The 115,343-nt window shown below is 63.3% G+C and carries 99 protein-coding genes and 4 pseudogenes (1 of these 103 running past the window's edge); 64 read left to right on the top strand and 39 right to left on the bottom strand.

Features of this window, described 5'->3' with window-relative positions; genetic code table 11:
* Together NKH70_RS22575 and NKH70_RS22570 are read left to right on the top strand one after the other, a co-directional pair.
* On the top strand, window positions 1-504 hold the end of the coding sequence (locus NKH70_RS22575) for an aconitase X (protein ID WP_352912659.1). It extends 747 nt beyond the left edge of the window; only the last 504 of its 1,251 coding nucleotides appear in the window; the start codon falls outside the window, past its left edge; the stop codon is at window positions 502-504.
* A complete protein-coding gene (locus NKH70_RS22570; protein ID WP_352717027.1) occupies window positions 501-923 on the top strand; it encodes an aconitase X swivel domain-containing protein in 423 nt (140 codons plus the stop codon). Before NKH70_RS22575 ends, NKH70_RS22570 begins: the two co-directional genes overlap by 4 nt.
* Here the strand turns inward: NKH70_RS22570 and NKH70_RS22565 are convergent.
* The gene (locus NKH70_RS22565; RefSeq protein ID WP_352717026.1) at window positions 920-1,216 is read right to left on the bottom strand and encodes an SIP domain-containing protein; all 297 of its coding nucleotides are present in this window, start codon (window positions 1,214-1,216) and stop codon (window positions 920-922) included. The genes NKH70_RS22570 and NKH70_RS22565 overlap by 4 nt on opposite strands.
* A gap of 224 nt (window positions 1,217-1,440) precedes the next feature.
* Here NKH70_RS22565 and NKH70_RS22560 point away from each other — a divergent pair, with 224 nt between their 5' ends.
* From NKH70_RS22560 to NKH70_RS22535, 6 genes are read left to right on the top strand one after another with little or no spacing between them, the layout of a single operon-like run.
* Window positions 1,441-2,028 carry a thioredoxin family protein gene (locus NKH70_RS22560; RefSeq protein ID WP_352912660.1) on the top strand — a complete coding sequence of 196 codons (588 nt, stop codon included), beginning with the start codon at window positions 1,441-1,443 and terminating at the stop codon, window positions 2,026-2,028.
* A gap of 38 nt (window positions 2,029-2,066) precedes the next feature.
* Window positions 2,067-3,701, top strand: coding sequence for an FAD-binding protein (locus NKH70_RS22555; RefSeq protein WP_352912661.1), 1,635 nt, complete (start codon window positions 2,067-2,069; stop codon window positions 3,699-3,701).
* Window positions 3,698-4,021: a 4Fe-4S dicluster domain-containing protein gene (locus tag NKH70_RS22550; protein ID WP_352912662.1), complete on the top strand. Its 324-nt coding sequence runs from the start codon at window positions 3,698-3,700 to the stop codon at window positions 4,019-4,021. The genes NKH70_RS22555 and NKH70_RS22550 overlap by 4 nt, the downstream gene beginning before the upstream one ends.
* Window positions 4,022-4,038: 17 nt before the next feature.
* A complete protein-coding gene (locus NKH70_RS22545; RefSeq protein WP_352912663.1) occupies window positions 4,039-4,875 on the top strand; it encodes an ABC transporter ATP-binding protein in 837 nt (278 codons plus the stop codon).
* Window positions 4,876-4,888: 13 nt separating this feature from the next.
* Complete coding sequence (locus NKH70_RS22540; RefSeq protein ID WP_353026016.1) at window positions 4,889-5,797, top strand: ABC transporter permease; 909 nt, start codon at window positions 4,889-4,891, stop codon at window positions 5,795-5,797.
* A 37-nt stretch (window positions 5,798-5,834) separates the two neighbouring features.
* Entirely contained in the window at window positions 5,835-6,854 is a 1,020-nt protein-coding gene (locus tag NKH70_RS22535; RefSeq protein WP_352912665.1) for an aliphatic sulfonate ABC transporter substrate-binding protein, read from the top strand.
* Window positions 6,855-6,919: 65 nt separating this feature from the next.
* Here NKH70_RS22535 and NKH70_RS22530 read toward each other — a convergent pair whose 3' ends face one another.
* A complete protein-coding gene (locus NKH70_RS22530) occupies window positions 6,920-7,951 on the bottom strand; it encodes a LacI family DNA-binding transcriptional regulator (protein WP_352912666.1) in 1,032 nt (343 codons plus the stop codon).
* Between the two features lie 373 nt (window positions 7,952-8,324).
* Here NKH70_RS22530 and NKH70_RS22525 point away from each other — a divergent pair, with 373 nt between their 5' ends.
* The 21 genes from NKH70_RS22525 (at window position 8,325) to NKH70_RS22425 (ending at window position 31,996) form a co-directional block, all read left to right on the top strand.
* Window positions 8,325-9,938: an extracellular solute-binding protein gene (locus NKH70_RS22525; RefSeq protein ID WP_352978859.1), complete on the top strand. Its 1,614-nt coding sequence runs from the start codon at window positions 8,325-8,327 to the stop codon at window positions 9,936-9,938.
* A 79-nt stretch (window positions 9,939-10,017) separates the two neighbouring features.
* On the top strand, window positions 10,018-10,878 hold the full coding sequence (locus tag NKH70_RS22520; protein ID WP_292661980.1) for a carbohydrate ABC transporter permease: 861 nt from the start codon (window positions 10,018-10,020) through the stop codon (window positions 10,876-10,878).
* A complete protein-coding gene (locus tag NKH70_RS22515; protein ID WP_352717013.1) occupies window positions 10,875-11,834 on the top strand; it encodes a carbohydrate ABC transporter permease in 960 nt (319 codons plus the stop codon). The genes NKH70_RS22520 and NKH70_RS22515 overlap by 4 nt, the downstream gene beginning before the upstream one ends.
* A complete protein-coding gene (locus NKH70_RS22510) occupies window positions 11,831-12,922 on the top strand; it encodes an ABC transporter ATP-binding protein (protein WP_352717012.1) in 1,092 nt (363 codons plus the stop codon). Before NKH70_RS22515 ends, NKH70_RS22510 begins: the two co-directional genes overlap by 4 nt.
* A 1-nt stretch (window position 12,923) precedes the next feature.
* Window positions 12,924-13,985 carry an ABC transporter ATP-binding protein gene (locus NKH70_RS22505; RefSeq protein ID WP_352717011.1) on the top strand — a complete coding sequence of 354 codons (1,062 nt, stop codon included), beginning with the start codon at window positions 12,924-12,926 and terminating at the stop codon, window positions 13,983-13,985.
* A 35-nt stretch (window positions 13,986-14,020) separates the two neighbouring features.
* On the top strand, window positions 14,021-15,109 hold the full coding sequence (locus NKH70_RS22500; RefSeq protein WP_352912667.1) for a Gfo/Idh/MocA family protein: 1,089 nt from the start codon (window positions 14,021-14,023) through the stop codon (window positions 15,107-15,109).
* Between the two features lie 26 nt (window positions 15,110-15,135).
* A complete protein-coding gene (locus tag NKH70_RS22495; protein WP_352717008.1) occupies window positions 15,136-16,050 on the top strand; it encodes a sugar phosphate isomerase/epimerase family protein in 915 nt (304 codons plus the stop codon).
* A gap of 37 nt (window positions 16,051-16,087) precedes the next feature.
* Window positions 16,088-17,029 carry a sugar ABC transporter substrate-binding protein gene (locus tag NKH70_RS22490; protein WP_352717007.1) on the top strand — a complete coding sequence of 314 codons (942 nt, stop codon included), beginning with the start codon at window positions 16,088-16,090 and terminating at the stop codon, window positions 17,027-17,029.
* Between the two features lie 85 nt (window positions 17,030-17,114).
* On the top strand, window positions 17,115-18,095 hold the full coding sequence (locus tag NKH70_RS22485; protein ID WP_352978855.1) for an ABC transporter permease: 981 nt from the start codon (window positions 17,115-17,117) through the stop codon (window positions 18,093-18,095).
* Window positions 18,092-18,874, top strand: coding sequence for an ATP-binding cassette domain-containing protein (locus NKH70_RS22480; protein WP_254820537.1), 783 nt, complete (start codon window positions 18,092-18,094; stop codon window positions 18,872-18,874). The genes NKH70_RS22485 and NKH70_RS22480 overlap by 4 nt, the downstream gene beginning before the upstream one ends.
* 34 nt (window positions 18,875-18,908) lie before the next feature.
* Window positions 18,909-20,090: an aldose 1-epimerase family protein gene (locus tag NKH70_RS22475; protein WP_352912669.1), complete on the top strand. Its 1,182-nt coding sequence runs from the start codon at window positions 18,909-18,911 to the stop codon at window positions 20,088-20,090.
* 91 nt (window positions 20,091-20,181) lie between these two features.
* Window positions 20,182-21,270 (top strand): fatty acid desaturase family protein, encoded by a 1,089-nt coding sequence (locus NKH70_RS22470; RefSeq protein ID WP_352912670.1) that lies wholly within the window; start codon window positions 20,182-20,184, stop codon window positions 21,268-21,270.
* A gap of 29 nt (window positions 21,271-21,299) precedes the next feature.
* Window positions 21,300-21,614 (top strand): MocE family 2Fe-2S type ferredoxin, encoded by a 315-nt coding sequence (locus NKH70_RS22465; RefSeq protein ID WP_352912671.1) that lies wholly within the window; start codon window positions 21,300-21,302, stop codon window positions 21,612-21,614.
* Between the two features lie 37 nt (window positions 21,615-21,651).
* On the top strand, window positions 21,652-22,452 hold the full coding sequence (locus NKH70_RS22460; protein WP_352912672.1) for a 3-methyl-2-oxobutanoate hydroxymethyltransferase: 801 nt from the start codon (window positions 21,652-21,654) through the stop codon (window positions 22,450-22,452).
* A 225-nt stretch (window positions 22,453-22,677) separates the two neighbouring features.
* The gene (locus NKH70_RS22455) at window positions 22,678-24,120 is read left to right on the top strand and encodes a DHA2 family efflux MFS transporter permease subunit (RefSeq protein WP_352912673.1); all 1,443 of its coding nucleotides are present in this window, start codon (window positions 22,678-22,680) and stop codon (window positions 24,118-24,120) included.
* 280 nt (window positions 24,121-24,400) lie between these two features.
* Window positions 24,401-25,387 carry an ABC transporter permease gene (locus tag NKH70_RS22450; RefSeq protein ID WP_352716998.1) on the top strand — a complete coding sequence of 329 codons (987 nt, stop codon included), beginning with the start codon at window positions 24,401-24,403 and terminating at the stop codon, window positions 25,385-25,387.
* A 59-nt stretch (window positions 25,388-25,446) separates the two neighbouring features.
* Window positions 25,447-26,472, top strand: a complete 1,026-nt coding sequence (locus NKH70_RS22445) for a sugar ABC transporter substrate-binding protein (protein ID WP_023721271.1) — start codon at window positions 25,447-25,449, stop codon at window positions 26,470-26,472.
* An 83-nt stretch (window positions 26,473-26,555) separates the two neighbouring features.
* Entirely contained in the window at window positions 26,556-28,679 is a 2,124-nt protein-coding gene (locus tag NKH70_RS22440) for an ABC transporter permease (RefSeq protein WP_352912674.1), read from the top strand.
* On the top strand, window positions 28,676-29,734 hold the full coding sequence (locus NKH70_RS22435; RefSeq protein ID WP_352912675.1) for an SMP-30/gluconolactonase/LRE family protein: 1,059 nt from the start codon (window positions 28,676-28,678) through the stop codon (window positions 29,732-29,734). Before NKH70_RS22440 ends, NKH70_RS22435 begins: the two co-directional genes overlap by 4 nt.
* Window positions 29,734-31,230, top strand: a complete 1,497-nt coding sequence (locus NKH70_RS22430) for a sugar ABC transporter ATP-binding protein (protein ID WP_352978853.1) — start codon at window positions 29,734-29,736, stop codon at window positions 31,228-31,230. Before NKH70_RS22435 ends, NKH70_RS22430 begins: the two co-directional genes overlap by 1 nt.
* A gap of 358 nt (window positions 31,231-31,588) precedes the next feature.
* Window positions 31,589-31,996 carry a carboxymuconolactone decarboxylase family protein gene (locus tag NKH70_RS22425; RefSeq protein WP_352465276.1) on the top strand — a complete coding sequence of 136 codons (408 nt, stop codon included), beginning with the start codon at window positions 31,589-31,591 and terminating at the stop codon, window positions 31,994-31,996.
* Window positions 31,997-32,040: 44 nt separating this feature from the next.
* On the opposite strand, the gene NKH70_RS22420 is transcribed toward NKH70_RS22425, so the two are convergent.
* From NKH70_RS22420 to NKH70_RS22370, 11 genes are all read right to left on the bottom strand, one after another.
* A complete protein-coding gene (locus NKH70_RS22420) occupies window positions 32,041-32,928 on the bottom strand; it encodes an amidohydrolase family protein (protein WP_352912677.1) in 888 nt (295 codons plus the stop codon).
* Window positions 32,928-34,046 (bottom strand): vWA domain-containing protein, encoded by a 1,119-nt coding sequence (locus tag NKH70_RS22415; RefSeq protein ID WP_352978849.1) that lies wholly within the window; start codon window positions 34,044-34,046, stop codon window positions 32,928-32,930. The genes NKH70_RS22420 and NKH70_RS22415 overlap by 1 nt, the downstream gene beginning before the upstream one ends.
* Before the next feature lie 146 nt (window positions 34,047-34,192).
* Window positions 34,193-35,074, bottom strand: coding sequence for an AAA family ATPase (locus NKH70_RS22410; protein WP_352912679.1), 882 nt, complete (start codon window positions 35,072-35,074; stop codon window positions 34,193-34,195).
* A gap of 9 nt (window positions 35,075-35,083) precedes the next feature.
* Window positions 35,084-36,088: a xanthine dehydrogenase family protein molybdopterin-binding subunit gene (locus NKH70_RS22405; RefSeq protein WP_352912680.1), complete on the bottom strand. Its 1,005-nt coding sequence runs from the start codon at window positions 36,086-36,088 to the stop codon at window positions 35,084-35,086.
* Between the two features lies 1 nt (window position 36,089).
* On the bottom strand, window positions 36,090-37,457 hold the full coding sequence (locus tag NKH70_RS22400) for a xanthine dehydrogenase family protein molybdopterin-binding subunit (protein ID WP_352716985.1): 1,368 nt from the start codon (window positions 37,455-37,457) through the stop codon (window positions 36,090-36,092).
* Window positions 37,458-37,471: 14 nt separating this feature from the next.
* Window positions 37,472-37,954, bottom strand: coding sequence for a (2Fe-2S)-binding protein (locus NKH70_RS22395; protein ID WP_352716983.1), 483 nt, complete (start codon window positions 37,952-37,954; stop codon window positions 37,472-37,474).
* A gap of 49 nt (window positions 37,955-38,003) precedes the next feature.
* Window positions 38,004-38,798, bottom strand: coding sequence for an FAD binding domain-containing protein (locus NKH70_RS22390; RefSeq protein ID WP_352912681.1), 795 nt, complete (start codon window positions 38,796-38,798; stop codon window positions 38,004-38,006).
* A 21-nt stretch (window positions 38,799-38,819) separates the two neighbouring features.
* Window positions 38,820-39,272, bottom strand: a complete 453-nt coding sequence (locus NKH70_RS22385) for an SRPBCC family protein (RefSeq protein ID WP_352912682.1) — start codon at window positions 39,270-39,272, stop codon at window positions 38,820-38,822.
* A gap of 107 nt (window positions 39,273-39,379) precedes the next feature.
* Window positions 39,380-40,207: a helix-turn-helix domain-containing protein gene (locus tag NKH70_RS22380; RefSeq protein WP_352912683.1), complete on the bottom strand. Its 828-nt coding sequence runs from the start codon at window positions 40,205-40,207 to the stop codon at window positions 39,380-39,382.
* A gap of 276 nt (window positions 40,208-40,483) precedes the next feature.
* Entirely contained in the window at window positions 40,484-41,482 is a 999-nt protein-coding gene (locus tag NKH70_RS22375; RefSeq protein ID WP_352912684.1) for an ABC transporter permease, read from the bottom strand.
* Between the two features lie 34 nt (window positions 41,483-41,516).
* Window positions 41,517-42,257 carry an ATP-binding cassette domain-containing protein gene (locus NKH70_RS22370; RefSeq protein WP_023675804.1) on the bottom strand — a complete coding sequence of 247 codons (741 nt, stop codon included), beginning with the start codon at window positions 42,255-42,257 and terminating at the stop codon, window positions 41,517-41,519.
* A gap of 428 nt (window positions 42,258-42,685) precedes the next feature.
* Between NKH70_RS22370 and NKH70_RS22365 the strand changes: the two genes are divergently transcribed.
* The gene (locus NKH70_RS22365) at window positions 42,686-43,675 is read left to right on the top strand and encodes a sugar-binding protein (protein ID WP_352912685.1); all 990 of its coding nucleotides are present in this window, start codon (window positions 42,686-42,688) and stop codon (window positions 43,673-43,675) included.
* 146 nt (window positions 43,676-43,821) lie between these two features.
* The gene (locus tag NKH70_RS22360) at window positions 43,822-44,601 is read left to right on the top strand and encodes a FadR/GntR family transcriptional regulator (protein WP_352564321.1); all 780 of its coding nucleotides are present in this window, start codon (window positions 43,822-43,824) and stop codon (window positions 44,599-44,601) included.
* Between the two features lie 868 nt (window positions 44,602-45,469).
* Here the strand turns inward: NKH70_RS22360 and NKH70_RS22355 are convergent.
* Window positions 45,470-46,408, bottom strand: coding sequence for an NAD(P)-dependent oxidoreductase (locus NKH70_RS22355; RefSeq protein ID WP_352912686.1), 939 nt, complete (start codon window positions 46,406-46,408; stop codon window positions 45,470-45,472).
* Between the two features lie 146 nt (window positions 46,409-46,554).
* Here NKH70_RS22355 and NKH70_RS22350 point away from each other — a divergent pair, with 146 nt between their 5' ends.
* Entirely contained in the window at window positions 46,555-47,451 is an 897-nt protein-coding gene (locus NKH70_RS22350; protein WP_353026010.1) for an NAD-dependent epimerase/dehydratase family protein, read from the top strand.
* Window positions 47,452-47,551: 100 nt separating this feature from the next.
* Here the strand turns inward: NKH70_RS22350 and NKH70_RS22345 are convergent, their stop codons facing one another.
* Window positions 47,552-47,956: a VOC family protein gene (locus NKH70_RS22345; RefSeq protein WP_292658994.1), complete on the bottom strand. Its 405-nt coding sequence runs from the start codon at window positions 47,954-47,956 to the stop codon at window positions 47,552-47,554.
* A gap of 108 nt (window positions 47,957-48,064) precedes the next feature.
* Here NKH70_RS22345 and NKH70_RS22340 point away from each other — a divergent pair, with 108 nt between their 5' ends.
* Window positions 48,065-48,547 (top strand): MarR family winged helix-turn-helix transcriptional regulator, encoded by a 483-nt coding sequence (locus NKH70_RS22340; protein ID WP_352912688.1) that lies wholly within the window; start codon window positions 48,065-48,067, stop codon window positions 48,545-48,547.
* A 492-nt stretch (window positions 48,548-49,039) separates the two neighbouring features.
* Window positions 49,040-49,168 (top strand): annotated as a pseudogene (locus NKH70_RS22335) (IS5/IS1182 family transposase); the annotation flags it as partial.
* 50 nt (window positions 49,169-49,218) lie between these two features.
* On the opposite strand, the gene NKH70_RS22330 reads toward NKH70_RS22335, so the two are convergent.
* Window positions 49,219-49,707: a nucleoside deaminase gene (locus NKH70_RS22330; protein ID WP_352912689.1), complete on the bottom strand. Its 489-nt coding sequence runs from the start codon at window positions 49,705-49,707 to the stop codon at window positions 49,219-49,221.
* A gap of 148 nt (window positions 49,708-49,855) precedes the next feature.
* Here NKH70_RS22330 and NKH70_RS22325 point away from each other — a divergent pair, with 148 nt between their 5' ends.
* The 3 genes and pseudogenes from NKH70_RS22325 to NKH70_RS22315 all read left to right on the top strand — a co-directional run bounded on the left by NKH70_RS22325 (window position 49,856) and on the right by NKH70_RS22315 (window position 50,906).
* Window positions 49,856-50,248 carry a hypothetical protein gene (locus NKH70_RS22325; RefSeq protein ID WP_352912690.1) on the top strand — a complete coding sequence of 131 codons (393 nt, stop codon included), beginning with the start codon at window positions 49,856-49,858 and terminating at the stop codon, window positions 50,246-50,248.
* A 170-nt stretch (window positions 50,249-50,418) separates the two neighbouring features.
* Window positions 50,419-50,613 (top strand): annotated as a pseudogene (locus NKH70_RS22320) (IS1 family transposase); the annotation flags it as partial.
* Window positions 50,610-50,906: a hypothetical protein gene (locus NKH70_RS22315; RefSeq protein WP_352912692.1), complete on the top strand. Its 297-nt coding sequence runs from the start codon at window positions 50,610-50,612 to the stop codon at window positions 50,904-50,906. The pseudogene NKH70_RS22320 and the gene NKH70_RS22315, both read left to right, overlap by 4 nt.
* Before the next feature lie 17 nt (window positions 50,907-50,923).
* On the opposite strand, the gene NKH70_RS22310 is transcribed toward NKH70_RS22315, so the two are convergent.
* The gene (locus tag NKH70_RS22310) at window positions 50,924-51,781 is read right to left on the bottom strand and encodes an EamA family transporter (RefSeq protein ID WP_352978845.1); all 858 of its coding nucleotides are present in this window, start codon (window positions 51,779-51,781) and stop codon (window positions 50,924-50,926) included.
* A complete protein-coding gene (locus NKH70_RS22305; protein ID WP_353026007.1) occupies window positions 51,778-52,392 on the bottom strand; it encodes a nitroreductase family protein in 615 nt (204 codons plus the stop codon). Before NKH70_RS22305 ends, NKH70_RS22310 begins: the two co-directional genes overlap by 4 nt.
* Before the next feature lie 110 nt (window positions 52,393-52,502).
* On the opposite strand from NKH70_RS22305, the gene NKH70_RS22300 reads away from it, so the two are divergent.
* Window positions 52,503-53,504 carry a LysR family transcriptional regulator gene (locus tag NKH70_RS22300; protein ID WP_352978841.1) on the top strand — a complete coding sequence of 334 codons (1,002 nt, stop codon included), beginning with the start codon at window positions 52,503-52,505 and terminating at the stop codon, window positions 53,502-53,504.
* A 30-nt stretch (window positions 53,505-53,534) separates the two neighbouring features.
* Window positions 53,535-54,308 (top strand): FadR/GntR family transcriptional regulator, encoded by a 774-nt coding sequence (locus NKH70_RS22295; RefSeq protein ID WP_352912696.1) that lies wholly within the window; start codon window positions 53,535-53,537, stop codon window positions 54,306-54,308.
* A 21-nt stretch (window positions 54,309-54,329) separates the two neighbouring features.
* On the opposite strand, the gene NKH70_RS22290 is transcribed toward NKH70_RS22295, so the two are convergent.
* The 5 genes from NKH70_RS22290 to NKH70_RS22270 all read right to left on the bottom strand — a co-directional run bounded on the left by NKH70_RS22290 (window position 54,330) and on the right by NKH70_RS22270 (window position 59,549).
* Window positions 54,330-55,436, bottom strand: a complete 1,107-nt coding sequence (locus tag NKH70_RS22290; RefSeq protein WP_352912697.1) for a Gfo/Idh/MocA family protein — start codon at window positions 55,434-55,436, stop codon at window positions 54,330-54,332.
* A gap of 32 nt (window positions 55,437-55,468) precedes the next feature.
* Window positions 55,469-56,281 (bottom strand): ATP-binding cassette domain-containing protein, encoded by an 813-nt coding sequence (locus NKH70_RS22285; RefSeq protein ID WP_352978839.1) that lies wholly within the window; start codon window positions 56,279-56,281, stop codon window positions 55,469-55,471.
* Window positions 56,278-57,393, bottom strand: a complete 1,116-nt coding sequence (locus tag NKH70_RS22280; RefSeq protein ID WP_352978865.1) for an ABC transporter permease — start codon at window positions 57,391-57,393, stop codon at window positions 56,278-56,280. Before NKH70_RS22280 ends, NKH70_RS22285 begins: the two co-directional genes overlap by 4 nt.
* Before the next feature lie 145 nt (window positions 57,394-57,538).
* On the bottom strand, window positions 57,539-58,507 hold the full coding sequence (locus NKH70_RS22275) for a rhizopine catabolism ABC transporter substrate-binding protein (RefSeq protein WP_023675817.1): 969 nt from the start codon (window positions 58,505-58,507) through the stop codon (window positions 57,539-57,541).
* Window positions 58,508-58,574: 67 nt separating this feature from the next.
* Window positions 58,575-59,549, bottom strand: a complete 975-nt coding sequence (locus NKH70_RS22270) for a polysaccharide deacetylase family protein (RefSeq protein WP_352978837.1) — start codon at window positions 59,547-59,549, stop codon at window positions 58,575-58,577.
* Between the two features lie 363 nt (window positions 59,550-59,912).
* On the opposite strand from NKH70_RS22270, the gene NKH70_RS22265 reads away from it, so the two are divergent.
* Entirely contained in the window at window positions 59,913-61,157 is a 1,245-nt protein-coding gene (locus NKH70_RS22265; RefSeq protein WP_352912699.1) for a DegT/DnrJ/EryC1/StrS family aminotransferase, read from the top strand.
* Between the two features lie 169 nt (window positions 61,158-61,326).
* Window positions 61,327-61,770, top strand: a complete 444-nt coding sequence (locus NKH70_RS22260; protein WP_352912700.1) for an SRPBCC family protein — start codon at window positions 61,327-61,329, stop codon at window positions 61,768-61,770.
* Between the two features lie 167 nt (window positions 61,771-61,937).
* On the opposite strand, the gene mocR is transcribed toward NKH70_RS22260, so the two are convergent.
* From mocR to NKH70_RS22240, 4 genes are all read right to left on the bottom strand, one after another.
* Entirely contained in the window at window positions 61,938-63,404 is a 1,467-nt protein-coding gene (gene mocR / locus NKH70_RS22255) for a rhizopine catabolism transcriptional regulator MocR (protein ID WP_352978835.1), read from the bottom strand.
* A gap of 4 nt (window positions 63,405-63,408) precedes the next feature.
* Entirely contained in the window at window positions 63,409-63,615 is a 207-nt protein-coding gene (locus tag NKH70_RS22250) for a LacI family DNA-binding transcriptional regulator (RefSeq protein WP_352912702.1), read from the bottom strand.
* 200 nt (window positions 63,616-63,815) lie between these two features.
* On the bottom strand, window positions 63,816-64,727 hold the full coding sequence (gene iolE, locus NKH70_RS22245; protein WP_352912703.1) for a myo-inosose-2 dehydratase: 912 nt from the start codon (window positions 64,725-64,727) through the stop codon (window positions 63,816-63,818).
* Window positions 64,728-64,846: 119 nt separating this feature from the next.
* The gene (locus NKH70_RS22240; protein ID WP_023721237.1) at window positions 64,847-65,134 is read right to left on the bottom strand and encodes a DUF3175 domain-containing protein; all 288 of its coding nucleotides are present in this window, start codon (window positions 65,132-65,134) and stop codon (window positions 64,847-64,849) included.
* Between the two features lie 175 nt (window positions 65,135-65,309).
* Here NKH70_RS22240 and NKH70_RS22235 point away from each other — a divergent pair, with 175 nt between their 5' ends.
* The 7 genes from NKH70_RS22235 to NKH70_RS22205 all read left to right on the top strand — a co-directional run bounded on the left by NKH70_RS22235 (window position 65,310) and on the right by NKH70_RS22205 (window position 73,299).
* A complete protein-coding gene (locus NKH70_RS22235; RefSeq protein ID WP_352912704.1) occupies window positions 65,310-66,542 on the top strand; it encodes an MFS transporter in 1,233 nt (410 codons plus the stop codon).
* A 174-nt stretch (window positions 66,543-66,716) separates the two neighbouring features.
* On the top strand, window positions 66,717-67,745 hold the full coding sequence (gene gntR / locus NKH70_RS22230; RefSeq protein WP_352716938.1) for an HTH-type transcriptional regulator GntR: 1,029 nt from the start codon (window positions 66,717-66,719) through the stop codon (window positions 67,743-67,745).
* Between the two features lie 296 nt (window positions 67,746-68,041).
* On the top strand, window positions 68,042-69,166 hold the full coding sequence (locus NKH70_RS22225; RefSeq protein ID WP_352978833.1) for a sugar ABC transporter substrate-binding protein: 1,125 nt from the start codon (window positions 68,042-68,044) through the stop codon (window positions 69,164-69,166).
* Window positions 69,167-69,246: 80 nt separating this feature from the next.
* On the top strand, window positions 69,247-70,788 hold the full coding sequence (locus tag NKH70_RS22220) for a sugar ABC transporter ATP-binding protein (RefSeq protein ID WP_352564357.1): 1,542 nt from the start codon (window positions 69,247-69,249) through the stop codon (window positions 70,786-70,788).
* Complete coding sequence (locus tag NKH70_RS22215; RefSeq protein ID WP_352978830.1) at window positions 70,785-71,765, top strand: ABC transporter permease; 981 nt, start codon at window positions 70,785-70,787, stop codon at window positions 71,763-71,765. The genes NKH70_RS22220 and NKH70_RS22215 overlap by 4 nt, the downstream gene beginning before the upstream one ends.
* The gene (locus tag NKH70_RS22210; protein ID WP_352516747.1) at window positions 71,762-72,748 is read left to right on the top strand and encodes an ABC transporter permease; all 987 of its coding nucleotides are present in this window, start codon (window positions 71,762-71,764) and stop codon (window positions 72,746-72,748) included. The genes NKH70_RS22215 and NKH70_RS22210 overlap by 4 nt, the downstream gene beginning before the upstream one ends.
* A 5-nt stretch (window positions 72,749-72,753) precedes the next feature.
* Complete coding sequence (locus tag NKH70_RS22205; protein ID WP_353026004.1) at window positions 72,754-73,299, top strand: gluconokinase; 546 nt, start codon at window positions 72,754-72,756, stop codon at window positions 73,297-73,299.
* Here NKH70_RS22205 and NKH70_RS22200 read toward each other — a convergent pair.
* Together NKH70_RS22200 and NKH70_RS22195 are read right to left on the bottom strand one after the other, a co-directional pair.
* On the bottom strand, window positions 73,296-73,745 hold the full coding sequence (locus NKH70_RS22200; RefSeq protein ID WP_006202816.1) for an RrF2 family transcriptional regulator: 450 nt from the start codon (window positions 73,743-73,745) through the stop codon (window positions 73,296-73,298). The two genes, NKH70_RS22205 and NKH70_RS22200, sit on opposite strands and share 4 nt — an antisense overlap.
* A 250-nt stretch (window positions 73,746-73,995) precedes the next feature.
* Window positions 73,996-74,982, bottom strand: a complete 987-nt coding sequence (locus tag NKH70_RS22195) for a sulfate ABC transporter substrate-binding protein (RefSeq protein ID WP_352912708.1) — start codon at window positions 74,980-74,982, stop codon at window positions 73,996-73,998.
* 271 nt (window positions 74,983-75,253) lie between these two features.
* Here NKH70_RS22195 and NKH70_RS22190 point away from each other — a divergent pair, with 271 nt between their 5' ends.
* Both NKH70_RS22190 and NKH70_RS22185 read left to right on the top strand, forming a co-directional pair.
* Window positions 75,254-75,535, top strand: a complete 282-nt coding sequence (locus NKH70_RS22190) for a type II toxin-antitoxin system TacA family antitoxin (RefSeq protein WP_352465242.1) — start codon at window positions 75,254-75,256, stop codon at window positions 75,533-75,535.
* Window positions 75,535-76,011 (top strand): GNAT family N-acetyltransferase, encoded by a 477-nt coding sequence (locus tag NKH70_RS22185; protein WP_352978826.1) that lies wholly within the window; start codon window positions 75,535-75,537, stop codon window positions 76,009-76,011. The genes NKH70_RS22190 and NKH70_RS22185 overlap by 1 nt, the downstream gene beginning before the upstream one ends.
* Window positions 76,012-76,070: 59 nt before the next feature.
* Here the strand turns inward: NKH70_RS22185 and NKH70_RS22180 are convergent, their stop codons facing one another.
* From NKH70_RS22180 to NKH70_RS22150, 7 genes are all read right to left on the bottom strand, one after another.
* The gene (locus NKH70_RS22180; RefSeq protein ID WP_352716926.1) at window positions 76,071-77,111 is read right to left on the bottom strand and encodes a sulfate/molybdate ABC transporter ATP-binding protein; all 1,041 of its coding nucleotides are present in this window, start codon (window positions 77,109-77,111) and stop codon (window positions 76,071-76,073) included.
* A gap of 73 nt (window positions 77,112-77,184) precedes the next feature.
* Window positions 77,185-78,069 (bottom strand): sulfate ABC transporter permease subunit CysW, encoded by an 885-nt coding sequence (gene cysW, locus NKH70_RS22175; RefSeq protein ID WP_352716924.1) that lies wholly within the window; start codon window positions 78,067-78,069, stop codon window positions 77,185-77,187.
* Entirely contained in the window at window positions 78,062-78,913 is an 852-nt protein-coding gene (gene cysT / locus NKH70_RS22170; protein ID WP_352665961.1) for a sulfate ABC transporter permease subunit CysT, read from the bottom strand. Before cysT ends, cysW begins: the two co-directional genes overlap by 8 nt.
* Window positions 78,914-78,931: 18 nt before the next feature.
* Window positions 78,932-79,960, bottom strand: coding sequence for a sulfate ABC transporter substrate-binding protein (locus NKH70_RS22165; protein WP_352978824.1), 1,029 nt, complete (start codon window positions 79,958-79,960; stop codon window positions 78,932-78,934).
* 219 nt (window positions 79,961-80,179) lie between these two features.
* Entirely contained in the window at window positions 80,180-80,911 is a 732-nt protein-coding gene (locus NKH70_RS22160) for a M15 family metallopeptidase (RefSeq protein WP_352912712.1), read from the bottom strand.
* A 9-nt stretch (window positions 80,912-80,920) separates the two neighbouring features.
* Window positions 80,921-83,011: a penicillin-binding protein 1C gene (gene pbpC, locus NKH70_RS22155; protein ID WP_353026001.1), complete on the bottom strand. Its 2,091-nt coding sequence runs from the start codon at window positions 83,009-83,011 to the stop codon at window positions 80,921-80,923.
* A 178-nt stretch (window positions 83,012-83,189) separates the two neighbouring features.
* The gene (locus tag NKH70_RS22150) at window positions 83,190-88,670 is read right to left on the bottom strand and encodes an alpha-2-macroglobulin family protein (RefSeq protein WP_353026000.1); all 5,481 of its coding nucleotides are present in this window, start codon (window positions 88,668-88,670) and stop codon (window positions 83,190-83,192) included.
* Between the two features lie 273 nt (window positions 88,671-88,943).
* Here NKH70_RS22150 and NKH70_RS22145 point away from each other — a divergent pair, with 273 nt between their 5' ends.
* The 6 genes from NKH70_RS22145 to NKH70_RS22120 all read left to right on the top strand — a co-directional run bounded on the left by NKH70_RS22145 (window position 88,944) and on the right by NKH70_RS22120 (window position 103,746).
* Complete coding sequence (locus NKH70_RS22145) at window positions 88,944-90,869, top strand: autotransporter assembly complex protein TamA (protein ID WP_352978818.1); 1,926 nt, start codon at window positions 88,944-88,946, stop codon at window positions 90,867-90,869.
* Window positions 90,869-96,919 carry a translocation/assembly module TamB domain-containing protein gene (locus NKH70_RS22140; RefSeq protein WP_352978816.1) on the top strand — a complete coding sequence of 2,017 codons (6,051 nt, stop codon included), beginning with the start codon at window positions 90,869-90,871 and terminating at the stop codon, window positions 96,917-96,919. The genes NKH70_RS22145 and NKH70_RS22140 overlap by 1 nt, the downstream gene beginning before the upstream one ends.
* A 261-nt stretch (window positions 96,920-97,180) precedes the next feature.
* Entirely contained in the window at window positions 97,181-98,833 is a 1,653-nt protein-coding gene (locus NKH70_RS22135; RefSeq protein ID WP_352716912.1) for an ABC transporter substrate-binding protein, read from the top strand.
* A 221-nt stretch (window positions 98,834-99,054) separates the two neighbouring features.
* Window positions 99,055-100,089 (top strand): ABC transporter permease, encoded by a 1,035-nt coding sequence (locus NKH70_RS22130; protein WP_292663614.1) that lies wholly within the window; start codon window positions 99,055-99,057, stop codon window positions 100,087-100,089.
* Window positions 100,090-100,100: 11 nt separating this feature from the next.
* Window positions 100,101-101,258: an ABC transporter permease gene (locus tag NKH70_RS22125; RefSeq protein ID WP_292663612.1), complete on the top strand. Its 1,158-nt coding sequence runs from the start codon at window positions 100,101-100,103 to the stop codon at window positions 101,256-101,258.
* Window positions 101,259-101,322: 64 nt separating this feature from the next.
* Window positions 101,323-103,746 carry a dipeptide ABC transporter ATP-binding protein gene (locus tag NKH70_RS22120; protein ID WP_352716910.1) on the top strand — a complete coding sequence of 808 codons (2,424 nt, stop codon included), beginning with the start codon at window positions 101,323-101,325 and terminating at the stop codon, window positions 103,744-103,746.
* Window positions 103,747-103,760: 14 nt separating this feature from the next.
* Here NKH70_RS22120 and NKH70_RS22115 read toward each other — a convergent pair whose 3' ends face one another.
* Entirely contained in the window at window positions 103,761-104,351 is a 591-nt protein-coding gene (locus NKH70_RS22115; protein WP_352912717.1) for a transglycosylase SLT domain-containing protein, read from the bottom strand.
* A gap of 218 nt (window positions 104,352-104,569) precedes the next feature.
* Here NKH70_RS22115 and NKH70_RS22110 point away from each other — a divergent pair, with 218 nt between their 5' ends.
* Together NKH70_RS22110 and NKH70_RS22105 are read left to right on the top strand one after the other, a co-directional pair.
* On the top strand, window positions 104,570-106,108 hold the full coding sequence (locus NKH70_RS22110) for a trimethylamine methyltransferase family protein (protein WP_352912718.1): 1,539 nt from the start codon (window positions 104,570-104,572) through the stop codon (window positions 106,106-106,108).
* Between the two features lie 83 nt (window positions 106,109-106,191).
* A complete protein-coding gene (locus NKH70_RS22105; protein WP_352912719.1) occupies window positions 106,192-108,633 on the top strand; it encodes a GcvT family protein in 2,442 nt (813 codons plus the stop codon).
* A gap of 15 nt (window positions 108,634-108,648) precedes the next feature.
* Here the strand turns inward: NKH70_RS22105 and NKH70_RS22100 are convergent.
* Window positions 108,649-109,025, bottom strand: a pseudogene (locus NKH70_RS22100) (DoxX family protein).
* Window positions 109,026-109,205: 180 nt separating this feature from the next.
* Here NKH70_RS22100 and NKH70_RS22095 point away from each other — a divergent pair.
* Complete coding sequence (locus NKH70_RS22095; protein WP_352491127.1) at window positions 109,206-109,712, top strand: hypothetical protein; 507 nt, start codon at window positions 109,206-109,208, stop codon at window positions 109,710-109,712.
* A 118-nt stretch (window positions 109,713-109,830) separates the two neighbouring features.
* Here NKH70_RS22095 and NKH70_RS22090 read toward each other — a convergent pair whose 3' ends face one another.
* Window positions 109,831-110,607 carry a VOC family protein gene (locus NKH70_RS22090; protein WP_353025996.1) on the bottom strand — a complete coding sequence of 259 codons (777 nt, stop codon included), beginning with the start codon at window positions 110,605-110,607 and terminating at the stop codon, window positions 109,831-109,833.
* 173 nt (window positions 110,608-110,780) lie between these two features.
* Between NKH70_RS22090 and NKH70_RS22085 the strand changes: the two are divergent.
* From NKH70_RS22085 to NKH70_RS22065, 5 genes and pseudogenes are all read left to right on the top strand, one after another.
* Window positions 110,781-111,282 (top strand): annotated as a pseudogene (locus NKH70_RS22085) (gamma-glutamylcyclotransferase); the annotation flags it as partial.
* Between the two features lie 153 nt (window positions 111,283-111,435).
* Entirely contained in the window at window positions 111,436-112,800 is a 1,365-nt protein-coding gene (locus tag NKH70_RS22080; RefSeq protein ID WP_352716900.1) for an NAD(P)-dependent oxidoreductase, read from the top strand.
* A 2-nt stretch (window positions 112,801-112,802) separates the two neighbouring features.
* Window positions 112,803-114,116: an NAD-dependent dihydropyrimidine dehydrogenase subunit PreA gene (gene preA / locus NKH70_RS22075; RefSeq protein ID WP_353025995.1), complete on the top strand. Its 1,314-nt coding sequence runs from the start codon at window positions 112,803-112,805 to the stop codon at window positions 114,114-114,116.
* Between the two features lie 101 nt (window positions 114,117-114,217).
* Window positions 114,218-114,736 carry an RrF2 family transcriptional regulator gene (locus NKH70_RS22070; RefSeq protein ID WP_352912721.1) on the top strand — a complete coding sequence of 173 codons (519 nt, stop codon included), beginning with the start codon at window positions 114,218-114,220 and terminating at the stop codon, window positions 114,734-114,736.
* A 13-nt stretch (window positions 114,737-114,749) separates the two neighbouring features.
* A complete protein-coding gene (locus NKH70_RS22065; RefSeq protein WP_352912722.1) occupies window positions 114,750-115,208 on the top strand; it encodes a carboxymuconolactone decarboxylase family protein in 459 nt (152 codons plus the stop codon).
* The last annotated feature ends 135 nt before the right edge of the window (window positions 115,209-115,343 follow it).

Here is a 115,343-nt window from a genome sequence, read left to right as displayed (position 1 = left end):
GTTGGTATCACGCCGGAAGCGAACACGCTTGAAGAGGCGTTTCATGGCATGGGGCCAGAGGAAACAATCCGCATCACGCGTGCCGACCTCGACGATGCGCTGGCTAGGTTGTCGAGCGTAGCTGACGGTGCGCCTTTGGCGGCCGTGTCGTTAGGCACGCCGCATTTCTCCTATGACGAGTGGATGCGCCTGTTGCCGCTGCTGCGCGAAGTCGGTCCAGGCAAGGGCGTCCCAATCTATGTCAACACAGGGCGCGCGACGCTGACGCGGCTGCAGGACGAAGGCGCACTGGCCGGCATGGAAGCCTTCGGCCTCGTTCCGGTCACCGACACTTGCACCTATGTCACGTCGATCCTCGAGCGTCTCGACGGCGTGGTGATGACCAATTCGGGCAAATGGGCGCATTACGCACCTGGCATTATCGGTGTGTCGGTGGCCTTCGGTGACATGGAGGACTGCGTCCGCTCGGCTGCGGCCGGCCGCGTCGTGCGAGCCGCGCCATGAAGGCGCCGGCCAGAACCGGTACATTCCACCTTTCCGGCTCGGCACAAGGCCCGGCGCTGGTGCTTTCGCAGGCGCTCAGCTTCTGGGGCGGGATCGACGTCGAAACGGGCGACATCATCGACCATTCGCATCCGGACCTGGGCGGCAATATCGCTGGCAAGATCCTGATAATGCCGAGCGGGCGAGGGTCGTCGTCCTCGTCTTCGGTTCTGGCCGAAGCGATCCGCAGAGGCACGGCGCCGGCCGGCATTATCCTGGCGCGGCCGGACCCGATCCTTGCCGTCGGCGCCATCGTTGCCGAATTCCTCTACGAAATCAGCATGCCGCTGGTCGTCTGCGGCATGTCAGGCATTGTCTCCGGCGACCGGATTGCAATCGGTCTGGGCGAAGATGCGCAAGCGATGGTGAGCAAGCTCTAGCCGGCCATCAGTCCCGCCGCGCCCCGCCGCCAGTCGGCTGCCGCCAGTGTCTCGTTGCGGCCGAGCGCCAGTGTACCGCGCCAGTGTTCGCGCACCGTCCTGGCGGCGGCTGCTTCGGCCGCGAACCAGCCGAATGCCGAACCGGTCGGCCATGCGACCGACTGGATGGCGCGCGCCAGCCTGTCGTCGATGCCGGCCTGCATGCCATTTCTCGGCAGCCAGTGCAGCTCAATACCGGTCGCGTTGTCGATGACCTGCCGTTCGCCATCGTCGGCGATCTCGACGAAGGCCACGCCGATTGCCCTTACCCGGCCGGCGCGCTCTTTTCTCAGAGGCGCTTTCCGGCCAAACAAAGTTGCCGGACCGGCACAAACATTGGCACGATATTCTATCCCGCCAGCTTGACCGCGAACGGCGTCTTCAGCCTATAATTCTACTAAATTCATAGACTAACTGCAAACGCGTTGACGTTTGCGGCTGGACTGCGAGAGAACCAAGGCACAAAGGGAGCGCGTCGATGCCGAAAACCGAATCCAACCCGATCGACCTCGGAACCAAGGCCGCCGATTTCCTGTTGCCCGACGCGCAAGGCGTGTTGCACAAGCTTGCCGATCTCGATGCCAAGCCGGCGTTGCTGGTCGCCTTCATCTCCAACCGTTGCCCGTTCGTGGTGCTGATCCGCGGGGCGTTCGCCGACTTCGCCAGGGACTATGCCGACAAGGGCCTGCAGGTGGTGGCGATCAACGCCAACAACCATGAAGCACATCCCGAGGAGACGCTGGCCCGCATCGGCGAGCAGGCCGAAGAATTCGGCTATACCTTCCCCTATCTCAAGGACGCTTCGCAGCAGACGGCGAAAGCCTATGGCGCGGCTTGCACGCCCGATTTCTTCCTGTTCGGCGCCGATCGGCGGCTGGCCTATCACGGCCAGTTCGACGATGCCCGGCCGGGCAACGGCAGGCCGGTGACGGGGGTGGATCTGCGCGCCGCGGTCGACACGGTGCTGAAGGGCGAGGCGCCGGCCGCCGAGCAGGTGCCGTCGATCGGCTGCAATATCAAGTGGAGCGCCGGCAATGAGCCGGTGTGGTTCTCCAAGGCGGCCTGACCCGTCGCAGCTGCTAATTCCCCTTTCCGCGAGTGCTCATGCCGAAGATTGTCACAGCCGTCCGCGCCGCGCCCGAAACGCTGCACCTCAATGCCGATGTGCTGGTGCTGGGAGGTGGTCCGTCAGCCGCCTGGGCGGCCGTCGCGGCGGCTGAAAACGGCGCGAGCGTGGTGCTGGCCGACAAGGGTTATCTCGGCACCAGCGGCGCTACCGCACCGTCGAATACCGGCACCTGGTGCGTGCCGCCGGGCGACAACAGGCATGCGGTGGTCGAGCGCCGCTGGCAGCGTACCGGCGAACTCGCCGACCAGCGCTGGATGCTGCGCTGCGTCGACACCGCCTACCGCAACCTGCTGCAACTTTCCGAATGGGGCTATCCGTTTCCGAGCGAGGATGACGGGCGGCTCTACATCGCCAATCTGCGCGGGCCGGACTATATGCGCTTCATGCGCCGCCGGGTGCTTCTGGCCGGCGTCACCGTGCTCGACCATCATCCTGCGCTCGAACTTCTGTCGGACGGCGATGCGGTCGTCGGTGCTGCCGGCGTCGGCCGCCAGGTCGAGCGCGACTGGCGGGTCAATGCCAAGGCGATCGTGCTGGCGACCGGCGGCTGCGCCTTCCGCGAACGCATCCTCGGCTCGACCGGGCTGACCGGTGACGGCTATCTGATGGCGGCGGAAGCCGGCGCCAGCCTGTCGGGCATGGAGTTCACCGGCAAGTACACGCTGGCACCGCATGGCTCGTCGCTGAACAAGGGCCTGCCGTTCCGCTGGGCGTCGTTCCACCGCGAGGACGGTTCGCCGATCCTCGGCCCGACCGGCGAGCCGCTGCGCAACGGCATCGGCGACCGCGAGGAGGAAGTGGCGCGCGCGCTGATCGAGGGGCCGGTCTATGCGCGGCTCGACCAGGCCGAGCTCGCGCTGCAAGGCTGGCTGCGCCAAGGCCAGCCGAACTGCTTCATGCCCTATGACCGCGCCGGTATCGACCCCTTCAACGATTTGTTCCGCGTCACGCTGCGCGCCGAAGGCACTGTGCGTGGTACTGGCGGCATTGACATCGTGTCCGACGACTGCGCCACCGGCGTGCCTGGTCTTTACGCCGCCGGCGACGCCGCCAGCCGCGAGATCATGACCGGCGCGGTTTCGGGCGGCGGCGCCGTCAATTCGTCCTGGGCGCTGGCCAGCGGCTGGTGGGCCGGCAAAGGCGCTTCGACCCATGCCAGGCGCCGCGCCGGCAAGGCGTTCCGCAGCGAGGTCCAGCCGCTCGGCCAAGCCGGCCTGCGGCCGGCGGCTTCGCCGCGTGCCGATATCGACACCAACGAGATCATCGAGACGGTGCGCGCGGAAGTCGTGCCGTTGGACAAGAATTTCTTCCGCAGCAGTGCAGGTCTCGAAAAAAGCGGCGAGCGGCTGCAGAGCGTTTGGCGCGACGTGCGCGACCATCTGCAAGGCGAGGGGCTGGAGCGGATACGCACCCGCGAGGCGGCGTCTATCGCTGCTGCCGGGCGCTGGTCGGTGGCGGCTGCGCTGCATCGCAGCGAGAGCCGCGGCATGCATCGCCGCACGGATCGTCCGGGCAAGAACCCGGCCTTCGCGCACCGGCTGGTCATCACCGGCGTCGATGATTTCCGCGTCGCCGGGGCGCCCGAGCGGCTGGCGGAGCTGGCGTCATGATCGAGATCGTCTCGGCCACGCGCTGCGTCGAATGCGACATCTGCGTCAAGGTCTGCCCGGCCAATGTCTTCGACGCGACAGACGGCGCGCCGATAATCGCCCGCCAAGAGGACTGCCAGACCTGTTTCCTCTGCGAGATCTACTGCCCGACCGACGCGCTCTATGTGGCCGAGGTCGCCGAAGGGCCGACCGGCATCAGCGAGATGGAGGTCGAAGCGCGCCATCTGTTCGGCAGCTATGCCCGCGCGCTCGGCTGGCAGCGCGGCAAGGCCGGCGGCTCCGAGTTCGACCCGACGCACCGCATCCGCGTGGCGCAATAAAGCGATCGGAGACAGGCATGGACCGCATCGTCGTCAACGACATCAGGAAGACCTTTCAGCTCAAGCCGGGACAGTTCGTCACCGTCGACGGCGAGGCGACCGACCGCGTTACCGTGCTAGACGGCGTCGATCTCGCCATCCGCACGGGCGAGTTCATCACTCTGGTCGGGCCGAGCGGGTCGGGCAAGTCGGTGCTGCTCGACATTATCGGCGGGCTGACGCAGGTGACCAGCGGCGGCGTCCAGCTCGACGGCAGCCGGATTACCCGACCCGACCCCAAGACCGGCTACGTGTTCCAGCAATATGCGCTGTTTCCCTGGCGCACGGCGCTGGCCAACATCGAATATGCGCTGGAAGTGCGTGGCGTCGCCAAAGCCGAACGCACCGCCACGGCCCGCCATCTTCTGGCGCTGTTCGGCCTTGCCGGTTTCGAGGACCGCTTCCCCAACCAGCTTTCCGGCGGCATGCAGCAGCGCGTGGCGATCGCACGGGCGCTGGCCAGCAATCCCGAAGTGCTGCTGATGGACGAGCCGTTCGCTGCCCTCGACCAGCAGACCCGCGAAATCCTGCAAGGCGAACTGCTCAGGATCTGGGGTAAGATCAAGACGACGGTGATCTTCGTCACTCATTCGATAGACGAGGCGATTTTCCTGGCCGACCGGGTGGTGGTGATGACCGCGCGTCCGGGCACGGTGAAGGAGATCATCGACATCGACCTGCCGCGGCCGCGCGACGGCGACATCCGCGCCAGTGCTGCCTTCAACAATCACCGCGCCCGTGTCTGGGACGTGCTGCGCGACGAAGTCAACAAGGCGCAGAAGGATTGGACGCTGTCGCCGGCGTTCAGCCACTGAGGGAGTTTTTGGCATGGCCTATCTGACCGAAAAGTTCGGCCCCGCCGGCGGCGTTCATCCGTTTGCCGGAGCCGGTGAGGCGGTGGTAGCCGCCAGGGTTCCGGCAATCAAGGCCCGAAGCGCTACACTCGCCGTCAGGCGCAGGCGAGGAGCAAGCTTCGGCACCTTCATCTATGGCCTGCCGCTGCTCGGTCTGTTCTTCCTCGCCTGGGAAATCGCGCCGCGGCTCGGCTGGCTGAACCGCATCTTCTTCCCGCCGCTGAGTGAGGTGCTGGTCGCGTGGTGGAATATGCTCGCCTCGGGCGTGCTGGTCGAGCATATCGGCATCAGCCTGCAGCGCGCGGCCATAGGCTTCGCGCTTGGCGTGGTCGTGGCCATCCCGCTCGGCCTGCTGATGGGGCGCTATTCGCTGTTCGAGAAGGTCTCCGACCTTTTGGTGCAGACGCTGCGCAACACCTCGCAGTTCGCGCTGCTGCCGGTGTTCATCCTTCTGCTCGGTATCGGTGAGGAATCGAAGGTGGCGATCACCTTCTATTCCTCGGTGTTTTTCCTCCTCGTAAACACGATCAGCGGCGTTAAGTCGGTCGATCCGCTGCTGATCAAGGCGGCGCGCTCGATGGGCACGTCCGACTTCGACCTGTTCCGGAAAATCATCCTGCCGGCCAGTATTCCCTCGATCGTCGCCGGCGCGCGGCTCGGCGTGAAATCCTCGTTGTTCGCGGTGATCGGCGCCGAGATGCTGGCCGCCAAATCCGGCCTCGCCTTCCTCATCCAAAACTCGCAACTGATGATGGAAACGGCCGATATGTATGCCGGCATCCTGACCCTCACCGTCATCGGCCTTGCCGTCAACTACCTGCTCGTCTGGTTCGAGCGCTGGGCAACTGCCTGGAAGGGCCAGTCGGAGAGCTCTCTCATTTAATAAGCCAGCCATTCATCCCAATCGGAAGGAATTTCAGATGTCCAGAATACCGTTCGATGCAATTCGCAGGTTGCTCTTGCAGGGCGCCATCGCCGTGATCGTCGGGCTCGGTGGCGTCCCCGCCTTTGCGCAGGACAAGCCCGAGGTCATCCGGATCGGCAGCACAGCGCCCGGGCACCTCAAATTCATCCTCGCCCAGCAGGACGGCTGGTGGGAGAAGGAATTCGCCAAGGACGGCATCAAGGTCGAATTGGTGACCTTCAATGGCGGTTCCGAGGCGACGACAGCGCTGGCGACCGGGGCGATCGAGGTCACCTATACCGGCAACAATCCAGCGCTGCGCGTCGCGGCCTCTGGGGCCGACGTCAAGCTGATCGGCCTGTCGAGCTATGTGAAGGCTGGCGGCTCCTCCATCATCGTCAAGGCCGACTCGCCACTAAGGACGTTGCAGGATCTCAGGGGCAAGAAGGTCGCCTATCTCACCGGCACCGTACGGCATTCGAATTTCAGCAAGGCACTGAACAGCGTCGGCCTGACGACGAGCGACGTCGAAGGGCTGAACCTGCCCTTCGAGGCGTCAGGGCCGGCACTGCTGCGCGGTGACATCGATGCCATCGTCGAGACCGACTCGACGGCGGCCAAGCTGGTCGACACCGGCGAGGCCCGCGTGCTCTACGACACCGGCACCCATCCGGAATGGAACGTGCCGAACGTCATCTCCGTCAACGGCGCCTTCGCGGCGAAATACCCGGATCTGATCAAGCGGCTGCTGAAGGTCGACATCGAGATTTCGCGCTGGGCCGACGCCCACCCCGATGAGACGATCAAGACCTTCGTCGAGGCAACCAAGTCGTCGGAAAAATCCGTGCGCAAGACGTACAGCCAGGGCCTGTTCTACCAGGACCCGAAGCTAACCGACGATGCGATCACCGCGCTCAAGGGCGAGGAGAAGTTCATGGCCGGCGCCGGGCTGCTGAAGGGGTCGATCGACTATGGCAAATGGGTCGACAAGAGCTTTGTCGACGGCGCTTATACGGAAGTCGCCGCCGTCCAGTAGAGTTGCTTGACGATGTTGCGGGCTGCGCCAGTCGGCGCGGCCCTTCTCATCCCTAAAGGTTCCGTTCAGATCTCCGGAATGCTCTCTCTGAAGATCACTTGCAGCCGTGGCTGGTGCAGTTCGTAAGGCAACCCCCTGACCGCGTGGGTCAAGGTGTTGAGCGCCTCGCGGGCCTCGACGCGCGGGTTCTGGTCGATGACCGCGTCGAGCGTGCCGTCGAGCAGAAGCTCCTTGGTGCCTTCCGTTACCTCATGGCCGAGAAAGACCGTCGACAGCGCGCGCCCGCGCTCCTTGAGTGCGCGGGCGATGCCGGTGTTGCCGGCGCCGACATTGTAGATGGCGGCCAGGTCCGGGTGCCGGTCCAGCAGGGCGGAAGCCTCCGAATAGGCTTTCTCCCGATCGTCGAGCATTTCGCGCATCTCGACGATCTGCAGATTGGGCGATTCTTCCGCCAGAATGTGGCGGAAGCCCATCTCGCGCTCTTCGTGGCCGCGGTAGGAGAGCGAACCGGCGAACAGCGCGACCTTGCCCGGACGCCCGGCGCCCATGAAGCGGTTGAGAAGGTAGCCGGCGAGCCGGCCGGCGGCGCGGTTGTCGATGCCGATATAGGCGACCCTCGGCACATGCAGGATGTCGGAAGCCATGGTGACGACCTTGACGCCGCTGGCAGAAAGCGAGCGGATCGCCTCGCGCACCGTTGGATGGTCGAGCGCGATCACACCGACGCCCTGCGTCTGCCCGTGCAGTTCCTGCAGCAGACGGGCGAGCCGGTCCGGATTGAAGCCCTCGATGGTGGCGACGCGGACGTCGAGGTCCGGCCGCGCCTGCGCCTGCGCCTCGATCTGGCGGTGCAGCATCTTGATGAAGGAATTGGTGCCGGCGGGCAGGGCGAAATCGAGCCGTATGACCTCACCGCGCAGCGCGTTGAGCGAGCTCGGATTATTCGAATTTTCAGCGATATAGCCAAGCCGCTGTGCCGTTTCAAGCACGACCTCGCGAGTGCGCGCCCTGACCCCGGCGCGGTTGTTGAGCACACGGTCGACCGTGGCGGCGGAAACGCCGGCTTCCCGGGCTATGTCTGTCAGGGTGGACCGCACTGTAGATCACCTCATTCCAAAATGTGCCAGGGGCGCATCGAGATCACGCATTTCATGGGTCCGTTGTCGAAGCGGCGGCTTCATCGCCAGCCGCGATTCTGATGGGAAATGATGTAACCAGCCTTGGCCGATGCGCAAGCTGCCGCGCTACACCAAAATGCCGAAGCGGACCAACGCGGGGAGGTGGGTAGCCGGGCTCCCTCAAATTCAAGCACCGGCTTCAGTGTGAGAGCCTTGATAAACGCCATCCTTCCCCTCCCATGAGATGTTATGAGGTGTCTTGATTATTTATGATGTTGACAGCCTTCGTATAGTGCCGTCAATATCCATCATAAGGGCCATGGAGGAACAAGGCCCTGAGGGAGGAGTTCCAATGTGGAATTTGATCCGCGTGTCGCGGCGCCGTTTGCTGGCATCCGGTGGAAAGGCGGCGGTCCTTGTTGCCGCCGCAGGTATTGCACCGAAATTCATTCGCCCAAGCCGGGCCTATGCGGCCGATGCCCTGGCGCCCGGCATGATCGGTGGCCCGACGGGCTTCGACGGCTCGGAGCGCTATCAATATGGCGCCGACACGCCCGAGGGTCGCGCCATCGAGGCGGCCAAGGCGATGAAGGGCGCCGGCAAGGCGCCGGCCAAGATCGTACTTGGCCTGTCCGACGGCTCGATCGGCCAGCTGACCCAGCCGTTTCCGGCCGGCGCGCCGTCGATCAAAGATCTCTGGGAGAAGGAAACCGGCATTCCGCTTGAGATCGTCGGTGTGCCCAACGGCCAGGAATTCACCAAAACGATGCAGGACATCTCCACCAAGGGTGGGGCGTATGACATCTACGCGGTCGAATGGAACCGTCTTGGCGACCTCGCCGAAACCGGCGGCATCCTCAAGCTCGACGACTTCGTCGCGCAGTACAAGCCGGAATGGGACGATCCCGAGCGTGGTTACGTCAATGGTGCCAAGGGCGTGTCGCTGCTCAACCAGTATCGCGGCTCGACCTATGGCGTGTCGCTGGATGGCGACTTCCAGACATGGGTCTACCGTACCGATCTGTTCGGCGACGCAAACGAGAGGAAGGCCTTCTCCGACAAATACGGGTATGAACTGGCGGCGCCGAAGACCTGGAAGCAGCATGACGAGATCGCGGCCTTCTTCCAGCGCCCGGACAAGGGCCTGTTCGGCTCGACCGATCTGCGCAACCAGGGTTGGGGCTACACCAACTGGTATCAGCGTTATGTCTCAATGGCTTCGCCCAATCAGTTCCTGTTCGACGATACCGGCAAGCCGCTGATCAATTCGGAGCAAGGTATCGCGGCGACCAACGAGTACATTGCTTCGCTTTCGCATCATTCGCCGGATGCGATCTCCTGGGGCTGGCCGGAGCAGTACGGCAATTTCGCAAAGGGCGGTGCGGCCATGACCTGCGCCTTCTCCAATCTGCCGAAATTCCTCGACAATGCCGGCAACAAGGATTCAGCTGTCACCGGCAAGATCGGCTCGATGCTGCCACCGGGCCGCGAGATCGACGGCAAGCTGGTCAGCCGGTCGGTGCTGTGGCTCAATTTGTCGGCGTCGGTTTCCTCGCAAGCCAAGAACCCGGAGGCCTGCTACCTGTTCCTACAGTGGCTGGGTTCAAGCCGCATCTACGCCTGGATGACCGCCAATCCGGGCGGCTACTTCGATCCGTTCCGGCTATCGGATTTCTCGGATCCGCTGGTTCGCCAGACCTATCATGCCTACCACATGGACGTGGTGCGCGAGACGGTCGCCCGCACCGTGCCCACCATCAACTATCCCGGCGCCACCGCCTTCCACAACGCGCTAGACGAGAACCTCGTCGCCGCGCTGACCAAGGCCAAGACGGCCGAGCAGGCGATGGCCGACACCGAGGCCGAGTGGAAGAAGATTGCCCGCCGTACCGGCGAGGAGAAGCTTCTCGAAGCCATCAAGACCAACAAGGAGGCCTGGCCCACCGTCCTCGATCCAATCGCCTGATCCTTCCAGGATCCTACCAAGGAGGGGAGGAGCGGTCGCTCTTCCCCTCGGCAACGAAAGACTCCAGCGAAGCCGCAAGATGAAGCGTTCAGTTCCTTTCGAGATATTCCGCTATGCCGCAATCTTTGCGGCGATGGCGGTGACGCTGGTGCCGATCCTGTGGATGGTGTCTATGGCGTTCAAGCCGATCGCCGAATGGTCGGCGACCGGCGCCGACCTGACTTGGTGGCCGAAGAACCCGACACTCAGCAATTTCCGCTTCGTCTTCGGTGAATCGACCAACAATCTGATCGTCGCGCTCGACCGCACGGCTTTGAAGCCGATCCTGTCGTCGCTGCTGTCGGCCACATTTGGCACGGCAATCGCCATGTCGGCGGGCACCGCGGCGGCCTACGGGCTGTCGCGCTTCGGCTCGGGCCAGAACCTGCCGCTGGCGCTGATCCAGCTTCGCCTGTTTCCGCCGATGGCGGTCATGACCCCGGTGATGATCATGTGGGCCTTTCTCAACTTCACTGACAGCTGGTGGGGGCTGTCGTTGATCTACGGCATCGTCACGCTGCCTTTCGCCTTCTGGCTGATGAAGACCTTCTTCGACGACATGCCGCGCGAGATCGAGGAGGCGGCGCTGGTCGAGGGCTGTTCGCGATGGCGCGTCTTCACCCGCATCACGCTGCCGATGATGCGCGCGCCGCTGGCCAGTGCCGCGCTGTTCGTCTTCATCCTCAACTGGTCAGACTATCTGATTGCGCTGCTTCTGACGACGCGCGAATGGGTGACGGTCCCCGTCTACATGGCCTCGCTGTCCTCCTCGATGACCGGACAGCTCTATGGCGCCAAGGCAGCTCTCGGCCTGATCGCCGCGGTGCCGCCGGTGATCATGGGGATCGCCATCCAGCGCCATCTAGTGCGCGGGCTGACCTTCGGGGCGCTCAAGCAATGAGCGCGGTGACAGCCACGATTTCGGAGGGCGACATGCAAGCCTCTAAGGCGGCATCGGTGTTGCCGGACGAGGGCGCACGGCTCGGCTTCCGGTTGACCCTGCCGGCGCAGATCCTGGTGCTGTTCATCGCCGTCTTCCCGCTCCTGATGCAGCTCTATATCAGCCTCACCGACTGGTCGCCGCTGTCGGGCACCGGCTGGTGGAATGCCTGGTCGATGTGGAATAGCTTCGCCAATTACACCGACCTTGCCGCGGACGCGCGCTTCTGGAGTGCGCTGAAGCGCACGACCATCGTCATGATCGTCTGCGTGCCGGCGGAGTTCCTGCTCGGCTTGGCGCTCGCGACGCTGTTTGCCGACGAGTTTCCCGGCAAGCGGATCTTCTACTCAATCCTCTTGATGCCGATGATGGTGGTGCCGGCGGTGGCCGGCTACATGTTCTTCATGCTGTTTCAGTCGGGCGGCCCGGTCAACGACATCCTGTCGGCGATGTCAGGCGTTCCCGTCACCATTGCCTGGCTGTCGGACCCGACGCTGGCTCTCATCGCCGTCATGATCGCCGACATCTGGCAGTGGACGCCGCTGATGTTCCTGATCCTGCTTGCCGGTCTGGTCGGCGTGCCCGAGGACCAGATCAAGGCGGCGAGGCTGCTCGGCGCCAACCCGTGGCAGCGCTTCGTCACCATCGTGCTGCCGAAGATGAAAACGATCATCATCATCGCTCTGGCGATCAGGGTGATCGAGAACTTCAAGATCTTCGACACGCTTTACATCATGACCGGCGGCGGTCCCGGCGTCGCTACCGAAACCATCTCCGTCTACATCTACAAGCTCACTACCCAGGACCTGATCTGGGGCTATGTGGCGGCAATCGCGCTGGCCATATTGATCGTGCTGTCCATCGCCGCGGTGTTTGCCATGAAACGTATGGCCCGGGTACGCGAGGTGGCGGCATGAGCACCATCCACCTGCAGAACCTGGTCAAGAAATTCGGCGACTTCACCGCGCTGAAGACGATGGATCTGGCCATCGCCGACGGCGAGTTCATGGCGCTGCTCGGACCGTCGGGCTGCGGCAAGTCGACGACGATGAACATGATCGCCGGCATGGAAGAGCCGACCAGCGGCAAGATCCTGTTTGGCGAGCGCGACATGGCCGGCGTGCCGATGGGGCGGCGCGGCGTCGGCTTCGTCTTCCAGAACTATGCGATCTTCACTCATATGAGCGTGCGGCAGAACCTCGCCTACGGGCCGAAAATGCGCGGCGCACCAAAGGCCGAGATCGACCGCCGTGTCGGCGCCATTGCCGAGATGCTGCAACTGACGCCGCTGCTCGACCGCAGGGCGGACAGGCTGTCGGTCAACATATTGCAGCGGGTCGCGATCGGCCGTTCGGCGATCATGGAGCCGGCGATCTTCCTGCTCGACGAGCCGCTTTCCAATGTCGACGCCGCCTTCCGGGCAGTGATGCGGACCGAACTGAAGCAGTTGCAGCGGCAGTTCCGGCAGACCATGGTCTACGTCACCCACGACCAGCTCGAAGCCATGACGATGGCCGACCGCATCGCGGTGATGGATCACGGCGTGCTGCAGCAGGTCGGCACGCCACTCGAGGTCTACAACAATCCGGCCAATGTCTTCGTCGCCCGCTTCATCGGCGCGCCGGGCATGAACCTGCTCAGGGGCAGGCCGGCGGAAAGCGACCGTGGCCTGGTCGTCGATCTCGGCCCACTCGGGGCGACGCCGCCGCTGCCGGTCGAGATCGCCGATGCCGCACGCCGGATGCGCGGCGAAGTGTTTTATGGCTTTCGACCGGAGCAGGTGACGCTGGCTGAAGGCGGCCGTGGCCTGTCCATGCCGGTGAGTTTCGTCGAGCGGATCGGCGCGCGCACCATCATCCACCTTGGCGACGGCGAGACTGCGGTGAAGGCGGTGTTCGACAATGATGTCGGGCTGGCGATCGGGCAGACAGCTGTCGTCGCGCCTGCGGCGGAGGCGGTGCGCGTCTTCGACGCCGCTTCCGGCCTTGCGTTGAGAGCAGGTTGAGATGGCTGATATCGTTTTCCGCAATGTGACGAAACACTATGGTGGCACGCTGGCCGTCGACGACGCCTCGTTCACGGTCGACGACAACGAATTCTTCTGTTTCTTTGGCCCGCCGCTGTCGGGCAAGTCGACGATACTCCGTCTGGTGCTCGGGCTGGAAACCCCGGACACAGGCGAGATCCTGATCGGCGGCAGGCCGGTCAACGCAGTGTCGCCGGCGGAGCGCAATGTCGCCATGGTGTTCCAGAACCTGGCGCTGTTTCCGCATATGAGCGCGCGCGACAATATCCGCTTTCCGCTGGTCGAGCGGAAGGTGACAGAAGCCGAGATCGAAAAACGCGTCGCCGAGGTCGCGGCTAAGCTGCATATCGGACATATCCTGCACAAACCGCCGGCGCAGCTTTCCGGCGGCGAGCGGCAGCGTGTGGCAATCGCCCGTGCGCTGGTGCGTGATCCTGTCGCGTATCTAATGGATGATCCGATCTCGGCGCTCGACGCCCGGCTGCGCGAGGAGACGCGCGTCGAGCTCAAGCGCATCCAGCGCGAGCTCGGCAAGACGCTGATCTATGTCACGCACGACCAGGAAGAGGCGATGTCGGTCGCCGACCGCATGGCCATACTGGAGAGCGGCAAGATCAGGCAGATCGGCGCGCCTGCCGAGATCTATGACCGGCCGGCCAGCACCTATGTGGCGCGGCTGCTCGGCTCGCCGATGATGAATATATTGAAGTCGGTGCACGGCGCTGAAGGCGTGGAGGCGGCGGAAGGCACGATCCGCATCGCGGATAAGGCGGCGCCGGCCGATGCCGTCGAAATTGGACTCAGGCCGGAAGACATCAAGGTCAAGGCTTGGTCGGAGGGGGGCGCGGGCCGCCCGGCGCGAGTGTTCGAGGTCGAGCCGCTCGGCGGCTACACCGTAGTGACGCTCGCCGCCGGGCAGGCGCGTCTGCGGGCGCTGTTACGCGGCCAGCCGGACATCAGGCCGGACGCGATGGTGGCGATATCCTGCGAGCCGGGCAGGGTGCATTATTTCGGGCAAAGCGGGGGAGCGCTGGCAAGATGACGGTGGCTGCAAGAAACGAGCTTCGGGAGGAACATATGGCAAGCAACGGCTTCGAGCCGGACGTTGAAGTCCGCACCAGGGAATACAGGATCGGCTGCGTCGGCGCCGGCATGATCATGGCCGAATGTCACCTTGCCGCCTACAAGGAAGCCGGTTTCCCCGTGGTGGCGATTGCCTCGCGGACCAAGGCCAGCGCCGAGAAGGTCGCCAAACGCTGGGACATCCCGACCGTCCACGATACGCCGGAACAGCTTATCGAGGACAAAAACGTCGAGATCATCGACCTTGCCTTTCCGCCGGACCAGCAGCCGGCGCTGATCCGTCATGCGCTCAAGCAGGAGCATATCAAGGCTATCCTGGCGCAGAAGCCATTGGCGCTGTCCCTCGACGAGGCAATCAAGCTGCGCGACGAGGCGGCCAAGGCAGGCAAGATCCTCTCGGTCAACCAGAACATGCGCTACGACCAGTCGATGCGCGTCTTGAAGCAGATCATCGACAGCGGCGCGCTCGGCGACATTGTCTTCGCCCAGATCGACATGCATGCGATCCCGCACTGGCAGAGCTTCCTCGAGGACTATGACCGCCTGACGCTCGCCAATATGAGCGTCCACCATCTCGACGTACTGCGCTTCCTGTTCGGCGATCCCCTGGAGATCACCACCCTGACCCGCAAGGACCCGCGCACCCGCTTCGACCATTCGGACGGCATCACCGTGTCGACGATCAAGTTCCCGTCCGGCGTGCTTGCCGTATCGCTGGAGGATGTCTGGTCCGGTCCGCGCCAGGAGGGCTACAAGGACGACCAGCACATCAACTGGCGCGTCGACGGCACCAAGGGCGTCGCCAAGGGCACCATCGGCTGGCCGACAGGCGCTGCGTCGACGCTGACCTATGCCTCGACCGAGACCACCGGTGGTGAATGGGTGACGCCCAGCTGGGACACGATGTGGTTCCCGCATGCCTTCATCGGCGTCATGGAGCAGCTCCAGCACGCGGTTAAGATGGGCGAGCCGCCGGCGCTCTCGATCGCCGACAACGTCAAGACCATGGCGCTGGTCGAAGCGGGCTACCGCTCGATCGACATGGGCCGGACGGTCAAGCTTTCCGAAATATCAACTGACTGAGTCACTTACAGGGAGGACTTCACACCATGATGCAGGCAGGTATCTTCACGGGTTATTTCCCGTATGGCCTCAAGGAAACCGCGCAGAAGATCCGTGCGCTCGATTTCAACACCGTGCAGCTCGACCTGCATTTCAAGGACATAGATCTGTCGGCCGGGCAGATCACCAGGGACAAGGCCAAGACCGTCCGCGATACGTTCCGCGACGAGAATCTGCCGATCTGCTGCGTGTCGGGCTACACCAACATCATCCATCCGGATATGGGCGAGCGCGAGAGGCGCGTCGGCTATTTGAAGGAGATCATCCGCAACGCACGCCATTTCGGCGCCCCTTACGTGATCTCGGAAACCGGTACCTACAACACCGAGTCCGACTGGGTGCATCATCCGAAGAACAAGACCGAGGAAGGTTTTGAGGAATGCCGCAAGGTCATCGCCGACCTTGCCCAGACCGCCTATGACCATGGCGCGGTCTTCCTCCTCGAAACCTATGTCAACAATGTCGTCGGCTCGGTCGAAGAGACGGTGAGGATGTTCGCGCAGGTCGACCACCCAGGCCTCGGCCTGTTGATGGACCCGACCAACTATTTCGAAACCCACAACATCGACAGGATGGACCAGATCCTGAACCAGGTGTTCGACACGCTGACCGACAAGATCAAGATAGCCCACGCCAAGGACGTCAAGCGCTCCGGCGGCGACAAGTCGGAAAAGCACGCAGACATCGGCGACGAGGACGCGCTGGAGAGCCACACTTTCCGCGGCGTCGGCGAGATCGAGCTGCCGGCGCCCGGCCTCGGTTCGCTGAATTATGACCTCTATCTCAAGCGGCTGGCCGAAAAGCACCCGAACATCCCGGTCATCATCGAGCATCTTTCGGAAGACGACGTGCCGCGCGCGAAGAAATTCCTCGACGGAAAATTCCGCGCCAACGGACTGTGATGGCGCGGCTCGGTTACGAAACAAGGGAGGAAGAGAAATGTTGAAACTCGCGTTGAAAATCGCGGCTGCGGCGACGGTTCTTGCCGGTGTGGCGCTGGGTACGCCGGCGCTGGCGCAGGACGCTCAGAAGACGTTTTACCTGTTGTCGCATGGCGGCCCGTCGGACGCCTTCTGGATCGACTGGAATGCCGGCGCGACCAAGGCCTGCGACCAGCTCAAGGTGACCTGCAAGATCTCGTTCAGCGGCGGCGACATGGCGGCGCAGAAGGAGGCCTTCAATTCGGCCCTTGCCGCTAAGCCGGACGGCATCGCCACCACCTCGGCGCAGCCCGGCCTGTGGACCGAGGAGGTCAAGGCAGCGAAGGCGGCCGGCATCCCGATCGTGTTCTTCAATACCGACGATCCGGCAACCGGCCGGCAAGCCTATGTCGGCGCCGATCTCAAGGAAGCCGGTGTCATCTGGGCGAAATATCTGGTCGACCACAAGATGGTGAAGCAGGGCGACAAGGTGTTCCTGCCGGTCGAAGTGCCGGGCGCCAGCTACCAGCAGCTCGAGACCGAAGGCATTGCCAGCGTCTTCGATCCGCTCGGCATCAAATATGACGTGGTCGATTGCGGCACCGATCCGGCCGGCATCATCGCCAAGATGACCGACTACATGGTCGCCAACAACCCGCCGGCAATCATCGCGCTCGGCGATTCCGTAGCGGCCAGCGTCAAGCGGGTGTTCGACGGCGCCGGCGTGCCGGCCGGCAAGATTCCGGTCGTCGGCTGGGGCAATTCGAAGGAAACGGCCGAGTCCGTCAAGGCCGGTTTCGTCAACGCGGCTGCCTGGCAGTTCCCGTCGGCGCAGGGCTTCATGCCGGTGGCGCTGCTCGGGTTGGCCGCCGCTGGCGAACCGATCGGCTACGACATCCACACGTTCAGCCTCTACGACGCCTCGAGCGTCGAACCGATCCTGAAACTCTACAACAAGTGATTGAAATTGACGCCCGCCGCGCAGGCGGCGTGCGTCACCCTGAGATATGGTCCAAGCTGTCATGACAATTGCCGCAGAAGAGGAAATGCCGCGTGCCAAACGCAGGTCGAGCCTGATGCGCTCGCCGCAGTTCTCGTCGCTCGTCATCCTGATCGTCCTGCTGGCGGTGTTTGCGATCGCCGACGCGAACTTCCTGTCGCCGCTCAACATCTCCAACATGATGGCGTTTCTGCCCGAGCTCGGCATCATCGCGCTCGGCATGACGCTGCTTCTGACGGCGGGCGAGTTCGACCTTTCAGTTGGCGCCGTGTTCGGGCTGGCGCCGGTCGTGGTCATGCTGCTGGTCCAGAACGGCGGGGTTGATATTGGCGTGGCGTTGCTGGCCGGCTTGCTGCTCTGCATAGCGATCGGTGCGATCAACGGGCTGATCGTCACCAAGATCGGCATCTCGTCTTTCCTGGTGACGCTGTCGATGCTGCTGGTGGTGCGTGGGGCAGCGCTTTACATCACCCAAGGGTTTCCGCTGAAATCCTGGGACCAGCCGGGCTTCTTCGTGACGCTGCTGGCCGGCAGCTTTAGTATCGGAACGTTCCGTTTCTATACCTCGCTGTGGTGGTTCATCGGCCTGTCGCTGCTGGCGATCTATGTGCTGCGCTACGCCAAGCTCGGCAACTGGATCAGCGCTATCGGCTCGAACCGTAACGCTGCTGTGGCGCGTGGCGTGCCGGCCGATGCGGTCAAGATCTGGCTGTTCATCCTGACCTCGGCGCTGGCCGGTCTCGCCGGCATGATCAGCGCCTTCCGCATCTCTGCCGCCTCGCCGGTGGCCGGCACCGGCTACGAGCTCGAAGTGATCGCCATGGTGGTGGTCGGCGGCACCGCGCTGACCGGTGGGCGAGGCACCATTTTAGGCACCATCGTCGGCGCGCTGATGCTGCGCAGCATCCGCAACGGCATCGTGCTGATCGGCGTGCCTGGGCTCGCTTACAACATCTTCGTCGGCGTCATCATACTTGCCATGCTCATCCTGCACGCTTTGCTGCAGAAGAACGCCGCCAGGAGCTGATCATGGAAGTGCTTCGGCTGCAGAACCTGCAAAAATCCTTCGGCAGCGTCCGCGCCCTGAAGAGCGCCTCCTTCACGCTCAACGAGGGCGAAGTGGTGGCCTTGCTCGGCGACAACGGCGCCGGCAAATCGACATTGATCAAAGCGATCTCCGGGGTCTTTCCCGTCGATCGCGGCGACATCTATGTGCGCGGTCAGAAGGTCTCCATCCGCTCGACGCGAGATGCGATGGATCTCGGCATCGAGACCATCCACCAGGACACCTCGCTGGCACCGGACCTCAGCATCGCGCGCAATCTTTTCCTCGGCCGCGAGCCGGTCAACCTCAAATGGCTGGGTGTGTTCGCGCCGCTCGATCTCGCCCAATTGCGCGATGCTGCCTCGGCACTTTTGAAGCGCGTCGGCATCTCGAAGAAGCTCGACGCCGATGCGCTGGTCAGCACGCTGTCGGGCGGCGAGCGCCAGTCGATCGCCATTTCCCGCGCCATGCAGTTCGCCGCCAAGGTCATCATCCTCGACGAGCCGACCAACAATCTCGGCGTCGAGGAAACGCACGGCGTGCTGCGCTTCGTCAAGGAAGTGCGCGACGCCGGTCACTCGGTGCTTTTGATCACCCACAACATCCATCACGTCTTCCAGGTCGCTGACCGCATTATCGTCATGCGCCGCGGCGAGATCGTCGCCGAGCAGACGGTCGCCGACACCGATCTGCTGACCGTGGAAAGCATCATCACCGGCGCCGACATGTCGGCCCTGCTCAAGGAGACGAGAGCCAAGTGAAGGACGGGAGCAAAGTGAAAGAACTGGCCGTCACATGGTAGAGCTTTACGGCAAGACGCTGTCGCGCCGGCAGGTCTCGGAACGCTCGGGCATGCTGTCGCAATTCGCCGGCGTGAGGCTGATGACGCTTGGTGACGGCATCGAGCGCGGCATCCGCATGCTCGAATTCCGCACCGGCTCGGGCCTGCGCTTCACCGCGCTGGTCGACCGGGCGCTCGATATCGCCGATTGCGACTTCAGGGGCCAGGCGATCGGCTGGCATTCGCCGAGCGGCTTTCGCCATCCCGGCCTGCACGAGTATGAAGGCGAGGAGGGGCTGGCCTGGGCGCGGTCGTTTTCCGGCCTTCTGCTGACCTGCGGCCTCGACCATATATTGTTCATGAACGAGGTACCGGCCGACACCTACAACTACCCGCCCAAGAAGACGGTGCGCCACTCGCTGCATGGCCGTATCAGCACCATCCCGGCGCGGCTGACCGGCTATGGCGAGACCTGGGACGGCGACCGCTGCGTGTTGTGGGCCGAAGGCATCGTCCAGCAATCGACCGTCTTCGGCGAGGATCTGTACCTGCTGCGGCGGATCGAGGCCGATGTCGGCGGCAACGAGATCCGGCTTTCGGACCGTGTCGTCAATCACGGTTTCAACCGGACGCCGCATATGTATTTCTACCACATCAATGTCAGCCATCCGGTGCTCGACGAGGGTTCGCGCTACCTGGCGCCGATCCGCGACGTCGTCTGGGCCGGGCATGCCGGCGAGCACTATGAAGCGCAGAAGGTCGGCTACCGCACGGTGCCGGCGCCGCAACTGGGATTCAAGGAACAGGTCTGGCAGCACGAACTCGGCGCTGGCAGCACCGGGGAGGTCCCGGTGGCGGTGGTCAACGACAGGCTCGGCCTCGGCTTCGAGGTGGTCACGCGCAAGGACCAATTGCCCTGCGCCTACCAATGGCAGAATTTCCAGGCTGGGCAGTACGCGCTTGGGATTGAGCCGTCGACGCATCATGTGCTGGGAAATCTTGCCGCGCGCGAACGCGGCGAGATGATCTGGCTGGAGCACGGCGAGAGTCGCCCCTACGATGCAGTGTTCCGGGTCCTCGACGGCGCCGGCGAGATCGCCGCAGCCGAAAGCCGGATCGCGGCGATTGCCAGACAACCGCGAGAGGACTACCCGCGGCCGTCGGGCCATTTTCCTGTTCTTGGAGGCAGGTCGTGATAAGGGCGAGGACGATACGGGACACCAGTTGGGAGGCTGGCTCCGGCCGGAGCGGGGAGGGCTCGCGGCCGATCAGGAATTGGAGGTCACAATGGCTGGCACGGTAAAGCGCGATTACAGCCTGGTCGGCGAAAGCACGCGGATCGCGATCGAGACGGGACTGGCCTCGGCGGAGTGGTACCACACGGATGTCCCCCGCAAGGCGATCAAGGAGTTGATGCAGCGCTCAGACGCGCCGGCGATCCGTGACACGATCATCTGGATCGTCGCCATCCTCGGCTCCGCCGCCGGCGCCATCTATTTCTGGGGCACCTGGTGGTGCTTGCCGTTCTTCTTCGTCTACGGCGTGCTCTACGGCTCGTCCAGCGACTCGCGCTGGCACGAATGCGGCCATGGCACTGCCTTCCGCACGCGCTGGATGAGCGATGTCGTCTACCAGATCGCCAGCTTCATGCTGATGCGCAACCCGGTGACCTGGCGCTGGAGCCATGCCCGCCACCACACCGACACGATCATCGTCGGCCGCGACGCAGAGATCGCCGTGATGCGACCGCCGGACCTGTTGCGCGCCGCGCTGGCTTTCACCGGCATCCTCGATTTCCGCTATTCGCTTCCGGCACTGGTACGCCAGGCGTTCGGCAAGCTGACGCCCGACGAGAAAAGCTACGTTCCCGAGATGGAACAGCGCCAGGCCGTCATCGCGGCGCGCTGGCATATCGTCATCTACATCGCGACGATCGCGCTCGCCGTTTTCATGCGGTCGTGGATACCGGTGGTGCTCATCGGCGTGCCGCGCCTCTACGGCACCTGGCACATGGTGCTGACTGGCCTGCTGCAGCATATCGGCCTGGCCGACAATGTCGTCGACCACCGGCTCAACACCCGTACCGTGTACATGAACCCGATCAGCCGGTTCATCTACTGGAACATGAACTACCACGTCGAACACCACATGTTCCCGATGGTGCCGTATCACGCGCTGCCCAGGCTGCATGAATTGATCAAGCACGATTTGCCTGAGCCGAACCCGTCGATATGGCATGCCTATCGCGAGGTCTGGCCGGTCCTGCTCAGGCAGCTCAAATACGAGGATTATTTCCTCAAGCGCGAACTGCCACCGACGGCACGGCCCTATCGTGGCGAGTTCCACGAAGTGAACATGTCGGCAGCGGCTGAGTAGGCACCGCAGGAATTTCGGGAGAGATAGAAATGGCCGATTGGGTCGAAGCGTGCGCCGTGGACGATGTCGAAGAGGAAGATGTCATCCGCTTCGACCATGACGGCCGCACCTTCGCAATCTACCGTTCGCCGGACGATGAATTCTTCGCCACCGACGGTTTTTGCACGCATGAGAAGGCGCATCTGGCCGACGGGCTGGTCATGGACGACATCATCGAATGCCCCAAGCACAATGGCCGCTTCAATTACAAGACCGGCCAGGCCAAGGGCGCTCCCGTCTGCGTCAATCTCGCGACCTATCCAGTCAAGGTCGAAGCTGGCAAGGTGATGATCCAGATTGGCTGACGGGCCTTCTGTCACGTAGCAAAGGGGACCATAATCCATGAGCCGGAAAAGACCGACCGTCGCAGACCTGCGTGCCATGAAGGGCAAGCGGCAGCTGACGATGCTGCGCGTGCTGACGATGGACGAGGCCGAGGCCGCCGAACGCGCCGGCGTCGACATCGTCTCGGTGCCGCCGGAGCTGGTGCTCAATCCGCAATACCGCGATGCGGCACCCAGCCTGTTCACCATGCCGGGCGAGAATTTCTTCGAGATCGGCACGGCCGACGATTTCGTCCGCTGGGCGTTCCGGCTCTACAAGGCCAGCGCCGATGCGGTCTATTGCAGCGCCGGCTATGCCACCATCAAGCGGATGGCCGACGACGCCATTCCGGTGATCGGCCATGTCGGCCTCATCCCGTCACGTGCCACCTGGACCGGCGGCTTCAAGGCCGTCGGCAAGACCGCCGATACCGCCATGCAGGTGTTCGAGGCGGTGAAGCAACTGGAGGCTGCCGGTGCGATCGGCGCCGAGATCGAAGTGGTGCCGGTCGAGGTGGCCAAGGCGATTTCGGAACGCACTTCGCTGATCATGTTGTCGATGGGGGCGGGCACCGGCTGCGATGCGCAATACCTGTTCGCCGACGACATCCTCGGCCAGAACCGTGGCCACATGCCGCGCCATTCCAAGGTCTATCGCAATTTCGCCGCCGAATACGATCGCCTGCAGGCCGAACGCATCGCCGCCTTTTCCGAATATGTCGCCGATGTGAACAGCCTGGCCTATCCCGAAGACAGGCACGTCGTGCACATGGACCCGGACCAGCTTGGTCTGTTCCTGGAAAAGATCGAAGCCGCATGAGACACGCCGGCAACAGCGCGAAGCGCCATCGCGGATCGTAAAAGGCCGGTTCGGCGGCAGGGCCAGGTCATCGCGTAGCCGGCTGCGATGCTACACGAAAGTTTGTTGGTCCATGTCTGGACGGCACCGGCCAGATGCTGTTGAAACCGGTGCGTCATCGGTTTGCCTGACAATTGTGCGGTTGCCGATGGAGCGGGTGAAAATTCCCTTCGGATAGTTCTGCGCATGACCGCCATTTCCGAAAACGAAGCCTTGCCCGAAACCGCGACGGCGGCGCGGCAAGCCCGGCGGGTGGCGCTGATCATCGCCGTCGCCTTCTTCATGCAGCTTCTGGATTCGACCATCATCTCGACCTCGCTGCCGCAGATGGGAGAATCCTTCGGCGTGCCGGCGGTGGCGATGAGTATCGGCATAACCGTCTATATGCTGACCATGGCGGTGTTCGTGCCGCTGTCCGGCTGGCTCGCGGACCGTTTCGGCGCGCGCAACATCTTCCTTGTGGCGATTGCCCTGTTTACGTTGGCCTCGCTCGTTTGCGGCGTCTCGCAGAACCTGGCCGAGTTCGTTGCCGCGCGCGCGGTGCAGGGTCTGGGCAGCGCGCTGATGACGCCGGTCGGCCGCATCCTGGTGCTGCGCAATGCGCCGAAATCCGAGCTTCTCAACGCCACGGCGCTGATCACCTGGCCGGCGCTGTTTGCGCCGGTGGTCGGGCCAGTGCTTGGCGGCTTCATCACCACCTATCTCTCCTGGCACTGGAATTTCTTCATCAACATTCCGCTTGGGCTTGCTGGTTTGGCGCTGGTCGCCCGCTACATTCCCGGCGACCGCGAAGCCGGAGCCAAGCCGCTCGACTGGCCCGGCTTCCTGCTGACCTCGGTGGGGCTCGCCGCGATGCTCTACGGCCTCGAGCGCATCGCACATCCGCAAGAGGGTGTGTTGCCGACCGTGGCACTGCTCGGCACGGGCATTTTGGTCGGCTGGCTTGCGGTGCGGCATCTGCGACGCGCCAACCATCCTCTGCTCGATCTCACAGCTTTCAAGGTGCAGACCTTTGCCATCTCGACGCTGTCGGCCGGCACGATTTTCCGGATCGCCATCAACGCCACGCCATTTCTGCTGCCGCTTTTGTTCCAGGTCGGCTTCGGCCTGAGCCCGGTCGATGCGGGCATGATGATCCTGGCCTATTTTCTCGGTAATCTCGGCATGAAGGCGGTGACGACGCCGACGCTGAGGCGCTTCGGCTTCCGTTCGGTGCTGATCGTCAACGGGGTGATCGCCTCTTTGTCGATCGTGGCCTGCGCGGCGCTTTCGCCGGAGACGCCGCAAGCATTGGTGGTGATGCTGATGCTGATCGCCGGCCTTTCGCGTTCGATGCAGTTCACCGCGCTCAACACGCTGGCTTTCGCCGATGTGGCCTCACAGCAGCGCAGCTCGGCGGCGACGTTGTCCAGCATGCTGCAGCAGGTGGCGATGCTGTTCGGCGTAGCGGTCGCGGCGGCGTTGCTCAACCTGTCGCAGATAGCCAGGGGCGTGGCGGCGCTTGATCTCGTCGACTTCCGCCTTGCCTTCCTGGTGATCGGCGCAATCGGGCTCGTCGCCTCGTTTCGCTTTCTGGCGTTGCCGAAGGCCGCCGGCGCCGAGGTCTCGGGCCATGTTTTGCGGATTTGATGCAGGACCTGCGCGGCGAGCGCGGACATAAATTCTGCCTGCTCCGCTCGCCCTGAAGCGAACCTTCGCCAGCGGTTCGATCAGCGCGATCAATTGCAAAAGTGCTTGAGTTCCAGGCATTGCGCCAGCCTCGCCAATCGGTGCGTCCAACCGCAGAATTTCCTCGCAAGCCGGCCTGCAATGCACGGATTCATTTGACGAATTGGTCTTGAGCCGATTAGCTTTCGTTCCGATGGCCGCAGAGGGAGCAGGGCGTAGCCATCGCGGGTGAAAGCGGGCAATGAACGCGACCGGCTGGCTGAACTGGAGAAGCCTGAACCAGGAGGGCATTGTCTTTGCCATCGCGGTTGTGCTGTTCATTGCCGCCGCGATCGGACTGCCCGGGTTTATCAACTCGAACAATCTCGTTGCCATCGTACGCTCGGTCTCGGTGCTGGGCATATTGGCGCTCGGCATGGCGGTCGTCATAATAGGCAGAGGCATCGACCTGTCGGCGGTGGCGATCATGGCGATGTCGGTCGCCTGGTATCTGCAACTGCTGAATTCGGGAACATCCGACGGGCTGGCCTTCGCCTATGTGCTCGCCGGCGTTCTCGCAATCGGGCTGTTGAACGGAATCCTGGTCGCCTACGCCGAGGTTCCGGCGATCTTCGTGACGCTGGCGACTGCGTCCTTCGTCTTCGGCTATGTGCGTTCACAACTGATCACGCAGGACGCCGTGCCGGTGCCGCCCGGCCATTGGGTCGAGCTTCTGGGCGGGCTGCGCCTCCTCGACATTCCGGTCGAGGTGTTTGTCTTCGCCGGGCTAGCTTTCGCCTTCTTCCTGTTCCTGCGCTACACCAAATGGGGCCGCTACGTCTATTTCGCCGGCGACAACCCGGTCGCCGCGCGCAATATCGGCATTCCAGTGCGCCCGATGCTGGTGCTGCGCTACGTGCTGTCGGCCCTGGTCTCGCTGGTGGCCGGCTTGCTCACTGCGGCCAGCCTGCATTCGATCAACACCCGCATCGTCAATTCCACGCTGCTCTACGACATCGTGCTGGTGGCGGTGATCGGCGGCATCGGTCTGTCGGGCGGGCGGGGCGGGGTGCGCAACGTGCTGGTGGGTGCCGCGTTGATCGGCATCCTGCTCAACGCGATGACCATCATCGACATTCCGCTGCTCTATCAGAACCTGATCAAGGCCGCGATCCTGCTGGCGGCGATCATCGTCGATGGGTTCATCAATCCGCGCGACGAGCAGACCGCGCAGCAAGGCGACATCTAGACTGACGCGAACGGTTGGGGCCGGCCGCGAACGACAACGACCAAACCAGAGGATGTGACATGAAAATCATCAGGACGTTTATGGCCGCCGCGGCAGCGCTTGCCGTCTCCGCCTTCGTGGCGCCAAGCTTCGCCGCCGAAGATCCGGGTCCGGGCGCCTATTCGCAAGCGCTGAAGGGCAAGCGTGTGATGCTGGTGCCGATGGCGATGGGCTTCGACCTGGCACAGGGCTGGGCGCATTACCTGAAGACGGAGGTCGAGGCCTGGGGCGGCGTGTTCGAGACACGTGACCCGAACTGGGTGGTCGATGCCGGCGCGCAGGCGATCACCGACGCAATCTCGTCGGACACCAGGCCGGACGTGCTGATCATCCATTCGCCGGACCTCAACTCCTATGCCAAGCTGATGAAGAAGGCGCAGGCTGCCGGCACCTATGTCCTGCTGGTCGACAATCCGGCGAACTTCCCGGCCGATGCCTTTGTCGGCAGCGACTGGGATCGGCTCGGCCAGCTGGAAGCCGAAGCGGCGATCAAGGGTTGTGGGCCGAATTCTTCCAAGAAGATCGGGCTGGTGCAGGGCGACCAGGCCAACTCGTCGAGCCTCTACCAGTATGCCGGCATCATGAAGGTGCTGGACAAGAACCCCGACTTCAAGGTCGTGGCCAAGCCGGACTCCAACTGGGATGCGACGACCTCGCGCAACGTGACGACGACGATGCTGCAGCAGAACCCCGACATCTGCGCCATTATCGATTTCTGGGACGGCGACGCGACCGGCGCATCTGCTGCGATCCGCGATGCCAAGCTCGAGGGCAAGGTGTTCCTGGTCACCACCGGTGGCGGCGAGAAAACCGCCGACTGCGACAAGCTGCAGGACGGCACCTATGGCGCGGTGGTGATGACCGACCTTGCCCGCCAGTCGGGTGACATGAACGCCGTCATAAAGTTCCTGTTGCAGAGTGGCCAGCCAGCCGGCACCTCGCACACCTACATCTACACGCTGGAGAAGGCGACGACCAAGGCCGACCTCAAGCCGGACAGCTGCTGGGACTTGAAAGCACTGCAAGCCCAAGCTGCGGCCAAGTAAACCGCGGGTCCGTTGCAAGCATCGACGAGGTGGCCGGACCTGGTTCGGCCGCCTCTTTCTCTCTTGAGTGGCAGCAGCAACCGATGTCCTTTCGCGAACGCCTCCAGTCCTGGCGCTACAATCTCGTGCCCGACCATCTCGTCGGCGAGATACTGAGCAAACGCTGGACCGACAATGCCATTCCGTTCCTGGCGCTGGTGGCGACGCTCGGCGTGTTCGGTTCGATCATCCCCGGCTTCTTCAAGCCGATGTCGCTGCAGGAATCGACCCGCCAGCTCGGCGAGTTCTCGCTGGTCGTCACCGGCATGACGGTGGTCATGCTTGGCGGCGGCATCGACCTTTCGGTCGGCTCGATCTTCGCGCTGTCCTGCTTTTCCGCCGTGTTCGTCTTTTTCATCCTCGAACAATCGGTATGGCTGGCGCTGGCCGCCTCGATCGCCACCGGGCTGCTGTTCGGCGCGATCAATGGCTATCTGATCGGCTATTTCAGGCTGCGCGCTTTCCTGACGACACTGGTCACCTTCATCTTCGGGCGGGCGCTGTTCGACATATTGGTCACCACCTATGCCGCCGACGTCCAGCTTTCCGATGCCACATCGGATGTGCTGGACTTCATCGGCGACGATACCTTCTGGGGCCTCTCGGTTGCGGTGTGGGCGGCGATAATCCTGGCCGTCATTACCCATGTCGCGCTGACGCGCTCGCGGCCCGGCTGGCATGTGCAGGCGGTGGGCGGGTCGCGGCGATCGGCTCACAATGCCGGCATCCGCGTGCGCCGCACCGTCTTCATGACCTATGTGTTCTCCGGCTTCTGCGCCTCGCTCGGCGGCTTCCTCATCGCCTGCCGGCTGAGCGGGGCAGGGCCGGGCACAGGCCTCAACCTCGAGGTCATGGCACTGACAGCGGCGGTCGTCGGCGGCGTCAGCTTGGGCGGCGGCCGCGGCTCGGTGATCAAGGGGCTGATGGGCGCGATCATCGTGCTGACCATGACCAACGGGCTGATCCGGCTGGGCTATGGCACCGGCACCAACCAGATGGTGCTGGGTATCATGCTGGCCGTCGCCGTCACCATCGACATTCGCTGGCTGAAGAACCGCCACAAGGTTCTGGACGAGGTCTATGTCGCACCGGTTTATTTGAAGATGGGCGCAACGCAGTCGGCCGCACCGGGCTTGGGCACCCCTTACGAACTCGACAACCGGCTATCTGAGGCCGACCATATCGGGCTCGGCGAGCTGGAAGGGCCGGAAGACGTCATCCTCGACCGCGACGACCATCTCTATTGCGGCACGAGGCATGGCGAGATCGTCCGTTTCTTCGCGCCGGACTACAAACGCTCGGAGGTCTTTGCCCATATAGGCGGCTTTCCGCTCGGCCTGGCCTTTGACAAAACAGGCAATCTGATCAGCTGCGTCGGCGCCATGGGCCTCTATTCGGTCTCGCCGGACCGGGAGGTGAGGCGGCTCTCGGCGGAAACGTCGCGCTCCTGGACTTCGATCGTCGACGATGCGCGGCTACGCGATCCCAATGACTGTGACATCGCGCCGGACGGCCGCATCTACTTCACCGATTCCACCAAGCGCTATGACGCGCACGATTGGGCGCTGGACTCGATCGAGAACCGCGCCACCGGGCGGCTGCTCGTCTATGACCCAAAGGACGGTTCGACCAAGACATTGCTCGACGGCTACCGCTATACCAACGGCGTGTGCATGGCGCATGACGGCAAGTCGCTGTTCTTCGCCGAAAGCTGGGCCTGCCGCGTGCACCGCTACTGGCTGGAAGGGCCGAAATCAGGCACCGCCGAATGCGTCATCCGCGACATGCCGGGCTACCCCGACAACATCAACCGTGCCTCCGACGGCAACTACTGGATGGCCTGGCTCGGCATGCGCACGCCGAGCTTCGACCTGTCGCTGCGGCATCCCGACATGCGCAAGCGCATGACGCGGCGGCTGCCGCAGGACGAATGGCTGTTCCCCAACATCAACACCGGCGGTGTGGTGAAATTCAACGAGAAGGGCGGCATCGTCGAAGCGATGGGCGACCTGTCTGGCGCCGCGCATCCGATGGTGACTTCGATGCGCGAGCACAAGGGTTTTCTGTTCGTCGGCGGTATCCTCAACAACCGGATCGGCCGCTACCGGATTGCCGGCGCGGACCCGAACTGGACCAGCCCTGCTTCCTATTGGGGAGCGAAGCCATGATGCTGGATCCTATCCTCGACATCTTTCGCGGCAAGGCGGTGACCATCCCGCCGCTGGACGGTGCCTTCAGGCCGAATACGCTGCTGGACGATGCTCCGGCTTTTGCTGAACTGCCGGAGCCTGACAATCTGCTGATCGCTGGCGGCCGGCTGCTGGCCTCCAGCGGCAATGCCGTCTACGCGGTCACCGCCGGCGCCGTGCCAACGATGGTCGAGACATTTCCGGCCGCAGTCACCGCGCTCGCGCGCTCGCCCGCCGGCGAACTGACGGTCGGGCTCGAAAGCGGCAGGTTGTTGATTGCAGGCAAGGAGGCCGCCCTACCGGCCGGGATCCGCTGCATAACAGCACTCGCCTACGCAGAAGATGGCACGCTTTGGCTGGCCAATGGCTCGGCCGAACACGCGCCCTCGCAATGGGCCGCCGATCTGATGAAGAAGGGTGCGTCGGGTTCGCTGTGGAAGCGCGATCCGGCAGGCAGCGAATTCCGCAAGGTCGCCGGTGATATCGCCTTTCCCTATGGGCTGCATCCAACCGGCAAGGATGTGTTGGTCAGCGAGAGCTGGCGGCACCAACTTGTCCGCTTCGACGGCGCGACAGGCAGCCACTCGACGGTGCTGGCGCATCTGCCCGGCTATCCCTCGCGCCTGTCGACTGCCGCCGAAGGTGGCGCCTGGCTGACGTTGTTTGCGCCCCGCAACCGGCTGATCGAATTCGTGCTGCAGGAAACGCACTATCGGAACGACATGCTGGCGCAAGTGCCGCCGCAGCACTGGATCGCGCCGGCGCTCGCCTCCAACCGCAGCTTCCTCGAGCCGCTGCAATGTGGCGGCATCCGCACCATGGGCATCCACAAGCCATGGTCGCCGAGCCGCTCCTACGGGCTGGTGGTCAGGCTCGATCGGGAGATGCGGCCGCAGTATAGCCTGCACAGCCGCGCCAACGGCACGCGTCATGGCATTTGCAGCGTGGCGGAGAAAGACAGTCGCCTGTTCATTGCCTCGAAAGGCGGCGATTGCCTGCTGGCCGTCGATCTGGCACCAAAAGGGCATCGCTGATGGAACCGATCGTCCGCCTGGAGAACGTGACCAAGACCTATCGCGGCGTGCCCGCGGTGAAGAATGTCAGCTTCGAGCTGCGCAAGGGCGAGATCCACGCGCTGCTCGGCGAGAATGGCGCGGGGAAATCGACGCTGACCAAGATCATCGCCGGCGTCGTCGATGCGACATCGGGAAAGATGTTCCACAAGGGGCAGGAGATCGCCTACGCCTCGCCGCACGCTGCCCTTGAAGCCGGCATCGCCATGGTGTTCCAGGAGACCAGCCTGGTGCCGTCGATGACGGTGGCGCAGAACCTCTATCTCGGCACCGAGAGCTTTCTCAACCGGCTGCGCGGCACCTACATCTCGGCGCAGCAGTTCCTGCAGTCGTTGAACTTTCCGGTCGACCCGAACGCCATGGTGGCGACGCTGGGCGCGGCCAAGCGGCAGATGGTCGAGATCGCTCGCGCCGTCCACCACAATGCCGAGATCATCATCTTCGACGAGCCGACGGCGACGCTGACGCCGGAGGAAAAGCGGCACTTCTTCGCACTGATCCGCCGGCTCAAGGCAAGGGGTGTGTCGATCGTCTTCATCAGCCATGCGCTCGAAGAGGCGCTCGATATCGCCGACCGCATCACCATCCTGCGCGACGGCGAACTGGTGATCACCGACGATACCGCCGCTTTCGATCGCGACAGGATCGTCGCCGCCATGGTCGGGCGCACGCTGTCGGGGCAGCTCTATAGCCAGCGCGACGAGGCCAGGCTGCGCAGGGCCGGCAAGAAGGTACTGTCGGTGCAGGACATCTCGATGAGCAATGTCGTGCGCAACAATTCCTTCTCGATCTTCGAGGGCCAGATCACCGGCGTCTTCGGGCTGATCGGTTCGGGCCGCACCGAGACGTTCAAGATCGTCTCCGGCATCTACAAGCGCGACTTCCTGCGCGGCGGCACCGTCGAGCTGGACGACCGGCCGGTGCGCTACCTCGTGCCCAGCGAGGCGGTGGCGGACGGCATCGTCTATGTCACCGAAGACCGCAAGAGCGAGGGGATTTTCGAGACGATGGACGTTGCCGAGAACCTGTTCGGCGGCTTCCTGGCGGCTGGACGGGAAAAGGGCTGGGTGATCAATGCGCAAGAGATGCGGGCGCTGTCGGCCGAATGGACGAAGACGCTGAACGTCAAGGCGATCAACGACAATGCCCGGGTGGTCGAACTTTCCGGAGGCAATCAGCAGAAGGTGGTGATTGGCAAGGGGCTGGTGCAGAAACCGCGCATCGTCATCTTCGACGAGCCGACGCGCGGCGTCGATGTCGGCGCGATCGCCGAAATCCACCAGATCATCAACCGGCTGGCCGACGAGGGCCTGGCCGTCGTCGTCATCTCGTCCTACCTGCCGGAGATCATGAACCTGTCCGACCGCATCCTGGTCTGCCGGCAAGGCCGCATCGTCGAGGAGTTCTCGCCGGCCGAGGCGACGGAGGAGAAGATCATGTATGCGGCGGTTCACTAGGGCGATGCGTACTTCGACAATTGGCCGTGTCGCCAGTCCATTCGTCATCCTGGGGCGAAGCAAGGAGCGCAGCGACGCGGCGCAGACCCCAGGATCCATGCCGCGACCACAGAGCGCGGCCGCGGTGCGGAATTCTGCTCCGCTGCACCCTTCGGCTGAGGTCACGGCATGGATCCCAGGGTCTCCGCGACGTCGCTTCGCTCCTGCTCCGCCCAGGGATGACGATGTTGAGGGGCTGTGCATGTCCAAGGTTCTGGGCCGGCCCGCAAAAACTGAATCACCCGAGCAAGTTAGCCGCATTCGCTACCAAGCCGATTCAACGACCTCTCTCATCGATTCAAACAAAAGGAGCCTGCCCATGGCCACCACAAGACTGCTGACCGATGCCGAGGTCGAGGCGATTCCCGCCGTGAAGGCCGTGTTCGACGACATCCGCGCGACGCGCAAATCCGACTTCGTCAACAATTTCTGGCGCGGGCTGGCCAATGATCCGGTCTCGCTGAAGCGGGTGTGGGAGCAGCTCAAGGCGGTGATGGTCGCTGACAGCGCCATCGACCCGCTGACCAAGGAGATGATCTACATCGCCGTCTCCACAGCCAATGGCTGCTCCTATTGCGTCCACTCGCACACCGCGGCAGCGCGGGCCAAAGGCATGACCGACGCGCAGCATGGCGAGCTGGTGTCGATCATCGGACTGGCGGGGCAGACCAACCAGATGGTCACGGCGATGCAGATCCCGGTCGATCCGGAGTTCGAGGTGAGGTGAGGGGCGGGGCGCCTTCCCTTCTCCCACAGGGGAGAAGGGATGCGCTACGCCGGCCGATATACCTTCTCCGCCGTGTTCCAGAAGATATCCGCCTCTGCAGCCGCGCCGTGCTTCGCCACCGCTTCCCGGTGCGCCCTGATCAGCTCGACGTGGCTGGTCCACAGCTTCTCGATCGGGAAGTTCGAGCCGAACATCAAATGGTCGCTGCCGAGGATGTCGATGGCGGCGTCGACGATATAGCTGATCAGCGCCGGGTCGTTGCGGTGGACGAAGGTGCCGAGGCCGGACAGCTTTGCATAGAGGTTTGGTGCCGCTGACAGCGTGCGCAGGCCGGTCTTCCACGCCTCGGTGGTCTCCGGTTCCATGTCGGTCAGCATGCCGGCATGGGTGAGAACGAAATTCGTCTCGGGGTTCTCGCCGACAAGCGTCAGCCCATCCTTCATCTGGGCGGGGAAAAGCTGCAGGTCGAAGGACAGGCCGTAATCCTTCAGCCGGGCGACATTGGCCCGCACCTTCGGATCGATGACCTGATCGGCCGAGGCGGCGAAGCGGAAGGCCGGCGTTTGGTGCCAGTGCAGCTGCATACGCACGCCGCGCAACAGCGGATATTTTTTCAGCCGGTCGATCTGGGGACGCACATCGTCCACCGTCATGTCGGCATAGCCGACGATGGCGTGCGGCCAACCGGTTTCTTCCGCGGTCTTCTGCAGGAAAGCGACCTCTTTTTCGAAATCTTCCTTGGCCCAGTTGGTCTGGACATAGACCGCCTTCTCGACGCCCGAGCCTTGCTGGTCCGCGAGGAATTCCTCGATCGGATAATCGCGGCGGATCGGCTCGTAAGGGCCAAAGATGCGTGGCACCATCGGTCCGACGAGCCAGGGCTGGTCCTTTTGGCGCCAGATGTGGAAATGCGCGTCGATCGCCTTCCGCATCACAAAACCCTTTTCCAGATTGCCGCGGCCGCCGGAGCTGGGCGGGCGAGCGACAGGATGAACTCGCTGAGACCGGCGATAGAGGAGCCATCGACCAGATCGTCGAGCACCGGCAGGATGGCGCGGAGCGCTGCCGTGACCGGGCGGAAGCGTGGATCGCCGGCCAGCGGCGTCGCCAGCGAAAGCCGAAAGGCGCGGGCGCTCAGCCGGCGCATCGCCATTTCCAGCTCGGCATGGTCGCCGCGCTCCAGCGCGTCCGACAGGATGACGATCGCCGCCCCGCGTGCAAAGGCGGAGAAGCGCGGCACCGATAGAAACGCGAGCAGCGTCGGCCCCATGCGGGTTCCGCCGTCCCAGTCGTCGACCTGGGCAGCGGCGCGGGCCAGCGCCTGGTCGCGGTCGCGAATGCGCAGCGCCGAGGTGATACGGGTCAGCCGTGTGCCGAAGGTGAAGACCTCCGCCCGGTCGGCGCCTTGCACCGCCGCATGCGCCAGCTTGAGATAGTCCGATGTGTAGAGCTTCATCGAGCCGGACACGTCGATCAGGATGAGAAGCTTGCGCGGTACTGTCTGCCGCCGGCGCAGCAGCGGCGAGGGGATATCGCCGTCGGCACTGACGATTTCGCGCAGCGAGCGGCGCAGGTCGAGCTTGCCGCGCGCATGCGTGAGCACGGTGCGGAAGGAGCGGCGGGCGGGCAAAGCGGTGGCGAGCTTGCGGCGGAAGGCGGCAAGCCCGTCGCTATCGCGGCTGAATTCGCGGACGCTCAACTGTTCGCTGGCCGAAGACAGTTCGCCGCCTTGCTCCTGGCGGACCACTTCGCTCTCTTCATCATTAGTGCCGCCGTCATCCTTGATGCGGGTTTGCTCGTCGCTGTCGCCTTCGACCACGGCAGCAGTGCTGCCATAGAAATGGCTCTGAAAATGCGCCTCGAATTCGTCGCGGCGGTCGGGCGGCGGCGCCAGCGTAGCGAGGGCCGCTTCGCGGATGTCGCTCATCGAGCGCGGGCCGAGCAGCGTCACCGCCTGCATGAAACCGGACACCTGCTCGGGCGCCACCGCAAAGCCGTAGCGGCGCAGCAGCCGGCCGAAGCCGAGCAAGGGTGCTGCGGCGCGGGGCAAGCTCTCCTCTCCCCGTTCACGGGGAGAGGATGCCGGCAGGCAGGTGAGGGGCGGCGTCGACGTTCGCGGTTGACGCTGCCCCTCATCCGCCCCTTTGGGGCACCTTCTCCCCGTGAACGGGGAGAAGGGGTCATTGAAGTCGCGCGTCACGCCAGCGCCTCCTCGACAATCTTTCCGAGCTCGGGCGCGATGCAGGAAAGGTCCTCCTCGTCCTTGATCAGCACGCCGATGGCGCGGCGAAACGCTTCCGGCCACGGGCTGCCGCCCTTTTCGAGGATGGTCGCGGCGTTGGCCCATTCGACTGCCTCGGCGATGCCTGGCGGCTTGGCCAGCGGACGCGCGCGGATGTCGCGCACGGCGGAAGCCACGGCGCGCGCCGTGGCCTCGGCGACGTCGCCGGCGCGCAGCATGATGATCTCGGCCTCGCGCTCGGCGCCGGGATAGCTGATCCAGTGGTAGACGCAGCGCCGCCGCAGCGCTTCGGCAAGCTCACGGGTGCGGTTCGAGGTCAGGATGACGATCGGCTGCGCCGTCGCGCGAATGGTGCCGCGCTCGGGAATGCTGATCTGGAAATCGGACAGGAATTCCAAGAGCAGCGCTTCGAATTCATGGTCGGAACGGTCGATCTCGTCGACCAGCAGCACGCGTTTTTCCGGCGCCTTAAGCACCTGCAGCAGCGGCCGCGCGATCAGAAAGCGGTCGTCATAGATGTCGACCTCATGCTCGCCGGCATGGCGGATGGCGAGCAGCTGGCGCTGGTAGTTCCATTCGTAGAGCGCATGTGCTGCGTCGATGCCCTCGTAGCATTGCAGCCGCACCAGGTCGCGCCCGAGTACGTCGGCAATCGCCTTCGCCGCTTCGGTCTTGCCGACGCCGGGCGCGCCTTCGAGCAGCAGCGGCTTACCCAGCCGGATCGCCAGGAAGATGGCGGTGGCCAGGCTTTCATCGGCGAGATAGCGGGAGGCGGCGAGGCGCGACGCCACCGCCTCCGGCGAGGTCGCGACTGTCTCGGCTCTTCTCTTGAGCATTTTCAGCACTCAGTTCGGGGCTTGCGCTTTCAGCGCCCGCAGGATGCGCTCCGGCGTGATCGGCAGCGTGTCGATGCGCACGCCGACGGCGTCGAAGACGGCATTGGCGACCGCCGGGATTTGCGGGTTGGCGCACATTTCGCCTGGCCCCTTGGCGCCATAGGGCCCGTCGGCCGACGGCCGTTCCAGCACGATGATCTCGGTTTGCGCAAGATCGCCCGGTCCCGGCATCAGGTACTGGTTGAAGTCGGTGCCGCCATGATCGCGATTGGGATAATAGGGTTCGGTCGTCTCGTAGAGCGCATGACTGATGCCCATCCACGAGCCGCCGACCAGTTGCTGTTCGACCATTTTCGGATTCAGCGCGCGGCCGATCTCAAAAACGTTCTTCACGGTCAGCACGGTGACTTCGCCGGTCTCATCATCGACCTCGACCTCCGCCACCGTGCAGGCATGGGCATAACAGGTCGACGGCTTCATCGCGCCGGTCTCTTTTTCGGGGTACGAGCGGGGGATGAGGAACATGCCGCGGCCGGAAATCGAGCGGCCGCGCTTGAAATGCGCTGACAGCGCGACATCGAAGATTGAGATCGATCTCTGCGGCGCGCCCTTGACCAGGATGTTACCCTGGCCGTCGGTCTCGAGGTCCGAGGCATTCACTTCCAGCTCCTCGGCCGCCACTTCCAGCATCACCTGGCGGGCTTCCCTGGCCGCCTGGATGACGGCGTTGCCGGCGCGGTGCGTGCCGCGCGAGGCGAAGGTGCCCATGCAGTGCGGGCCGGTGTCGGTGTCGGCGGTGTCGACGACGACGCGGTCGGTCGGCACGCCGATCGTCTCGGCGCAGATCTGCGCCATGATCTGCTTCATGCCCTGGCCGAGATCGACTGATGACAGCGTCACCATGAAATTGCCGGTCGGTGTCGAATGCACCAGCGCCTGCGTCGGGTCGCCGCCGAGGTTCATGCCGGTCGGATAATTGATTGCGGCGACGCCGCGTCCGCGCCTGATCGCCATCTCAAGCTCCCTTCGTGTAGGACGACATGGAGAGGTACTTTTCCGCCACCGGCCAGTTGGCGGCGCGCGAGGCTTCCTGCATGCACTCGATCAGCGCAGCGCCTTCGGTCGGCTGGCGATGCGCCTTCATATCGCCGTCGCGGTAGGCGTTGATGAAGCGGAACTCGAGCGGGTCCATGCCGATCAGCCGGGCGAGCTTGTCCATCTGCACCTCAAGCGCGAAATCGCCAATGGTCACGCCGAAGCCGCGCATGGCGGAGGAGGGCGTGCGGTTGGTGTAGACGCAGTAGGTGTCGATCCAGACATTCGGGATCGTGTAAGGGCCGGGATAGTGGCCGGCGCCCTTCTGTGCGCCATAGGGTGAGTGGCGCGAATAGGCGCCGGCATCGGTATAGCCGGTGACCTTGCGCGCGACGATGCGGCCGTCCTTCATGACGCCGTCCTTGATGACGACCTTTTCCGCTGCGCGCGGCGAGGAGATCTGCATCTCCTCCTCGCGGCTGTAGATGAAGGAGACCGGACGCCCGGTCAGCTTGGCGCCGAGGATGGCGATCGGCTCGACGATGACGTCGACCTTGCCGCCAAAACCGCCGCCGACAGTGCCGCCGACGAAATGCAGCTTGTTGCCTGGCACCTGCAGGATGATCGAGGCATTGTCGAGGGTGAAGAACATCGCCTGCGTGTTGGTGTAGCAGGTGAAGCGGTCGTTGCCCTCTGGCGCGACGATGCAGCCGGTCGTCTCGGTCGGCGCGTGTTCAATCGGCGAGGATTGGTAGGTCTGTTCGAGCACGTGGTCGGCCCCGGCGAAACCGGCCTCGATATCGCCGAAGCGCACCTTGCGGCATTCGCCGCTGTCATAGAGGTAATAATTCTGGCCGTGATATTCGTTCACTATCGGTGCACCGGGCTTCAGCGCTTCCTCCATGTCGAAGACGGCCGGCAGCACCTCGTAATCGACTTTGACCTTGGCCGCCGCTTCCTGCGCGGCACGTTCGGTCTCGGCTAGCACCGCAACCACGGCTTCGCCCTTCCAGCGCACCTTGCCGTCGGCAAGCACCGTCTCGTCTTCCGGCCCGATCTGGATCAGGATCAGGATGGTGTAGACATTGTGCGGCACATCCTTGGCGGTCAGGATTTTCACCACGCCCGGGTGCTTCTCGGCCGCTGATATGTCGATGCTGCGGATGCGGGCATGGTGGTGCGGGCTGCGCACCATCTTCAGGTGCAGCATGCCGGGAAAATTGCGGTCGGCGAAATAGGCGGTCTTGCCGGTGACATGACCGGGTGAATCGGAGCGCGGCCGGGGCTGGCCGATCTCGTGGAGATCGTCCTTGCGCTGGTCGGCGAAATAGCTCTTGCGGAGTTCCATCTCTTTTACTCCCCTCAAGCCGCGTGCTGCGAATTGGACCGTGCGGCAGTCAGCACCGCCTGGATGATCGGCTCGTAGCCGGTGCAGCGGCAGATGTTGCCCGACAGCGCCTCGACCACCTCGTCACGGCTGGGGTTCGGCGTGTGGTCGAGCAGCACCTTGGCGGCCATGATCATACCCGGCGTGCAGAAACCGCATTGCGTGGCGAAAGCGTCGAGGAAAGCGCGTTGCAGCGGATGCAGCACGCCGCCTACCGAAAGCCCTGACGTTGTGGTGATAGTCGCACCGTTGCAGGCCTCTGCCAGCGTCAGGCAGGAGAGCCGGAGTTCGCCATCGATGACGACCGAGCAGGCGCCGCAGGTGCCTTGATGGCAGCCGCCCTTCGGCGAGGTGTCGCCGATCTTGTCGCGCAGCGCATGAAGCAGCGTCGTGCCGCTGTCGATGAATTCGGCCTTTTCGGCACCATTGAGCGTGAACTGAACCGGGACCATTGCCATCTTTTTACTCCTTGCGCCGCGGCCAGGCGGACATCCGCGCCATGGGCTTTCAGGCGAGCAGCAGCCGGCCGAGATGGACCGGCAGGATTTCGTTGCGATACCAGGCGCTGGCGATCGGATCGGTTGGCGGCGAAGTGCCGTCGCGGGCAACAGCCAGTGCCGGTGCGATGCCTTCGCTGGTGAGTTTCCGGCCAATCAAGGCCTTCTCCGCCGCCCTGGCACGGATCGGCCGGTCGGCCATGCAGCCGAGCGCGATCCGCGCTGACGTGACAGTGCCGTCCGGTGCGTGTTCCAGCACCGTGGCGATACTCAGCACCGAGGCGCCCTTTGGCTTGACCCGCGACACTTTCAGGAAGCGAAAGCCGCCTTCCTTCGGAAGCGTGAAGCCGACCGCGGTGACGATTGCGCGATTGTTATCGCGCCTTGCCAGAAAGGTTTCGATCGGCAGCTCGCCGTCGCCGGTGCTGACGGTTGCGTCCAGAGCCAGCAGCGCAACGGTGAAATCGCCGTAAGGCGTCGGCGCGAAAAGATTGCCGCCGACGCTCGCCATATTGCGGATCGCCGGTCCCCCGACGGCGCGCGCGGCGCTGGCCAGCGGAGCGAGATCCGGGTGACGGGCGATCGCCGCCATGGTCACCGAAGCGCCAATGCCGACCGTGCCGCCGGAAATGCGGATGACCGACAGCGCCGGTTCGGTCGACCTGACGAAACCGGAGATCGACACGTAGCCTTCATTGACGGCGCGCACGACCAGCGTGCCGCCACCGAGATAGCGGGTGCCAGCGGCTTTCAGCGCCGCGCCGGCGTCCTTCACCGTCGGGAAAGTCTGCAGTGCAAGCGCCATGGAACGCTCCTGTTTGTCAGCTCAATTCAGCTCAACCTTGCCCGCGAAATGCGCCTTCAGGGCGTTGAAGCCGCCCTGGAAGACGTTTGCGCCCATGCCTTCGGCCAGCTTGTCGGCTTCCTCTGGGGGCGCATCGAAGCTGGCGGTCCATTCGGCATACGTGCGGTCGCCGTCGGTCACCCGCCGCAACTGCAGCGTCGCCTTGTGGTTGGTGAGCGGTTGCGGCGTCTCCAGGATGGAGTAGCTGACGAGGAAATTGTCGTCGGAAAAATCGAGCAGCTTTTCGCGCAGGCGGGCGCCGCTGGCGAGCTGGAAATTGCGCACGCAGCCGATCGTGCCGGCATCCTTGCCGTCCTCGATATGGCTTTCGACCATGCGTGGGTGCCAGGTCGGCAGACCGTTGAAGTCGCGTACGCGCGCCCAGACCTTTTCGACCGGTGCGTCGATGACGCTGGAGATGGTGACTTTCGCCATATGATCATTCCCTTGCAAATCAGCTGCTTGGGAGGGTAAGGCGGCAGGCTCGGCAACGCTTATCAATGCGTCTTGAACGCCTATCAAATAGTCTGAAAAACGGGCGCTCAGCTGATCGCCCGCGCCGCCTCGCGGTAAAGCGTCGGCGGGACGCCGACATGGTCGCGGAAGAAGCGCGAGAAATTGCCTTGGGTGGTGAAGCCGAGATTGCAGGCGACCGAGATCAGCGGCTCCTGCGACCACTGCAATTGCCGCACCGCCTCCTCCATGCGCAGCGTGTTCCAGTAGACGTTGGGCGTCAGATTGGTCTGTTCCTTGAACAGCGCAAAGAAATGCGGCCGCGACAGGCCGACGCTGCGCGCCACGTCGTCGAAGCAGATACGCTCGCAGACATTGGCTTTCATCAGCTGGATCGCCTTGCGGACGCGGAAATCCGGCATGGTGTTGACGCGGGCGCGCACCGTCGGCGGTGTGGACGCGTCGGCGGCATCGAGCACGCTGTCGATGAAGCGCTCGATCTCGTAATTGGCGATGTCGTCGATGCTCTCATTGTCGCTGAGATGGTCGAGAAGGTTAGCCGCTGCCTTGTGCAGCCAAGGCTCGAGCGTGATTGCCGGGCTCGAGAACAGCGGCGCGGCGGAAGGCAGCTCGCGGCGCCTTCGAGCCCAGTCCGGATCGATGTAGAAGGCGAGGAACAGGCCGGGCGTGCCGTCGCGGGACAGAGCGTGGCTGTGCGGCTGGAAGGAATTGATGCCGGCGGCGGTGCCCGGTCCAAGCCGCACCGTATCGCGGCCGATGGTCATCTCACCGGCCGTGCCTTCCAGCCAGATGATGATATGCGCCTCTACATGGGCATGGGTGACGAAGTCGCTGGCGACGTTCAGGACAGAAACATGTCCGAACCGGCCCCAGTAGAGCCTGATCGCTTCCGTCATGGGTATATCCTCCCGCAGGCGACTGGCCTCCCTTCGCCTGCTGTGAGCGATTGTGCGGCTCAGTTTGGGCTTGCGTCAAGACGCATGTGCACGTCCGGGCGCCGGCCATGCGCCGCACCGGCGGATTTTCAGACTCGGCGATAGGAGGAAGGCGAGCGTTCCAGGCCGGTACGGCTAATCGACGCGGTAGGCCGGCGGCCAGCGCTATCGAGGCCTCGAGGCCGGCAATTCAACCGGCGAACGATCTATGATTCAGCGCCGAGATCCGGCCGAGATCTAGTCGTTGCGCCTGAAATTGCGGATGCGGTCGAACAGCACAGCGAGCAGGATGGCGCCGCCGATGAACACGCCTTGCCAAAAGGCATTGATGCCGAGCAGGCCGAGGCTGTTGCGGATGACCTCGATCAGCGCCGCGCCAACGACCGCGCCGAAGGCTGTTCCCATGCCGCCGGCCAGGTTGGCGCCACCGATGACGGTGGCGGCGATCACCTGAAGCTCCATGCCGTTGCCGAGATTTGTTGTGACCGCGCCCAGCCAGCCGGTCTGGATGATGCCGGCAAGGCCCGCCGCCAGTGCCGAGATCATGTAGACGACAACCTTGATCTGGCGCACCGGAACGCCGGTCAGCGTCGCCGCATGCTCGTTGCCGCCGATGGCGAAGATGTGCCGGCCGAATTTCGTCCAGCGCAGCACGAAGCCGGTGATCATCGCCAGCACGATCATGTAGAGCACCGGATTGGCGATGCCGAACACCCAGGCGCCGCCGCCAAGCGCCAGCAGCTTGTCGTGGTCCGGCCCGAACTGGAAGACGACGGTGTTGTTGGAGGCGACCATGGCAAGGCTGCGCGCAATCGACAGCATGCCGAGCGTCACCACGAAGGGCGGAAACCCGAGATAGGCGATCAAGATGCCGTTGAAGGCGCCGATGATCAGCGCCGTCGCGATCGCAGCGCCAATGCCGATCTCGATGCCGTAGCCGGCATGCATGGTGACGGCCAGCACCATCGAGCACAGGCAAAGCACGGAGCCGACCGACAGGTCGATACCGCCGGTGATGATGACGAAGGTCATGCCGAGCGCCACGATGGCGACGAAGGTGATGTTGCGGGTGATGTTGTAGAGGTTCTTGGTCGTGGCGAAGGAATCCGTGGCCACCGACAGGAACAGGCAGGCGAGGATGACCGCGATCACGACCCAGAAGGTCTGGCTGGCAAACACCTTGCTCAGCAAGGTGTGCTGCTTGTGCGCGATCGTCTGATCAAGGGTGACAGCCATTATCGACCTTTTTTACTCATGGTTGAGGCGTCAATCATACCTGTTCGATGGCGCCGGTGATGAGTCCGGTGACTTCTTCCGGCGAACTCGATGCGATCGTCTTGTCGGCGACCTTGCGGCCGCGCCGCATGACGATGACGCGGTCGGCGACGTCAAAGACGTCGGGCATGCGGTGGCTGATCAGCACGACGGCGATGCCCTGGTCGCGCAAATGGCGGATCAGGTTCAGCACCTCGGCGACCTGGCGCACCGAGATCGCCGCCGTCGGCTCGTCCATCAGCACGATCTTGGCCTGCGAAAGCATGGTACGCGCGATCGCCACCGCTTGCCGCTGGCCGCCCGACATTTGTTTGACCAGGTCGCGCGGGCGCGTTTCGGATTTCAGCTCAGCGAAGATCTGGCCGGCACGCTTGTACATTGCGGCATAGTCGAGAATGCGAAGCGGCCCGAGGCCGCGGCGCAATTCACGGCCGAGATAGACGTTGGCGGCGGCCGTCAGATTGTTGCACAGTGCCAGGTCCTGATGGACGATTTCGATGCCGTGCTGGCGCGCCTCGACCGGCTTGTGCAGGATCAGCTCCTTGCCGTCCATCTGCATCGTGCCATGGCTCGGCGGGAAATTGCCGGCGATCATCTTGACCAGCGTCGACTTGCCGGCGCCGTTGTCGCCCATCAGGCCGACAACCTGTCCGGCCTCGATCGACAACGAAACGTCGTTGACCGCCTGGATGGCGCCAAAATGTTTCGAGATGTTGGTGAGTTCGAGAACCGCCACCAGCCTTCTTGCCTCCCCGTGCTTTGCGGCCTGCGGTTCTGCCGCGGCCTTTCGCTCTCCCCAGTTCCTCCCGGAAGCAGCGATTTTGCCCATTTACGCATAAGCCACCTTGGCGTCAACCACGGCTTCTTTCGAAAAATCAGTTTTGTAGGACAAATAGCATTGACGTCGGTGACAAGGCGATATTAGCTAAGTGTCGGAGGAGCTTGCGCCGATCCCCCGGGTTGCCGGAAGGAATTGGTGAGGGTTTGTCGGTCAAGGATTTGGCAACCAGCGGTATCTGTCGGTGCCGGTCTGAGACTGAAGATGAAAATGCTTATCGACCTGGCTTGGCGACACGAGTGCGACGTCCTCTGTCATCTTGCTCCGGGTCGATCTGTGTGTGGCGGGCACGTGGTGTCCGCTTTGTTTCAAAAGGGAGGACTGACATGAGGAAATCACTATTGCTCGCTGCCGCCGCCGTCATGGCGTTGGGTGCCGGGCCGGCCATGGCCAAGAAACAGCTCGTCATCGTGGTGAAGGGTCTCGACAATCCATTCTTCGAGGCCATCCACCAGGGTTGCGAGAAATGGAACAAGGAAAACGCCAGCGCGGAATATGAGTGCTTCTACACCGGACCGGCATCGACCTCGGACGAGGCCGGTGAAGCCCAGATCGTCCAGGACATGCTGAGCAAGCCCGATACGGTGGCGATGGCGATTTCGCCGTCGAACGCGCCGCTGATCGCGCAGACGATCAAAAGCGCCAATCCGTCGATCCCGATCATGACCCTCGACGCCGACCTCAGCAAGGAAGACGCGGCGCTGCGCAAGACCTATCTCGGCACCGACAATTACCTGATGGGTCACAAGATCGGCGAATACATCAAGAAGGCCAAGCCGAATGGCGGCAAGATCTGCACCATCGAAGGCAATCCGGCCGCCGACAACATCCTGCGCCGCGCGCAGGGCATGCGTGACGCGCTTTCGGGCAAGGAAGGCCTCGCGGCGCTGGCGGGCGAAGGCGGCTGGACGGAAGTTGCCGGCTGCCCGGTGTTCACCAATGACGACGGCGCCAAGGGCGTGCAGGCGATGACCGACATCCTCGCTGCCAATCCCGATCTCGACGCCTTCGGTATCATGGGCGGTTGGCCGCTGTTCGGCGCTCCGCAGCCCTATCGCGACCTGTTCAAGCCGATGGCCGACAAGATCGCCAGCAACGCCTTCGTCATCGGCGCCGCCGACACGATCGGCGACGAGGTGGCGATTGCCCGTGACGGGCTGGTGACCGCGCTGGTTGGCCAGCGGCCGTTCGAGATGGGCTACAAGGCGCCTTCGGTGATGATCGACCTGGTCGACGGCAAGCCGGTCGCCGATCCGGTGTTCACCGGCCTCGACGAATGCACCAAGGACACCGTCGACACCTGCATCCAGAAGTAGGTTCGCAGTTTCGGGGCGCCCTTCGACGGGCGCCCCGTCACAGATCGTCCATACAAACGCACGAGGCGACGCTGCTTTGGAGCGTAGGCCGTTGCTTTGTCGTGTCCTGAGTTCAGGTTTCGACAAGCAGCTGCCGGGGAATACGAATGCCGGACGCGACATCAAAAAAGCGACCCGCCAAGTTGAAGGCCGAGGCTGCGCGGCCGGCCGGCGTTCGGCGTGCCGACGCCGCACACTTTCCCGGCTCGAGCGTGCATGCGTCGCTCGCCAACGAAATCGGGCTGAGGATCGTGCGCGGCGACTATCCGCCGGGAACCATCCTGCCCAACGAAGCCAAATGGTCCGAGACTTTCGACGTCAGCCGCTCGGCGGTGCGCGAGGCGATCAAGATGCTGATGGCCAAGAGCCTCTTGGCATCACGCCCGAAGATCGGCAGCTGGGTCGAGCCGAAGGAGCGCTGGAACCTGCTCGATCGCGATGTGCTGGCCTGGTATGCGACCTCGCCGGACCGCGAGGTGTTCCTCAGAACCGTGCAGGAATTCCGCCACATCATCGAGCCGGAGGCCAGCGCCTTTGCCGCCATGCGGCGCACCGACGAGCAGATGGCCGAGATCAGCCAGGCCTGCCGCGAGATGGGCGAAGCGACCAACCTGCAGGAGCGCACGCGCGCCGACACGCGGTTCCACCTCGCCATCCTGCGCGCCTCGGGCAACGACCTGCTGGTGCCGCTCGGCGTGCTGATCGAATCGGCGCTCGATCACCTGTTTGTTTTCGTCACGCGCGAAACCAGCGACCAGCAGCATGCGCAGAGGCTGCATGAGGCGATCGAGAAGAACATCCGCCTGCAGCGGCCGGCCGCAGCCCGTGCCGCGGTGCACAGGCTTCTCGCCAACACCGACGATGTTATCGGGCGGTCACGACGGTGATGATTGCACCGGGCTGTGGATTTTTTACCGCCGCGGCGTATTTTGTTCTTGCTTTGTGCCGGCAGCTATGCTAGTAACTTGGGTATGGTGCTAATTGGCTCCAACGACCCGCCTCCCGAGGCGGGTTTTTTGTTTCTGGCGTCTTCCGATCGGAAGTTGTGCGTGCTGCGGTGCACAGACTTCTCGCGAATACAGATGACGTTATCGGCCGGTCTAGGCGCTAATTCGATCGTTTCTCGGCCAATAGCGTGTAAGTCGGGTCAACCGGCAACGAAGGTCGATCATTCCTGTCGGTGGCAAATCGCAAATTTAGGAGATTAGCCGAAATCCTCCCTTCGTCATCCCTGGGCGGAGCAAGGAGCGAAGCGACGCGGCGCAGACCCTGGGATCCATGCCGTTTACCTTGCGGCAGTGCTCCAGCGGACCAGAACCAAACGCTGCCACCCCTGTCCTACGAAAAAGCTCGAAGCACTCTGGGACTGGTCGTCCCTCGATCAATTCGGTCTCCCATTGGTGGAGCCAGTGCTTCAGCAGCTTCTGGCTCGCGGTCATGGTGGAACGGCAACGAGCGCAATGGCGGATGCAAGCGCCGCTCTGAGCCGCTGCATTCTTCGGCGGATGTCACGGCATGGATCCCAGGGTCTGCGCGACGTCGCTTCGCTCCTGCTCCGCCCTGGGATGACGAAGGTGTGGTGGCATGTGGCTAATCGCCAGCGTTGGAGATTGGCGGCTGTAGCTGGTCGGCAGCGAACGTCTACAGTTCCTTTCGGGCTCAATCGAAGAACCAAATCCTCTGTGCAAACGAACTAGCCTGCGGCAGTCGAATGTTGGTGTTTTGCGACACTCCCAGACGTTAATCCCAACGTTCTCAGATCGTCTGCTTCTTGCCATCCCTGGTCGGCATGAGGTCGACGCCGTTGACCTTGCCGATATGCGTGGCCAGCATCGGCACATACTGGTCGGCGGGGCCGGCCGCGAAGGCACCGGCGAAGGCGTTCTTGGTGGCGTTGCCGAGCGGGTTGGCGATGCCGGCAGCACCCGCCATCGATTCCAGATAAGTAAGGTCCTTGAAGGCGTTGGCTATGGTGAATTTGTGCGCTTCGCGGTCGCCTTCCAGCGTCCAGCGCATGAAGGTCTGGTAGAAGCCGCAATCCATGCGGCCGTTGCGGATGACGCTGTCGAAGCGCGGCGGCGAGATGCCGACCTTCTGCGCCAACGCCAGCGCTTCGGAATAGATCGCGGCGTAGCCGAGCGAAATGAAGTTGTTGAGCAGCTTCATGCGATGGCCGTCACCGGTGTCGCCGATGTGGACGATGCGCCCGGCCCAGGTTTCGAGCACCGGCTTCAGCCGGGCAAAGACCGCGTCGGGCGCGCCGACCATGGCGTCGAGCGTGCCTTCCCAGGCCTCCTTCGGGGTGCGGCTGAGCGGGGCATCGACATAATCGACGCCGAGCGCCTTGAGCTCGGCGGCCAGCGCCACCGTCGAGACAGGATCCGAGGTCGAGCAGTCGACGACAACCGATCCCTGCTTCAGGCCTTCCTTGAGGCCGCCGGGGCCGCGGATGATGGCTTCGACCTCGCGCGAGCCGGTGACGCATATGAACACGATATCGGATGCCGCCGCGACGTCGCGCGAGGTCGCCGCTTCCCTGGCGCCCCGGCCGAGCAGGTCTTCCGCCGGCGTGCGGTTCTTGCGGCCGAGAAACGTCAGCGGATAGCCCTTGTCGACGATGTTCTTCGCTATGCCGTGCCCCATCAGGCCAAGCCCGATGAAGCCGATCTTTTCGCTCGCGGCGGTCGTGTTCATGTCGTTTCGTCCTATTTTGCAATGATGGATGACGGCGCTGCACCTTGCCGGCGAATTGTTGAAGCGGGTTTTTGCCGCATGCCATGGCAGGCGATTGCAGAGTTCGATATTGTCTGACAATACACATGAATTCCAGGGAGAGCAAAATGACGAAGCGGATCATGTTCACCGGCGGCAGCGGCAAGGCCGGGCGCCACGTCGTGCAGTATCTGGTCGAGCAGGGCTGCCAGGTGCTCAACATCGACACCAAGCCGCTCGACAATCCCAAGGTGCGCACGCTGATCACCGACATCACCGATAGCGGGCAGGTGTTCAATGCGCTGTCGAGCTATATGGGCCTGCATGAATTCGACCCGTCGCTGCGCACGCAGCCGGTCGATGCCGTGGTGCATTTCGCGGCGATCCCGCGCATCATGATCACGCCCGACAATGAGGTGTTCCGCATCAACGCGCTCGGCACCTACAACGTGATCGAGGCTGCGGTGAAGCTCGGCATCCGCAAGGTGGTGATCGCCTCCAGCGAGACGACCTACGGCCTGGTCTTCGCCAACGAACCGCGCGATCCGACGCATTTCCCGCTCGACGAGGAGTACGACGTCGATCCGATGGACAGCTACGCGCTGTCCAAGGTCGTCAACGAGAAGACCGCGCGGGCGTTTGCACAACGCGATGGCACCGACATTTACGCCCTGCGCATCGGCAACGTCATCGAGCCGCATGAATACTCGCTGTTTCCGAAATGGTTCGCCGATCCGGGTTTCCGCAAGCGCATCGCCTGGAGCTATATCGACGCGCGCGACCTCGGCCAGATCACGCTGCGCGCCATCGAGAAGGACGGGCTCGGCTATCAGGTGTTCAACGCCGCCAATGACGACACCTCGTCCGACCTGCCGACAGCCGAACTCCTGAAGCGGTTTTACCCCGCTGTGCCGGTTAAGGGCGAACTTGGCGAATACGAGACGCTGCTCTCCAACCGCAAGGCACGGGACATACTCGGCTTCCGGCCGGAGCACAGCTGGCGGAAATATGTCAAGACGACCTGACGGGCGTACCTGACGCGAAACCGGCACTGGGCAGCACCGAATTTCTCGTCATGAGGCTAGGCTCAGGACCCGCTACGACCGATGCGCCCACACCCTACGTTCAGGCGTTCGCCGTCTGGTTCATCCACACGATTTCCCAAACGTAGCCATCTGGGTCTTCAATGTGGCGGTTGTACATGAAGCCAAGATCCTGTGCCGGGTTGGGATCGGCGCGACCGCCCGCCGCAACCGCGCTGGTTAGTGTTGAATCGACGGCGTCGCGGTTATCGACAGTGAGGACGATCATTGCCTGGCTGTCGCGCCGTGCGTCGCCGATTGGGCGTGTAGTGAATTCGCGGTAGTGGTCATGGGTCAGCAGCATCACCCCGATCGTGTCCGAGAACATGAGCGAGGTGGATTTCTCGCCCGAAAACTGTGGGTTCACAGTGCCGCCTAGCGCCACGTAGAACGCCGTCGACGCTGACAGGTCACGGACAGGCAGGTTCACGAAAATCATTTTGGGCATCGATTTCGCTTTCTCCAGGGATGCGCGCTGCGCTATTATCTTGCTGCAATGTTAGTAGATGCAATGTATCTTGATTGCAAGATACATTTTGGCAAGGGAATATTTGACATGGATCGCGCCGAGGCCGCAGCTAAGGAATGGGCTCGCGAGCGCCCCGATCTTCCCTTGTTGCCTGTTGAAACGGTAGGTCGCCTGCTCGATGCCGCCGCGCGGGTTATCCGCGATCACATGAACCCGTTGCTCAAAGAAGCAGGCCTGAATGTAGGTGAGTTCGATGTGCTCACGCCGCTCAGGCGCGCCGGTGAACCCTATATGCTCTCACCTACTCAGCTCTACGAATCGGCAATGATCTCCTCGGGCGGCATGACGAGCCGCCTGGACCGGCTGGAGCGCGCCGGGCTGGTTGAACGACGCCCCGATCCCAACGACCGGCGCGGCAAGCAAATTGCGCTGACGACTGGCGGCAAGCGCGCGATAGACGATTTGATCGGTCCAATGGTGGCGCTGGAAGAGCAATTAATCTCCGTGCTGACGCTGGCGGAGCAGGAAACTCTTAACGCTCTGCTTAAGAAATTGCTCACCGGCCTCTAGGCACGTGAACTCATAAATGCGGTATAACCGCGATGGGTGGGAAGCAGAGCAAAGGGGTTGGCTTAGCCCTTCACGCCCCATTTTAGTTGGCTGGCATCGACGACGTCTGATCCCATATGCTCAACGAAAAAGTCTCGTATCCTCTGGCGATGCCGATCCCACCTGGGAGACATTCGTTCACTTTCATTCTCATATTCAGCTAGAAATACACATTCCACGAATTGGTCCGCTGTAACATCACCGGATTGAGGAATAAAATCGGTGACATGCATGAACTTGTCGCCGTGCATTCCTCCACAATACCCATGACCAGCACAGACCGCGTGCATGAGCGAGTCGAATCTATTCTTTGCTTTCATGGAACATGCGCGATGGTGAAGCGGGATGCCTACGCGCGCGGCGGCAACATATCCTTGTTGGGCGTAGGTCCGCAATGGGGTCGTTTTCCGACCGGGACTTTCATATTGCGGAGGAATCTGATTCACGCTCTGCATGAGCCGATATGATCTGACCGACTTCGGATGGCGCGTGATCGAGCCGCTGTTGCCCAACAAGCCGCGAGGGATGCCGCGCGTCGATGATCGGCGGGTGCTAAACGGCATGAGTCTACGTCCTAGGTCGTAGTCCACGTCAGCAGTCGCCTCTGCCTCTGCATCAACGAGTCCTGAACCCTACTTGTCTTTCCAGAATTCGGCCTGGAGTTGCGCCGCTTCATCGGCAAGCAGCGGGCCGACGACTTCAGTCGGACGCTGCCCAGCTTCGAAGACGATCCTGCAGGGCAGGTCGAGTGTGGGATTCTCGACATGTGCGCCCGTCAACTCCTTGAGGTCGTGTTCGCTCTGCCCAAAGACGACCCGTCCGATGCCCGCCCAATAGATTGTCCCGGAGCACATCGCGCAAGGTTCGGCCGAAGTGTAGAGTGTGCAGGAGGCCAGCTGTTCGAGACTGATATTCATCCCCGCCCACGAGGCCAGCAGCCTTTCGGCATGAGCGGTGCGGTCGCCCCCGCCGGCTTTGTAAGCGTTGGGCTGCTCGCGCAACACATTGCCGTCCTTGTCGGCGAGGAGCGAACCAAAGGGATGTTCGCCGGCATCGCGGGCCTTGCGCGCGATCTCGAACGCCTGACGGAGTAGGCGCTCATCATAAGGGCGTTGTGGCATCGGCAGATCCTCCGCCGCTTGACCATAGTGCCGAACGATCCGCCGAAACAAGTTGGCGGGCCAGGGAAAGTGACCCTAAGACGTAGACTCATTACCGCGTAGCCAGATGCGGATTGCGACGAGTTTGATGTCGAAGGAGTTGTAAGACATGGACACAGCGGAGTGGCGTACTCGTATTGCGCTAATGGTCGATAAGCTGCGATCCCTGACACGGGCAGAATTCTTTGATGAACAAAACCGTCTCTACAATGACGTAGAGCAGGATCTTTTTGCCCTATACAACGCCTTTACGTTCGACATGAGATGGTTGAAGCCGTTTCTAGAAAAGAAGCGAACTGGGCGGGCTCGTTGGCTCCCACTTGACCCCAACGATCTCGCTTCGATGGACGTCAGGGAGGTCTACTGGCGTTTACAAGAAAATCACGCCGACGACCGGTTCATGGACGGAGCTTTGATCGAGCCATTCGAAAATGGGTCGCTAGTCGCAGCCCTTGAACGGATTTCAGAGGGACTTGATGGCCTTGTTCCTCAACGGAACTAGGAGACTAATTCCACAACCTCGGTCATTTCGCGATTATGAGTTGACGGCCTAGCGCTTGACTAAAGCCTCACTCTGCCAGAGTGAAGGCATGAACAACCTCGCACCGCGACCGTTCCAAAATCCTTCACCTGCTGGTCGAGGGCCAAGCTATCCGCACCATTACCCGGAAGGCCAACGCCGTGGCTCTGCACTTCATGTATTACAACTTCGTCCGCATCCATGCTTCGCTTCGCATGACCCCGGCAATGGCCGCTGGCGTAACCGGCAAGCTATGGGAGATTTGCGACATCGTTGCGTTAGTCGAAGCGAAAGAGGCAGAAAAGCCGATGAAGCGTGGCCCTTACAAGAAGCGCCCCCCTAAATGAACATTCTTGTTCCATTGGTGTCTGTAATCGGTCCGATTTATTTCGCCGCTCTGGGCTTCCCCCTTGAATTTGTTTTGATCTGGGCCGCTGTCTGGACGGGGCTTCGCGCCATCGCTACCTGGAGACCGATTTTCGTAGCTCTTAAAGAGAGCGATGGCGACCAGCCACCGTCATGGCTCGATCGGCATCCTTCCGTCGCTTTGGTCGGAGCCTTTGCAGCTACACTGGCAGCATTCGAAGCGGCGCATGTGGCAGTCTACTATTGGACGATCTGGCGGTTGGTTTCAAACTGACCCACTACCGCCCAGGCTCATGATTCGTTGCGACTAGGGCGTTGAGCCAGCCAGATGCTGCCGATGACGAAAACGACGCCGGCGATTTGAGGCAAGGTCAGCGTCTGGTCCAGGAGTACCCATCCAAGCAGCACGGCGGTCACCGGGCTGAGGAAAAGCAGCGACGACACCACCGAAGATTCCAGCCGCGCAATGCCCCGGAACCAGAGGACATAGGTCAGCGCCGCGCCGATCAGCCCGAGCCACGCCAGTCCAAGCAGGTTGGCCCCGGTCGGGAGCGGGATGGAAGGCTCGAAAAGCAGCGCCACCGGAACGAGAAGCAGACCGCCAGCGGTCAGCTGCCATGCCGTGAAGGTAAGCAGCGATACTGGCGGTTGCCACTTACGCGACAATACGCTTCCGAAGGCCATGGAGGCCGCCCCGGCGACGCCGGCGGCAACGCCGACCGCATCGAGCGTCGCGTTCGGGGTCAGCACCAGCAACGCGACACCTGCGATCCCGACAAGGGCGGCGAGGATCGACAGCCGGCGGACAGGGCTGCCAAGCAGGGCAGAGGCAAGGAAAATCACCATCAACGGCTGGACCGACAGCACGGTCGCCGCGACCCCGCCCGGAAGCCGGTAGGCGGCGACAAACAACAGGCTCAGGAAGATCGAGATGTTGAGGGCTCCGAGCACGAAACTGCGCAGCCACCAGATGCCCGCCGGAAGTTGCCGAACGATCGCCAGCAGCAGCAATCCGGCGGGCAGGGCTCGCAGCATTGCGACCGTCATCGGGGAAAAATTCGGCACGAACTGTGTGGTGACGATATAGGTGCTGCCCCATATCGCCGGTGCAATGGCTGTAAGCAACAGATCGAAACGGCGCGTTTTCATAAGATTTCCAGTACTTCGGCAAGAGGGCGGCGCGGCTTTTGCGGCCAGTTTCCGGGCGCGGCGCGGCCGATCGCGATGAGCATCACCGGCACTTCATTGCGCCCAAGGCCAAACTCGCGGGCCACGCTTTCGGCATCGAAGCCTCCCATCGGACCAGCGACGAGCCCCAGCGCTTCGGCTGCAAAAATCAGCGTTGCAGCGCCAAGCGTTGCCGAGCGCACCGCTTCGTCGCGGGCCGCCCGAGGATCGGCATATTGTGCGCGGGCGCCTTCCTGCCAGCCCGAAGCCATATCCGCCGGCATGAAGCCGGCTTCGACGAAAGGAAGCAGCCTTGCATTGAGGGCGGCGTGGTCGGGCAGTACGCCGCAGACGATGAAGGTGACCGCTGCTTCCTGCACCTTGGCCTGGCCGTGGGCCACGCTGCGCAACCGCGCCTTTGCTTCCGGCGTCCGCACGGCGATGAACCGCCAATTCTGAAGGTTGTAGGCGGTTGGCGCGCGCGTTGCGAGGCGTGCCAGCTCCTCGACCTCGGTATCCATCAATGCGTGCGAGGCATCGAACCGATTGGCCGACATGCGCCGCTCGATAAGGGAGATTGTAGGGTTGGTCATCATGTCATTCCGAAATTGAGTAAGCCGTTCGGGAAGCAGATAGAGAATTTACCAACGAGCGATAATATGTGACAATCGAAAGACATTGTTTACTGGAAGAGAATGGTGCGATGGATCGCCTGACGGCGTTGCAGGTTTTCCGCCACGTGGCGGAACTGAACAGCTTTGCCGAAGCCGGACGGCGGCTCGGCCTCTCGCCTCCGGCGATCAGCAAGAACATCGCCGAGCTGGAGGCGCATCTGGACGTGCGGCTCATCAACCGGACGACGCGGCGCATGGCGCTTACCGAAGAGGGCAGGATCTATCTGGAGCATGTCACGCAGGGGCTCGATGCGCTGGCCAGGGCCGACCAGGTCCTGGGTCCCATCAAGACGGCGCCGAGCGGGACGTTGCGGGTCAGCGCGCCGATGACCGTCACGTTGACGCGGCTTTCGGCTGGCATTCCCGCGTTTCTATCGCGCTATCCCGATTTGAAACTCGACCTGCATCTTGATGACAGGCGCGTCGATATCGTGCGGGAGGGATTTGACCTAGCCATTCGCGGCAGCGACAATCTCGAGGATTCCAGCCTGGTCGCGAGAAAGCTTGCGGTCATGCCGCACGTGCTTTGCGCAGCTCCGTCCTATTTCGAGAAGCATGGCCGGCCCAAAACGCCTGCCGATTTGAAGGCGGCCACTTGCATCCGGTTCAGCCTCTCGGGGCATGCGGACATATGGGAGTTCCGCAAGGACGGCCGCAGCGAGCGGATCGCCATCGAGGGACGATATTCGGTGTCGTCAAGCCTTGCCGTGCGCGATGCGCTGCGCGCCGGTTTCGGCGTCAGCCTGATCCCCTATCCCTATGTCGAGAGCGATCTGACAGCAGGCCGGCTGCAATCGGCTCTGGATGACTGGGAAAAGGTCGAAACCACGCTCTACGCGGTCTATCCGGCACGCCAGCATCTTGCCCCGAAAATCCGCGTCTTCCTTGATTTCCTGATCGAGGAATTCAGTCGGGACAAACAGAAGCCGTTCGTGCCGCTCCGGCGTGAGCGTTCGGCAAAGCGCGATGTCGGCGAGGGGACCGAGGCGGAAAACCAAACTGAGATATTGCCGTCGATTTCATCTCCTTGACACGCCTCCAAATCCGGACTTTGTGGAGCCATGCGGGACGCGAAGCCGAATAAGGGAAAGACAGCGGCCGAGGCGTTCGCCGAACGCACGAGCGGTGTTCGCCGGGCCGATGCGGCACGCATGCCGGGATCGAGCGTGCACGCCTCGCTGGCCAACGAAATCGGGCTGAGGATCGTGCGCGGCGACTATCCGCCGGGAACCATCCTGCCCAACGAAGCCAAATGGTCGGAGACCTTCGACGTCAGCCGCTCGGCGGTACGCGAAGCCATCAAAATGCTGATGGCGAAGAGTCTTTTGTCGTCACGTCCCAAAATCGGCAGCTGGGTCGAGCCGAAGGAGCGCTGGAACCTGCTCGATCGAGACGTGCTGGCCTGGTATGCGACCTCGCCGGACCGCGAGGTGTTCCTCAGGACGGTGCAGGAATTCCGCCACATCATCGAGCCGGAGGCCAGCGCCTTCGCCGCGATGCGGCGCACCGACGAGCAGATGGCCGAGATCAGCCAGGCCTGTCGCGAGATGGGCGAGGCAACCAACCTGCAGGAGCGCACGCGCGCCGACACGCGGTTTCATCTCGCCATCCTGCGCGCCTCGGGCAACGACCTGCTGGTGCCGCTCGGCGTGCTGATCGAATCGGCGTTCGATCATCTGTTCGCTTTTACGACGCGGGAACTCGACGATTTGCAGCATGCGCAGAGGCTGCATGAGGCAATCGAGAAGAGCATCCGCCTGCAGCGGCCGGACGCGGCGCGCAATGCGGTGCGCAAGCTGCTGGCCAATACCGACAGCGTCATCAAGTCCAGGTAGCCGCCGTTCGGCTACAGGCACTCAGTCGAAGGGTGCGGTCGCGAGATGCCGCCGGGTCAGGCCGAGGAGCAGCTGTTGGTCGCGGGCGGCGTGTTCGGGCGGGTTGACGACGGGGTCGCCATTGACGATCGCCGCCCAGAAGCCACGCATCTCCTCGACGAAGGCTTCTGCGTAGCCGGCGCGCAAATCTTTCTTCGACAGTATGTGACCGTGCGAGGTCGTCACCGTCAGCCGCGTCGGATGATGGTTGAGCCAGGGCGAGGGGAATTCGAGCTCCAGGCTGGCATCGTCGAAGAACAGCGTGATCCGCTCCTTGTAGTCGGCGAGCTTGGGTACGGTGAGATGGGTCATGGTCCACAGCGCCTGCCCGTCCAAAAGCTTGACGGCGCCCTGGCCGCCGTCGCCATTGGCAAAGATCTGCGCGCCGACGACCTCGCCGTCCGGCACGCCGAGCGCGTCGAGCAGGCCGTGGACGGCGTTGACGTCGTGAATCAAAGCCGAGCTGTAAGCGCCGGTAAATCCACGGAAAGCGAGCTTGGTCACGGGAACACCGATGGCGTATTCGACCTGGCGCTTCTGCTTGGCGGCGACGGCGGCGATCATGTCCTCGGGGATATCGGTGCCGCGCCTGTAGGGCTGATGGGCAATGAACGGCCAGGCGTCGGGATCGTTCACTTCCACCGAGACCGAGCGCAGCGTGCTTGATGTGCCCGGCAGCGAAGCGAGCGCCAGCCGGTAGCTCGGATCGAAGCGCTTCATATAGCCGACCTGAACAATCTTCCTGGCGGCGTCGCGCGCGGCGACGATCTCGGCGATTTCCGCCAGCGAATAGCAGAGCGGCTTTTCGCAAAAGACATGCAGGCCGCGCGCCAGCGCCGCCAGCACCTGTTCGTGATGCAGCGGGTCCGGCGAGCCGATCACCACCGCGTCGAGGCGCTGGTCGAAGAGCTGGTCGATCGTTTCGAAATTGGCAATGCCATGGGTGTCGGTGACGAACTGCCGCGAAATCCTGGAGGGATCGGCGACCCCGACCAGCTCGAACAATTCGCCGAGGCGCAGCAGATTGGGGATATGCTCGACTTGCGAGACCATGCCGGCGCCGACGACCCCGACGCGTAACCTGCTCATGCAATCATTCCCCGCAATGTCCTGATGTCAGCTCAAGGCGCCGCAGGCGGCCGGTTGTCGATCTGGGCGAGCAGGCCGGCAATCTCCGCCTCGACCGCTTTCAGATCCTCGCCGCCCGACATGATCGAGATGACCTCGTCGCGCGAGATTTCCGACTTGGCATAGGTGCCGCGATTGCGACCGCGGTTGAGCAGCGTGAAGGTGTCGCCGACCGGATAGGCATGGTGGATGTTGTGGCTGATGAAGATCACGGCCAGACCCCGCATGCGCGCTTCGATGATGAACTTCAGCACCATCGCCGCCTGGTGGACGCCGAGTGCGGAGGTCGGCTCGTCGAGGATCAGCACGCGCGCGCCAAAATGCACGGCGCGGGCGATTGCCACCGACTGGCGCTCGCCGCCCGACAGCGTGCCGACGGCCTGCGTCGGGTCGCGCACGTCGATGCCGATATCGGCCATCGCCTGCCTGGCGATGGTGTTGGCGCGTTCCTTATCGATGCGCGAGAAGGGCAGGCTGCTTTTGGTCGGCTCGCGGCCGAGAAAGAAGTTACGGGTGATCGACATCAGCGAGATCATGCCGAGGTCCTGGAACACCGTTGCCACGCCGAGCTCCTGCGCGTCGCGCGGGCTGCGGAAGGTGACCGGCTTGCCGTCGACCAGGATTTCGCCCTTGCTCGGCCGGTAGACGCCGGACAGAACCTTGATCAGCGTCGACTTGCCGGCGCCGTTGTCGCCGAGCAGGCAGTGGACCTCGCCCGGATAGACCTTGATGTCGATGTCCTGGAGGGCGCGCACCGAACCGAAATTGACGCTGACGCCGCGCAGTTCCATTGCTGGCGCAGTCATTTGCCACCTCCGCGGCCGAGCGCCTTCAGCCTGATGTAGTTGTTGACCAGCACGGCCATCAGGATGACGATGCCGAGGAAGACTTTGAACCAGTCGGTGTCGATGCCGGTGTAGAAGATGCCCATCTGCACCAGCCCGAAGATCAGCGCGCCGAACAACACGCCGTAGACGGTGCCGTAGCCGCCGGTGAGCAGCACGCCGCCGATGACGGCGGCGATGATCGCCTCGAATTCCTTGAGCAGGCCGCGCGTGGTGTCGGCGGAGCCCGCCTCCATCACCTGGATGGTGGCAAGCAGGGTCGCCGCGCAGGCGGTGTAGATGAACAGGCTGATCTTGACACGATCTACCGGCACACCGACGTTGCGGGCTGCGATCAGGTCGCCGCCGGTGGCGAAGATCCAGTTGCCGTATTTCGTCTGGGTGAGCACGTAGCCGGCCAGCGCCGTCAGGCCGAGCCACCAGACGATCGACATCGGAATGCCGGCGACGAAGGGAATGCCGTCGCTGCGGGTGGCGATCCAGCCTTGCGCGCCCATCCAGCGGAACAGGCCGGTGAGCAGATGGCCGTTGAAAATGCCGGCCGTCGCCGGGTCCGGTGCGCCTTCGAGTATGTAGGGGATCTGCGTGCGGCCGGTGACGGCGCGGGTGATGCCGATCGACAGTCCGCGCAGGATATAGAGCGTGGCGAGGGTGACGATGAAGGAGGGCAGGCGCGTCTTCACCACGATCAGGCCGTTGAGATAGCCGGTGAGGATGGCAACGGCGAAGGCACAGGCAATGCCGCCCCATAGCGGCAGACCCCAGTACTTCACCGTCAGCCCGATGACGACGCCGGCGAAGCCGACCATGGAGCCGACCGAGAGATCGAACTCGCCGGCGATGATGAGAAGTGCCGCCGCGGTGGCGACGATGCCGAGCTCCGCCGACAGCGTCAGGAAGGTCATCGACCCCTGCAGCGAATAGAGGTTCGCCGCGCCCGGCAGCAGCGCAAAGATGATGATCGTCGCAAGCAGCCCGCCGGCGGCACCAGCCTCCGGCCGGCGCAGCCACTGGGTCAGCTTGCCGGTGCTGGCCAGCCGTTCGTCGGCGCCGGCGGCCCGCTTCGACGTCATGCCGAAGCGGTCGGTCGCCTTCAGTTCGGCTGGAGGTGCTGCGTTGTCTTCCACGATCGTCATTAGGCTCCCCAATCGCTCAATTCGCAATCTTCGAACGGATCGGGAGAGCGCTTGGCGCATTCTCCCGTTCCGTCGGAACTTGCTAGCGAATGCCCTCTTTGGCGAGGGCCAGGATCGCCTTGGCTTTTTCGGGCGAGTCGATGAACAGCGGTCCGGTATAGGCGTTGTTCTGCGGCCAGAAGCCGTGCGTCGCCTGCTCGACCAGATAGATCACCGGCAGATAGCCCATGAGATATTGCTGGGCGTCCATGCCGAAGCCCATTTCGCCGGCGACGACCGAGTCGAGGACCTCCGGGCTGATGTCGAAAGTGTAGAGCTTGAGCTTGCCGAACAGTTCCTTGTCGCGGAACATCGGGATCAGCGGATTGGCGGCGGTGGCACCAAGCGCAAAGACGGCCTGCGTATCGGGATGCGCCGACAGATAGGCTTCGGTGCGGCGCTGGATATCGGCGGGATCCGGCGCCACGGCCAGAACCTCGGTGCCGCCGCCGGAGGGCTTCAGCCCGTCATTGAGGCCTTGGCAGCGCTGGTCGAGGCTGACATTGCCGACCTCGTGGTTGATGCAGACGACCTTGAGCGTGCCTTCCTTGGCCAGCCGCTCGCCGGCCTTCTTGCCGGAATCATATTCGGAAACGGTGCCGACATAGAGCGTCGTGCCGAGCTCGGCGCCTTCCTTTTCGCCGGAATCCAGAACCACCATGGGAATATTGGCGGCAAGCCCGGATTTGACCGATTTGCCGAGTGCATTGGCGTCGGCGATGGAGACGGCGATGCCGTCCGGCTTGGTGGCGATGGCGGCGTCGAGAAGCCGGGCCTGCTCGACCACGTCGAAGACCTGCGGCGCGTAATATTCCACCTTGGCGCCGGTGAGGGCGGCCGCATCATCGACGCCGCGCTTGACCACCGACCAATAGGGATCGGACGCCGACCCATGCACCACGAAGGTGATGCGGACGTCCTTCGGATCCTTGAGGCCCGCGGCATGCGCGATGCCTGTCATCAGGCCCGCCGAGACGAAGGCGCCCAATGCCACTTTCAGAAGAGTTTTCATCTTATTCTCCCATTTGTCGTTGCAGTTCCAATCCCTCTGGCGCCGTTTTCCGGCCGCGACGATCGGCTCACGTCGCGGATCGGGTGGCCGCTTTGCGGGCCTTTGCCGACGCCAATCGCTGTTCGCCCGCGTTGCTGCCGCGGGCCGTTGTTGATGCTCGCCCGGCCGGGAGTGTTGCGCGAAGCTCCTCGCGCAACGGCTTCATGCCGATGACTTCGATCGGCTGCGCGGCGAGCCAGTCGCGAAAGCCCTGGTCGCGGAACAGCTCGTACTCTTCGGTGCGGATATAGGCGGAGCGCGGCTCGATCAGCTCGAGTTCACCTGGCGCGTTGCAATGCAGGCAAAAGAAGGTCAGGCCCTCGCGCACACCCTCGATGAGCGCTTTGTAAGCGGGCTCGATCGGCCTGGAACGCGGCCGGCCCCAGGTCGTCTGGATGGCGGCGTCGAAAATGGCAAAGCCGCCGGCACGGGCCAGCGCCACGCCACGCTGGAACGCCTCCTCGGTGACGCCGACCAGATTGTCGTTGGGGGAATAGGCGGACAGGGTCTTGGTCAACAACACGGGCAGCTGATATTCGAGCCCGAGCTTGATGTAGATGTCGCAAAATTCCGGCGACAATGCCGCGCCCATATGGGCGTCGAGGTGGGTGACGTCGATGCCAGCGCGATAGGCGGTGTCGATCTGGGCGCGAAGCTCGGCCTCGACCGCCTGCGGCACCGCCTTGCGGCGCGTGGTCGCCACATCGGGCCACAAGAAGCCGAACTCGTCGGTCAGGTCGGCCGCCCGCGATGGCGCGGTCAACGGCCGCCATTTGTAATGCTGTTTCTCGCTGTTCAGCGTCAGGTGGACGCCAAGGTCAAGGCCAGGGTTGGCGGCGGCGCTCTCGGCCATTTCGAGGAACCAGGGGCACGGCACCATCACCGCGCCGGAACTGCAGACACCCAGCCCGCTCAATTCGAGGAAGGCGCTGTTGGCGCCGTGGCACATGCCGACATCGTCCTCGTGGAGCACGATCCGCTTGCTGGAGCCGGCGGCGTTCACGAATGGCCGCCTTCCCGCCGGCATATCGGCTTCGGGGGTCTTCCAAAGTGTGTCCCGTATTTCATGGAACCAACCGTTTGCCCAACTGGCCGGAATGGAACGCCGAAACCTGCCTTTCCGACAGGGCCACTTTGGCGAATTCGGATGGGTACAATTTGCCTGCCGGCTGAGACACTTAGCTGCCGATTTCCCCAATCAGGGTTCAAAACCAGTCATAGGAACCGTCTTCCGGGCGCAGATGGCTTGGTCGAATAGCGGCGGAGTGGTTCTTTCAAACTGTGCCGACAAGCCTACAGCTGTCCACACCATCAAGCGACCACATTATCAAGTGACCCAAACTACCAAGTAACTTGGAGGCCTGTCATGTACACCGCCGGCGAAGAGGAAATCGAAGCCATTGCCAGGGTGATCCGCTCGGGCGCGCTGTTTCGTTACGGCAAGGACAGCGAATGCGACCGCTTCGAGGCCCGCTATGCGCAGCACCTCGGCGTCGAGCATTTCGCGCTTGCCGCCAGCGGCACCTATGGGCTCGCCGCCGGCCTGATCGGCCTCGGCATCGGCCCGGGGGACGAAGTGCTGGTGCCTGCGCACACCTATATGGCGACCGCGACCGCGGTGCTTTCGGTCGGGGCCATTCCCGTCATCATCGACATCGATGAGAGCCTGACCATCGATCCCATCGCCTTGCGCGATGCCATCGGGCCGCGCACCAGGGCGGTGATCCCGGTGCATATGTGGGGCGCCGCCTGCAACATGAATGCAATCATGGACATTGCGGCCAAGCGCGGTTTGCTGGTGCTGGAGGATGTCTGCCAGGGAATCGGCGGCGGCTATGAGGGCCGCAAGCTCGGCTCGATCGGCCATGCCGGCGCCTATTCCTTCAACTACTTCAAGAATATGACATCGGGCGAGGGCGGCGGCATCGCCACCAGCGACCCGAAAGTAGCGGAGCGGGCGCGCTGCGCCATCGACCCTTGCCATTTCTACTGGCAGGGCAGGAGCGACAGCATCAAACCCTTCGCCGGCATCGGCGCGCGTGCTTCCGAACTGATGGGGGCGATGCTCAACGTCCAGCTCGACCGGCTGGACGGCATCATCGAGGCGATGCGGGCCGAGAAGAAGAAGGTGCTGGCCGGCACCCGCCACCTCGGCAATCTTGGTCTGACGCCGTCGCCGATGAACAGCCCGGACGACGATTGCGCCGCTCAGGTGATGTATCTGCTGCCGAGCGAGCAGGCGGCGCAGACGTTTTCGAAGACCATTCCCAGTGTCGTTGCCGGTAAGACCGGCCGCCACAATTTCACCCAGTGGGACCAGGTGCTGATGCATGAAGGCGCGCATCATCCGGCGCTCAATCCTTACGCACTGCCCGAGAACCAGGGCCTGCGGCTGGATTATTCCGACGACCTCGGCAAGCGCTCGCTCGACATCCTCAACCGCACCGTGATGGTCGCCATGAACCCGGCGCACAGCGATACCGATATTCAGGACATGATCCACAACATCGACGCGGCGGCGCGGGTGGCGCTGGAGAATGCTTCGCTCGATGATGTCGAATTGCGCAAGGCGGCACCGGTTGATCTGCAGAAGTTCGACAGTGTGAACTAGACCAGTTCCGACGCGGTTTGCTACCCTGCGGCCGAGTTCCATGTCCGGCAGCCGGGCGAGGATTCCGGCCGGCATAACCGGTCGTCAAAAAATCCGCAGGCCCGTGTCGGATAGGCCGGGCTCCGCTCGTCCTAGGGGGCATCGATCACCAACACGGAGGATTAACGATATGCCCGGCACCGTACGGCTGCACCGCGTTCTGACAACAACCCCGGAGAAAGTCTACCGCGCGTTCCTCGAAGCGGATGCACTTGCGAAATGGCTTCCGCCGAATGGCTTCACCTGCACGGTTCATCACTTCGAGGCGAAAGTCGGCGGTACGTTCAAAATGTCCTTCCGCAACTTCACCACCGGCGACAGCCACTCGTTCGGCGGCGAATATGTCGAGCTCGTGCCCAATGAGCAACTGCGCTACACCGACCGGTTCGACGGCCCCAACCTGCCCGGCGAGATCGAGGTGACCGTGACATTGAAGAAAGTATCGGTCGGCACCGAAGTGAATATCACGCAGGCCGGTATTCCAGACGTCATCCCAGTTGAGGCCTGCTATCTCGGCTGGCAGGAGTCGCTGCGAAATCTGGCGAAGCTCGTTGAACCCGAGATCAAGCAGTAGGGTAAAGCGCGCGCGTGGCTGATCCATGGGGGCGATCTCGTCGCACCGAGAGAGCGAAGCGGGCGCTGCCTTGGCTGCATCGGCGTCCCTAGCCGGGTTCCAAGGAATTCCCGGTCTTCCCAGGCAACATGCGCCGGCGCCGGAAAGCCCGGATGGCGAAGCTTGCCCTAGCTTCTATCCAACCTTAGGAACGCGGCGCGCAGCGCCAGCACTGCGCGCAGGATCTGGCGTTCGTCCATCGCCGCATAGCCGAGCAGCAGGCCGTGCTCGGGTTCTGTGGAATGGTAGTTGATCGAGATGTCCTGGACGTCGAGCCCCTCCTTGAGGGCGGCGGCGACCACGTCACTGTCCTTATAGGGCCTGAGGAAGCTCGCCAGCAGCTGCATGCCGGAATCGTTTTCCGTGACGGTCAGCCATTCGGCCAGATGCTCCTGGCACAGCTTGACGAAGTTCGCCTGCCGGCGCGCATAGAGCCGGCGCATGCGCTTGAGGTGCGTGGCGAAATAGCCCTGCGTGATGAAGTCGTTGACCGTTGCCTGCAGGATCAGCGGCGCGAACTGGCCGGTGATGCTCACCGCCCGGTCGAACGGCACCGACAATTCGCGCGGCACGATCAGATAGCCGATGCGCAGCGCCGGGATCAGCGTCTTGCCGAAGCTGCCGATATACACGACGCGATCGGCATGATCGAGCCCGCGTAGCGCCGGCACCGGCCGGCCGCGAAACCGGTATTCGCCGTCATAGTCATCCTCGACGATCCAGGCGCCGTTGCGTTCGGCGATGTCGAGCAGCTGCAACCGCTCCTCGATGCGCATGATGGTGCCGAACGGCCATTGGCAGGATGGCGTCACATAGATCAGCCGCGGCGGCGGCAGCTCCGGATCGGCAAGATGCCAGCCGCGCCTGTCGACCTTCAACGGTGCTAATTTGGCGCCGCTGGCGAGAAAGGCGCTCTTGGCGCCGAGATAGCCGGGCTCTTCCATCCAGACATGGTCGCCTTCGTCCATCAGCACGCGCGAGACGAGATCGAGCGCTGCTTGCGCACCGGTGACGATGATCACCTGGTCGGCGGTGCAGCTGATGCCGCGCGACAGGCCGATGGTCGAGGCAATGGCCTGACGCAGGCCGGGGTGGCCGGCAAAGGAGAGATAACCAAGCAGGCTCTCGTCGCGGCTGCGTGCATTGCGCACCAGAAGACTTGACCAGATGGTGAACGGAAACGACGCCGTTTCGGGCACGCCCGGATGGAAATTGATAACGCCGGCATTGCGCGGCGGTTGCGGGCCGTTGACGATGGTCTGGCCGCGCCGCGACAGCTTTTGCGGCGCTGCCAGTCCGGCGCGCAGGGATGCCAAAGGGCGGTTCTGCTGGATCGGCGCCACCCAGGTGCCCGATCCGGCGCGCGCCTCGATAAAACCTTCGGCAAGGAGCTGGTCATAGGCGGCGATGACCGTGTTGCGCCCGACCTTCAGATCCTCGGCCAGCGAGCGCGTCGACGGCAGCAGCGTGTTCTGCGGGATTTGGCCGTCAAGGATGAAGCGTCGCAAGGCGCCGTAGATCTGACGATGCATCGGTTCTTCCGAAGCGCGGTCGACCGACATGATGTCGAGGGAAAGGCGCATGTGGTCGGCCAAGGCACTATCCCCCGACGAACCGGGCGGCGCGGGCGATCTTTTCCTCGTTGAGCCGGCAGACGGTGTCGAGCACTAGCTGCTTTGTTTCGGGGCGGATCTCGCGACTGTTCTTCAGCGCGCGATGCACGGTGGCGGCGCCAAGTTCTGCCTTCTCGGCGATCTCCCGGATGGTGCAAAGCCGTTCCATGCCAAGCGCAGCTTCGAAAGCCATGTCGCTCCTCCTCGGTTGCATCAAGGCACGGCTTCCGGCCGGCCTCAAGCTTGAAAGTCGGGGTTTGAAATCCAGAGCAGGGATTCTGCGATCCGCGCCGCGCAGGGAGCAAGACGGCGCGGATCGCCGGGCGCTTTCGCGTCGCTAACCCCATCGAGGCGCGCGCCCATTATGTTCCTCCGGCTCGCAATGCGGGCCGGTCAGTCTGCCTGCCGCGTCGCCACTTCGAAGCCGGCCTCGCGGGCGGTGGCAAGCAGCGAGAAATAGCCTTTGCTGGCATAGGTCAGCGGATGCGCCTTGGCCGGATCCTGCTCGGCCTCGACAACGATCCAGCCTTCATAGCCGCGCGCCGCGAGGGGTTTCAGCAATGACAGGAAATCGACCGAGCCGTCGCCGGGCACGGTAAAAATGCCATCCATTACCGCCGCCATGAAGCTCATGTCCTCGCGGCGTGCCCTTTCCAGCACCGGCCTGCGAACGTCCTTGCAATGGAAATGCACGATACGGTCGAGATGCCGTTGCAACAGCGATTGCGGGTCGCCGCCCGAAAACAGGCAGTGGCCCGTATCGAACAAAAGGCCGACGCTTCGGCCCGTCGCCGCCATCAGCCTGTCGACTTCATCGTCCGTCTCGACGATGGTGCCCATGTGGTGGTGGAAGGCCATGCCGACCCCGAATGCGACCATGCGGTCGGCGAGGGCGGTCAGTTTCTCGCCATAGGACGGCCAGTCGCTGTCGGCGAGGCGCGGACGCTCGGAGATCGGCGCAAAAATGCCGTCATGGCGACCGCGCGAGGTGTCGGCGTAGACGACGATCTTGGCGCCAAGGTCGCGCAACAGCTGCAGATGTGGGGTGATCGCCGCGAATTCCTCGTCGACTGTACGGTCGAGAATGCGGCCATCATACCAGCCGGAGACGAGTTCCAGGCCATAGGAGGACAGGATCGGGCCAAGCACTTCAGCCTGGCGCGGAAATTTCCCGCCGAGCTCGGTGCCGCGATAGCCGGCCTGTGCGGTTTCCGACAGGCAGGTCTCCAGGGGCGTATCGCCGCCAAGTGCGGGAACATCGTCATTGCTCCAGGTGATGGGATTGATGCCGATCTTGACCGTCATGGCGCCAGACTTTTGCAGGCTTGGGAATACAAGCCGAGCCTGCAGACTGGCGGCAAAGAGGACCCGTCACTAGGTCCAGTTCAGCCGCATTTGGCAGAACCAATCAATGGTGACCGATTCTAGTCTTCCTTTGGGCGGCCAAAAAGGACGCGCAGTTCGTCCTTTGCGTCCTCCAGCACTTTCTTTTGCGCCGCCGGCAGGTTCTTGCCGGCTCGGTTGATGTAGAAATTCAGCATCGACATGGCGGATTGAAACGGCCCTGCCTTGCGTCGATCGCTGTGCTCGGCCGATCGCTTCAACGAGGCGGCGATTTTCCTTGGATCGTGGGATTCGAAGATGTGTTCCTCGAGGTCCAGCGCGTCGCTATGCTCGGTGACGTCGGCGGACCATTTCCGTTGCGCGGTCATGGCAAACTCCTTCCACTAGGTCGTTGCCGGGAAAACGCCTTATGGCGCACCGCTGTTCCACTTCGGCCCGAATCCCTGGAGCCACGGATTTGCCTGTCGTGGCGCTGCTCGGCTATGCGAATGCGCCGATAGTGGTCAGAACCGCCGATTCAAGAACTGCGGACAGGAAACGCTCTTGACCCCAATCGTCTCAAGCCAGGCAGGAAGTTCCGGCATCGACAGTGCCTATGCCTGGATACGGCTGGGCATCTCGATGCTGCTGGCAACGATCGGCGGGGTCGGCATGTGGGCGGTGGTCGTGGTGCTGCCTGCCGTGCAGGCAGAATTCGGCGTCGATCGCGCCGCTGCCTCGATGCCCTACACCGCGACCATGGTCGGCTTTGCCGCCGGCAATGTGCTGTTCGGCCGCGCCATCGACCGCATTGGGTACTGGGTTCCGGCGCTGATTGCCGCGATTACACTTGGCGCCGGTTTCCTGCTGGCGTCGCTGACCAGTTCGATCCTGCAGTTCACCCTCGTCCAGGGCCTGTTGATCGGCGTCGGCTCGTCGGCGATCTTCGGCCCTTTGATCGCCGATATCTCGCACTGGTTCAACCGGCGCCGCGGCGTCGCGGTGACGGCTGCCGCATCCGGCAACTATCTCGGCGGAGCGATCTGGCCGACGGCGATGCCCTATGTCATGCAGACCGAAGGCTGGCGCTTCACCTATGCCGCGATCGGCGTCGTCTGCCTGGTCACCATGGTGCCCTTGATCCTGCTGCTCCGGCGCGGCGCACCGCCCCAGGCGGCTCCGGGATCGCCGGGCAGCCGCGTGGTCCAGCCGATCTCACTGTCGCCGGCGGCCTTGCAGGCGCTGCTCATCGTCGCCGGGCTCGGCTGCTGCGTGGCGATGTCGATGCCGCAAGTCCATATCGTCGCCTACTGCATGGATCTCGGCTACGGTGTGGCACATGGCGCCGATATGCTGTCGATCATGCTGGCGGCGGGCGTCGTCAGCCGGCTAGGCTCGGGCTTCCTTGCCGATCGCATCGGTGGCGTGAAAACCCTGCTGATCGGCTCGGTGCTGCAATGCCTGTCGCTGTTGTTCTATATCCCGTTCGACGGGCTTGCCTCGCTCTATGTCGTCTCGCTGGTCTTCGGCCTGTCGCAAGGCGGCATCGTCCCCTGTTATGCGATCATCGTGCGCGAATATATGCCAGCCAAGGAGGCTGGCCAGCGCGTCGGCATCGTCATGATGGCGACCATCTTCGGCATGGCGATCGGTGGCTGGATGTCGGGCTGGATCTACGATTTGACCGGTTCCTATGCCGCCGCGTTCCTCAACGGCATCGCCTGGAACCTGCTGAACATTTCGGCCATGGTGCTGCTGCTGTGGAAGGCCCGGAGCAGCGCTGCCGTGACGGCCTGAAGCACGGCGGTACGGGTACAGTCTCTCCCGGCCGTCGCTTGACAATAGCCGAAGGCTGCGCGACGCCAGACAAGGTGTGGCAACGGGCCAGGTTGGCATGGCAGCAGTGGCAAAAACGCTGAACATCGTTTCACGGTCGCGTCTGGGCGGTTGCCCGGTGTCGGGACCAGTACGGTGATCAAGCCGCGCTCGCGCCGCGGCGGCGGCCGCCCGACCATCGCCGATGTCGCGCGCAAGGCCGGCGTCGGCGCCATTACCGTCTCGCGCGCCTTGCGCGAGCCGGGGCGTGTCTCGGAAGATCTGCGCCGCCAGATCGAGTCCGCCGTGAATGAGCTCGGCTATGTGCCCGACCCGAATGCGCGGGCGCTGGCTTCGGCGCGCGCCGAGGTCTTTGGCGTCCTGGTGCCGTCGCTTACCAACAACGTCTTTGCCGAAGTGGTGCGCGGCATCTACGACAGCCTGTCGAACGGCCCCTTCCGCATCCAGCTCGGAAACACCCACTATTCCGGCCTCGAGGAAGAGCGGCTGCTGCAGGTGTTTGGGCCGCAACGCCCGGCGGCGCTGATCGTGGCCGGCATCGACCAGACGCCGGCGTCGCGAAAACTGCTGGAAGCGGCAGGCTGTCCGGTGGTGCAGGTGATGGAGACCGGGCCCGATCCGGTCGACATGATGGTCGGGTTCTCACATTTCCAGGGCGGCAAGGCGGCTGCGGAACATCTGATCGAGGCAGGCTATCGCCGGATCGGCTTCATCGGCGCGCGCATGGATCCGCGTTCGCAGCGGCGGCTTGCCGGCTATCGCGCGGCGATGGAGGCGGCCGGCCTGTTCGACGCGCGGCTTACCACCACGACGCCGGTGCCCTCCAGCGTCACCCTCGGCCGCGAATTGTTCCGCGACGCGCTGGCCAAGTTGCCGAGCCTCGACGCGGTGTTCTGCAACAATGACGATATCGCCCTCGGCGTGCTGTTCGAATGCCATCGCGCTTCGATCGCCGTGCCGAAGACGATCGGCATCGTCGGCTTCAATGATCTGGACATGATGGAGGTGGCCTTTCCGTCGGTCACCAGCGTTCGGACCTACCGTTACGAGATCGGCCGGCGGGCGGTCGCCATGGCGCTTGCGGCTATCGAGGGCAACAGGCCGGAGCAGCGGGTCGTCGACCTTGGCTTCGAACTCAAGCGACGTGAAAGCACGGCGCGCTGAAGCGTGCTTCAACGCAATGGTGCTTTACACAACGTCATGGTAGCGCTACCACTTACCGCCGGGCGGTACTTCGCCCCGAAGATGGGAGGCTGTTTATTATACATAAGCGACAGCTCACGCTTGTTTATTATGTATAATATGATAGTTTTTGCGGGACTAGCCGGGCAACAAAGGAGGGGATCGGGTCGGCGTTCGGCCACCTGAACGCGCAACGGGTACGGCGGGAGGTGCCGGGCCGGTAATGCGCAAATTCATCGGCGTAAGAACAAACAAAACTGCAACTGGGAGGAATATCGATGATCAAGTCACTCGTTGGCGGTATCGTTGCCGCCACTGCTTTTGTCATGTTGAGCTCGTCGGCAATCGCCGATCCTGAAATCGTCAAGGGGCCATCGGCCGAGCCTGAGTGCTTCGCGCCCTGGTCGGCCGATACGCAGTTCTTCAAGTTCCCCAAGAAAGACGGCCCGTACCGCATCGCTCTGGCCAACGGCTACATCGCCAATACGTGGCGCATCCAGATGGTGCAGACGGCGAAGGCCTATGCAGCGCAGCCGGATGTCGCGGCCAAGCTCAAGGAATTCAAGGTGGTCTCGACCGGGGAGGACGTGCCGGCGCAGATTTCGGCAATCAACAATTTCATCGATTCCGGCTATGACGCGATTGTCGTCAACGCCCAGAACCCGACCGCATTCGGCCCTGTCATCAAGCGGGCCAAGGAAGCCGGCGTGGTGCTGGTCGCCTTCGACAACATCCTCGACACCAAGGATGCCATCAACGTCAATGTCGACCAGAAAGGCCTTGGCGAATTGTGGGGCAACTGGCTGGTCAAGCACGTGCCGAACGGCGGCAAGGTGCTGGAAGTGCGCGGCGTAGCCGGCACGTCCGTCGACACCGACCGCCACAACGGGATCCACGAGGTTCTCGACGCTTCCGGCAAGAAATGGGATGTCACCGAGGTCGTCGGCAAATGGGATGACGGCGTTGCGCAAAAGGCTACGGCCGATGCCATTGCCACCAACGGTCCCTTCGACGGCATTACCGGACAGGGCGGCGATACCGGCATCGTGCAGGCGATGATCGATGCCAAGCATCCGTTCGTGCCGTTCGGCGGCGAGACGGAGAATGGCTTCCGCAAATTCTGCGCCAAATTCGCCGCTGACGGCCTGAAATGCTCGTCGGCCGGCACCGGCCCGGCTCAGGTGGCGGTTGCCATCAAGACGGCGATTGCAGCACTTGAAGGCCAAATCGTGCCGCAGGCGGTCAAGCTGCCGCTGGCGATCGTCGAGGATCCGAACTTCAAGGCAGGCCAGGATTTCTTCCCCGACCAGTCCGACAATTTCTTCGTCGGCAATTCCTTCCCGACCTGCGGCATCAATTTCACGGCGCAGGAAATCATGGGCCAGAGCAAGGAAAACCAGTAAACTCCAACAGCCCGACGCCGCGGGAAATCCCGCGGCGTCGGCGCTCGACATCCTGATTGCCAAGCGCCTGGGGAGGGCCGATGGACGGTGCGGTTCCGCTCTTCCGCATGGAAGGCATATCCAAGCGTTATGGCGGCGTGCGGGCGCTGGAGAAGGCCGAACTGTCGGTCACTCCAGGCAGCATCCACGCCATTCTCGGCGAGAACGGCGCCGGCAAATCGACGCTGATCAAGGTCATGGCGGGCGTCGTCGCGCCCGACGAGGGCCGCATGATGCTGGACGGAAACGAAGTGAGCTTCGCTTCGCCGGCCGCCGCCAACCAGGCCGGCATTGTCTGCATCTTCCAGGAACTGTCGCTCGTCCCCGAACTCAGCGTTGCCGACAACATCGTCATTTCCGATCCGCCGAAACGCTTCGGCATGATCGACCGCAAGGCGCAGCGCCGCATCGCCGAAGAGGCCCTTGCTCGCGCCGGCGCCTCCGATATCCATCCGCTGGCGCTGGTCAAGGATCTTCCTCTTTCGAGAAGGCAGATGGTCGAGATCGCCAAGGCACTGGCGCGCAAGCCACGCATCCTGATCCTCGACGAGGCGACCTCGGCGCTGACCGCGGCTGACGTCGCCAGAGTTTTCGCCGTGTTGAAGCGGCTGCGTTCGGAAGGGCTGGCGCTGCTCTACATATCGCACCGCATGAACGAGATCGCCGAACTGGCCGACCAGTGCACGGTGTTCCGCAATGGCCGCAATGTCGCCAGCTACGCGGCCGGCACCAAGAGTGACAACGAGGTCGTCGAACTGATGATCGGGCGCGAATACAGCCACATCTTTCCGCCCAAGCCCGCGCGGGCGGCTGCTGCAGCCACGCCGGTTCTCGAGGCGCGCAGCCTGTCCTGGACGGATCGGCTGCACGATGTCTCGCTGTCGGTCGGGGCGGGCGAGGTGGTCGGCCTCGGCGGCCTCGATGGCCAGGGCCAGCGCGAATTGCTGCTCGCCTTCTTCGGTGTGCTGCGCGGCCTGTCAGGCCAGATCCTGATCGACGGCAGACCGGTGGCGATCGCCAGCCCGGCCGCGGCGCGTGACGACCGGATCGGCATGGCGCTGATCCCGGAGGATCGTAAGACGGAAGGGTTGATGCTGCCGATGACGGTGCGCGAAAATCTCTCCTTCGCCGCCCTCGACCGGCTGTCCAGGGCCGGCATCATCGATCGCGCCGCCGAGCAGCGGCTGATCGACGACATGGTCGGTCTCCTGGCGATCAAGACGGCCGGCCTCGACATTCCGGTCGGCGCGCTATCCGGCGGCAACCAGCAGAAGGTCGTCATCGCCAAATGGCTGATGCGGCAGCCGCGCATCATCCTGCTCAACGATCCGACGCGCGGCATCGATGTCGGCACGAAGCAGGAGCTTTACCAGTTGATGCGCAAGCTTGCCGACCAGGGTGCGGCGATCCTGTTCTATTCGACCGACTATGACGAGCTGATCGGCTGCTGCGACCGGGTGCTGGTGCTCTATGACGGCGCGGTCAAGCGTGAACTGGTCGGCGCCGAAATCACCGAGCGGGCCTTGATCGCCAGCGCGCTCAACATTCACGAAGAGATGCCAAGGCAAGGAGCGGACGCGTGAAGGATTGGCGCTACTGGCTTGCCGAACAGCGCGGAACGCTCCTGGCGTTCGGCATCTTCATCGTCATGTTCGTCATCTACACCTCGAACCATCCAGCGGGCTTCACCGCCAATGTCGTACAGACGGCCTCGAACAAGGGCGTGCTGCTCGCCTTCGTCGCCATGGCGCAGACGCTGGTGGTGATCACCGCCGGCATCGATCTTTCGGTCGGCATGATCTTCACGCTGACCAACTGCCTGGCGTCGTGGCTGGTCGTCGGCACCGGCATCGAGACCGCCTTCGGCGTCATCGCCGTGCTCGGCACCGGGCTGCTGTGCGGGGCAATCAACGGCGCCATCGTCATCTATGGACGCCTGCAGCCGATCGTCGCCACCATCGCCACCGGCGCGGTCTATTTCGGCATCGCGCTGCTGCTGCGGCCGTTTCCGGGCGGCTCGGTCAATGAAGGGCTCGCCGATGCGCTGACCGGGCGCCTGTTTGGTATTGTGCCGGCGAGCCTGGTGACGCTGCTGGCGGTCGTGCTCGTGGTCTGGGTGCCGTTCAGCCGATCGGTGCTCGGCCGTGCCGCCTATGCAGCCGGGTCCTCGGAGATGGCGGCCTACATGTCCGGCGTGCCGATCCGGCGCGGAAAGTTCGTCGCCTATGCGCTTGCCGGGCTGCTTGCCGCGATCGGCGGACTGTTCCTGACGTTCTTCACCTATACGGGCGATGCGGCCTACGCCAGCGGCAACGCCTATACGCTGTTTTCGATTGCCGCCGTCGTGCTCGGCGGCGTGTCGCTGTTCGGCGGCAAGGGCAGCGCCATCGGCGCGATCTTCGGCGCGCTTGCTTTCCGCACCATCGGCGACCTGCTGTTCGTCTTCGATTTCGATCCGCTCTGGCAGCCCCTGTTCCAGGGCGTCATCCTGCTGATCGCGGTCAGCCTCGGCGCCTTCGCCCTGTTTCGGGTCCGCAACCGGCTGGAGTGGTTCCTGTGAGCGAAACGACTGTGAGCGGCCTCGCCGGCCGCATGCCGAAATTCCTCCGCCGCGCCGATCCGGCGGTGCTCACGGCGTTCGCCTGTATCGCGCTGCTGCTGTTCCTCGGCAGCCTCTATTCGCGCAGCTTCCTGTCGCCTGAATACTTGCTGCAGCAGCTCAAGGTGGCGTCGTTTCTCGGCGTCATCGCCACCGGCATGATGCTGGTCATCCTGCTCGGCCAGATCGACCTGTCGGTACCCTGGTCGGTGGCGGCCGGCGCGATGATGGCCTGCGCCGCGGCCGCTTATGGGCCGGTCGGTGTGGCGCTTGCCATTCCATTCGGCATCTTCTGCGGTGTTCTGATCGGCATCGTCAACGGCATCGGCGTCGCCTATCTGCGCATTCCCTCGATGATCATCACGCTTGCCACCAACGCCGTCGCGCAGGGGCTGATGGTGGTCTACACGGGCGGTTTCTCGCCGCAGGATTCGGCGACCGGTGCGATGCGCTATCTGGCGACGGGGTTTGCCGTTCCTGGCGTGCCGAACGCAGTTCTCATCTGGGCGCTGATCGGCGCCGCAATGGTGTTCGTGCTAACCCGCACCGGCTTCGGCCGCACCGTCTACGGCATCGGTAACCGAGAGCGTGCCGCCTATCTTTCCGGCATCGATACAAGGCGCGTAGTGATGATCGCCTTTGCGGTTTCGGGCGGGCTCTCGGCCTTCGGCGGCGTGCTGTTGGCCGGCTATGCCTCCAAGGCGGCACAATCGATGGGCGATGCCTATCTGCTGCCGTCGATCGCCGCCGTGGTGCTCGGCGGCACCTCGATCCTCGGCGGGCGCGGCTCCTATCTCGGCACCGTCGCCGGGGTAATCCTGATCACGCTTTTGCAATCCATTCTTTCCGTCATGCAGATGCCGGAGGCGGGACGGCAGATCATCTACGGCGTCGTTATCGTCGCCATGCTGCTGCTCTATGGCCGCGCGCCGGCAAGCCGCTGACCTGCATGACCGGGAAAGACGTGGCATATAAGCCGGCGAGCACTGGACGAGCGACACCCGCCATCGTGGTGATGGGCGTTGCCGGCTGCGGCAAGTCGGTCGTCGGCGAAGCGCTTGCAGCGGCACTAGGCGCCCTCTTTATCGAAGGCGACAGGCTGCATCCGCCCGAAAACGTCGCGCGCATGGCGAGCGGACAGCCGCTTACCGATGCGCTGCGCGAGGGCTGGCTCGACGCGATCGGCCAGCGCATGGCCGCGTCGGTCGCAAGCAGACAAGGTGTAGTCGCCGCCTGCTCGGCGCTGAAGCGCAGCTATCGCGATCGCCTGCGCGGCTTTTGCCCGGATATCGTTTTCGTCTATTTGGAGATCGACCCGGCAACGGCGATGCGGCGCGTCGGCAATCGCAAGGGTCATTTCATGCCGGCAAGCCTGGTCGACAGCCAGTTCGCCACGCTTGAGGCGCCAGCGGCGGACGAGGCGGCGATAACCTTGGATGGCACGCGTCCGGTCGCCGACACCGTCGCGACCGCCTTGAGCCTGCTCGCGCGCTAGATTTGCGACGTCAGTTCGACCGGGAAATCGTCATTGTCGGCGTCGCGCATGGCCGCGAGGCTGCGGTTGTCCAGCACCTCGGCGATCGCCTGACGGACCTCCAGCATCATATGCCGGACCTGGCAGGTCGCCTCGTCGCAATCCTCACAGCGCTGGTATTGCGTGCGGCTGGCGCAAGGGATCGGCGCCAGCGGCCCGTCGAGGACGCGCACGACATGGCCGATCTTGATCTCGGAAGCCGGCCGGGCGAGGCGGTAACCGCCTTCCTTGCCCTTGCGGCTCTGGACGAAGCCGGCGTTGCGCAACTCGCCCAGGATGGCATCCAGAAACTTCTTGGGGATGTTGTTGGCGACCGCAATGTCGTTGACGAATGCGAGCTGGCCGACTGGCAGGCCTGACAGATGCACGAGGGCCTTGAGGCCGTATTTGCCTTTTTTGGTAAGCATGCCCGAGTCAACCCATAAAGCCCCAACCACCCGCATCTGGCGGCTGTTTGTGTGCAAATAATGACGGTTTGGCCGCGCGATGCCGTTCGCGCAGACAGGCCGTCCGACGACATATTGCGCGCAAACGCGTTGATTCTTCGTAACGTTTTGGCGGGCGGGCGGTCGGAACGGGCGGAAGCTGCAATTTCGGCGGGCAAATGAAGAAAGCCGGCAAACGCCGGCTTTCAATCAGTTCGCGAGGTTGGCGACGTCAGCGACTGCCGTAAGTCTGGTCGAGCAGGCCGCCCGCTGCAAAATGCTCGGCCTGGACCTTGGCCCAGCCGCCGAAGACGTCCTCCACCGTCAGCAGGCGGACATCGGGAAACTCAGCCTTGTATTTGGCGGCGACCGCCGGGTCGCGGGCCCGCAGGCCGTTGCGGGCGGCGATGTCCTGGCCCTCCGGCGTATAGAGGAAGTCGAGATAGGTCTTGGCGAGATCGCGTGTGCCATGCTCGTCGGCGACCGTGTCGACGATCGCCACCGGAAATTCCGCCAACAGGCTGACCGAAGGCGTCACCTGCTCGAATTTGTCGTCGCCATATTCCTTGCGGACGCCGCGCGTTTCCGACTCGAAGGTGATCAGCACGTCGCCGATCTCGCGCTGCACGAAAGTGGTGGTCGCAGCGCGTCCGCCGCTGTCGAAGACCGGCACGTTGTTAAACAGCTTTGTCACAAACTCCTTCACCTTGGCATCGTCGCCCTTGAAGGCTTCCTTGGCGTAGGCGGTGGCCGCGAGGTAGGTGTAGCGCGCATTGCCCGATGTTTTCGGATTGGGGAAGATCACCTGGACGTCGTCGCGCACGAGATCGTTCCAATCCTTGATGTGCTTCGGATTGCCGGCGCGCACCAGGAAGGACGGCAGCGAATAGAAGGGCGAGGCGTTGTCCGGAAAGTCCTTCTGCCAGTCGGCGGAGATGAGGCCCTTCTTGACCAGGAAGTCGATGTCGATGACCTGGTTGAACGTGACCACGTCGGCGCCGAGGCCTTCGGCAATGGCGCGTGCCTGCGCAGACGTCCCGGCATGCGACTGATCGATGGTGACGCCTGGGTGCGCGGCGACGAACGCCTTGTTGACCTGTGCAAACAGTTCGCGGCCGACATCGTAAGAAGCGTTCAGCAATTTGTCGGCCGACCAGGCTTGGGAGGATGCGAGGAACAGGCCGGCCAACGTGGCGACGCCAAGCAAAAATCGCTTCATAAAAACAGGGCTCCTTGAAACACCGTACATCGAATGGAATGCCGAAGAATAGTCGGGCAGTGCTCGACGCGACGAGGCATGCCGGTCGGATCTATGGCCTGGCTGCGAGAAAAGTATTGCTGAAATGGCCCATTACTGGAATTTTCTTCCAAGCGGCCGCATTTCGACGCGTTCTGCCGCCCCCGGTCGTTTCCACACTTCTCTGGTCAGGCTGCGAAATAGATACACATTGTGTATGCGAATGTGCTACAGGTAGGAGAGAGGAGCCCTCATGACAAAGACTACACCAGAGACCCATGCCAAGCCTGTCAATCTCCGCATCCGAGAGGATGTGCGTGTTCTGATTGATCGCGCCGCGAAAATGCGCGGGAAAACCCGTTCCGAGTTTATGATCGATGCCGCCTACCGCGCGGCCGAAGACACGCTGCTCGACCAAGCGCTGATCAAGGTCGATCCCGAGAGTTACCAGCATTACCTCGGCATTCTTGATGCGCCACCGAGTGGTGAAGGTTTTGCACGCCTGATGAATGCGCCCAAGCCCTGGCAGGACTGATGCTTTCGGCGCCCACGCCCCTTGCCGACAGCCACGATCTCGAACTTTTCCAATGCGGGACCGAGAACCTGGATCAATGGCTTCGTCGCAGGGCGCGGATCAACCAGATCAGCGGCGCCTCGCGTGCGTATGTCGTGACGGAAGGCGTGCGCGTTGTCGGCTACTACTGTCTCTCCTCGGGTGGGCTTGATCTTGCGGAAGCTCCAGGCGCCATTCGCCGCAATATGCCAGACCCTGTTCCGATGGTCGTACTCGGGCGTCTCGCCGTGGACGCAAGCTGGCAAGGGAAGGGACTAGGCTCAGCGCTGTTGCAAGACGCCGTTCTGCGCACCGGTCACGCCGCGACGATCCTCGGGATTCGCGGCATTTTTGTTCATGCCATATCGGCTGAAGCGAAAGCTTTCTATGAGCACTACGGCTTTTCGGCTTCCCCGAAGAATCCGATGACCCTGGTGCTTTCGCTAAAGGCGCGTTGAAGGCAATGTCGCTCTGCATGAAAGCGCGACCGCAGTACGGATCCACAATTGCCTTGTAGCTAAGCAGCCGGAAAAAGCTTCCAGCGCCGCGGCCGAAAAGCCACTCGACTTTTCTGCGCCGCCGGATGGTCGACGGGCAATTCGATCTCGACCCGCTGTCGTTCGCCGCCGATTTCGAGCTCGACCCGCCTGGTGCCGGCGACGCGGCGGCTGGCGGCGACCGTGCCGGCGATGCAGCCGTTGCATTCTTCCACAAGATCGACGTCGTGTGGGCGGAAGAACAGCGTCGCTTCGCCTTGCGGTGCGTGTGGCGCGGAAAGCCCGATCGGCCGGTCGGCGATCCAGACCTGGCCGTCCTCGACCTTGACCGGAAGCGAGCTCGATTCGCCGATGAAGCCGTAGACGAAGGGCGAGTTCGGCGTGTCGTAGATTTCGTCGGCGGTGCCGACCTGCTCGATGCGGCCCTGGCTCATCACCACGACGCGGTCGGCAAGCTCCAGCGCCTCTTCCTGGTCATGGGTGACGAAGACCGTGGTATGGCCGGTGGCGTCGTGGATGTCACGCAGCCAGCGGCGCAGCTCGCGGCGCACCTGCGCGTCGAGCGCGCCGAACGGCTCGTCGAGCAAAAGCACGGCTGGCTCGATCGCCATGGCGCGGGCTAGCGCCACGCGCTGGCGCTGGCCGCCCGAAAGTTGCGCCGGATAGCGTTTTTCCAGACCGGAAAGCTGAACGAGGTTGAGGAGTTCCGAGGCGCGGCGGCGGATTTCCTTCGCCGACGGGCGTGACGGCCCGTGCCGGACCTTGAGTCCGAAGCCGATATTGTCGGCGACCGTCATATGGCGAAACAGCGCGTAGTGCTGGAAGACGAAGCCGACATTGCGCTCCTGGATCGACTTTTGCGAAGCATCCTCTTCGCCGAAGAAGATCTTTCCGCGGGTCGGCCGCTCCAACCCGGCAATCAGCCTGAGCAGCGTCGTCTTGCCGGAACCGGATGGCCCCAGCAACGCGATCAACTCACCGGACCTGATGTCAAGCGAAACGTCGTGGAGGGCCGGAAACCGCTCAAACTCCTTGCGCACGTTGGCAACGCGAACTTCCATGCAAATCCCTTTTGTGGTTGATGCATGTCGTTATCCCAAAACCGGTTCCCACTTTTGGGCGACATGCATTTTGTCAGTGTCCGCGCGTCGCGGCGATCTCGGCGCCGTAGCGCATCTCGAGAAGTGTTTTCAAGACCAGCGTGACGAGCGCCAGGCCGGCAAGCAGCGAAGCGACGGCAAAGGCGGCGGCGGCATTGTACTCGTTATAAAGGATTTCGACATGCAGTGGCATGGTGTTCGTCAGCCCGCGTATGTGGCCCGACACCACCGAGACCGCGCCGAACTCGCCCATCGCGCGGGCATTGCACAACAGCACGCCGTAGAGCAATCCCCATTTGACGTTGGGCAACGTCACGTACCAGAACGCCTGCCAGCCATTGGCCCCGAGCGACAGGGCTGCCTCCTCGTCGCCATTGCCCTGTTCCTGCATCAGCGGGATCAATTCGCGGGCGACGAAGGGGAAGGTGACGAAGATCGTGGCCAGCACGATGCCCGGCACGGCAAACAGGATGACAATGCCATGCGCCTTGAGCCAGGCGCCGAGCAGGCCTTGCGCCCCGAACAGAAGCACATAGACCAGGCCGGAAATGACCGGCGAGACCGAAAACGGCAGGTCGATCAGTGTGGTCAGAAACGCCTTGCCCTTGAACTCGAACTTGGCGATCGCCCAGGCGGCGGAAATACCGAAGACGATGTTGAGCGGCACCGAGATCGCCGCGACCAGAAGCGTCAGGCGGATCGCCGAGCGCGTGTCCGGTTCGCCCAGCGCCTGTGTGTAAGCCTCGATACCTTTGGCGAAAGCTTCCTTGAAGACGATGATCAGCGGCAGGAGCAGGAAAATGCCGAGGAAGGCAAAGGTCACGATCATCAGCACGGTTCTCGCCGTGGGGCTTTCAGTCACCGCCGGCGACTGGCTCTCGTGGTGCGGCGCGTAGGATTTGATCTCCGGGTCAGCCATAGCGCTTGCGGCTCCAGGTCTGCACCAGGTTGATGACCAGCAGCATGACGAAGGACAGCGCCAGCATGATCGCCGCGATCGCGGTCGCCGCCGCGTAATTATATTCCTCCAGCCGGATGACGATCAGAAGTGGTGCGATCTCGGATTTGAAGGGCAGGTTGCCGGCGATAAAGATGACGGAACCGTACTCGCCGACACCGCGCGCGAAGGCCAGCGCGAAACCGGTGACGATGGCAGGCGCCAGTCCGGGTAGCAGAACGCGGCTGATGATCTGGAAGCGATTGGCGCCGAGCGTGGCGGCCACTTCCTCTACCTCCTTGTCGATCTCCTCCATGATCGGCTGCACGGTGCGTACGACGAAGGGCAGGCCGATGAAGACCAGCGCGATGACGATGCCGAGCGGCGTGTAGGCGACCTTGATGCCGAGCGGCGTCAGCAGGCTTCCGATCCAGCCGTTCGGTGCGTAAAGCGTTGTCAGCGCGATGCCGGCGACCGCCGTCGGCAGCGCGAAGGGCAGGTCGACCATGGCATCGACGATGCGGCGGCCGGGAAAGCTGTAGCGCACCAGCACCCAGGCCACGATCGTGCCGAAGACGACGTTGACGGCGGCGGCAATGAAGGCGGTGCCGAAGCTTATTTCAAGCGCGTTGATGGTGCGGCGATCGGTGACGATCGCCCAGAAGTCGGTCCAGCCGAGCGCCGCCGAGCGCCAGATCAGCCCGGACAGGGGAATGAGGATGATGAGGGTGAGGTAGGCAAGCGAGAAGCCGAGCGTCAATCCGAAACCCGGAATGACGCTCGGCTGCCTGAATCGCCACCCCGCCTTGGCGGGTGCTGTGGTCATGTCGTCCTGATCTAAATGCTACTGGGCCGGCTTGTAGATCTGGTCGAATATACCACCATCGCCGAAATGATAAGGCTGTGCCTTCTTCCAGCCGCCAAAAAGCGGGTCGTCGATGGTGATCAGCTTGATCTCAGGCAGCTTGGCCAGGTCCTCCGCCGGTACCAGGTCGGGCTTCGAAGGGCGATAATGGTTCTTGGCGATGATCGTCTGGCCTTCCTTGGAATAGAGATAGCTCAGATAGGCTTCGGCAACTTTCCGCGTGCCTTTGGCGTCGACATTGGCGTCGACCACGGCGACCGGCGGCTCGGCCAGGATCGAGGTCGGCGGGTAGACGATATCGAAATTGTCGGCGCCGAACTCGTCGAGCGCCAGATAGGCCTCGTTTTCCCAGGCGAGCAGCACGTCGCCCAGCCCTTTTTGCGCGAATGTCACGGTGGCGCCGCGCGCACCCGTGTCGAGAACCGGGACATGCGCGTAGAGATTGCCGACGAATTCCTTGGTCTTGGCCTCGTCGCCGCCATCCTTGGCGCTGGCGTAGGCCCAGGCGGCGAGATAGTTCCAGCGCGCGCCACCGGAGGTCTTGGGATTCGGCGTGATCACCTGGACGTCGTCCTTGACCAGATCGCCCCAGTCATGGATGCCCTTGGGGTTTCCCTTGCGGACGAGGAAGATGATGGTCGAGGTGTAGGGCGCCGAATTGTTTTCGAATTTCGTCCGCCAGTCGGGATTGATCCTCTTCGCTTTCGAGACAATGGCGTTGATATCGCCTTCGAGCGCCAGCGTCACCACGTCGGCATCGAGCCCGTCGATCACGGCGCGCGCCTGCGCGCCGGATCCGCCATGCGACTGCTGGACGGTGACCGTCTCGCCTGTCTCGGCCTTCCAGTGGGCAATGAAGGCCTCGTCGAATTGCTTGTAGAGCTCTCGCGTCGGATCATAGGACACGTTGAGAATGGTGGTGTCGGCAAACGCGAAACCAAGCGTGCCGACCTGGACAGACGTGGCGACCAGTGCGCCGAGCAGTTTCCTGAAATGAGGTTTGGTCATTTCCGCCTCCGTTGAACTCGCGCCAAATCTACCGAATTGATAGAATTTAGATGCATTCAATGTTGCCTTTTTTGGCCTATTGAAGCAATTTTTCGCCTACTTTCGGCGATGCGAGAAACTATTTTCCCCGCATGGACCATGATCGCGCTCCCGACGCGATTATCTAGAGACGGCTAGCTCTTCGGCAATGGCTGCGTCGCGTCCGAAGGTTTCGGCCGGCTATTCGGCGGTAACGGGAAAGTTGAAGCGCTCTCTTGGAAACGGCTCGTTTTCCAGCGTGAAGTGCCACCATTCGCGGGCGTAATTCTTGAAGCCGCCGGCGCGCATCGCCTCGACAAGTTTTTTGCGGTTTGCCGCCGCTTCACTGGCGAGCGGCCTATGAGCCGTTTCGCTCGCCGGATCGAAACAGTCGAAACCGGTGCCGAAGTCGAGCGTGTCGGCATTCGTCGCGCCGCAGGCCGGTTTCGGAGCGCTCTTGCGGTCGGCTCGCGCGATCGCGACATCAACCGTCGATCCGCGCGAATGGGTGGACAGTTCGCCGATATAACCCTTGGCGATGAGATCCTTGCGCTTGACCTTTGGGTACCATTGCGGGTCCGGTGGTCCGCCCGTTTTTGTCCATTCACCCATGTCGGAGACAGCCCGCGCAGGGCGATAGCAGTCGAACACGACCAACGTCAGCCCTTCGGCAGCAATCGCTTTCTGCACTCCCGAAAGCGCTTGCGCCGCTTGCCTGGTGAGGACACATGCCGGCGCATCGTAGCCGCTTACCTTGCGATGCAGGAAATTTTCGAGGCCGGCATAGCGGATATCCTGCCGGATACTGGGATCGATGTCGGCCAGCCGAACAAAGCCGGCGGGGAGGGTGTCAGCAGAGGCCGAGGAAATACCGGCGGCCGAAAGCAAGACGTAAAACCCAATCCCCTGAATCACCTGCCAGAATCTATTCAAGGGAAACTTTCACTCGACGAAAACCTTCACACTGGCCGCGCGTCCCGCCGCGTCGATCACGGTCAGGGTCGAATAGCCGGCGCCGTCCGGCTGCCAGGTCGCGGTGCGCCGCCTGTCAATGCCGACCAGCGGCTTGCCGTTGGCCAGCCAGCGGAATGGTGCGCGGCCGCCCTGCAGCTTGAGCACCAGCGGCGAGGCATCGGCCGAGGAAGTGCCGAGATCGACGCGGGCGCCGTCGGGCGGAAAGATGATGGTTGGCGCAGGTTCGGTCGGCGTCGCCTGCACCAGCCCATCGGTGCCGGCGCCGAAGCGCGTCAGCGTCACCGGTAGCTCCTCGCGCTTTGGCCGCCGGACACCGGCCGGCTGGCTTGGCAGCGGCACTGCGGCCAAACCGGAACGGACAAAGCCTTCGAACAGGATGGGCGCGGCCGAGACGTAGCCGGACAGGCCAGGCACCGCGCCGGCATCCGGGCGGCCGACCCAGACGCCGAGCACGTAGCGGCCGTCGAAGCCGACCGACCAGGCGTCGCGATAGCCGTAGGAGGTGCCGGTCTTGTAGGCGATGCCGCGTTGGGCGGCACCCTGGGGCGGCTTGACGCCTGACAGGATGTCGGTGATCTGCCAATTCGCCTGCCCGTCGAGGATGGTGGTGGTCGAGCGTTCGGCGTTCGCCGGCTCGGTGCCGTCATGCAGCGTGTGTGCCTTGCCGCCATTGGCAAGGCCGGCATACAGTTGAACCAGGTCGCGCAGGGTCACCCCGACGCCGCCGAGGCCGATCGCCAGGCCGGGCGCTTCGTTGATGGGCAAGATAGGGGTCACATCGGCCTGGCGAAAGCGCGCCATCAGCCGGGCCGGGCCAACCGCGTCGAGCACGCGGATCGCCGGGACGTTGAGCGACAATTGCAACGCCTGCCTGATGCTGACATCGCCCTGATAGCCCATGTCGAAGTTTTTCGGCCGATACCCGGAGAAATCGGCGGGGCTGTCCTCGATCAGCGTCTCCTGCGCCACCAGGCCTTGTTCGAAGGCGAGGCCGTAGATGAACGGCTTCAGCGTCGAGCCAGGCGAGCGAACGACCTTGGTCATGTCGATCCAGCCCGAACGGCTGGCATCGAAGAAATCGGCAGAGCCGACCTCACCAAGGATATCGCCGGTACGGGCATCGGCCAGTACCATGGCCACCGAGAGGCGAGGGCCGAGCCTGGCGGCGGCGTCCTTGGCCACCTGCTCCAGCCCTTCCTGGACACTCTTGCGGATCGTCAGTTGCAGCTTCTGGCCGGGGATGGCCTTGGACAGCATTGCATAGGCCGCATGGGCGGCGAGTGCCGGCAAGGTGCGCCGCAGCCCCGACACATCGTCGAGCGCCGCTCGCGCGGCCTCGCGTTCGCCGAGCAGGCCTGCCGAGACCATGCGGGTCAGCACGCGGTCGCGGGCCGCATGGGCGACGTCGAGGTTGCGGTCAGGGCGCCGCTTTTCCGGCAATTGCGGCAAAGCGACGAGCAGGGCCGCCTCCGAGACCGTCAGCCGTTTCGGCTCCTTGCCGAAATAGGCAAGCGAAGCGGCGCGCACACCTTCGAGATTGCCGCCATAGGGCGCCAGCGTCAGATAGCGTTCGAGGATCTCGCGCTTGGAAAGCCGCCGTTCGATCTGGACGGCGCGCAGCATCTGCTTGATCTTCGAGCCGAGGCTGCGGCTGTGGCGCGGTTCGATCAGCCGGGCGAGCTGCATCGATAGCGTCGAACCGCCGGAGACGATATGGCCGCTGGTCGCGAACTGGCCGGCGGCACGCGCCAGTGCCAGCACGTCGACGCCTTGATGATCCCAGAAGCGCTTGTCCTCATAAGTGACCAGCATGTCGACGAACTGCTTGTCGACCTGGTCCAGGCTGGTAGCGAGCCGCCAATAGCCATCCGGCGTAGCGAAGGCGCGCAGCAGCTGGCCGTCTCGGTCATGCACCTCGGTCGAGACCGTCAGCGCAGCTGGCAGCGGCGGCGGAAAAGCGCGGTCGAGCTGCCAGAGGGCGGCGGCGGTGATTGCAGCGAGACCGGCGAAGGAAATGCCCGTGATGGCCGCTCGGCGCAGGAATTTTCTGGAGAGCATGGCGCCGCCCCTCATCCGCCTGCCGGCACCTTCTCCCCGTGAAGGACGGGGAGAAGGGGCTTGTCCGCAACGCTGGCGACCCCCTCTCCCCGTCCTTCACGGGGAGAGGGTAAGGGTGAGGGGCGGCGCTGCATCACGTCGTTAGCTACAACCAACCAGTTTGCGTCCCTCTCCATCGTTACGGCGCCTTGACCTCCATCATGCCGGTGGCGGTGCGGGCCGAATATTGCGGCCGGTACATGTCCTCGATCGTTGCTGCCGGGTGGGCGTAGGTGCCCGGCGTCACTGCGCGCACGACGTAGGCGAGCGTGATATTGCGGTCGCCGTCGCCGTCGTTCGGATTGAACGCCGCGACGAAACGGTCGTCGCGGAATTCGAGATGGGCGGCATCGGTCTGCGCCAGCCAGGAGAAGTTCGTCAATTGGGCGCTGGAGACCAGGCCCGGATTGTCGATCTCGAAGCCGGCCGGCAACAGGTCGGTGATCAGCAGCCGCGAAGGCCAAGTGTTCTGCTCGTAAACCTTGAGCACGACGACATAGCGTTCGTTCTGCTTGACCTCCGTCACGTTGGCCCCTGTGCCGTCGAGCTTGTAGTAGGTACGGCCGATGGTAAAGCCGTTGCCGCCGGCCGGCAGAGGCTGGATCGGCGAGGCCACAGTGGTGACGACCGCCTGCAGCGGATTTCTGCCGGTATTAACGATGGTCAGCGGACTGTCGGCCAGGTCGCTGCCGGCGATCTGGTCCGAATAACCGCCGGCGTGCGGTGCGCCGTTGACGGTCAGCGCGATCGATTCATTGCCGGCCTTCAGCGCGCGGGCCGCCAGCAGCATCCAGGACTCGTCCTGCGTGCTGGTCCACCTGGCGTCGGCGCGTTCCCTGGTCACCAGTTGGATCAGCGCCGGCACAATGGTCGGCACCGGCTTGCTTTCCGCGGCAAGCGCCAGGATCGCCGCGCCGTCACGCAGTGGCGAGCCATAGTCGGACCGGTAATAGTCATATTCGGGCGTCGACTTGGCCAGTTGCAGCGCGGCCTGGAAGGTTGCCTCCGAGCGCTGCGTGTCACCGTAGAGCGCGAGAGACGCCGCCAATTGGGCGACGGCCATCGGGCTGGTAAAGGCTTCGAGCTGGGTGTCGGCATAATAACGCAGATCGCCGACCGAAGCCTTCTTGTTGCGGGCAAGCACATAGAGCGCATAGGCGATCTCGCTGCCGCGATCCTGGACGTCCTGATCGTAGCCGATCGCGTTCTGCAGATTACTCAGCGCCTGGTTCATTGCCAGGGCCGGTACGTCGTACTTCTGCTCGCGCGCCCGGGTCAGGAAATCGGTGACATAGGCGTCGAGCCACAGATCGCCGGAACCCGGACCCCATAGGCCGAAGCTGCCGGCCGAGGCCTGGTAGCTCAGCACCTTGTAGATGGCGTCCTGGACGCGGCCATGCAGATCGGGGTCGCTGGCCATGCCGATACCGGAAGCCATCTCGTTGACGTAGAGAAGCGGCATGGCGCGGCTGGTGGTCTGTTCGGCGCAACCATAAGGATAGCGGTCGAGCGTCATCAGCAGTGACGGCACATCGAAGGCAGCCGCCTGCGAAACGCCGACGCTGACCGAAGCGCCATCGAGCAGGCTTGCCGCCAGCAGTTCCTTGTCGACGCGCAGCGCGCCGCCATTGCCCTTGAGGTCGACGACCATGCGGGTGGTCACCGGCAGTTGCGCCGGGCGCACCGGAACATAGAGCGTCTGCTCGACGGCGGTGCCGTCGGCATGCGCAAGCTTGACGGTGATTGAGGCGTTGCCCGCGGTCTGCGCAATCAACGGCACGGTCAGTGTCTGCCGCTTGCCTTTGGCCAGCGTCAGCTTTTCAGGCAAGGCGGCACTGCCGGTAGACAGGTCGCCCGTCGTGTCGATGGTCAGCTTGTAGTCGCCAGCGGGGCCGTCGGTGTCGGCGACGTCGAGCCGCATGACGGCGGAATCGCCGGGCGCCAGGAAGCGCGGCAGGCCGGCGGTGATCACCACCGGATCGCGCACGATGACATCGGACTGGGCATGGCCGACCGCCTCCTTGGTCCAGGCGACGGCCATGACGCGCACGGTGCCGTTGAACTGCGGAATGTCGAAGTCGATCCGCGCCTTGCCGTCGGCATCGAGCTGAACCGGGCCGGAGAAGAAGGCGACCAGCTTTTCGGTCGGCGGACTGCCTTGGGACTGCATGTTGGCGCCGTCGCCGCCGGTGCGCAGCTTGCCGGTCGTGCCCAGCGAGCCGTCGATCAGCCGGCCATAGATGTCGCGAACCTCAAGACCGAGCATGCGCTGCCCGAAGAACCAGTTCTCCGGATCCGGTACCTTGTAGTTGGTCAGGTTGAGGATGCCGACGTCGACGGCCGCGACCATGACATAGGCGTTGGTGCCGGGCTGCACGCCGGCGACGGCGACCGGGATCGACAGCTGCTGGCGCGGCATGGTCTTGTCCGGCGGCGCCAAGGTGACGGCAAGCTTACGCGAGCCGGGATCGAGCTTCAGCCATTTGACGCCGATGGCGCGGGCCGGCATGCGTGTCTCTTGCGCATCGCCCGGCCTGAACAGCGTTGCCGTGACGTAGGCGCCGGCGCCCCAGTCGTCGCCGACCGGGATGTCGACGGTGCTGCCGCCTGCCGGCACGCTGGCGGTTACGGTCTTCAGGAGCTTGTCGGCGCCGATGGTGACGAGCAGCTCGCCGGCAAAGTGCGGCGACACTTTGAGCTTGGCCACTTCACCCGCCGCATAGGTATCCTTGTCGAGGGCGATCTCGAGCCCGTCGGGCGTTTCGGTGGTGGTGGAACTGACATACCAGCCGGCGTCGAACTCGTAGCTGGTGGCCGGGCCTTCCGGATCGGCTGTCTCGATCTCGAGCCGGTAGCGGCCCCAGTCGACCGGCAGCGACATGGTAGCCTCGCCATCGGCGCTCAGGTCGACCTGGTCGTTGGCCACCGCCTTGGTGAAGGTGACCGGCTCATAGTTCCAGGAGTTGCTCGAGCGGTACCACTGGTAGCTGCGCTCGACCTTGACCAGCGACCACTGCGCGCCCTTCAGCGCCTCACGCTTGCCGTCTGGGTCGACGGCGATCAGGCTGAACTTGGCCGTGCCGCCCTGCGGCACCTCGTCGTCGTCGAAATCCGGGCGGATGCCGATCATGTGGCCCTGCGGGCGGATGCCGATGTTCAGCGAGCGCTCGATCGCACGGCCGCCGGTTTCGCGCATCCTGACCGTGACCTTTGCATCGACCAGCTTGGTGGTCGACGGCAATTGATCGACGGAAACCGGGAAGGTCGCCTTGCCGTCCTCGCCGACCACCGGCAGGCCGGTGAAGGGCGTCACCGTCGGTTCTGCCGACTGTTCGTCAGCCAGACCGAAGGAATAGCCCTTGAAGCGGTCCCAGTCGCGGCCGGTCGACAGCGTCAATTCGCCTTCGAGCGCCAGGCCCGCGGCCGGCGCGCCATAGAGAAAGCGGCCGTCGACGGTAATGTTGGCGGTCTCGCCCTGGGCGATCTCCTGCTTGTCGGAGGACAGGTCGAACTCGATGCGATCCGGTACGAAGTCCTCGACCAGGAACATCTGGCTGGCGACCGCCGCCTGCTTGGGATCGGTATGGATCGCCACCGTCCAGGTGCCGCGCATGGCGTTGGGTTCCAGCGGCAGGTCGACCGCGTGACCGCCGGCCGATGCGCCGTCGCTGACGATGCGGCGGTCCTCGACGCCGTCGGGCCGCGAGAAGATGAAGGTCAGCGGCAGGTTCTCGACCGCCTTGGCGGCACTGTCGCGGGCAAGAGCCGCGACATGGACGTCCTCGCCGGCGCGGTAGATGCCGCGCTCGGTCCAGGCATAGACGTCGAGCGCGCCAGGCGCCGGCCGTCCGGCGACGCCACGGTCGGACAGGTCGAAGCCGGCGCGGCCCATATCGAGGAAGACGAAATCGTCGCCGCCCTGTTTGGCCATCAGCACGGCCGGCGCCATGCCGCTGTCGCCGCGCGTCAGGCCGGGATTAAACACCGCCCGCCCTTCCGCGTCGGTAGTCGCGGTGCCAAGGACTTCGTTGTTCCTGGCCAGCAGCGTCAGCTCGGCGCCGGCAATCGGCTTGGCGGTTGCGAGCGAACGCGCAAAGACGTTCAGCCCATCCTGTCCGGTATAGGTCGACAGGCCGATATCGGAGACGACGAACCACTGCGTGGCGTGCGAATCATAGTCGTCGCTGCGATCGTTGACGGCTTGTGCGGTCAGCACATAGACGCCGGGCTTGCGCTTCGGCAACGCCTCGTCGATGGGGAAGGAGGTGGTGACTTCCTTGTTGAGGTCGTTGGCGATTTCGAGCTGGCCTTGCCAGACCGGCTCGCCCATCTGTTCGGAGATGTTCGAAATGTCGTAGCCGTCAAGTTGGCGCAGGAACTGATATCCCGACAGAAGCTGGGCCAGCGAGCGGTCGCCGATGCGGAAGAGCTTCATTTCGGCGGCATTCATGTTGACGGTGACGACCGGTATGCCGCGGCGTGCGCCGGCGGGCAGCACGAAGCTGTCGCCGGTGAAGCGAGCCGAAGGCGCGCGGTCCTGCACATAGATCGACAAAACCACCGGTGCCGCGGTGACCTCGCCAATGGCGGCCGGCAGGCCGGCGCGGAAGGTCACGTCATAATGTTGGCCGTGCTCGAGCCCTTCGACGCAGATCTGCTTGTCCTTGGCTTCGACGCCCTTGGGAGCGGCGTTGTCGACGGTAACGAATTGCGAGTAGTCGACGCCGGTCTTGACCAGCTCCTCGGAGAACTGCGCGCAGATGCGTGGCGCGCTGGTGTCGGCATCGACGGTATGATCGATGACGCGGAAGCCCTTGCGGGCCTTGAGATCCTGATAGGCGGCCCTGACTGCCGGCGAATTGACCAAAGCGAGGCTCGCCTCGTAGGCCTGCAGGGCCGGCCTGTAGAGATCGCGGCGATCAAGGCCGTCCCCGAGCAGCGCCAGCACGTCGGCGCGCGTCTTGGTGGTACGCAGCAATTTGTAGGCGTTGAAGGCGGCGGAAGTGGCGTTCGCCGGCAGCGTCGACGGCTCCGAACTGTTGGCGGTCGGATGGACGGCAAGCGTTTCGCGCGCCAGCTCGAGCCAGAGCTGGCCATCATCAGGTAACACCGAAACCGCCGCCTCGTATTTGTGCATGGCCGAGCGATGATCGCCCGTCAGCGCCGACTGTTCGGCGGCCGCCCTCAGCGCCGTCAGCCCCTCGGTCGGCTTGGTGTAGGTCGGGCCAGTGAGCTTGTTGCGGTATTGCTGGGCCTGGTCGGCCATCCAGTTGGGGAAGAAGGCGAGCTCGGGTGGCGCGCCGATGTCGGGATCGCCATCGATGTTGACGACCTTGCCGGCGACGGCGCCGCCGAAGGGTTTCAATGAATTGTAATCGGATTTAAGGAAGCACCATTTGGCCTTGAGGTTGTAGGTGAAGGCGCGGCAGGCCGGGTCGCCGAGGCAGGTGGTCTTGCACTGGTCGAGGCTGACATTCTGGTCGGATCTGAGATCGAAACCAAAATAGTCGGAATTGTCCGATGTCACCACCCGCCGGGCTTCGGCCGCTTGCGCGACCCCGCTCCAGGCGAAAAACAGAAGGAAAAGAATCGATAGACCACGAGCCGCGCGCATTGCCATAAACCCCTCCAGACAAGTGCTTACGTCCAGAAATGTTCAAGCTTCAATCGCGCTTGTCAACATCAGGACGCGGCAGGATCCGCCTGCCAACGGTTTGCTTTCCGGCCGGTGACCGGTAGTAGCTCCATAGGACAGGGGATCACGCTTTCTTGCGGCGACGCAGAAGGTGTGAGTTCCAAGCCCTGTCTATTTCAGCAATTGGATTGTGGCCCCTTTACGAGTGCTTCAGAACTTCATTCCAATTTTAGGTTTGCGAACTAGGCTAGGAGCGTAATGCCGGCGTATGAAAGGCAGATGTCGGGAGGAACCGCGCCACGGCGCGCGCTTTCGCGCGCCCTGCTTTTCGCATTGTTGTGCTCGACGGCACTTGTTGCCGAAACCGGAAGCGCTGCCGCCTTCGAGATTTTCGGCATCAAACTGTGGGGATCCAAAGACGAAGATGCCGACATCGTCGACCCGCTGCGCTATGCGGTGACGATCGAGGCGCCGGACGCCGACAAGGATCTCGCCGAGAAGCTCGAAAACGCCTCGGCGCTGAAAGCCGACGAGGAACACCCGGTATCAGGTTCGCTGGGTCTTTTGGCCAAGGCGCGCAGCGACCGTGAGCAACTTGTTGCCGCGCTCTACGCGGACGCCCGCTACGAGGGTGTCGTCACCATCACTATTCAGGGCAAGCCGCTCGACGATCTGCCGCCCGATGCCGAGTTTTCCGGCCCGCAGCCGATTCCGGTGGTGATAAGCATAGCAGCCGGGCCGAAATTCACGCTTGGCAACATCAGGCTGAAAGGCGATGCAGCGGGGCTGGCAAGTGCCGATTTCGGTCTGATCGCCGGCGGTGACGCCAGTTCGGGCGCCGTGCTCAAAGCCGAGGCGGCGATCGTGCGGGCACTCAAGCAAGAAGGCAGGCCGCTGGCCAAGGTGACGGGCCGCGAGATCGTCGCCGAGCACGCCGGTTCGACGCTCGACGTGACGCTTACCGTCGCGGCCGGCCCGGTCGCCGGCTATGGCGACACCACTGTCGAGGGCGCAGAAAAGGTCGACCGCGACTTCACCGAATATATGACCGGCCTGAAGCGCGGCCGCCAATATTCGCCCGATGAGATCGACGATGCACGCGACCGGCTGCTCGGGCTCGAGGTCTTCAACAGCGTGACGGTAAAGGAAGCCGACGCCCTCGACGCCGACGGCAACATCCCGATCGGTGTCCAGGTAAGCGAACGCAAGCCGCGCTATTTCGGCATTGGCGGCAGCTTCTCAAATACCGAAGGGCTGGGCCTCGAAGGCTATTGGGGGCACCGCAATCTGTTTGGCCGCGCCGAAAAGCTGCGCATCGACGGCAAGATCAGCGGCATCGGCAGCAACGACTTGACCCAGCTCAATTACAATGCCGGCGTCATGTTCGAAAAGCCGGGCGTGGTAGGGCCGGCGTCGAAATTCATTGCCAGCGTCAATACCGTGCTGGAGCACCCCGACGCCTACGACCATTTCTCGGTCAAGGGCAGCACCGGCCTATCCTACGAACTCGACAAGAAGCAGACGGTTTCCGCGCAAGTCGCGCTTGATTATTCGAGAATCCACGACGCTTTCGGCAAGCACACGTATCTGATCGCCAGCATTCCACTGCAATATGTCTACGACAATCGCGACAACAAGCTCAATCCGACCCGGGGCTTCAGGGTGCTGGCCTATGCCGAGCCGAGCTACGACATTTTGAGCGGGGCTGCCTTTGTCAAGCTGAAGGGCGAGGGGTCGGCCTACCAGTCGCTCGATTCGGCCTCGAAATTCGTTTTCGCCGAACGTGTCGCCATCGGCTCGATCATCGGCGCCGGTCTTCAAGATGTTCCGGCCGACCGCCGCTTCTACTCCGGCGGCGGTGGCTCGGTGCGCGGCTATGCCTATCAAGGCATCGGCCCGAAGGACAGCAACGGCGAGCCGATCGGCGGGCTTTCCTTCTTCGAGACCTCGGTCGAGATGCGCATCGCGGTCACCGACAAGATCGGCCTCGTGCCGTTCGTCGATGCCGGCACGGTGTCGACCAGGCAGGTCCCCGATTTTTCGGACATGAAGGTCGGCGCGGGTGTAGGCTTGCGCTATCTGACGGCGTTCGGGCCGCTGCGCATCGACGCGGCAGTGCCGCTCAACCGCGGCCCCGACGATCCTCATTTCGGCATTTATGCCGGCATCGGCCAGGCATTCTGATGGCAATATTCAGGCGCATCCTCCGTATCCTTTTCTACACGCTGCTCATCATCGTGGCAGCGGCGGTGGGGGCGCTCGTCGTGCTGACCAAAACCGAGGGCGGCCGCGAAAACCTTGCCGGCATCATCTCGACTATGGCCTCGACCGGTGATCGCAAGGTCACTGTCGTCGGCATCGACGGCATCTGGTCGGGCGCGCTCAGGGTCGATCATGTCGTTCTGGAGGATCGCGAAGGCGCCTGGATGGTGGCGCGCAAGGTGGCTGTCGACTGGTCGCCGCTGGCACTTCTGTCGAAGAGCTTCAGCGCCGATCGCATTGGCGCCGAGCGTATCGAGTTGGCAAGGCTGCCGGTGGCCAGCACACAGCCGAGCCAAAGCGGAGCGACGACGCTGCCGGTTTCCATCGACGTCAAGCAGCTCGACCTTCCCGAAATCGCGCTCGGGCAGGCTCTGGCCGGCAGCGGGGTCGCCGAACTTACAGCCAAGGGAGCGCTCAAGGCGGATGCCTCGCCATTGGCGATCGAGACCAACCTCAACATCGTTCGCCACGACGGCAAGCAAGGCACGGTCGACGCCAAAGCCCATTTCGCGCCGGCCGACAACAAGCTCGACCTCGACCTTAAAGCATCCGAGCCGGCCGGCGGCATCATCGCCAACCTGCTCAACCTGCCGGGCGCGCCGCCGGTCAACATTGTCGTTTCCGGCACCGGACCGCTCGCCAACTGGAATGGCATCGGGACCTTCGTTGTCGACGGCCGGATCGTCACCCAGCTTACCGGTCGCCATCAGCTCACCGACAAGGGTCATTATGTCGAGGCCAATGGCGATGGCGAATTCGAGCGCTTCCTGCCCGAAACTCTGAAACCGCTGTTTGCCGGCAAGACCAGCTTCGACCTCGCCGGCACAGCGACCGCGGCCGGCGGCGTCGATGTCGAGCGCGCCAATATCGACAGCGGCGCCATGCACGCTACCGCCGCCGGCATTGTCGATCCGAACGGCGCCAGCGATCTTTCTGTGAAACTCGCGGCGAAAGGGACGCCGATCGTGCTCAGCCTCGGCAGCGAGGCACAGCCGATAACCGTGGCGATCAAGGATGCCACGGCCCGCGCTTTCGGCGATGGCAAGGCGCCGATGGTGGACATCGGCGCGTCGCTGGTCTCGGTGGTGGCGGGCGGCACGCGGGTGGACGACCTGATCGGGCAAGTGCATTCCGATGGTTTCGACATCCAGAACCGTAGCGGGCCCGTCACCATCAAGCTGACGGCGGCCGGCCTGAACACCGACGTCGCGACTTTGGCGCCGCTGGTAACGGGCAGGGTCAGCGCCGGTCTCGCCGGCTCGGTCAGCAAGGAACAGATTGTCGTCGACGAAGGCACGCTACGCAGCGACGCGCTCAATGCGTCCGTAACGGCCACAGTGGCGCTTGCCGATCTGTCGATGACGCTCAAGATGAATGCCGACGCGGCTTCGACGGCGCTACCGCCGCAGATCAGCTCGGTTCTCGGCCAGCGGGTGCAGTTTTCCGCAACCGCGACACGCGACCCGGACGGTGCGTTCGCCGCGAACGCATTGCAACTCACCTCAGGCACGCTTAGCGCCAGCGGCACCGCCAGTGCGCAAGGCACCGATATCCGGGCCGATATCAAGGGCACGCTGGGCGACGTGTCGGTGCTGTCGCCGCTGGTCGGCGCCAAGGTCGGCGGCGCCGTCGGTTTCGCGCTGACCGCAAGCGGCGCGCGCAGCGCACCGGATTTCTCGGTTTCGGCCAACAGCGACAGCCTGACGGCGTCCGGCCATGCGGTGAAGCAGATCAAGCTGAGCGCGAGCGGCAAAGCCGATATCGCCAGTCCCGCCGCCGATGTCTCGCTGACCGGCTCGGTCGACGACCAGCCGCTGGACCTCAAGGCATCGCTGGTCACCACCGACGGCAAGCGCTCCATCAATGGACTTGCCGTCTCACTGGCCGACAACAAGGTCTCCGGCGACCTCGGGCTCGACGACAACCTGTTGCCGCTCGGCACGTTGACCCTCGATGCCGCCGATATTGCTCCGCTGGCCACACTCGCAGACCAGTCGGTAGCCGGCGACGTGCGCGGCACCATCCGCTTTGCGAACGACAACGGAGCGCCGACGGTCGCGATCGATGCGACGAGCACCGCGATCTCGCGCGGCGAACTGGCGGCGAAGACAATCGCCGTCAACGCGCTGGTCGCCAATTATCTCAAAGCCCCGGCAATCTCCGGCAAGATCAAGGCCGACACGATCACCTCCGGAACTACGGTGATGAGCGGCATCGATGTCGACCTGAAGCGCGATGGCGACTGGACCGGCTTTAGCGGCGGCGCCACGGTCGCCGGAATTCCGGCCAGCGCATCCGGGCGGGTCAGGGTTGCGAACGGCACCACCAGCATCGAGCTTGCCTCGGGCGAGGCGACCATCCGCGGCATCAAGGCAGCTATCGCGCAGCCATCGGCGCTGACAATCGCCAATGGCAGGGTGAGCATAGAGAAACTGGCGCTCGGTGTCGGCGGTGGTTCGATTGCCGTGTCGGGTACGGCTGGCCAGACACTCGATCTCGCTGCCACCTTGTCGGCGGTGCCGGCAGCGCTTGCCAATGATTTTTCACCGGGTCTCGATGCCGTGGGCGCGCTCAGCGGCACCGCGCAGGTCACGGGATCGTCGGCTGCCCCCGACATCCGCTTCAACGCCCGGCTCAGCGGCGCCGAAACCAGCCAGACCCGGCAGGCTGGGCTCGGGCCGCTCGATCTCGATGCGGCAGGCCGTTTCTCGTCGGTCAGCGGCCTGGCCATCGAGCAGGCGACGCTTGCCGGCGAGAAAATCTCCGGCAAGGCAGCCGGCACCATCAATCCGAACGGCGCCAGCGATTTCTCGCTCGATCTCACCTCGACCGGCCCGAACCTGCCGCTGTCGCTCGGCAGCAAGGCGAGCCCGATCAAGCTTGAGCTGCAGGCGATATCGCTAACGGCGGCCGGGCAGGGCACCCAGCCGAAGCTCGACATTTCCGCAACGCTGCCATCGGCCGCCACCAATCTCGCTAAGGTCGAGGGCATCACGCTTGCGCTGCACTCCGATCGCTTCGACGTGAAAGCCCGGAGCGGGCCGATCTCCGGCACCGTGACTGCCGAAAAAATCGGCCTCGACAATCCGACCATCGCGCCGCTGATCGCCGGCAAGGTCACTGCCAAACTGGCCGGCAGCCTTGCCGCCGACGCTGTCATCATCGATAGCGGCACTGTGATCAGCGACGCGTTGAACAGCGGCTTCAACGGGCGGGTCTCGCTGGCCGACGGTGACATCGACCTCAATATCAGGGCGGATGCCGCGTCGGGGGCGCTGCCGGTGGCGGTGCGTGGCGTGCTCGCCGAGCGAACGCAATTCAGTGCCGCGCTGAAGCGGGACGCCAACGGCAATGTCACCGCCAACGCCGTCAGGCTGTCGTCCGGTTCGCTGACGGCAGACGGGCAGGCGAGCCTTGCCGACAACAAGCTCAACGCCGACGTCAAAGGCGCGCTAGGCGACGTCTCGCTGCTATCCAAGGACGCCAAAGGCGCCATTTCTTTCGCGCTGAATGCGCAAGGCGCCAGCACCGCGCCGGATCTGTCGCTGACTGTCAACAGCGACAGGCTTTCGGTCGCGGCGCGCGAGATCACTGGCTTGAAGCTCACTGCCACCGGCAAGGCTGATGCCGCCAACCCGGCTGCGAATGTGCAACTCATCGGAAATATCGGGGGCCAACCGCTGCAGGGCAGTGCCGTGCTGGCGACATCGGACGGCAAACGCGCCATCAACGGGCTTTTGCTGTCGCTCGGCAAGAACCGTATCTCCGGCGACCTGGCGCTCGACGATGCCTTCGTACCGGCCGGCACCGTGGCGCTCGACCTGCCCGATATCGGTCCGCTTGCGGCCCTGGCACTGGAAAAGGCCAATGGCGATGTGCGCGGCACGATCGCCTTCTCCAAGGCGGGCACCGTGCCGCAAGTCGCCGTCAAGGCGACGACCGGCTCGATCTCGCGCGGCGATGTCTCGGCCAAGGCCGTGACGATCGATGCGCTGATCGCCAACTATCTGGCGGCACCGGTGATCTCGGGCAAAATCCGTGCCGACAACGTGACCTCCGGCGGCACGGTTATTCGGGGCGTCGACGTCGATCTCAAGCGCGACGGCGAATGGACCGGCTTCTCCGGTGGCGCCTCCGTCAAGGATATTCCCCTGAAGGCCGCCGGCCGGGTCAAGGCGGTCAAGGGCACGACGACGGTCGAACTTGCCACCGGGGAGGCGACCATCCGCGGCATCAAGGCGGCCATCGCCCAGGCCTCGACCATCAACATCGCCAATGGAGTGACCAGCCTCGACAGGCTGGTGCTCAATCTCGGCGGCGGCACGGCGACGGTCATGGGCAAGGCTGGGCAAGCGCTCGACCTCAACGCGACGCTGGCGCGCGTACCGATCTCGATAGCCAACAGTTTTTCGCCGGGCCTCGATGCCGCCGGTTCCATCTCGGGCACTGTGAAGGTGACGGGCGCGCCGGCCAATCCGGCCGTTGCCTTCAAGATCGAGGCCGCAGGCGTTCAGACCTCGCAGACCCGTGGTGCAGGTTTCGGCGGCATGGGTGTTTCATCCTCAGGTACATATTCGGGTAACAGACTGACGTTCGACGCCAACATGAGCGATGCCGCTGGCCTCGGCCTCAAGGGCGGCGGCACGATGACGACATCAGGCGCGCCCACCCTTGATCTCAACTTTTCCGGCAAGGTGCCGTTCGCCTTCCTCACCAGGACCCTCGCCGCACAAGGCCTGTCTCTGAGCGGCACGGCCGACGTCGATGTGCAGGTGCGCGGCCCGGCGACGTCGCCGGTGATCTCAGGCACGGTTCGCACGTCAGGCGCCCGACTGCTCGACGCGCGCTCGGGGCTTGCGATCAACGACATCACTGCCGATGTCGCCATCGGTGGCGGCGTGGCAAGGATCAATCGCCTGACCGGCACGCTGTCGACGCGCGGCAGCCTTTCGGCAAGCGGCACCGTCGGCATCGATCCGGCTAAGGGTTTTCCGGCCGATCTGTCGGTCAAGCTCGTTGACGGCCGCTATACCGACGGCAAGGTGGTCACCGCCAATCTTGGCGGCGACCTGACCGTCAAGGGACCGCTCACCTCCGCGCCGGTGATTTCCGGTACCGTCAACCTGGCCAAGACCGTCATCACTGTACCCGAAAAGCTGCCCGGTTCGCTGGCCGAGCTCAACGTCAAGCACAAGAATGCGCCTGCCGCCGTGCGTGCGCAGGACAAGGCGTTGCGCCCTGCCGCTGCAAGCAGCGGTGGCGGCGGCAGCGGCCTCAACCTCGACGTCACGGTCAATGCGCCGAGCCAGATCTTCATCCAGGGCAGGGGCCTCGACGCCGAGCTCGGCGGTTCGCTGCGGCTGACCGGCCCGGCATCGTCACCCCAGGCGGTCGGCACCTTCACGTTGCGGCGCGGACGGCTGACGATCCTTGCCAAGCGGCTGACCTTCACGGAAGGCACGGTCGGCTTTTCCGGCTCTCTGGTGCCCTACCTCAACCTCACGGCGCAATCGAAGACGACCAGCGCCACCGTGACCATCGTGGTGTCGGGCGAGGCGACCAACCCGAAATTCACCTTCTCCTCGGTACCGGCGCTGCCGGAGGACGAGGTGCTGGCGCAGCTGATCTTCGGCCGTTCGATGTCGAACCTGTCGCCGCTGCAGATCGCGCAGCTTGCCGAGGCTGCCGGACAATTGGCCGGCGTTGGCGGCTCGACCTCCCTGCTGCAGAACCTGCGCAGCGCGATCGGCGTCGACGATCTCGACGTAATCACCGACGAACAGGGCGGCACCGCCGTCTCGGCGGGCAAGTATCTCAACGACCGCACCTATGTGACGATCCAGAAGGGCGACAGGCCAGGCTCGGGCAAGGCAACCGTCGATCTCGACGTGGGGCGCGGCGTCAAGCTGCGTGGCGAGGCAACCGACGCCGGCGAAGCCAAAGGCGGTGTTTTCTACGAACGGGAATATTGAAACCAGCCGTTCGCGCAGAACGGTTGCTTGTCCGAAGAACGCGCGACGCAGCCGCGAATGTCCCAGTTTAATCGCCCGTTGAGATTTCGGACGAAATCCCTGGCGCAGTAGCAAATTTGCGCCAAGACTGTCGTTATCGCGCGAACCGCCCTGCTTTCAAAGTTGCACATTCCTTGGCATGTTCCCAATCCGTGCCGTCTTTGACATCATGGCGCGAATGCGGAATGTTAAAAGGCAGAAAGCCAACAATGGGAGTTATTCATGACGATCTACAAGAGTAACGGCGACCGCGTTCCCGATCACATCCTGGCCATGGCCGAAGACGCCAAGGCAGGCAAGATGGATCGTCGCGAATTTCTGGCTCTCGCCAGCGTCTTCGGCGCGTCGACGGCGATGGCCTATGGCATGCTTGGCCTTGCAGACCCGACGCCGGCCAAGGCGGAAGAGGTCCAGGGCAAGAAAGGCGGCGTATTGAAGGTCGCGCAATGGATCAAGGATCCGAAGGATCCGCGCAAGTCCGACTGGTCGGAAATCGCCAATGCCGAGCGTCAGGCGCTCGAGCCGCTGGTCAAATATACCACCGAATACACATTCCGCCCCTATCTGCTGGAGAGCTGGGACGTGAATGACGACGCTACCGAATACACGCTGCATGTGCGCAAAGGCGTCACCTGGAACAACGGCGATCCGTTCACCGCAGACGACGTCATCTTCAACCTCAAGCGTTGGGCCGACAAGAAGGCCGAAGGCAATTCCATGCCCGGTCGCCTCGGTTCGCTGGTCAAGGACGACAAGCTGGATGAGAGCGCGGTGACCAAGGTCGATGACCACACGATCAAGCTGACGCTCAGCAAGCCGGATATCGCCCTCATTCCGAACGTGTGCGACTATCCCGGCCTTATCGTCCACAAGACCTTCGACGAGAAGGGCGGCGATTTCAAAGCCTGCCCGATCGGAACCGGCCCGTTCGAGTTGGTCTCCTACGATGTCGGCCAGAAAGTGGTCTACAAGCGTCGTGAGGACAACAAGTGGTGGGATGGCGAGGTGTTCCTGGACGGCATCGAGTTCATCGACTACGGCACCGATCCGGCGGCGATGGTCAGCGCTTTCGAAGCTGGCGAAGTGCACACCAATTTCGAAACCTCGGCCGACTATGTGTCGATCCTCGACGGCATGGACTTGGCGAAGTCCGAGGTTGTCACCGCCTCGACGATCGTCTGCCGCACCAATGTGACCAACAAGCCTTACGGCGACCAGAAGGTTCGCAACGCCCTGCAGCTCGCAGTCGACAACGCTGTCGTCCTCCAGCTCGGCTACGGTAATGCCGGCACGGTTGCCGAAAACCACCATGTCGCCCCGATCCATCCGGAATACTACGAGTTGCCGAAGGTTGCTCGTGACCCGGCCAAGGCAAAGGCGCTGATGGCGGAAGCCGGCCAAGCCGATTTCGAGCACGAGCTGATCACGGTCGACGAGGACTGGCACAAGAACACAGGCGATGCGATCGCCGCGCAGATGCGCGACGCCGGCATCAAGGTGAAGCGTACGGTGCTGCCGGGTTCGACCTTCTGGAACGACTGGACGAAGTATCCGCTGTCGATGACCAACTGGAACATGCGGCCGCTCGGCGTCCAGGTTCTGGCGATCGGCTATCGTACAGGTGAAGCCTGGAACGAGACGGCCTGGTCGAACCCGGAGTGGGATGCCAAGCTCAACGCTGCGCTCGCGGTTGCCGACGCAGCCAAGCGCAAGGAAATGATGAAGGATATCGAGCAGATCCTGCAGGATTCCGGCATTATCATCCAGCCTTATTGGCGCAAGCTCTACAGCCATTCGGTCAAGGCGGTGCAGAACTACAAGATGCACCCGACCTTCGAGCGCGACTACGGCAAGGTCTGGCTCGACCAGGCCTGACCGGACGATCCGGAAAGGGGCGTCTCGCCCCTTTCCGTCGCTCTTTGCATGGTCCTTGGACCGGAAGTCGGCGCAGCAAAAAGTTGCGGACTCTTCGGTCGGGGTCTGCAATAAAAAGGGTGTTGCATCTGGGACTGGTCTGAAGGCTTGTTCTGCCGCTGGCGGCAGGGCACGGCTTGCAAACCGGTTCCAACCCCCAACCCGACCGGCAGGGGACCGCCATGCTTTCTTTCGTTATCAGGCGTCTCGGCACCATGGCATTGACGATGCTGTGTCTGACGATGATCGTCTTCTTCCTGGTCAATCTCGGGCCCAATCTGAAAAAGCTGGCGATCAGCCAGACCGAAATGCACACCTCGGCCGAGCAGCTTGAAGCTTGGCTGGTCAACCATGGCTATCGGCAGAATTTCTTTATCCGCTACGGCCAATGGCTGGGCGTCATGCCCAAGCAGCCGGTGACCGACCCGGCGACCGGCAAGCCCGCACAGCGTTTCTCCTTCTGCAACGATCCGGTCGTGCCGACATTCTCCGGCATCCTGCAGGGCGATTTCGGCTGCTCGACCAAGTTCAAGACGACGGTCGCCTCAAAGCTCTTTCCGGCGCTCAGCGCGACCGGCATACTGATGCTCTGCGTGCTTGCGGTTATGGTGCCCGTCTCGCTCCTGATCGGCATTCTTGCCGGCATGCGCGAGGGCTCCCGCACCGACCGCACGTTGTCGGTGGCTTCGATCGCCTCGACGGCGACGCCCGAATATGTTTCGGGCGTCATCTTCACCGTCATCTTCGCCTCCTGGCTCGGCGTGCTGAACGGTTCGGCGGCCTCGGCCAGCCAGGGCATCACCTTCTACAATTTCACCTTGCCGGTGATGACGCTGGCGATCTACGGCATCGGCTACATCGCCCGCATGACCCGCGCCTCGATGGTGGAGGTGATGACACAGCAATATATCCGAACCGCCCGGCTGAAGGGCCTCTCCTTCGGCAGCGTGGTGATAAAGCACGCTCTGCGCAACGCGCTGATCGCACCGTTCACCGTCATCATGCTGCAGTTTCCCTGGCTGCTCACCGGCGTCGTCATCGTCGAGGTGATGTTCCGCTACCAGGGGTTCGGCTACACGCTGGTCGAGGCCGCCGGCAACAACGACATCGATCTTCTGCTCGGCTGCTCGCTGGTCTCGGTGTTTATCGTCCTGATCACACAGCTCATCTCCGATGTCGGCTACGCGTTCCTCAATCCGCGCATCAGAGTTCAATAGGAGACCAGCGGATGCAGGTCGAATATCTCAGCGCCTTCAACGTCGTACTCGGCGTGCTTACCCGCTTCTGGCCGGTCTGGATCGCTCTCGCCCTGGTGATGGGGGCGAGCTTCGGCTACAAGAAGAAGCTTGGCCTTTACGGCCAGCTTTTCGACAGCGGCGTCGGCATCGTCGGCGTCGGCATCTGCCTGTTCTGGCTGTTCACGGCGATCTTCGCATCGACGGTCGCGCCCTTCGATCCGCTCGCCCAGGTGCCGATCATGAAGGACGCGCTGCCTGGGGCAATCGATCCGCAATCGGGGCTCGCCTATCTCTTCGGCGGCGACAAGCTCGCCCGTGACGTGTTCTCCCGAATGGTCTATGGCAGCCAGATCGTGCTGATCATCGCGCCGGCGGCCACCGGTTTTGCACTGATGGTCGGCATTACGCTCGGCCTTCCGGCCGGCTATTATGGCGGCAAGATCGATACGGTGCTGTCCTTCCTCGCAAACCTTGTGCTGGCCTTCCCGGTGATCCTGCTGTTCTACCTGCTGGTGACGCCGGGCATCATGGACACGCCGATCCCCTACGCGATGGCAGGGCTGTTCTTCCTGTTTCCGATCATCTTCTTCAGTGTGCTGTTCTGGACGCGCTACAAGAACCGCCCCGACCGCCTCTATATCCTGCTTGGCCTGACGTTGGTCGTTGGCGGCTGGATCTATGCCGGCCTTGTCTTCGATGCCGATCCGTTCAAGATCATCCACATCGATCCCAACCAGCTCAACATCTTCGTGGCGGTGGTGTTCGCCTCCAGCCCGGGCGTGTTCCGCATCGTGCGCGGTCTGGTCATGGATATCAAAACGCGCGACTATGTTGCGGCGGCGCAGACGCGCGGTGAATCGCCCTGGTACATCATGCTGTGGGAGATATTGCCCAACGCGCGCGGGCCGCTGATCGTCGACGCCTGCCTGCGCATCGGCTACACTACGATCCTGCTCGGCACGCTCGGCTATTTCGGGCTGGGGCTGGCGCCGGAAAGCCCGGACTGGGGCACGGCGATCAAGGATGCCAGCCGGCTGCTGCGCTCGTTCATCCACCCGGCGCTGCCGCCGACGATCGCATTGATGTCGTTCGTGCTCGGCCTCAACCTCCTGGCGGATTCGTTGCGCGAACAGTCGATGAAAGATTGATACCGGGAAAGATCGATGCCGGGTTCGGCCCGACATGCCTGAAGAACAAGGATTGGAGCGACCCATGAATGAGGCAGTTCGAAATCCCGCCAAGCCGACCAATGGGCCGACCAATGGGCCGATCATCGAGATCGAGAACCTGTCGATCTCCTTCTTCACCCGCAAGGGCGAGATCCCGGCCGTCATGGATTTTTCCTGCACGGTCATGCCCGGCGAGGCGATGGGCATCGTTGGCGAATCCGGCTGCGGCAAGTCGACCGTGTCGCTCGGCATCATGCGTGACCTCTCCAACATCGGAAAGATCGTCGGCGGAAAGATCAAGTTCCAGGGCAAGGACATGGGAGAACTGTCCGACGAGGAACTGCGCGCCATCCGCGGCAACAAGATCGCCATGATCTACCAGGAGCCAATGGCCAGTCTGAACCCGGCGATGAAGGTCGGCCAGCAGCTGATGGAAGTGCCGCTGATCCACGACAAGGTGTCGAAGGACGAAGCTTATAAACGCGCTTTGGAAATGGTGCGCGCGGTGAAGTTGCCGGATCCCGAGCGCATGATGCGTTCCTACCCGCACCAGCTTTCCGGCGGCCAGCAGCAGCGCATCGTCATTGCCATGGCGCTGCTGTCGAAACCGGCGCTGCTTCTGCTCGACGAGCCGACGACGGCTCTGGACGTGACAGTTGAGGCCGGTATCGTCGACCTGGTCAAGGGGCTGGGCGAGAAGTTCGGCACCTCGATGATCTTCGTGTCGCACAATCTCGGCCTGATCCTGGAGACCTGCGACCGCATCACGGTGATGTATTCGGGCGAAGCGGTGGAGACGGGCAAGATCAAGGACGTCTTCGACCGGATGCGCCATCCCTACACGCAAGGCCTGTTCCGCTCGATCCCGTTGCCGGGCGCCGACAAGAATTCGCGGCCGCTGATATCCATCCCGGGTCAGTTGCCGCTACCGCACGAGCGGCCGAAGGGCTGCAATTTCGGCCCGCGCTGCCACCATTTCGTCGAGGGCGTCTGCAACGCCGCCGAAATTCCGATGATCGCGGTCGACGGCCATGACGGGCATTTCTCGCGCTGCGTGCGCTTCAACGAAATCGACTGGGAGGCGCTGCCGCCCGGCGCCAAGAAGGTCAACGAGCGGGTGGTGCCCGGTGCGCCGGTGCTCCAGATCGAAGACCTCCGGAAGTACTACAAGGTCGGCGGCAGCGAAGTGTTCGGCTCGAGCGAGGGCCGCGTCGTCAAGGCCAACGAGACGATCTCGTTCATGGCGCGCGAATCCGAGACCGTCGCTATCGTCGGCGAATCCGGCTGCGGAAAATCGACCCTGGCCAAGGTGCTGCTCGGCCTCGAAACGGCAAGCTCTGGCCGCGTGAAGCTCGGCAATAAGGAGATCCAGTCGACCGGGATCGAGAAGCGTTCCGTCGACACGGTATCGTCGATCCAGATGGTGTTTCAAAATCCGTTCGACACACTCAATCCTAGCCATTCGGTCGGTTCGCAGATCATCCGTACGCTGGAAAAGTTCAATGTCGGCAACACGGTGGCCGACCGCCGCAAGCGGATGCTGGAGTTGCTCGACCTGGTGAAGCTGCCAAGGGCGTTCGAGACGCGCAAGCCGCGCCAGCTTTCAGGTGGCCAGAAACAGCGCATCGGCGTGGCGCGTGCCTTTGCCGGCGACGCCAAGGTGGTGGTGGCCGACGAGCCGGTCTCGGCGCTGGATGTGTCGGTCCAGGCGGCGGTGACCGAGCTCTTGATGGACATACAGCGCAAGAACAAGACGACGATGCTGTTCATCAGCCACGATCTGTCGGTGGTGCGCTACATCGCCGACCGCGTCGTCGTCATGTATCTCGGCTATATCGTCGAGCAAGGCACGACCGACCAGATCTTTTCGCCGCCCTATCACCCCTACACCGAGGCGCTGCTGTCGGCGATTCCGATTGCCGATACCAGCGTGGTGAAAAGGCACATCGTGCTCGAAGGCGACATTCCGTCGGCGATGAACCCGCCCTCTGGCTGCCCGTTCCAGACGCGCTGCGGCTACAAGAAACTGGTGCCGGACAATCTTTGCGAAACCAAGGTGCCGCCAGTCAAAAATCTCGGCGACGGCCATATGAGCCTGTGCTGGCTGTCCGACGACGTGCTGGCGAAAATGGAGCCGGTGATCAAATTCGACAAGGAGCACGCCGCGAATGAGGGCGTGCCCGAGGATGCAAACCACGGTGTTGGCCCAGGCTTTGCCGGAGATCCGCCCAAGCGCCCGCATGGAAAGACTGGCAGCGTTGAAGCCGATGCCGAGGGTCAGGCAGCGGAGAATGCCGAAGCGGTCGCCAAAGCCCGAAGTCACGAGGTTCGCGACGAGGTTTCAGAGACCGGCGGCACCTCAAGCTCTGCCGGCAGCCCGGTGGCACCAATCATGCCGCCGATTGTCGGCGACGGCCGCCAGGCCGAGGACGCCTCGCGCAAGCCGCGCAAACCCAAGGGCGGCTGAGAGCCGTTAATACGCTAGGGCGTGCATTGCCGTAACTGCGCGGCGTAGTCCTGCGCCATCTGTTCGGTGGCATGCGCATAGCGCTGCACGTCGGCGTCGCCGCGATTGCCGCGCTTATAGGCGTTCCAGCCGAGATAGTAGGCGAGATACAGATTGTAGGTGTCGTTGCGGGCGACGCCGAGTGTGTCGGCGGTCTTGGAATGATACCAGCCGACAAAATCGACGGCATCGGCAAACCTGGTGCGGCGCGCCGCCCAGCTGCCGGTCTCGTTCTGGTATTGCGCCCAGGTCCCGTCGAGCGCCTGCGAGAAGCCGGTGGCGCTGGAGATATGTTTCCAGGGAATGAAACCCAGCAGCTTGGTGCGCGGCGGCCTGGCATTGCTCTTGAAGCCGGATTCCTTGCGCACCGTCGCCATCAGCACGGGAACCGGCACACCGTATTTCTGCTCGGCGCGTTGTGCCGCCGCCTGCCAATTGTCGAACCAGCCGTCATTCTGGTCGAAAACGGCACAGACATCGTTGATGTGGTTCGGCGGCGTCGCGCAGGCCGAAAGTGTCAGCGGCACGGCAATCGCTACAATTTTACTAAAACTCGACCTACGCATTGGAAGAGCATTAGGCCGAAAACATAAAAGGAATCTTGCGGCGTTTCTTAACGGCTCGTCGGTCGCTTTGGCAGGCGCTGAGGAAGTATGAACATTCCGACGTTTGTTGTCGCTTTTACCGACGTGAAATTCCCGCAATGGCGCCTTGGCTAAAATCACGCCCGCAGGTGGCGGATTCTTGACAGCTCGATCTTCGTGCCGGCGCTTTGATGCGCCGCATGAGCGAACCAAGACGCAAGCGCGGCGCCGAGCGAACCAGCAACAGGGGACCGACCGCCATCCCGCAACTGCCGCTCAGGCGGGTTACAAATCCGTATCCGCCGATGGCGATGCTCTCGGCCGACCAGATCGAGGCGATCCACCAGGCGTCGATGCATATCCTGGAGAATTTCGGCATCGAGGTGATGAGCCAGCGGGCGCTGTCGCTGTTCGAGAAGGCCGGGGCCAAGGTCGATCATGCCTCGATGAACGTCCGCATCGATCGCGGCATGATCGAGGAAGCGCTGAGGACGACACAGTCCAGCTATACGCTGACGCCGCGCAATCCCGCCCATGCCGTCCACCTCGGCGGCAATACAATCAACTTCACGCTCGTCGCCGGGCCGCCGAATGTGCACGACATGGAGCGCGGCCGCCGTGCCGGCAATTTGCGCGATTATTCCGATCTCGTCCGGCTGGCGCAGCACTTCAACTGCATCCACATGCTCGGCAACCAGGTCTGCGCGCCGATGGAACTGCCGGCGAATTCCCGTCACCTCGACACCTATTTCGCCAATCTGACACTAACCGACAAAAGCTTTCACGTCTCGGCCATCGGCCGCGGCAGGGCGCTCGACGGCATCGAAATGATGGCAATCGCGCGCGGACTGACGCTTGACGAGATGCGCGACGATCCCGGCGTCACCACGATCATTTCGGTCAACTCGCCGCGCCGCTTCGACGAGATGATGGCCGAGGGGCTGATGACGATGGCCGAATTCGGCCAGTCCGTCGCGGTGACGCCGTTCACGCTGATGGGGGCGATGAGCCCGGTGACGCTTGCCGGCGCGCTCGCCCAGCAGAATGCCGAGGCGCTGTTCGGCGTGGTGCTGACGCAGCTCGTCCGCCCCGGCGCGCCGGTGATGTATGGCGCCTTCACCTCCAATGTCGATATGAAATCGGGAGCGCCGGCTTTTGGCACGCCTGAAAACACCAAGGCGAATATAGCGTCCGGACAGTTGGCGCGGCGCTACAAGCTGCCTTACCGCACGACACCGGGCTCGGCTTCCAATGCCGCCGACGCGCAAGGCGCCTATGAGACGCTGATGGCGCTGTGGGGCGCGGTGCTCGGCCACGGCAATCTCGTCTACCATGCCGCCGGCTGGCAGGAGGGCGGACTGACAGCGTCGTTCGAAAAGTTCATCATCGACGTCGAGATGATCCAGCACATGATGGAGTTTTTGCGCCCGATCGAAGTCAACGAGGCCGAGCTTGCCGTCGAGGCTCTGGGTGCGGTTCCGACCGGCGGCCACTTCTTCGGCGAGCCGCACACGCTGGAGCGCTACGCCACGGCCTTCTACCAGCCGATGCTGTCCAACTGGCAGAATTTCGAGGCCTGGCAGGAGGCCGGCGGGCTCGATGCCACGGCGCGGGCGACGAGGCTGTGGAAGAAGGCGCTGGAGGACTATGTCGAGCCGGTGATGGAAATCTCCAGGCGCGAGGCGCTTGAGGCGTACGTGGCCAAGCGCAAGGAAGCGATCGGGCAAAGCGAGCCTTAAGCGCTGCTCTTCTTGTTCAGATTCATTCTCTTCTCCTACAGAATCATGAAACCCAACCAACTCTTTGAAATGACGAGAATCCCATGAAATCGCATGCAAAGGTCGTGGTCATCGGCGGTGGCGTCGTCGGGTGCTCCGTGCTGTTCCATCTGGCCCGTCACGGCTGGACCGACATCGTGCTTCTGGAGCGCGACGAGCTGACCTCCGGTTCGACCTGGCACGCGGCCGGCGGCATGCACACCATCAATGGCGACCCCAATGTCGCCAAGCTGCAGAAATACACAATCTCGCTCTACAAGGAGATCGAGGAACTGTCCGGCCAGGCGACCGGCGTGCATCTGACTGGCGGCGTCTTGCTGGCGGCGACCGAGGCGCGGCTCGACTGGCTGCGCGGCGTCGTCGCCAAGGGCCGCTATCTCGGCATCGAGCTCGAGGAGATATCGCCTGATGAGGCGGCCGAGCTGATGCCGCTGCTCGACCCCAAGCAGTTCGTCGGCGCCGTTCGCAACAAGGAGGACGGTCATCTCGACCCGTCCGGCGTTACCCACGCCTACGCCAAGGCGGCGAGGAAGCTTGGTGCCGAGGTCGAGCGTTTCACCAAGGTCGAGGATATTGTGCGGCGCGCCGACGGCCTGTGGCGTGTCATTACCAACAAGGGTGAGGTGGTGGCCGAGCATGTCGTCAACGCCGGCGGCCTGTGGGCGCGCGAGGTCGGCCGCATGGTCGGGCTGGAGCTGCCGGTGCTGGCGATGGAGCACATGTACCTGATCACCGAGGACATGCCGGAAGTCGCTGCCTGGAACCAAAAGACCGGCACAGAGATCATCCATGCCGTCGATTTCGACGGCGAGCTCTATCTGCGCCAAGAGCGCGGCGGCATGCTGATGGGCACCTACGAAAAGGCCAACAAGCCGTGGTCCGAGTTCCAGACGCCATGGAATTTCGGCCACGAGCTGCTCGAACCCGACATCGACCGCATCGCACCGTCGCTGGAGGTCGGCTTCCGGCATTTCCCGGCCTTCCAGAACACCGGCATCAAGCAGATCATCAACGGGCCCTTCACCTTCGCGCCGGACGGCAATCCGCTGATCGGGCCGGTGCGCGGCCTGCCGGGGTTCTGGGTGGCCTGTGGTGTCATGGCGGGGTTCTCGCAGGGCGGCGGCGTCGGGCTGGCGCTGTCGAACTGGATGATCGAAGGCGATCCCGGCGCCGATATCTGGGCGATGGATGTGTCGCGCTACGGCGACTGGGCGACGATGGCCTATACCAACGCCAAGGTGCGCGAAAACTATTCGCGGCGGTTTTCGATCCGCTTCCCGAACGAGGAGCTGTCGGCTGGACGGCCGCTCAAGACGACGCCGGTCTACGATTTGTTGTCGGCCAAGGGCGCGCAATGGGGGGTCGCCTATGGGCTGGAGGTGCCGCTGTGGTACGCGCCCGAAGGCGTCAAGGACGAATTCTCCTGGCGCCGCTCGAGCGATTTCGAGCATGTCGCAAATGAGGTCAAGACCGTTCGAGAAGGCGTTGGCCTGTCGGAGATTTCGAGCTTCGCCAAGTACAAGGTGACGGGCGAGGGGGCGGCGGCTTGGCTTGATCGTCTGCTTGCCTGCAAGCTGCCAAGGCCCGGCCGCATGACGCTGGCGCCGATGCTGAAGGAAGACGGCAGGCTGATTGGCGATTTCACGCTGGCCAATCTCGGCGGTCCAAATTCTGAAAATAACGATTGGTTCCTGGCCGGCTCCGGCGTCGCCGAGCAGTACCACATGCGCTGGTTCGAAGCGCATCTGCCGAAGGACGGCTCTGTCAGCATCGAGGCGCTCGGGGCAAAGCTCACCGGCTTGTCGATCGCCGGGCCGAGCGCGCGCGACGTGCTGGCAAAGGTTACACGGTCGGACGTGTCGAATGCGGCCTTTCCGTTCATGGCCATCAGCAGGATGGACATCGGCATGGCGCCATGCCTGGTCGGGCGCGTCAGCTACACCGGCGATCTCGGCTACGAAATCTGGGTCGCTCCGGAATATCAGCGTGCGGCATTGCAAGCCTTGATGGCCGCGGGGGAGGAATTCGGCATCGGCCTGTTCGGCTCGCGCGCGCTCAATGCGCTGCGGCTTGAGAAGAATTACGGCTCATGGGCGCGCGAATACCGGCCGATCTACGGGCCGTTGGAAGCCGGGCTCGACCGCTTCGTCGCCTACGGCAAGCAGGCCGATTTCATCGGCAAGCAGGCGGCGCTGGCCGAGCGCAAGCAAGGCGGCAGACTGCGGCTGCGGGCCTTTGTCGTCGATACTGTCGATGCCGACGTCATCGGCGACGAGCCAATCTGGCATGGCGGTGCCGTGCGCGGTTGGGTCACGTCGGGCGGCTACGCACATCATTCCAAGAAATCTGTCGCCATGGGCTATGTACCGAAGGAGATCGCCGATGAGGCCGACGGTTTCGAGATCGAGGTCCTGGGCAAACGTCATGCAGCGCGCATGCAATCGGCGCCGCTATTCGACGCCAATTTCGAGCGGATGCGCGGGTGAAGACGCGCCGACGCCTCAGCTGTTGCGCCGGTTGTCGAGGGCCAGGGCACCCGGACCGGCAAACACCAGATAGAGGAAAATGAAGCAGAACGAGATCGCCGAATCGCCGCCATTGTTGATGGGGAAGAAGTCGCGCGGCATGTGCGCCATGAAATAGGCGATCGCCATCTCGCCAGCCAGGAGGAAGGCGACCGGCCGGGCGAAGAGCCCAAGCGCACGAATTCGAGGAGGCCAGCGGTCAGCGTCAGCCCGGTCAATGTACCGGCATGGTCGCCGGCGGGAAAATTGAACAGCTTTTGCGTACCATGTTCGATGAATTGCAGTGCCGTCATGATGCGCAATGCGGCCAGAGCCTGCGGCTGATATCTGGCAAGGCCGTCGAAAAGCTTCATCTAAGACTCCATTTTACCCCCGAACCGGCCATAGATTATCGCCCGGCAGGGGACCATTCACTTCGCATGGCCCCGCCATCAACAATCAGTGATGGAAATGTTCCTCGTCTTTCAATATTTTTCTCTCCAGGGTTGTATTTAAACCGCTATAGTTGTACTGAGATCCAGACACTCCAAACCATGTGGGTTCCGTTTGCCATGAGAAAAGTCGTCGTCAGCCTATTCGCCATCCTTGCAGGCACCAGCGTCGCCATGGCCGACGACGCCGGCTGTGCTGCTTTCAAATGGCCGGTGACGCGCGAGGAGGCCCTGTTTGCGGCGGCGCCCGCCGCGCAGTCCGGCGCTGACCTTTCGGTCGGCGAGGCTGCAGATGTGGCGTTGGCGCCGGTCGGCACGATCAGCTTCACCGTTCCGCCGGAACGCGCGCCGGCAGCCGGTACATTCGGCGCGACGGCGAGCGTGGCCGTGCCCCCGGAGGGAGAGCTCCAGATCAGCCTGTCTGATGAGGCCTGGATCGATGTCGTTCAGGACGGTAAAGCGGTGAAGTCGGCGGCTTTCAGTGGCATAAAAACCTGTCCGGGGATCCGCAAGAGCGTGCGCTTCAAGCTAGCCGCCGGCCCGGCGACCATCCAGCTCAGCGGCGCCAAGAAGCCCGATCTCAAAGTTTCCGTGCTGACGCCGGAATAGTTCTCAAAGAGCGTAAGGTTGGAGGGACAGCGCCCCTCTCTGTCCTGCCGGACATCTCCCCCCTCGAGGGGGGAGATCGGTTTTTGCTGCCGGTTTCGCCAATCGCGACGCGACGTTGCTACCGCACCGGTGCCATTAGCGCGAAATGGGCGCCTTGCGGGTCCGTGCACTGCACGATCCAGCTGCCGCCGGGGACCTCCATCGGACCCATCAGGATCTTGCCGCCATTGTCGGTGACACGCTTGGCTGCCGCGTCGATGCCGGGCACGTTGAAATAGAACTGCCAGACCGGGACCGGGATCTGCTCGGGCTTGTTCATCATACCGCCAACGGGCTCGCCGCCGAAGGCAAAGAGCTGGTAGACGCCCATCGGACCCATATCCATGGCGTCGCCCTTCTCCCAGCCGAACTGGCTGGAATAGAAATCGGACGCCGCCTTCCAGTCTGACGTATAGAGCTCATGCCAGCCGATGTTGCCGGGTGTCGCCAACGGTAGCGGCGGCTGGTCGGGGCCGCTGGGCTGCAGGAAGTTGAACATCGCGCCTTGCGGATCGGCAACGACGGCAAGGCGGCCGACGCCAGGAATGTCGTCGGGCTCGCGGTGAACCGCGCCACCAGCCTTCTTGAGGGAGGCCGTTGCGGCATCGACATCCCTGGTGAGGATATAACCGATCCAGGCCGGCGGCATGCCCATCTTGCGCGCGTCCTCGGGCAGCGTCATCAGCCCGCCGACGCCGCGCTCGCCGACATTCATCACGATATAGCGCGGCATGCCCGGGGCCCCTTCGAATGGCTGCCCCCGCCAGCCCACCACGGAGGTGTAAAACGCCTCGGCGGCGTCGAGATCGGTGGTCATCAGCTCGTACCAGAAGAAGGGCATCGGGGACTGTGGCATTGTCGTGCTCCTTGCGGTTTGTACATCGATCATGCGCGATCTATTCTAAGACGATCTTCACGACGAAAATCCGACAGCCAACCAAAAAAGATGACGGCAAATTGGAAATGTTACCGGGTTGCGCGCCCTGCGGTTTTCGATTTTGCTTGCAGTCAACGAGGGGTTGTTGATCCATGCGCCGGATGTCGCTCACTTCCGAACTTGTCGCACTGTGCCATCGGGAAGAGACCGATCTCGGCCCCGACCGCAGCTGGACGCAGCTGACCGACGAAGATTTCCGGGCTCTTGCCTTGCGTCTCTCAGGCGAAGCAGACAAGGCCCCCTTATGGGTGTTCGCTTATGGTTCGCTGATCTGGAAGCCGGCCTTCGAGTCCGTCGAACGACAACGCGCTACCACGTTTGGCTGGCACCGGTCCTTCTGTCTCGACATGGTCCGCTGGCGCGGCAGCGTCGAGCAGCCCGGGCTGATGATGGCGCTCGAGCGGGGCGGGCGATGCAACGGCGTCATCTACCGCTTGCCGGAAGGCGAAAAAACCGCTGCAGGTCGAAAGGCTGTTGCGGCGCGAGATCGACGACCGCGAGAGCATCGGTTCGGTCAGGTGGCTTCCCGTGCATACGGCCCAAGGCACAGTCAGGGCGCTGGGCTTCTGGGTCGGCGGTCCTGAACGCGGTTCCGTACCTGCTTCGTGACGCATGGCCGTTTGGAAAACATGACTATTATTGTCATGTTTGTTGAAGCTTTTCAGTTGCTTGCGCCGAAAATTGACCAATTGATAAAAAAATAAAACGTGCTAGCCTTCCCCAAAACAAGAACATGGGGAACTGATGATGCCAGAAGGCCAGTTCAAGCAAGGCATTGCCGGCGGGCGGCTCTCGCCGGAGCAATATGCCGATAATTTTGCCGACCTGCATCCACCGCTCGATCATCACGAGGCACTGGTCGAGTCCGATCGCTGCTATTTCTGCTATGACGCGCCGTGCATGAATGCATGCCCGACCTCGATCGACATCCCGCTGTTCATCCGCCAGATTTCGACCGGCAATCCGATCGGCTCAGCCAAGACGATTTTCGACCAGAATATTTTGGGTGGCATGTGTGCCCGCGTCTGCCCGACCGAGACGCTGTGCGAAGAGGTCTGCGTGCGCGAGGTGGCAGAAGGCAAGCCGGTGCAGATTGGCCGCCTTCAGCGCTATGCCACCGATGTCGCCATGGCCGAAAGCAAGCAGTTCTACAAGCGCTCCGAACCGACCGGCAAAACGGTCGCCGTGGTCGGCGCCGGACCGGCCGGGCTTGCAGCCGCGCATCGGCTCGCCCGCTACGGCCATGACGTGACCATCCTGGAAGCCCGGCCGAAGCCCGGCGGCCTCAATGAGTACGGTATCGCGGCCTATAAGAGCGTCGACAATTTCGCCCAGGCCGAAGTCGACTATGTCACGTCGATCGGCGGCATCGACATCCAGAACGGCAAGGCGCTCGGCCGTGATTACCAGCTGTCGGACCTGACCAGGAATTACGATGCGGTGTTCCTCGGCATGGGGCTTGCCGGCGTCAATGCCTTGCGAGCGGATGGCGAGGAGGCGCAAGGCGTCACCAATGCTGTCGAGTTCATTGCGGAGCTTCGTCAGGCCAGTGATCTGGCCAGCCTGCCAGTCGGCCGGCGTGTTGTCGTCATCGGCGGCGGCATGACGGCGATCGACGCGGCGGTGCAATCGAAGCTGCTCGGAGCCGAAGAGGTGACGATCTGCTATCGGCGCGGCCCCGAGCACATGAACGCCTCCGAATTCGAGCAGGATCTGGCTGCCGCCAACGGCGTCATCATCCGGCACTGGTTGCAGCCGAAGCGGGTCATTGCCGACGGCGGCAAGGTGTCGGCGATCGAGCTCGAATACACCGCGATGGACGGCGACCGGCTCGTCGGCACCGGCGAGCGGCTGACGCTGACCGCCGACCAGGTGTTCAAGGCAATCGGCCAGAGCTTTGTCCCGGCTGCGCTCAACGGCAGCGGTGCGGAGATCGCGCTGGAAGCCGGCCGCATCAAGGTCGACGCCGAAGGCCGCACGTCGCTGCCAAACGTCTGGGCCGGCGGCGACTGCATCTTTGGCGGCGACGACCTGACAGTCTCGGCCGTCGCGCAAGGCCGCGACGCGGCGGAAAGCATTCATCGGGCACTGACCTCGAACGGGAGGGCATGAGCATGGCAGACATCCGCAACAATTTCGTCGGTATCAAGTCGCCGAACCCGTTCTGGCTGGCCTCGGCGCCGCCGACCGACAAGGCCTACAATGTCATACGCGCCTTCAAGGCCGGCTGGGGCGGCGTTGTCTGGAAGACGCTCGGCGAAGAGGGGCCGCCGGTGGTCAACGTCAACGGTCCGCGCTACGGCGCGATCTGGGGCGCCGACCGTCGTCTGCTCGGCCTCAACAACATCGAGCTGATCACAGACCGCGACCTGCAGGTCAACCTGCGCGAGATCAAGCAGGTCAAGAAGGATTGGCCGGACCGGGCGATTGTCGTCTCGCTGATGGTGCCTTGCGAGGAGCACGCGTGGAAGGCGATCCTGCCGGTGGTCGAGGAGACCGGCGCCGACGGCATCGAGCTCAATTTCGGCTGCCCGCATGGCATGTCGGAACGAGGCATGGGTGCGGCGGTCGGCCAGGTGCCGGAATACATCGAAATGGTGGTGCGCTGGTGCAAGGCCAACACCCGCATGCCGGTGATTACCAAGCTGACGCCCAACATCACCGACATACGCAAGCCGGCACGCGCCGCTCTTGCCGGCGGCACCGATGCGGTGTCGCTGATCAACACCATCAATTCGATCACCGGCGTCAATCTCGACAATTTCGCACCGGAGCCGACGATCGACGGCAAGGGTTCGCATGGCGGCTATTGCGGTCCGGCGGTGAAGCCGATCGCCATGAACATGGTGGCCGAGATCGCGCGCGACCCTGAAACGAAGGGCCTGCCGATCTCCGGTATCGGCGGCATCACCACATGGCGTGACGCCGCCGAATTCATGGCGCTCGGCGCCGGCAATGTGCAGGTGTGCACGGCGGCGATGACCTATGGCTTCAAGATCGTGCAGGAGATGATGGCCGGCCTGGAAAACTGGATGGACGAGAACGGCCATGCCACGCTCGACGACATCATCGGCCGCGCCACGCCCAACGTCACCGACTGGCAGTATCTCAACCTCAACTACATCGCCAAGGCGCATATCGACCAGGACGCCTGCATCAAATGCGGCCGCTGCCACATCGCCTGCGAGGACACCGCGCACCAGGCGATCACCAGCATGGTGGACGGCGTCAGGCATTTCGAGGTGATCGAGGCCGAATGCGTCGGCTGCAATCTCTGCGTCAATGTCTGTCCGGTCGAGAACTGCATCACCATGGAGCCTTTGGCGGTCGGTGTGATGGATCAGCGCACCGGCAAGCCGGTGTCGCCGATCTATGCCAACTGGACGACGCATCCGAACAATCCGATGGCCAAGGTGGCGGCGGAATAGCATTGCGAAAAAAAGCGGCGTTCACGGGCGCCGCTTTTTAATTTTCATATTGCGGATAAAAACTATCCACGATAATCTATATCCATGAACAGGAGAGCGAAATGAAGCTGGGCGAAGGCGTCGAAGCGGCCATTCATTGCGCCGCGATGCTTGCCGGTGTTGATGGCGCCGCGACCTTGCCGGGTGCGGCCATGTCCGAAGCGTTCGGGCTGTCGCCGAGCTATCTCCTAAAGCATCTCAACGCGCTGACGGCGTCGGGCATTCTGGAATCGGTGCCGGGGCCGTCCGGCGGCTACCGGCTGGCGCGGCCGGCGGAACGCATAACGCTGCTCGATATCGTGCTGGCCGTCGAAGGGCGCGAACCGGCATTCCGCTGCGCCGAAATCCGCCAGCGCGGCCCGGCGAAGCTCGATGCCTCGGTCTATGTCAAACCTTGCGGCATCAACGTGGCCATGCTGAAGGCCGAGCGTGCCTATCGCGCCGCGCTCGCCGACGCCCGGCTGTCCGACATCGTGGCAGAATACACGACCGATGCCGATCCCCGTTCGGTCGCCGCCAACTGTGCCTTCGTCGAGCGCCACCAGCGGCCGCAGAAATCAAGTTCAACCAAGCAAGCATGAAAGGCTACAGACGATGAAACAGAGGCTGCAATTTTTCGGCGCGGCGCCGGAGATCATGAAGGCGGTGTCGGCGCTCAACAAGGCAGTCGACGAATGCGGGCTCGAAAAAAGCCTGTTGCATCTGATCAAGCTCAGGGCGTCGCAGATCAACGGCTGCTCGTATTGCGTCGAGATGCACAGCCGCGAAGCGCGCCGCGAAGGCGAAAGCGAGCAGCGGATCTATCTCGTCTCCGCCTGGAAGGAATCGCCGCTGTTTTCAGAGCGCGAACGCGCAGCCTTCGCCTGGACCGATGCGCTGACCAGGATCGCCGACAACGGTGTGTCGGACGAACTCTATGCACGGACGCTCAAGCATTTCTCGGAGGAAGAGTTGGTCAAGCTGTCGGTTGCGCTCGGCATGATCAACACCTGGAACCGGCTTTGCGTTCCGTTCCATGCAATCCATCCGATGCCGGCGATCATGGCCGCTTGACCATGGACCAGGGGCCGGGGCCAGGGGCCCCGCGGCCGGTTTTTGGGCCAGGCCCCCCCGCAAGTTTTTAAAAATTTTTTTTTTGTTTTTTTTTGCGCGCCCCGGGTGGGAGGGGGGGGCCGGTTGGTTTTGGGG

Source organism: Mesorhizobium sp. M0991 (assembly GCF_040318915.1).
Classification (GTDB): domain Bacteria; phylum Pseudomonadota; class Alphaproteobacteria; order Rhizobiales; family Rhizobiaceae; genus Mesorhizobium.
Note: the sequence above shows the minus strand (reverse complement) of the source record. Positions and strands in the feature narration are given on the sequence as shown.

Bases quoted from the DNA above. Each gene is read 5' to 3' on its own strand.
- NKH70_RS22205 (WP_353026004.1), top strand. From the start codon at position 72,754: ATGACCGGGAAAGACGTGGCATATAAGCCGGCGAGCACTGGACGAGCG.
- cysT (WP_352665961.1), bottom strand. From the start codon at position 78,913: ATGACCACAGCACCCGCCAAGGCGGGGTGGCGATTCAGGCAGCCGAGC.
- NKH70_RS22145 (WP_352978818.1), top strand. From the start codon at position 88,944: ATGCCGGCGTATGAAAGGCAGATGTCGGGAGGAACCGCGCCACGGCGC.
- NKH70_RS22095 (WP_352491127.1), top strand. From the start codon at position 109,206: ATGTGGGTTCCGTTTGCCATGAGAAAAGTCGTCGTCAGCCTATTCGCC.
- iolE (WP_352912703.1), bottom strand. From the start codon at position 64,727: ATGACGGTCAAGATCGGCATCAATCCCATCACCTGGAGCAATGACGAT.
- NKH70_RS22510 (WP_352717012.1), top strand. From the start codon at position 11,831: ATGAGCACCATCCACCTGCAGAACCTGGTCAAGAAATTCGGCGACTTC.
- NKH70_RS22385 (WP_352912682.1), bottom strand. From the start codon at position 39,272: ATGGCGAAAGTCACCATCTCCAGCGTCATCGACGCACCGGTCGAAAAG.
- NKH70_RS22265 (WP_352912699.1), top strand. From the start codon at position 59,913: ATGTACACCGCCGGCGAAGAGGAAATCGAAGCCATTGCCAGGGTGATC.
- NKH70_RS22275 (WP_023675817.1), bottom strand. From the start codon at position 58,507: ATGAAAACTCTTCTGAAAGTGGCATTGGGCGCCTTCGTCTCGGCGGGC.
- NKH70_RS22345 (WP_292658994.1), bottom strand. From the start codon at position 47,956: ATGCCCAAAATGATTTTCGTGAACCTGCCTGTCCGTGACCTGTCAGCG.
- NKH70_RS22405 (WP_352912680.1), bottom strand. From the start codon at position 36,088: ATGGCGATCAGGCGCGGACGCGGCGTCGCCGCAATCAATTATCCGACC.
- NKH70_RS22300 (WP_352978841.1), top strand. From the start codon at position 52,503: ATGGATCGCCTGACGGCGTTGCAGGTTTTCCGCCACGTGGCGGAACTG.
- NKH70_RS22315 (WP_352912692.1), top strand. From the start codon at position 50,610: ATGAACATTCTTGTTCCATTGGTGTCTGTAATCGGTCCGATTTATTTC.
- NKH70_RS22365 (WP_352912685.1), top strand. From the start codon at position 42,686: ATGAGGAAATCACTATTGCTCGCTGCCGCCGCCGTCATGGCGTTGGGT.
- NKH70_RS22390 (WP_352912681.1), bottom strand. From the start codon at position 38,798: ATGGCGCTTGCACTGCAGACTTTCCCGACGGTGAAGGACGCCGGCGCG.
- NKH70_RS22400 (WP_352716985.1), bottom strand. From the start codon at position 37,457: ATGGAACTCCGCAAGAGCTATTTCGCCGACCAGCGCAAGGACGATCTC.
- NKH70_RS22190 (WP_352465242.1), top strand. From the start codon at position 75,254: ATGACAAAGACTACACCAGAGACCCATGCCAAGCCTGTCAATCTCCGC.
- NKH70_RS22305 (WP_353026007.1), bottom strand. From the start codon at position 52,392: ATGACCAACCCTACAATCTCCCTTATCGAGCGGCGCATGTCGGCCAAT.
- NKH70_RS22515 (WP_352717013.1), top strand. From the start codon at position 10,875: ATGAGCGCGGTGACAGCCACGATTTCGGAGGGCGACATGCAAGCCTCT.
- NKH70_RS22220 (WP_352564357.1), top strand. From the start codon at position 69,247: ATGGACGGTGCGGTTCCGCTCTTCCGCATGGAAGGCATATCCAAGCGT.
- NKH70_RS22110 (WP_352912718.1), top strand. From the start codon at position 104,570: ATGAGCGAACCAAGACGCAAGCGCGGCGCCGAGCGAACCAGCAACAGG.
- NKH70_RS22460 (WP_352912672.1), top strand. From the start codon at position 21,652: ATGAGCCGGAAAAGACCGACCGTCGCAGACCTGCGTGCCATGAAGGGC.
- NKH70_RS22375 (WP_352912684.1), bottom strand. From the start codon at position 41,482: ATGGCTGTCACCCTTGATCAGACGATCGCGCACAAGCAGCACACCTTG.
- NKH70_RS22080 (WP_352716900.1), top strand. From the start codon at position 111,436: ATGCCAGAAGGCCAGTTCAAGCAAGGCATTGCCGGCGGGCGGCTCTCG.
- NKH70_RS22535 (WP_352912665.1), top strand. From the start codon at position 5,835: ATGTCCAGAATACCGTTCGATGCAATTCGCAGGTTGCTCTTGCAGGGC.
- NKH70_RS22090 (WP_353025996.1), bottom strand. From the start codon at position 110,607: ATGCCACAGTCCCCGATGCCCTTCTTCTGGTACGAGCTGATGACCACC.
- NKH70_RS22555 (WP_352912661.1), top strand. From the start codon at position 2,067: ATGCCGAAGATTGTCACAGCCGTCCGCGCCGCGCCCGAAACGCTGCAC.
- NKH70_RS22485 (WP_352978855.1), top strand. From the start codon at position 17,115: ATGCCGCGTGCCAAACGCAGGTCGAGCCTGATGCGCTCGCCGCAGTTC.
- NKH70_RS22520 (WP_292661980.1), top strand. From the start codon at position 10,018: ATGAAGCGTTCAGTTCCTTTCGAGATATTCCGCTATGCCGCAATCTTT.
- NKH70_RS22295 (WP_352912696.1), top strand. From the start codon at position 53,535: ATGCGGGACGCGAAGCCGAATAAGGGAAAGACAGCGGCCGAGGCGTTC.
- NKH70_RS22165 (WP_352978824.1), bottom strand. From the start codon at position 79,960: ATGACCAAACCTCATTTCAGGAAACTGCTCGGCGCACTGGTCGCCACG.
- NKH70_RS22430 (WP_352978853.1), top strand. From the start codon at position 29,734: ATGGAACCGATCGTCCGCCTGGAGAACGTGACCAAGACCTATCGCGGC.
- NKH70_RS22475 (WP_352912669.1), top strand. From the start codon at position 18,909: ATGGTAGAGCTTTACGGCAAGACGCTGTCGCGCCGGCAGGTCTCGGAA.
- NKH70_RS22495 (WP_352717008.1), top strand. From the start codon at position 15,136: ATGATGCAGGCAGGTATCTTCACGGGTTATTTCCCGTATGGCCTCAAG.
- NKH70_RS22420 (WP_352912677.1), bottom strand. From the start codon at position 32,928: ATGCGGAAGGCGATCGACGCGCATTTCCACATCTGGCGCCAAAAGGAC.
- NKH70_RS22115 (WP_352912717.1), bottom strand. From the start codon at position 104,351: ATGCGTAGGTCGAGTTTTAGTAAAATTGTAGCGATTGCCGTGCCGCTG.
- NKH70_RS22310 (WP_352978845.1), bottom strand. From the start codon at position 51,781: ATGAAAACGCGCCGTTTCGATCTGTTGCTTACAGCCATTGCACCGGCG.
- NKH70_RS22350 (WP_353026010.1), top strand. From the start codon at position 46,555: ATGACGAAGCGGATCATGTTCACCGGCGGCAGCGGCAAGGCCGGGCGC.
- NKH70_RS22340 (WP_352912688.1), top strand. From the start codon at position 48,065: ATGGATCGCGCCGAGGCCGCAGCTAAGGAATGGGCTCGCGAGCGCCCC.
- NKH70_RS22065 (WP_352912722.1), top strand. From the start codon at position 114,750: ATGAAACAGAGGCTGCAATTTTTCGGCGCGGCGCCGGAGATCATGAAG.
- NKH70_RS22470 (WP_352912670.1), top strand. From the start codon at position 20,182: ATGGCTGGCACGGTAAAGCGCGATTACAGCCTGGTCGGCGAAAGCACG.
- cysW (WP_352716924.1), bottom strand. From the start codon at position 78,069: ATGGCTGACCCGGAGATCAAATCCTACGCGCCGCACCACGAGAGCCAG.
- NKH70_RS22125 (WP_292663612.1), top strand. From the start codon at position 100,101: ATGCAGGTCGAATATCTCAGCGCCTTCAACGTCGTACTCGGCGTGCTT.
- NKH70_RS22240 (WP_023721237.1), bottom strand. From the start codon at position 65,134: ATGACCGCGCAACGGAAATGGTCCGCCGACGTCACCGAGCATAGCGAC.
- preA (WP_353025995.1), top strand. From the start codon at position 112,803: ATGGCAGACATCCGCAACAATTTCGTCGGTATCAAGTCGCCGAACCCG.
- NKH70_RS22435 (WP_352912675.1), top strand. From the start codon at position 28,676: ATGATGCTGGATCCTATCCTCGACATCTTTCGCGGCAAGGCGGTGACC.
- NKH70_RS22325 (WP_352912690.1), top strand. From the start codon at position 49,856: ATGGACACAGCGGAGTGGCGTACTCGTATTGCGCTAATGGTCGATAAG.
- NKH70_RS22445 (WP_023721271.1), top strand. From the start codon at position 25,447: ATGAAAATCATCAGGACGTTTATGGCCGCCGCGGCAGCGCTTGCCGTC.
- NKH70_RS22135 (WP_352716912.1), top strand. From the start codon at position 97,181: ATGACGATCTACAAGAGTAACGGCGACCGCGTTCCCGATCACATCCTG.
- NKH70_RS22280 (WP_352978865.1), bottom strand. From the start codon at position 57,393: ATGACGTCGAAGCGGGCCGCCGGCGCCGACGAACGGCTGGCCAGCACC.
- NKH70_RS22500 (WP_352912667.1), top strand. From the start codon at position 14,021: ATGGCAAGCAACGGCTTCGAGCCGGACGTTGAAGTCCGCACCAGGGAA.
- NKH70_RS22525 (WP_352978859.1), top strand. From the start codon at position 8,325: ATGTGGAATTTGATCCGCGTGTCGCGGCGCCGTTTGCTGGCATCCGGT.
- NKH70_RS22285 (WP_352978839.1), bottom strand. From the start codon at position 56,281: ATGACTGCGCCAGCAATGGAACTGCGCGGCGTCAGCGTCAATTTCGGT.
- NKH70_RS22150 (WP_353026000.1), bottom strand. From the start codon at position 88,670: ATGGCAATGCGCGCGGCTCGTGGTCTATCGATTCTTTTCCTTCTGTTT.
- NKH70_RS22225 (WP_352978833.1), top strand. From the start codon at position 68,042: ATGATCAAGTCACTCGTTGGCGGTATCGTTGCCGCCACTGCTTTTGTC.
- NKH70_RS22105 (WP_352912719.1), top strand. From the start codon at position 106,192: ATGAAATCGCATGCAAAGGTCGTGGTCATCGGCGGTGGCGTCGTCGGG.
- NKH70_RS22550 (WP_352912662.1), top strand. From the start codon at position 3,698: ATGATCGAGATCGTCTCGGCCACGCGCTGCGTCGAATGCGACATCTGC.
- NKH70_RS22260 (WP_352912700.1), top strand. From the start codon at position 61,327: ATGCCCGGCACCGTACGGCTGCACCGCGTTCTGACAACAACCCCGGAG.
- NKH70_RS22180 (WP_352716926.1), bottom strand. From the start codon at position 77,111: ATGGAAGTTCGCGTTGCCAACGTGCGCAAGGAGTTTGAGCGGTTTCCG.
- NKH70_RS22070 (WP_352912721.1), top strand. From the start codon at position 114,218: ATGAAGCTGGGCGAAGGCGTCGAAGCGGCCATTCATTGCGCCGCGATG.
- NKH70_RS22410 (WP_352912679.1), bottom strand. From the start codon at position 35,074: ATGCTCAAGAGAAGAGCCGAGACAGTCGCGACCTCGCCGGAGGCGGTG.
- NKH70_RS22560 (WP_352912660.1), top strand. From the start codon at position 1,441: ATGCCGAAAACCGAATCCAACCCGATCGACCTCGGAACCAAGGCCGCC.
- NKH70_RS22120 (WP_352716910.1), top strand. From the start codon at position 101,323: ATGAATGAGGCAGTTCGAAATCCCGCCAAGCCGACCAATGGGCCGACC.
- NKH70_RS22450 (WP_352716998.1), top strand. From the start codon at position 24,401: ATGAACGCGACCGGCTGGCTGAACTGGAGAAGCCTGAACCAGGAGGGC.
- NKH70_RS22200 (WP_006202816.1), bottom strand. From the start codon at position 73,745: ATGCTTACCAAAAAAGGCAAATACGGCCTCAAGGCCCTCGTGCATCTG.
- NKH70_RS22360 (WP_352564321.1), top strand. From the start codon at position 43,822: ATGCCGGACGCGACATCAAAAAAGCGACCCGCCAAGTTGAAGGCCGAG.
- NKH70_RS22505 (WP_352717011.1), top strand. From the start codon at position 12,924: ATGGCTGATATCGTTTTCCGCAATGTGACGAAACACTATGGTGGCACG.
- NKH70_RS22455 (WP_352912673.1), top strand. From the start codon at position 22,678: ATGACCGCCATTTCCGAAAACGAAGCCTTGCCCGAAACCGCGACGGCG.
- NKH70_RS22570 (WP_352717027.1), top strand. From the start codon at position 501: ATGAAGGCGCCGGCCAGAACCGGTACATTCCACCTTTCCGGCTCGGCA.
- NKH70_RS22465 (WP_352912671.1), top strand. From the start codon at position 21,300: ATGGCCGATTGGGTCGAAGCGTGCGCCGTGGACGATGTCGAAGAGGAA.
- NKH70_RS22140 (WP_352978816.1), top strand. From the start codon at position 90,869: ATGGCAATATTCAGGCGCATCCTCCGTATCCTTTTCTACACGCTGCTC.
- NKH70_RS22540 (WP_353026016.1), top strand. From the start codon at position 4,889: ATGGCCTATCTGACCGAAAAGTTCGGCCCCGCCGGCGGCGTTCATCCG.
- pbpC (WP_353026001.1), bottom strand. From the start codon at position 83,011: ATGCTCTCCAGAAAATTCCTGCGCCGAGCGGCCATCACGGGCATTTCC.
- NKH70_RS22330 (WP_352912689.1), bottom strand. From the start codon at position 49,707: ATGCCACAACGCCCTTATGATGAGCGCCTACTCCGTCAGGCGTTCGAG.
- NKH70_RS22425 (WP_352465276.1), top strand. From the start codon at position 31,589: ATGGCCACCACAAGACTGCTGACCGATGCCGAGGTCGAGGCGATTCCC.
- NKH70_RS22195 (WP_352912708.1), bottom strand. From the start codon at position 74,982: ATGAAGCGATTTTTGCTTGGCGTCGCCACGTTGGCCGGCCTGTTCCTC.
- NKH70_RS22250 (WP_352912702.1), bottom strand. From the start codon at position 63,615: ATGGCTTTCGAAGCTGCGCTTGGCATGGAACGGCTTTGCACCATCCGG.
- NKH70_RS22490 (WP_352717007.1), top strand. From the start codon at position 16,088: ATGTTGAAACTCGCGTTGAAAATCGCGGCTGCGGCGACGGTTCTTGCC.
- NKH70_RS22545 (WP_352912663.1), top strand. From the start codon at position 4,039: ATGGACCGCATCGTCGTCAACGACATCAGGAAGACCTTTCAGCTCAAG.
- NKH70_RS22130 (WP_292663614.1), top strand. From the start codon at position 99,055: ATGCTTTCTTTCGTTATCAGGCGTCTCGGCACCATGGCATTGACGATG.
- NKH70_RS22395 (WP_352716983.1), bottom strand. From the start codon at position 37,954: ATGGCAATGGTCCCGGTTCAGTTCACGCTCAATGGTGCCGAAAAGGCC.
- NKH70_RS22380 (WP_352912683.1), bottom strand. From the start codon at position 40,207: ATGACGGAAGCGATCAGGCTCTACTGGGGCCGGTTCGGACATGTTTCT.
- NKH70_RS22440 (WP_352912674.1), top strand. From the start codon at position 26,556: ATGTCCTTTCGCGAACGCCTCCAGTCCTGGCGCTACAATCTCGTGCCC.
- NKH70_RS22185 (WP_352978826.1), top strand. From the start codon at position 75,535: ATGCTTTCGGCGCCCACGCCCCTTGCCGACAGCCACGATCTCGAACTT.
- NKH70_RS22290 (WP_352912697.1), bottom strand. From the start codon at position 55,436: ATGAGCAGGTTACGCGTCGGGGTCGTCGGCGCCGGCATGGTCTCGCAA.
- NKH70_RS22355 (WP_352912686.1), bottom strand. From the start codon at position 46,408: ATGAACACGACCGCCGCGAGCGAAAAGATCGGCTTCATCGGGCTTGGC.